The sequence below is a fragment of the Tropicimonas aquimaris genome, assembly GCF_042676185.1.
Lineage (GTDB): Bacteria > Pseudomonadota > Alphaproteobacteria > Rhodobacterales > Rhodobacteraceae > Tropicimonas > Tropicimonas aquimaris.
In genome coordinates this window covers 10,681-122,544 of record NZ_JBHTJT010000002.1, presented here as the reverse complement: position 1 = coordinate 122,544, position 111,864 = coordinate 10,681, and the positions used below count along the sequence as shown (strand labels likewise).

Sequence of the window (111,864 nt, the reverse complement as noted above, 5' to 3'; positions counted from 1 at the left end):
AACGTGCTCGGGCTGCAGATGGCCTCGATGCGCCAGATCCTCGACATCGTGAAGCGCACCTATTGCGGCACCTTCGCGCTGCAGTACATGCACATTTCCGATCCCGAGCAGGCCGCCTGGCTGAAGGAGCGGATCGAGGGCTTCGGCAAGGAGATCCAGTTCACCCGCGAGGGCCGGCGCGCGATCCTCAACAAGCTGGTCGAAGCCGAGGGCTTCGAGAAATTCCTGCATGTGAAATACATGGGCACAAAGCGCTTCGGCCTCGACGGCGGCGAGGCGCTGATCCCGGCGATGGAGCAGATCATCAAGCGCGGCGGTGCGCTCGGCGCCACCGAGGTCGTGGTCGGCATGCCCCACCGCGGCCGGCTTTCGGTTCTGGCCAACGTGCTGAGCAAGCCCTACCGCGCGATCTTCAACGAGTTCCAGGGCGGCAGCTTCAAGCCCGATGACGTGGACGGCTCGGGGGACGTGAAATACCACCTCGGCGCCTCCTCGGATCGCGAGTTCGACGGCAATATCGTGCACCTCAGCCTGACCGCGAACCCCTCGCACCTCGAGGCGGTGAACCCGGTGGTGCTCGGAAAATGCCGCGCCAAGCAGGACCAGAAACACGACCAGCAGCGGATCAGCGTGATCCCGATCCTTCTGCATGGCGACGCCGCCTTTGCCGGTCAGGGCGTCGTGGCCGAATGCTTCGGCCTCTCGGGCCTCAAGGGGCATCGCACCGGCGGAACGATCCATATCGTGGTGAACAACCAGATCGGTTTCACCACGGCGCCGCACTTCTCGCGCTCCTCGCCGTACCCGACGGATATCGCGCTGATGGTCGAGGCGCCGATCTTCCACGTCAACGGCGACGACCCGGAGGCCGTGGTGCACGCCGCCAAGGTTGCCACCGAGTTCCGGCAGAAGTTCCACAAGGACGTGGTGATCGACATCTTCTGCTACCGGCGGTTCGGGCACAACGAGGGCGACGAGCCCATGTTTACCAATCCGATCATGTACAACCGGATCAAGAAGCATAAGACCACGCTGGCGCTCTACACCGAGCGGCTGGTCAAGGACGGTCTGATCCCGGAAGGCGAGATCGAGGACATGAAGGCCGCCTTCCAGGCCCACCTGAACGACGAGTTCGAGGCCGGCAAGGAGTTCAAGCCGAACAAGGCCGACTGGCTCGACGGCCGCTGGTCGCATCTCGACCGCGAAGGCGATCAGTACCAGCGCGGCCAGACGGCGATCTCGGCCGAGACTCTGGAGGAAGTCGGCCGGTCGCTCGTGACCGGTCCCGAAGGCTTCCCGCTGCACAAGACTGTCGGGCGGCTTCTCGAAGCCAAGAAGCAGATGTTCGAGACCGGCGATGGCTTCGACTGGGCGACGGCCGAGGCGCTGGCCTTCGGCTCGCTGCTGACCGAGGGCTACCCGGTCCGCCTGGCCGGTCAGGACTCGACCCGCGGCACCTTCTCGCAGCGGCACTCGGGCTTCATCAACCAGCAGGATGAAGAGCGCTACTACCCGCTCAACCACATCCGCGAGGGGCAGGCGCAATACGAGGTCATCGACTCGATGCTCTCAGAATACGCCGTGCTCGGGTTCGAATACGGTTACTCGCTGGCCGAACCCAACGCGCTGACCCTGTGGGAGGCCCAGTTCGGCGACTTCGCCAACGGTGCGCAGATCATGTTCGACCAGTTCATCAGCTCAGGCGAGAGCAAGTGGCTCCGCATGTCCGGCCTGGTGATGCTGCTGCCGCACGGCTTCGAAGGGCAGGGCCCGGAGCACTCCTCCGCCCGTCTCGAGCGCTTCCTGCAGCTCTGCGGTCAGGACAACTGGATCGTCGCCAACTGCTCGACCCCGGCGAACTACTTCCACATCCTGCGCCGCCAGCTGCACCGCTCGTTCCGCAAGCCGCTGGTGCTGATGACGCCCAAGTCGCTGCTGCGCCACAAGCTCTGCATCAGCCGGAAGGAAGACTTCATCGAAGGGTCCTCCTTCCACCGCGTCCTGTGGGATGATGCGCAATACGGGAATTCCGAGACCAAGCTGAAGCCGGACAGCGAGATCAAGCGGGTCGTGATGTGCTCGGGCAAGGTCTACTACGACCTGCTGGAGGAGCGCGATGCGCGTGGCATCGACGACATCTACCTGCTTCGCGTCGAGCAGTTCTATCCCTTCCCGGCGATCTCGCTGGTCAAGGAACTGGAACGGTTCAAGGAGGCCGAGATGGTCTGGTGCCAGGAAGAGCCCAAGAACCAGGGTGCCTGGACCTTCATCGAGCCCAATATCGAATGGGTCCTGACCCGGATCAAGGCGCGGCACAATCGCCCGGTCTATGCCGGCCGCGCCGCCTCCGCCTCGCCGGCCACCGGCCTCGCCAGCCAGCACAAAGCACAGCAAGCCGCGCTCATCGACGAAGCGCTGACCATCGAAGGAAAGTAAGACCATGACCATTGAAGTCCGCGTGCCCACCCTGGGCGAGAGCGTCACCGAGGCCACTGTCGCCACATGGTTCAAGAAGCCCGGCGATGCCGTGGCGGTGGACGAGATGCTGTGCGAGCTTGAAACCGACAAGGTGACCGTCGAGGTGCCGGCCCCCGCAGCGGGCGTCCTTGGCGAGATCGTCGCCGCCGAGGGCGAGACCGTCGGGGTCGATGCGCTGCTGGCCACCCTGAACGAAGGCGAGGGAGCGGCCGCCGCCCCCGCCGCTGCTGCCGCGCCCGCCGCCGAAGCCCCCGCGGCCGCGCCTGCCGCCGGTGGCGCCTCGGTCGACGTGATGGTCCCGACGCTGGGCGAAAGCGTGACCGAAGCGACCGTCTCCACCTGGTTCAAGAAGGTCGGCGATGCCGTCGCGCAGGACGAGATGCTCTGCGAACTGGAGACCGACAAGGTGTCGGTCGAGGTTCCGGCGCCGGCCTCCGGTGTCCTGACCGAGATCGTCGCCGTCGAAGGCTCCACGGTCGACGCCACCGCTAAGCTTGCGGTGATCTCCGCCGGTGAGGGAGCCGCCGCAGCCGCGCCGGCACCACAAGCCGCCCCGGCCGCCGCTCCGGCGCCCGCCGCTGCCCCGGCGAAGGACGTTGCCGACGCCCCCTCCGCCCGCAAGCTGATGGCCGAGAAGGGCATCGACCCGGCCGCCGTCCAGGGGTCCGGCCGCGATGGCCGCGTGATGAAGGAAGACGTGCTCAAGGCGCTGGCCAACCCGGCCGACAAGCCCGCCGCCCCGGCCGCGCCCCGTGCGCCGGTCCCGGCCGAGGACGCCGCGCGCGAAGAGCGGATCAAGATGACCCGCCTGCGCCAGACCATCGCCCGCCGTCTCAAGGATGCCCAGAACACCGCCGCAATCCTGACCACCTACAACGAGGTGGACATGACCGAGACCATGGCGCTTCGCAGCCAGTACAAGGACGAGTTCGAGAAGCGCCACGGCGTCCGCCTCGGCTTCATGTCCTTCTTCACAAAGGCCTGCTGCGCCGCGCTGAAGGAAGTACCCGAGGTCAACGCCGAGATCGACGGCGACAGCATCGTCTACAAGAACTTCGTGCACATGGGCATCGCCGCGGGCACGCCCCAGGGCCTCGTCGTCCCAGTCATCCGCGACGCCGATCGCATGTCGTTCGCCGAGATCGAGGCCGCCATCGCCGAGAAGGGCAAGCGCGCCCGCGACGGCAAGCTCTCGATGGCCGAGATGCAGGGCGGCACCTTCACCATCTCCAACGGTGGCGTCTACGGCTCGCTGATGTCCTCGCCGATCCTCAACCCGCCGCAGTCCGGCATCCTCGGCATGCACAAGATCCAGCAGCGCCCGATGGTCATCAACGGCGAGATCGTCGCCCGCCCGATGATGTATCTGGCGCTCAGCTACGATCACCGCATCGTCGACGGCAAGGGCGCCGTGACCTTCCTGGTGAAGGTCAAGGAAGCGCTCGAGGATCCGCGTCGCCTGCTCATGGATCTGTAGGGTTCGAGCCGGGGTCGTACCGCGCGGCCCCGGCCAATATCATATGGGTCGGGCAAATGGTCGGCCGTCACTTGGTTCCGATTACCCCCGAGGTATCCCTGTCGAGACCGGTTCCAGAGAGCCCAGGGGATCGACGGATCCGGATCGGGCACTTTCAAGGATGCGAAGGGCACACGTGGTTCGAGCAATGGAGAAAACCGGATCAAAGCTCTTCTTCGATCGGCCGGTGAAGCCCGCGAACAGGTCGAAGCTGCTGGAGACGTCGTATGCGTCAATTGGTCGTCGCTTCGAGAGCCGCGCCGCACATGATCTGTTCTTTCAGTACATCTTCACGCCGAAGAGCAATGCCTGGGCCTATTCGCCTGTAGGCAAGACGGGCACCAATTCTGCCCTTGCGCTCCTGTTCGAGCTCGAATTCGGTGTGCCGCTCAAGACGACCGTCTCGAGCGAGTCCAACCTTTCGGATTCTGCGTTGCATCTGACCATGTTCGCCGGGGTGTTCCGGGAACTGCTTGCCCGGACGGATATAATCAGTCTGGCTGACTATCTGGACAATGCGATTCGTATCGCCACCGTCCGCAACCCCACGGGCCGCGCCTGGTCTTCCTTCAGGTATATCTGCAAATCGAACAAGCTCGGCAGCCCGCAATTTGTCGACGAACGCATTCGAATGACAGCGGCTACCGGGTTCGATTGGGAGGAACATCCCTTCACGCAGGAAGGCTTCGAGCGGTTCCTTGATTATGTGGAGCTTTCGGTTTCCGGTTATGCGGGCCGCCCCCCAAACGCCCACTGGCGGCCCCAATGGTGGGACATCCGTCCCGATATCTACCCGCCCAACGTAGTCGGCCGGCTCGAGGCGGCAGACAAGTTCGAGAAGGACCTCTGCGAGGCACTTGGCAAACACCCGAAGGGCACAGGTGTGCGGCTCAATGTGAACGATGAGATGGCATCGTTCCCGGAGTGGATGACGAGGAGCGAAGTCAGGTCACGCCTGATTTCGGTATACGGGAAGGACTACGAGGCATTCGGTTATGAGCCCTGATCGATCCGCTTCGTAGCGCTTTCAAACGAGACAGAATTCAGGCGAACGCACGAGCGCGGCCTCGCCAAAACAACCGAAGGAACATCACATGGCATCCTATGACGTCATCGTAATCGGCGCCGGACCCGGCGGCTATGTCTGCGCCATCCGCTGCGCCCAGCTCGGGCTCAAGACCGCCTGTGTCGAAGGCCGCGAAACTCTCGGCGGCACCTGCCTCAATGTCGGCTGCATCCCCTCCAAGGCGCTGCTGCACGCCTCGCACCTTGTCCACGAGGCGGAGCATAATTTCGACGCCATGGGCATCAAGGCCGCGGCGCCGAAGGTCGACTGGGAGAAGATGCTGTCCTTCAAGGACGACGTGATCGGTGCCAACACCAAGGGTGTCGAGTTCCTGTTCAAGAAGAACAAGATCGACTGGCTCAAGGGCTGGGGCTCGATCCCCGAGGCCGGCAAGGTGAAGGTCGGCGACGAGGTCCACGAGGCCAAGCACATCATCATCGCGTCGGGCTCCGATGCCGCGTCGATCCCGGGGGCCGAGGTGACCATCGACGAGAAGATCGTCGTGACATCGACCGGCGCGCTCGAACTGCCGAAGATCCCGAAGAAGATGGTTGTTGTCGGCGGCGGCGTGATCGGCCTCGAACTGGGCTCGGTCTACAAGCGGCTGGGCTCCGAGGTCACCGTCATCGAGTTCATGGACGGTATCACACCGGGAATGGATGCGGAGATCGCCCGCAATTTCCAGAAGATCCTTAAGAAGCAGGGGCTGGAGATCATCACCGGCGCAGCGGTTTCCAAGGTCGAGACGCTCAAGACCAAGGCCAAGGTCACCTATGCGATGCGCAAGGACGCGGCCGAGCACACGATCGACGCTGATGTTGTTCTCGTCTCCACCGGCCGCGTCCCCTACACCGAGGGGCTGGGGCTCGACGCGCTCGGCGTGAAGCTGACCAAGCGCGGCCAGATCGAGGTCGATGCGCATTACCGGACCAGCGTGCCGGGCGTCTACGCCATCGGTGACGTGATCGAAGGCCCGATGCTCGCCCACAAGGCCGAGGACGAGGGCGGCGCGGTGGCGGAGATGATCGCCGGCCAGAAGCCGCATATCGACTACAACATCATCCCCGGCGTGGTCTACACGACGCCCGAGGTCGCTTCGGTCGGCGCGACGGAAGAGCAGCTCAAGGAAGCGGGACGCGCCTACAAGGTCGGCAAGTTCAACTTCATGGGCAACGGCCGCGCCAAGGCGATGATGCAGTCCGACGGCTTCGTGAAGATCCTGGCCGACAAGGAGACCGACCGGATCCTTGGCGCCCATATCATCGGCCCCGTCGCGGGCGAGATGATCCACGAGATCTGTGTCGCAATGGAGTTCGGCGCGTCCGCAGAGGATCTCGCCCGGACCTGCCACGCCCACCCGACGACGTCGGAAGCGGTGCGCGAGGCGGCAATGGCCTGCGGCGACGGTCCGATACACGCCTGACGGGACCGGCGGGGGATAGCTCCCCCGCCCTCCATCCTCCCGCTTCTGGGGCTCAGCCCGGAACCGGGACGGCCCTCGCAAGGACTGCTGCCAGCCGTGCGGCCACGGCCGGTACTTAAGCAACGTGCGGCGCTGGCGCCGAAGACACACTTCCCGGGAAGGGGCCGAAGCAATTGGCGGCCAGCACGCATACGGCGACCGCAAATTCCATTCGTTTCATGCAGTCAGGCAATCCCGGATGATGGATCTCATGGAGCGACCCGCGACCTGTGAGGGAAGCGGGCGGTTTTCTCCATCAGGCATCCCATCCCGGAAATGTGGACTGGCTATGTGGAAGTCATGGAGCGGGCAACCCTCCGGTCCCGGCCGTCAGATGAACGGAACGAAGGGCACGCCGCATCCGGCAAGCATTGTCAGGGCGGCGAGAGCCAGCAGGCGCCGGATCATGCGGTCTTCCTTTGCACGATGACGGAGCCCACCGAGTAGCCCGCGCCAAAGGAGCATATGATGCCGAGGTCACCCTCGGCGAGATCCTCGGAATGTTGGGCGAAGGCGATGATCGAGCCTGCCGAGGAGGTGTTCGCGTAGTCCTGCAGGATGTTGGGCTGCTCGTCGGCATCCGGCGTCCGGCCTAGGACCTTCTTGCCGATAAAGTCGTTCATGGTCTTGTTGGCCTGGTGGAGCCAGAGCCGGCTGAGTTGGTCGGCCGTGACGCCTTCGGCTTCCATGTGGTCCGCGATATGGGCGCAGACCAGCGGCAGCACCTGCTTGAAGACCTTCCGGCCCTCCTGCATGAAGAGCATGTCCCGGCGGTCGTCCATATGCCCCTCGCGGGTGCGTCGCAGGAAGCCGTTGTTGTTGCGGATGTTGTTCGAAAACTCGGTGGCGCAGCGGGTCGAGCGGATCAGGAAGTGATCCCCCTTCGCGTCCTCGGCCCGTTCGACAACGGTGGCGGTGCAGACATCTCCGAAGATGAAATGGCAGTCCCGGTCGCGCCATTCGAGATGTGCCGAGCAGATCTCGGGGTTCACCACCAGCGCCTTGCGGACGGACCCCGTGCGGATCATGTCGGCCGCAGCCTGAAGGCCGAAGGTGGCGGAGGAACAGGCGACGTTCATGTCGAATCCGAAACCGCCGCAGCCCAGCAACTGCTGGATCTCGATGGCGATGGCCGGGTAGGCGCGCTCGTGGTTCGACGCGGCGCAGATCACCAGGTCGATCTCCTCGGCGGCGACACCGGCCTGGCGGAGCGCGGCGTTGCAGGCTTCCACGCCGATCTCGGCCATCAGGGAGGGTTCGTCGTCGCTCCGCGCCCGGAAGATGGGATGCATAATGTCTGGGTCGAGGGTGCCGGTCTTGTCGAGCACGAAGCGGCTCTCGATTCCGGAGGCGTGGACGATGAATTCGGAGGAGGAATGGGCCAGCGGCTCGGCCTCGCCGGCGGCGATCGCCGCGGCATTCGCCGCGTTGCTGCGATCGGCATAAGCGTTGTAGGCGGCGACGAGTTCGTCATTGGAAATGGCCTGTGACGGCGTGAAGACTCCCGCACCGGTTATCGCTGGCTGATGCATCGATGCCCCTCCTTCTGGGTGCCCGTCCTTGCACCCGGTTGCGAAGGAAGGTCAAGCAAATCCGGCGTGAACGCCGTTGCGTCGCAGCGGCATTTCCGGGCAGGCCGGCACCGGTCAGATGTCAGTGCGACAGATCCGCCGCGAGTTCGGGCTCGGTGTCTTCGGAGGCGTCGGCATCCTCCTCGTCCGGGCTGCCGGTGCCGGAGGCCTCGGCCACCCGTTCGGCCAGTGCCGCGGCCAGCGCCTCGGGCGGGATCTCCTCGCCGAGCCATTGCAGCAGTGGGCGCAGGCCCTCCGGGTCGGAATTGAAGCTGGCATGGTCGAGGAGGAAGGTCTGCTCGGGGAAGTCCTCGTGGGCGTGCCTGAAGCGCTCGATCGTGGCGTCAAGGACGTCGATCACGATGTCGCGGTCGCGGGTTTGCCACCAGGCGGAATCGGCCACTTCCTCGGGGTTCCGGGTCAGGAAGATGACGCGGGACTCCTCGAACTGGGTGAGCATGAAACGCAGGATGCCCCGGAAGGCCTGATCGGTCAGGCCGTCGGCGGTGTAGCGGATCTCCTTGAAGCCGGTAAGCCGCGTGCCCTCGGGCGGGGCGAGCACGTCGCGTGTGAAGGCCTGGGCGAGGCTGGCACCGAACCTGTGCGGCCGCATCTCGCCGGCGCCATACCATGGGTGCGATACCGGCCCGCTGGCCGCGCCGTGGCGCCGCCGGGAGCGCTGCGAAATCATGAAGGCCTCGGCGAGCGGGCGCAGCAGGCCGCCGTTCTCGCCTCTCAGACAAGCGCCCTCGATGGAGTTGAGCGCCTTCATCAGCGCGGTGGAGCCGGTCCGGCCATAGGTGATTATGAAAACGTGCTTCATCTGGCTTTGAAAACTCGGAGTCTGGTCTGGCCGGGGCAGGGGTATCATCCGACGCCGTCGTGGAAAACCGGACATCCTGTAGCCGCCGAAATGGGGCGGCTCCCGCCCGGGGCCACGGCATCGAAGATGCCCCGGTCCCGGTTGGGCGTGGCCGCGCGCTGCACGCGCGGCGGCCAGGTCGGAGAGGGGGGGGCTTCAGACGTCCTGGAGCGCGCGAACCTCGATCTCGCCTTCTTCCCGGGCCTTCATGGCCAGGGCAGCGGCATGGGCAGCGGCGAGGGTGGTAAAATAGGGGATCTTGTCCATCAGCGCGACGGTTCGCATCGAGCGGCTGTCTTCCACCGCCTGCGCGCCCTCGGTGGTGTTCATCACCAGGTTCACCTGCCCGTCCTTCATCACGTCGACGATGTTGGGGCGGCCTTCGTAGACCTTGTTGACGATCTTCGCCGGGATCTCGTGTTCCTTTAGGAACGAGGCGGTGCCCCGCGTCGCGAGGATCTCGAAGCCGAGTTCGTGGAGCGTTCGCGCGGTTTCCACCAGCTGCGGGGTCTTGTCCTCCGGCTTGATCGACAGGAAGACGCAGCCCGAAGCGGGCAGGTCCGAGCCGGCGCCGATCTGGGCCTTGAGGAAGGCGCGGTGGAAGTTCTTGTCCGAACCCATCACCTCGCCGGTGGAGCGCATCTCGGGTCCGAGCAGGGTGTCGACGCCGGGGAAGCGGGCAAAGGGCATAACCGCCTCCTTGACCGCGAAGGTGTCGATCTGCGGATCGATCAGCTCGAAGGAGTCGAGCTTCTCGCCGGCCATCAGTCGCGCGGCGATCGAGGCGATGGGCGAGCCCACGGCCTTGGCGACGAACGGCACCGTGCGCGAGGCGCGCGGGTTGACCTCGATCAGGTAGATCTCGCCGTCCTTGATCGCGAACTGCACGTTCATCAGGCCAACCACGTTGAGCGCGAGCGCGAGCGCCTCGGTCTGCTGCTTCAGCTCCGCGATGGTTTCTGCCGAAAGCGAATAGGGCGGAAGCGAGCAGGCGGAATCGCCGGAGTGGACCCCAGCTTCCTCGATGTGTTGCATGATGCCGGCCACATGCACCTGCTTGCCGTCGCAGAGCGCGTCGACGTCGATCTCGATGGCGCCGGAGAGGTAGCTGTCGAGCAGGACCGGGCTCTTGCCGGAGACCACGACGGCCTCGGAAATGTAGCGCTCGAGCTGCGCGTGATCGCGGACGATCTCCATCGCCCGGCCACCGAGCACGTAGGAGGGCCGGATCACCAGCGGGAAGCCGATCTCGCCGGCGATGCGGATCGCGGCGGCGTCGGAGGAAGCGATGCCGTTCTTCGGCTGCTTGAGCCCGAGCTTGTTCACCAGCGCCTGGAACCGCTCGCGGTCCTCGGCAAGGTCGATCGCGTCCGGCGTGGTGCCGAGAATCGGGATGCCGGCGGCTTCGAGGTCGTTGGCGAGCTTGAGCGGCGTCTGGCCGCCGAACTGCACGATCACGCCGTGCAGCGTGCCCTTTTCCTGCTCCACCCGCAGGATTTCCATGACATGCTCGAAAGTGAGCGGCTCGAAGTAGAGCCGGTCCGAGGTGTCGTAGTCGGTGGAGACGGTCTCGGGGTTGCAGTTGACCATGATGGTCTCGTAACCCGCCTCGGTCAGCGCGAAACAGGCGTGGCAGCAGCAATAGTCGAACTCGATGCCTTGGCCGATCCGGTTCGGGCCGCCGCCGAGGATGACGACCTTCTTGGCGTTGGACGGGCGCGCTTCGCACTCCGTCTCGCCCATCGCCGGGACCTCGTAGGTCGAGTACATGTAGGGCGTCTGCGCCTCGAACTCGGCGGCGCAGGTGTCGATCCGCTTGAACTGGGCCACGACGCCGAGGTTTTCGCGGGCACGGCGGACGTTGGCCTCGTCGCGGCCGGTCAGCGCCGCGAGGCGCGCGTCGGTGAAGCCCATCATCTTGAGCTCGCGAAGCCCATGTTCGTCCATCGGCAGGCCTTCCTTGCGGATGCGGGCCTCGGTGCCGATGATTTCCCGGATCCGGGCGAGGAACCACGGATCGAAGGCGGTGATCTCCTGGATCTCGTCATCCGAGAAGCCGAAGCGCATGGCATGGGCGATCACCCGCAGCCGGTCCGGCGTCTTGAGCGCGAGCGCCCGGGTCACCGCCTTGTCTATTGCCATCTGGTCGCTTTTCTCGCGGCCGACGAGGATCTGCGGCACCACCGGATCGTCGCTTTCCGCATAGACCATGTTCTCGGGCCCGGGCAGGCCCTCGATCGCGACCTCGTCGAAACCGGTCAGCCCGGTTTCCATCGAGGCCAGCGCCTTCTGCAGGGATTCGTGGATCGTCCGACCGATCGCCATCGCCTCGCCCACCGATTTCATCGCGGTGGTCAGCTCGGGCTTGGAGCCGGGGAACTTCTCGAAGGCGAAGCGCGGGATCTTTGTGACGACGTAGTCGATGGTCGGCTCGAAGCTCGCGGGCGTCACCTTGGTGATGTCGTTGTCGAGCTCGTCGAGCGTGTAGCCCACGGCGAGCTTGGCGGCGATCTTGGCAATCGGGAAGCCGGTCGCCTTGGAGGCCAGCGCCGAGGAACGGGAGACGCGCGGGTTCATCTCGATCACGACCATGCGGCCGTCCTCGGGGTTGATCGCCCATTGGACATTGGATCCGCCGGTCTCCACGCCGATCTCGCGCAGAACGGCAATCGAGCCGTTGCGCATGATCTGGTATTCCTTGTCGGTCAGCGTCAGCGCGGGAGCCACGGTGATGGAGTCGCCGGTGTGCACGCCCATCGGATCGACGTTCTCGATGGCGCAGACGATGATCGCGTTGTCCGCCTTGTCGCGGACAACCTCCATCTCGAATTCCTTCCAGCCCAGAAGGCTTTCGTCGATCAGGATCTGGCTGACGGGCGAGGCTTCAAGCCCCGAACGGCAGTAGTATTCGTAATCGTCCCGGTTATAGGCGATGCCTCCGCCGGTGCCGCCGAGGGTGAAGGCGGGGCGGATGATCGCAGGCAGGCCGACCGTTTCGATGGCTTCCATGGCCAGCGCAAGGCCGGCCTTGATGTCGTACTTGCCGTTCTCGCCCTTGGGCGAGGAGACGATTGTGGCGCGCGGGTTCTCCAGGCCGATCCGGTCCATCGCCTCACGGAAAAGCTTGCGGTCCTCGGCCATCTCGATGGCTTCGCGGTTGGCGCCGATCAGCTCGACGCCGAATTTTTCGAGCACACCCATGTCGGCCAGCGCCAGCGAGGTGTTCAGCCCGGTCTGCCCGCCCATCGTGGGCAGCAGCGCGTCGGGGCGCTCCTTCTCGATGATCTTGGCGACGATCTCGGGGGTGATCGGTTCGATGTAGGTCGCGTCGGCCATGCCGGGGTCGGTCATGATCGTTGCCGGGTTGGAGTTGACCAGGATGACCCGATAGCCTTCCTCGCGAAGCGCCTTGCACGCTTGGGCGCCGGAGTAATCGAACTCGCAGGCCTGGCCGATCACGATTGGCCCCGCGCCGATGATCATGATGGACGAGATATCGGTGCGTTTGGGCATGAGTGAGTCTCCGGGCAGCAGGGGCGGCGCAAATTGTCTGCGTTATAGACAGCGAGCGGGGGGGCGCAAGGGGCGGTATGACCGGACGTCGAGATGGCGGGGCGTGCGGGGAGTGTCGAGAGGGAAAGTGATGGCCCTCGAGGCGATCCCCCATTGCGTGGCTGCGCGCTTCGGCACAGGGTCCGCGCATGGTGAGCGGGCAATGATCGAGGAGGGATCGAGCGGCAGATCCGGCGCGGGACGGCTCCGCGCCGAATTCCTTGCCTTGTTCGTGCTGTCGCCAATCGTAATGGCGATCGTGGTCCCGCCGCAGCATATGTTCCCGGTGCTCTTCGCGATGACCGCTATCGGGCTGGTGCTGCTGCACCGCACCGCGACGTTCCGCTGGCGCGACCTGTTCGCGGGGCGCGACAGCATCGACTGGGCGTGGATCTGGCTGATTGGCCTGCTGGTCATGCTGTTCGGAACCGGGCTGCTCTGGCTGGTGCGGCCGGAGGCTCTGTTTTCGCTGGTGCGGCGGCAGCCGGAACTGATGATCATGATCCTGATGCTCTATCCGCTGCTCTCCGCGCTTCCGCAGGAGTTGCTCTTCCGGGCGCTCTACTTCCGCCGCTACCGGTCCATCCTGCCCCGGCAGCGGTGGGCGGCGCTACTGCTCAATGCAGCGATCTTCTCGCTGGCGCACCTCATGTACTGGTCCTGGGTGGTGCTCTTCATGACCTTCGTGGGCGGGCTGGCATTTGCCTGGGCCTACGAGATACGGCGGTCGTTCCCGATGGCGCTCCTGCTGCACGCCGTGGCCGGAGACGTGCTGTTCCTCGTAGGGCTCGGGGTGTTCTTCTATTCGGGCAATGTCGTCCGCCCGTTCTGAGGCGACTCCATTTCGGCCGTGCCCGGGGGGGCAGGTCGGTTCGTCGCAGGGCGGGACGATTGAACCTTCTGGGGAAATGCTTATTTCGGCGACTTGCGAGGGTATCCCATGGCACATCCGCTCAATCTGACGATCGACCTTTTCCTGAGCCGAATGGAGGCGCGGGGCGAGTTCGATGACCTGTCCGGTTCCGGCGAGCCGATCCCGGACCTAGATGGCCCCGCGCCCAGCGTGATCGACAAGCTGCTGGCCGAGTCCGACGCGAGGCCCGTTCCGGTACTGCTCAACATCGAGATCGCCGCGCTTCGGGAAAGACTGGACGGCGAGCATGATCCGGCGCTTCGCAAGGACATCATGAAGGAGCTGGCGGACAAGCAGACGCGGCTCGCCATCGAGATCGAGGCCTACAATCGATAGCCAACCGCCCCGTAGGCCTCAGCTTTCATCAAACTGAAACATAGCCGTTACCTGAGCGTCGTCGTTCGTGGCCACAGATCCCCCCGTGAAATCCAACGGGGGTTCCCTATGAACAGACTACTGACCGTCAGCTCGGTGCTGGCTCTTGTCGCCGGCTCGGCACATGCTGAGATGACCTTCAACCGCATCGCCTCCTTCGCAACGCCGCTGAACATGGCCGAGGGTGAGGACGCCGCGCGCGAGACCTCTGCCGAGATCATCGCGGCGACGCCGGATGGCATGACGCTGGTCTACACGGACAGCCCGCTTGGCGTGATCGGTCTGATCGACATCACCGATGCCGCGGCGCCGAAGCCGCTGGGCAACATCGCGCTGGACGGTGAGCCGACCTCGGTCGCGATCATCGGCGACCGTGCCTATGTCGGCGTCAACAACTCCGAGAGCTACACCGATCCCTCGGGCCACCTCGCGGTGATCGACATTGCAGGCAAGGAGATCGTCGGCACCTGCGATCTGGGCGGTCAGTCGGATTCGGTGGCCGCGGCCAAGGACGGCTCCTTTGTCGTCGTCGCCATCGAGAACGAGCGCGACGAGGAAGCCGGCGACGGCCGCGTGGGCCAGATGCCCGCGGGGTTCCTCGCGATGATCGATGCCACCGACAACACCGCGGTCTGCGACACGCTGAAGACGGTCGAGCTGACCGGCCTGGCCGAGGTCGCCCCGGAAGACCCGGAGCCGGAATTCGTCGACGTGAACGGTCTGGGCGAGACGGTGGTGACGCTGCAGGAGAACAACCACATCGCCGTGGTTGCCCGTGACGGCACGCTGCTGGCGAACTTTTCCGCTGGTGGGGTCGACCTCGAGAACATCGATGTCGACGAGGAAGGCGCGCTGACCTTCGACGGCGAGCAGATGGGCCGCCTGCGCGAACCCGATGCCGTGAAGTGGCTGGACGACGACCACTTCGTCACCGCCAATGAAGGCGACATGGACGGCGGCTCGCGTGGCTGGACGATCTTCAACAAGGACGGCTCGGTCGTCTACGAGGACGGCGCGTCGTTCGAGTATGCCGTGGCGGAGATCGGCCACTATCCCGAGGGCCGTTCGGGCAACAAGGGCGTCGAGCCCGAGTCGGTCGAGGTCGCGACCTTCGGTGGCACGCCCTACGTCTTCATCGGCGCCGAGCGTGCCTCGGTGGTCGGCGTCTACGACGCGACCGACCCGTCCGCCCCGGTGCTGAAGCAGCTGCTTCCCTCCGGCATCGGGCCCGAGGGCTACGTGGCGATCCCCGAGCGCAACCTGCTGGTCTCCGCAAACGAGACCGACCTTGGCCCGGACGGCGGCGTGCGCGCCCATGTGATGATCTTCGAGATGGCCGAGGGCGACGCCGCCTACCCGATGCTGACCTCCAGGGGCATCACCATGGAGAACGGTGCGCCGGTCGGCTGGGGCGCGATCTCGGGCATGGTCGCCGACGCCGAGGTTCCCGGAATGATCTACGCCGTGAACGACAGTTTCTACGGGATGCAGCCGACGATCTTCAAGATCGACGCGACCGACCATCCGGCGAAGATCGTGGAGGCGATCCGTGTCACCCGCGAGGGCCAGCCGGCCCAGAAGCTTGACCTTGAGGGCATCGCGCTCGACGGCGAAGGCGGCTTCTGGCTCGCCTCCGAGGGCCGCACCGACCATGTGATCCCGCATGCGCTCTACCGCGTGGACGCCGAAGGCGCGATCGAGGAAGAGATCGGCCTGCCGGCAGAGCTTCTGGCCGGCGAGACCCGTTTCGGCTTCGAGGGTGTCACCAAGATCGGCGACACGCTCTGGATGGCGGTTCAGCGTGAGTGGGGCGACGATCCGAAGGATCACGCGAAGCTTGTGGCCTACAATCTCGAGACCGGGGAATGGGGCGCCGTGCACTACCCGAAGGCCGCGCCGAACTCCGGCTGGGTCGGTCTGTCCGAGATCGTCGCCCATGGCGACTGGGTCTACGTCGTCGAGCGCGACAACCTGATCGGCGATGCGGCGGTGACCAAGAAGGTCTACCGCGTGCCGGCTGCCGAGATGGTTCCGGCTGCGCTCGAGGGCGAACTGCCGGTGGTGAGCAAGGAGGAGGTGCGCGACCTGATCCCTGACCTGCTGCAGCTCAACGGCTACGTCCAGGACAAGGTCGAGGGCCTGGCCATCGACGCGGCCGGCAAGATCTTCGTCTCGACCGACAACGACGGCATCGACGACCATTCCGGCGAAACGCTGTTTTTCTCGATCGGCATGGCCGAGTGATCCCTGCCTGACAGGTCGAAGTGCCGAGGGGGCGCCTGGGAGACCGGGCGCCCCGTTTCTTTTCTCGAGGGCGCGCGCTGACGCGCGCGCGCCTTCGGCGAGGGTATTGGGACCAAGAAGAGGGTCAGGGGTGTGAGAAGTGGAAGCGGGTCACCTGGTCGGAGGTTTCGCCCGCCTCAAGCTCAACGCTCGGGAAGCCGGGCCTGTTGGGCGCGTCGGGCCAGCCCTGTGCCTCGAGGGCGATGCCGCATCGCGGGCCGCAAGGGCGGCCGTCGAGCCCCTCTGCGCCAAGAACGGGCATGTGGCGGGCATCGTAAAGCTGGAGGCCGGGTTCCGTTGTTTCCAGCGTCATCGCGAGGCCGTCTGGCGCGGTCAGGGTTGCGGCGGGCGTGAGCGGGCGGCGAGCCTCGGCGAGGCAGAGGTTGGTGTCGAACACGTCTGCCGGCTTGAGGACGCGGAGCGCGCGGAAATCAAGGGGCGTGCCATCCACAGGTCGGATCTCGCCCGTGGGGAGGGCCGTGGCGTCGGTTGGCAGGTAGGCGCGGGCGGCGACCTGCAGTGTGTGGCCGTCGAAGGTCGGGTTGTCCGAGAGGTTCCAGTAGCTGTGGTTGCAGAGGTTCACGAGCGTTGCCGTGTCGCTCCGCGCCCGGAGCGAGAGGGTCAGCTCCGGGCCATCGCCGAGGGTGTACTCGGCCTCGAAACGCCGGTTGCCGGGCAGGCCGCCTTCGCCATCTGCGGCCGTGCAGGTGAGCAGCAGCCGGGTGTCGGTGGCAGCCGCCACCTGCCAGACTTTACCGCCGAGCCCGGTGCTGCCGCCATGCAGGTGGTTCACGCCGGCATCGTTCGCCTCGAAGTCGAGGCGGCGACCCCGGAAGAGGGTCGTGGCGCCGCCGATCCGGTTGGCGACGGGGCCGACGATGGTTCCGAAATAGCCGAAGGCGCCGGATTCGTAGCCGGCGAGGTCTTGGCTTCCGAGGGTCAGCGACCGGTCGAGCCCGGAAAGATAGAGGCTCTGGAGCGTCGCGCCATAAGTCAGCACGCTGGCCCGGATCGCTGCGTTGTGAAGGGTGATCCGCTCAACGTGGATGCCGGCCCGGGTGATACCGAAGGGCGTGCGGGTCATGGGAGCGGTGTCCAGGTGACGCCGGCCGCGGGCACAGTCACGCCATCGTGGCTCTGCGGTTCGGGCGCGTAATTGATGTAGAAGCGATGGGTGGCCGTGTCGCTGATGCGAAGGCCGTCCGGCAGGTCGGTCGTGACGATGCCGGCCTCGGCGCAGGCGTTGCGCAGGATACGAACCATCGCCTCCGGGTCCGGCCAGCCCGCGAGGTAGTGCAGCCTGCCGGAGCGGACCAGCACCGGCTGGCCGGACCTGGTGCGCTCCACGACCTCGGCCGTGCCCTCCAGCCGCTCGAGCCAGCGCCCGACGGTGCCTCCGGCTTCCAGCGGCTCTTCGGCGCCATTCGGCAGGCTCTCGGTGAGCGCGATCGTGGTATCGAACCCCGGGAGCGCGGGAGGCAGGGGCACGGGGATGGCGAAATCCGGCGTCCGGGTGCCGGTGCGCGGGCCTAGGATGGCGAGCCCGTCGTAGGTCGAAAGGGCCGCGACCAGGCGCTCGGGCAGGGTGAAGAGGCCGGGGCCGAGCACCAGCTTGTAGGCTGAGAGGTCGGCGCAGGTCAGTGGCAGGATATCGATGTTCAGCCCGAGTTTGCGGAGGCCACGATAGACCTCGGACACGAGCCGGAAATAGTCGAAATCGGCACCCTGCGGCTGCGCTTCCCAGGCCCAGGCGGAGGGATAGTCGAACAGGATCGCCACGCGTGCCTGGGTCGGCTTGATGTCCGGCATCGTGGCAAGCTCGCGGGCGACCTGCGCAGCCTCGGCAAGGCCCGGAGCGGGGGCGCTGTCGGGGAGCAGCAGGCCGGCGTGCATCTGCTCCTGCGCGAAAGGCGCTTGGCGCCAGCGGAAATAGCAGACTGCCTCGGCGCCGTGGGCGATGGCCTCCCAGGCCCATAGCCGGACCATACCCGGCAAAGGTGCGGGGTTATGCGGCGCCCAGTTTACTGGGCCCGGCTGCTGCTCCATCACCCACCAGCGACCCCGCCCGACCGCGCGGTAGAGGTCGTGGTGGAGCGCCTGCATGTCCGGATCGCCCTGCCGAAGGTAGCGCCGTTTGTGCTCGGGGCCGTCCTCGAGCCGGTCAGAGAGAAAGCCGATCGGGTAGCTGTCCCAACTGGCGATGTCGAGGTCGGCGCCGGTGTCGAAGTGGTCGAAGTCCAGCACGCGGCCCATGTAGTTGTGGATCAGCGGCGCGTCGGTCAGCGGCCGCAGCGCCTCGGCCTGGGCGCGGTTGAAGGCGACGACCTGGTCACTGGAATAGCGGCGCCAGTCCATCACGTGGGCGGGGTTGGGCTCGGTCACGGTAAGTGCCGGCGGGTCGATCTCGGAGAAGTCGGCGTATTCCATCGACCAGAACACGTTGCCCCAGGCCCGGTTCAGCGCGTCCGGCGACTGGTAGCGCTGCGCCAGCCAGTTGCGGAAGCCCGCGACGGCGGCGGCGGAATAACTCAGCGTGGTGTCGTGGCAGGCGTATTCGTTGTCGATCTGCCAGGCCTGGACATGCGGGTTGCGGCCGTAGCGTTCGCCAAGGATCCGGGCAATGCGGACGCTTGCCTCGCGGTAGCCGAGATGACTGAAGCAGTAGTGACGGCGGGAGCCGAACTTGCGCGGCCGGCCCTGGGCGTCGACAGCCAGCATGTCCGGGTGCCGCTCGATCATCCAGCGTGGCGGCGTGGCCGTCGGCGTGCCGAGCACCACCTTGAGCCCAGCGTTGCCAAGGGTCTTGATCGCTCGGTCGAGCCAATCGAAGGCGAACTTCCCGGGCTGCGGTTCCAGCCGCGACCAGGCAAATTCGCCGATCCGCACCCAGGTCAGGCCGGTCGCTGCCATCAGGGCGGCATCCTCGGCCCAGAATTCCTCGGGCCAGTGTTCGGGGTAGTAGCAGACGCCGAGTGCAGGTTTCACAGGATCACCTTGTGTTCGGGCTGACCCTTGCCGACAGCGTCGACGGCGAAGGTCATGCCGTTTTCGGGTCGCGCGACGATGGCGTTTTCAGAAAGGCCGTCGCGGGCGGAGGTCACGAAGAGGGTGCAAAGATCGTCGCCGCCAAACGCGAGACAGGTCGTCTGGCGGGCACCGAACGGGATTGTGTCGGTCAGGCGACCGGCACGATCATAGACGGCGACCCGCGCGGCGCCCCATTGCGCATTCCAGAACCTGCCTTCGGCGTCGATCACGGCGCCGTCCGGCCCCCAGTCATGCTCCCGCATGTCGATGAAGACCTCGGATTCGCCTTCCGGCCAGCCGTCGGCCTCGTTCAGCCGAAGCTTTCGGATGACGTGTTCGCGGGTGTCGCAACAGCAGGCGTACCCGCCATCGGGGTCGAAGCAGATCGCGTTGGGGATGGTGATGCCGGGCAGGATCCTGCGCAGCTCGCCGCGGAAATAACGGTAAATCGCCCCGGCGCCTTCCTCGGCGTTGAAGCCCATCGTGCCGATCCAGAAGCCGCCCCAGGGATCGGCCCGGCCATCGTTGGAGCGGGTAACGGGGTTGTCCGCTTCGAGCGGGCAGATCTCCTCCCGCGCACCGGTCTCGAGGTCGAACCGGAACAGGGCGGTCGAAGAGGCGACCAGCAGCGCCGTTTCGTCGAGCCAGCCAGCGGCCGAGACATGGTCGTCGAATTGCCAGACCCGGGTGTCGCCGTCGGCCCGGGTCAGCAGTTTGCGGTCGAGGATGTCGAACCAGAAGAGCTGGCCCCGCGTGGGATGCCAGAGTGGCCCCTCGCCAAGCCGGCAGGGGGTGGCTTCGAAGATCCGTGTCATGAGGCTGCGGCGTCGTAGGCCTGCACGATCCGGCTGGCGCGGGCGAAGATGTCCCCGGCGTCCATGCCGGGCGTGTAGAGCGCCGAGCCGATGCCGAACCCGTCGGCTCCGGCGGCCAGCCACGTCTTGAAGTTCTCCGGCCCGGCACCGCCTACGGCAAAGACTTCCGTGTTCGGTGGTAGCACGGCGCGCAGGGCCTTGAGTCCGTCCGGCCCTGCCATGTTGCCGGGGAAGAGCTTCAGCCCGTCGGCGCCTGCCTCGAGTGCGGCAAAGGCCTCGGTCGGGGTGAAGATGCCCGGCCAGGACTCCATGCCATGCGCCTTGGTGGCCCGGATCACCTCGGGCACGCAGTTTGGCGAGACCACGAGCTTGCCGCCGGCCTCGGCGACCTGCTCGACCTGCGCTACGGTGAGCACGGTGCCCGCGCCGATCAGCGCCCGGTCACCCACCGCGACGGCCATCTCGCGGATGCTCTCCAGCGGGTCGGGCGAGTTGAGCGGAACCTCGATCCTGTCGATGCCCGCGTCGAGCAGCGACAGCGCGGCGGGAGCGGCCTCGGAGGGCGAGATGCCACGCAGGATGGCGATGATGGGGCGGCTCATGTGGGTGTCTCCGTGGTGTTCGACCGGGCGACGATCAGGCCCTTCAGGACCATTGCGTCGCCATCGGCCAGCGTCGCCGTGACCCCAAGGCCGGACAGCGCCGCGCCGTAGCGTCCGGAGATCCCGGTGGCACCGACGATGGCGATATTCTGGCCCAGCCAGTAGGGGCGGGCGGCGGCGAGTTCCGCTCCGATCAGCAGGCCCGAGAGCCGCGCCCGCGCGGCGGCCGCGGGCAGGCCCTTGAGCAGCCCTTCCGCGCGCAGGCCGAAAAGGCGCGCGGCCAGCTTCTCGGGGCGCGAGACCGCGTCGTCCACGGCCTCGGCAAAGGCGTCGTCGTCCCAGTCCTCGCCGCCGACCGAATGGCGCAGCACGGTGTGGCCGGCGAGCGCGGCAAAGAGCTCGCCGGTCATGAAGGTCTGGAAGCTCACGACCTCGCCCGCGCTGACATGGACCCACTTGCTGTGGGTGCCGGGCAGGCAGATCACGCCGTCGAACTTCGGGTTGAGCGCCTGGAAGCCGGCGATCTGGGTTTCCTCGCCGCGCATCACATCGGCCGGATCGGCCTGGCTGAGCCCGCCGATGATCCGGAAGCTCAGGCGCGGGTCGCTCGTCGGGGCGGCGGTTAGATCGGGAGAGAGCGGGGTGCAAGGCACCGCTCGGTAGCCTGCCTCGGCCCAGCCCTGCCGCGCGCCGACCATGCCGCAGGCGATCGCCTCGATCCGCTTCGAGGGGCCGACATGCGGGGCGACCAGCGCCAGGAAGGTCGGCTCGAACTGCTCCGGTGCGAGGCCGCCCATGCCGGTCGGCGAGCTTTCGGCCCAGAGCACGGACCCGTCCGTGCCGATCCCCCAGGCCCGGAGCGACGAGGTGCCCCAGTCAACCGCGATCCAGTCCAGTCTGTTCATCCTGTCGTCACCACCCCACCGTCGAGCACCAGCGCCTGCGCCGTCATGGCCGCAGACGCGCTGGATGCGAGAAAAAGAACGCCCCCTACCATGTCGTCGGGCGAAAGTGTTCGCTTGAGGCACTGCCGGTCGATCTGTGCCTCCATGTTTTCCGGCGTCAACCACTTCTCGAGTTGCCGGTCGGTCACCACCATGCCCGGCATCACCGCATTGGCGCGGATGTTGTCGGGGCCGAATTCGCGCGCCAGCGTGCGCGTCAGCCCGGTGATGCCGGCATTCGCGGTGATGTAGGGGGCATAGCCACAGTCCGCCATCATGTAGCTGATCGAAGACATGTTGACGATCGACCCGCCGCCGGCGGCCTGCATCCCCGGGATCACCGCCTGAGCGGCGAAGAAGTAGGACTTGAGATTGATCGCCATCGAGGCGTCCCAGAACGCCTCGTCGATCTCCAGCGTCTCGTGCCGCTGGTCATTGGCGGCGTTGTTGATCAGCACCCGCACCGGACCATGCGCCTGCGCGGCCGCCTCGATGGCGGACTTGAGGCCGGCGGTGTCGGTTATGTCGCAGGGCAGGAACAGCGGACGGTTGCCCGTCCGGCGCTCCATCTCGTTGCAAAACGCGCTGGCGTCCGAGCGCTGCACGAAAGCCACGCGGCTGCCCTGCTGCAGGAAGCCCTCGGTCAGGTCCGCTCCGATGCCCGAGCCGCCGCCGGTGATGAACACCGAGGCTCCTGCGAGGTCGGGAAAGATCGGGTGGTCGCTCATGCGAGTCTCCTCGGCAATGCTCCATGCGCTCCATGCGTGCGCCACCGCGCGGAAAATGCAACGAGACGGACGGTCGCGCGGGGCATATCAGAGCCTTTGGCCCTCGATGACCCAGATGGTTTCGGGGAAGCTCCACGGCAGGGCCAGCCCGGCCTGCATCAGCGCGGCGCCGCTCATCTCGAGCGGCCCGGCCTTGAGCGCCGGGGTGCCGCGCGAGAGGCCGACCACGTCCGCTCGGTTCGCGAGGTCCACCCGGTAGCGGGCGGCAGGCTCGAGCCCGGTCAGTTGCAGCGGACGCGGGGCGATCTGTGCCGGGCTCGCCGCGCGGCCGGCAAAGACGACAAATCGGCTGCCGTCGCGTGCAAGCTGCTCCTCGGCGATCAGCGTGGGGTCGGCGTGATCGAGCCGCAGGATATCCGCCCCGCGCATCCAGTCGCGGTTGGCCTTCCACCAGCCGGTGACCTGCTTCAGCACGGAGGCCTCCTCGTCGGAGAGCTCTCGCGGGTCCATCTCGAAGCCCATGTGTCGCTGGGCGGCGACCCAGGCACGGCAGCGAATGTCGATGGTGCGCCCCGAGGTGTGGCAATGCCGCGGCCCGACATGCGAGCCGGTGACGGCGAGAGGCAGGAACAGCGCCGCCTCGTGCTGGATGCGCATCCGTTCCAGCGCGTCGTTGCTGTCCGACAGCCAGACCCGCTGCGCGCGCCGCATGACGCCGAAATCGATCCTCCCGCCGCCCGAGGAGCAGCTTTCGAACTCGACGTCGGGATGCGCGGCGCGCAGCCGGTCGAGCAGGGCGTAGAAACCGCGCGCCTGTGCGGCGTCGGGTGCTGGCAGGACGCGGTTGTGGTCCCATTTCACGTAGTCGATCGCGTAGCCGCCGAGCACGGCCGAGATCTTGCCGAAGAGGTGGTCGCGCACATCCTCCCGGGCCATGTCGAGCACCATCTGCTGCCGGCCGGGGATCTGCTCCGCCGGGCCGAGCCGCCAGTCGGGATGGGCGCGGAAAAGGTCGCTGTCTTCGTTGACCATCTCCGGCTCGAACCAGATCCCGAAGGTCATGCCGAGGCCGTGGATGTGATCGATCAGTGGCCCGAGACCCTCGGGGTACTTCCGCGGGTCGATGGCCCAGTCGCCCAGGGAGGACGTGTCGTCGTCGCGCAGCCCGAACCAGCCGTCGTCCAGCACGAACCGCTCGGCGCCGAGCGCGGCCGCCCTGTCGGCGATCTGCCGGAGGGTCGGGATGTCGTGGTCGAAATAGATCGCCTCCCAGCAATTGTAGTGCACCGGGCGCGGCCGCTCGGGATGCGGCCAGGTGACGAGGTGGTCGCGCAGGTGGCGTTGGAAGCTGGTGGCGCAGCCGTTGAGGCCGGTGTCCGAGAAGGTGGCGTAGAGCGTCGACGTCTCGAAACGTGTGGCGGGCGCGTGCTCGGTATGGGCGGCATGGCCGAACTGGACCTGGCGGCGCCCGTCCGGCAGCTCCTCTGCGAGCATCCTGTGCCCGCCGGACCAGCCATAATGCAGCGCATATGCCGCGCCCATGGTGTTGGTTGCGCCAACGCAGGGCAGGATCAGGCCCGGGAAATGCGCGTGGTCGGTACGCCCGGTGCGGTTGTCGCGCATCCGGATCCCCGCGTCCCAGGGTGTGCGGACGGGGCGGAACTCGCCGATCCAGCGGCCGGCGAAATCGATCATCTCGGTCGCGTTCTGCGGTGCGGGCAGCACCGGGGCGGCAAGCCAGTTCAGGCGCAGCGGCCGGTCGGCCTCGACAGCGGCGCGGGCCGCGATCATGTCGCTGTCCGCAGTGGTCTCGAAATGCGCGCTGTAACGCAGTCCGAGGGCGGAGTCTGCGTAGCTGAGCGTCAGCCGGCCCGGGGCTTCCTCCGCGGAGACTAAGCGGAACGCGGGGGCGAGCGGCGTGCCGTCGGCCTCGGCGATTTCCATTCCGGGCTGGCCGGGAAAGGTGCGCGAGGTCTCCGGGCAGATCGAGAGATCCGGGTTGCGGTCGATCATCCCGCCAGTCACGTCGAGCTCGCAGGCGGAAACGAGGACCGCGAGGTCCTCGTTCTCGGGCAGGTTTGCCCCCCAGTAGATCACTTCCGCCAGCCTGTCGGATCGGGCTCCGAGCACCAGCGTCTGGCGTGGCGTGTCGAGCCGCCAGGTTCGTGTCATTTCACGGCTCCGAGGGTCAGGCCGGCGATGAAGTGCCGCTGCATCAGGAAGAACATGGCCACCGGCGGCAGGGCGGCGATGATGGCGCCGGCCGAAACGAGCTGCCATTGCGCGATCCACTGGCCGTTGAGCGAGTAGAGACCGGCGGTGACGGGCTGGGTTTCCTTGGAAGTGGTCAGAACCGTTGCCCAGAAATAGTCGTTCCAGATGAAGGTGAAGATCAGTACCGCAAGGGCCGCGATGGCAGGCTTCATCAGCGGCAGCACGACGTACCAGAAGATCTGGAACTCGCTGACCCCCTCGACCCGCGCCGCTTCGATCAGCTCCTTCGGCAGGGCACGGATGAAGTTGCGCATGAAGAGAGTGCAGAAGCCGGTCTGGAAGGCGACGTGGAACAGCACCAAACCGGTGGTGGTGTTGTAGAGGCCGAGGTTCACGGTCATGTCACGGACCGGGACCATCAGGATCTGGAACGGCACGAAGTTGCCCGCGACGAACATGAAAAAGATCCAGATGTTGCCGCGGAACCTGTAGATGCCGAGCGCGAAGCCGGTCAGGCAGCTCAGGATCAGCGTGCCGATAACGGTGGGGATCGTCACCTTGAAGGAGTTCCAGATGTACTGGCCGATCGGCGAGTTGGTGAACACGTCGCCGTAGTTGGAGAAGGCCAGCGCGGAGGGCAGGCCGAAGTAGTTGCCGGCCGCCAGGTCGGATGCGGGCTTCACGCTGGTGATCGCCACGCCGATCAGCGGTAGCAGCCACAGGATCAGCGCCAGCGGGAGGGCGATCTTGTAGCCGACCTGGACCGCGCGAGATTGCTGTTCGATGGGACGGGGGAACATGTCAGAGCCCTTTCCGTTCGTCGTCGACCATCTTCCAGATGAAGCCGGAGATGAAGACCATCATGATGAGGAAGAGAACAACCGCGATGGCGGCGCCGTAGCCCATGCGGTAGCCGTATTCAGAGAGCGCCTGCTCGTACATGTAGAAGCTGAGCACGCGGCTGGAGCCGAACGGGCCGCCGTCGGTCATGATCGACACAAGGTCGAAGGAACGCAGCGCACCGATGACCGTCACGACCACGGCCATGAAGGTGGCCGGGCGCAGCTGCGGCAGGATCACGTACCAGAGCATCTTGAAGCCCTTGGCGGCGTCGAGACGTGCGGCCTCGATCTGCTCGGGATCCACGGCGTTCAGGCCGGTGAGGTAGAGGATCATGCAATAGGCGATCTGCGGCCAGAGACCGGCTGCGATGATGCCGTAGGTCACCAGGTCCGGGTCGGCGAGCACCGCGATGCCGGAGCCGGTCGCCCATTCGATCAGCTTGTAGAAGAGGCCGAAGTTGGGCGCATAGAACCAGGCGAAGATCAGGCCCACGACAACCTGCGAGATCACGAAGGGGAAGAAGAACAGGGATTTGTAGGCGCGGATGCCGCGGACCTTCTGGTTCAGGAAGATCGCGATTCCGAGGCCTGCCGGCACGGCGAGCATGTAGAGCACCAGCCAGATCACGTTGTTCTTGAGCGAGGTGTAGAAGGCGTCGTCGTCGAACAGTTCCTGGTAGTTCGCGAGGCCGATCCATTCCCTTTCGCCCAGTCCGTCCCAGTCGAACCCGGAGAGCCAGAAGCTCTCGAATATCGGGATGATGACGTAGACCAGGAAGAAGATGACGCCGGGGATCAGGAAGATGTAGGGCGTCAGCTTCTGTTGGTTCTCGCGCCACCAGGAGCGATGCTGCGGACGCGATTGCGTGCCTGCGTGGGTCATGCGCGCACCCCTTCGATTGTTGGATGGACCGATGGTCGACGCGTGGCCGACGGGACGCGTGTGGCCGGATCAACCGGCCACACGGGATCAGGCGCGATGCCTATTTGTAGATGCGCTGACGCGCTTTCTCCAGCCGCTCGAGGATGTTGTCGAGCTGATCCGGCTGCACCATGTACTGCTGGAAGCCTTCCATGCCCATCTTGGCCATCTCGGCCGGCGCGTCGCGGTCGAAGAACTGCGCGATGCCGCCCGGGGTGGTCGACAGAAGCTCGAAGCCGGCCTTGATGAACGGGTCGTCCTCGTTGACGGAGGCGTCCTTGTTGATCGGCAGCTGGCCCATGGCCGCGTTGATCTTGGTCTGGGCCTCGGGGCCGGCGAGATAGGCCAGGAACTTCTTGGCGTCTTCCACGTTCGAGGCGCCCGACGGGATGTGCACGGTATCGGTCGGCGCTTCTTCGGCGCGCGGCACGTCGGGGTTGATCGTCGGGAAGGGCAGGAAGCCCAGGGTCTCGTCGGTCATCCCGCCTTCCTTGAAGACGGCGACTGCGAAGTTGCCCATGACGTAGTTCGCGGCCTTGCCCTGCACGAGAAGCGCGGCGGCATCCTGCCAGTCGAGCGCGGCGTGGTTCTGGGTGATGTAGCCCGGTTCCACCAGTTTGGCCCATTCGGCGAAGGTCGCCTTCACGCGGTCGTCGGTCCATTCGACCTCGCCGTTGGCGAGCGCCATGTGGAACTCATAGCCGTTGGTCCGCATGTTCAGATAGTCGAAGATGCCGGCTCCGGGCCACAGCGCCTTGGTGCCCGTGGTCACGCAGTCGATGCCGGCTTCCTTGAAGGCGGCGCAGTTCTCGATGAACTGGTCCCAGGTCTCCGGAACCTCGACGCCGGCGGCGGCATAGGCTTCCTTGTTATAATAGATGCCCCACTGGTAGTAGGTATAGGGCACGCCCCACTGCTTGCCGTCGATGGTCATCGAGGGCAGGGCGGAGGCGAGAGACTCCTTGAGGCCGTGCTCTTCCCAGACATCCGAGACATCCATGAACTGCCCGGAATTGACGAAGGGCGCCATGCGGTTGCCGGCGTACCAGTTGGCGAGATCCGGCGCTTCCGCGGTCAGGAAGTTGCGGATCGAGGTCTTGTAGCCTTCGTGGTCGAAGTTCTGGAACTCGATCTTGATGTCCGGGTTCGCGGCTTCGAAGTCGGCGATGACTTCCTGCATGGCTGCCAGCGGCGCCGGGTCAAAGTCGCCGTAATACTTGACGGTCCGTTCCTGCGCGAAGGCAGCCGATCCCGCGATCACGGCAATCGCCGAGACCGACACGGTAAAGATGGAACGCATTTGGTTTCCTCCCGTTTGCGCTTCTCAATGTAGTTCCATTATATGAAACTGCATTTTGAATATTGAAACTCTAACCGCGAATCGCCTAGAGTTGTCAACAGTCGAACGCCTGCAGGGCCCTTGTCCGCGGCAATTCGGCAGGGAGGAAATGTCATGTCTGACGGCGGCGACGGAACGGTCGGAAAAGCCTTGAGCGTCCTCGACCTGGTCGCGGCGCAGGAGCGGCCCATCCGCTTTGCGGAGCTGCACCGGATGAGCGCCCTGCCGAAAGCCACGCTCTATCGGCTCGCTCAAACGCTGGTCAGCCAGAACATGCTTGTGCAGAATCCGGAGACGGGGGCCTATTCGCTCGGCGTGCGGTTGGTGCGTCTGGCCCATGCCGCCTGGCGACAGGCCTCGCTGGCCCCCGTTGCGCGGCCATTTCTGGACCAACTCTCCGCCGAGACCGGGCTGACGGTGTTCCTTGCCCAGATGGATTACGGCTACGTGCTCTACCTCGACCGTCGGAACGCGCGGGAGAGTGCGGCGACCTATTCCGACGCGGGCAAGGTCGGACCGGCCTATTGCACGGCACTCGGCAAGGCCATGCTGGCGCATCTGCCTGAGCACGAACTCGAAGCGGCATTGGGGCAGCAGAGTTACTACCGATTCACGCCGACAACACTCGGAAGCGCCGCAGTTCTGCGGCAGGCGCTGGAGCGGACCCGCGCCCGCGGCTACGCGCGGGAGCGAGAGGAACACGAACCGGGCGCCATTGCCGTGGCGGTGCCGGTGCGCGCTGCCGACGGGCGGGTGCTCGGGGCGGTCAGCATCAGCGGCACCACGGTTCAGACGGATATTCGGCGGCTGGAGGGCCTCGTGCCGCGGCTGCGCCAGACCGTCGATCAGGTGTCCAGGGAGGCGTCTCACTGGGAGTTCCCGGTGGAAGGCGAAACGGAACGGGAGGGCAGGGCCGTATGACCGGAGTTGTATTGAGAAACGTGATCAAGAGGTTCGGACAGGTGGAGGTGATCCACGGTGTCGACCTGGAGATCGAGGACGGCGAGTTCTGCGTGTTTGTCGGGCCGTCGGGCTGTGGCAAGTCCACCCTGCTGCGGATGGTGGCGGGGTTGGAGGAGACCACGGAAGGCTCGATCCGCATAGGCGAGCGCGACGTGACCCGGATGGACCCGTCCGAACGCGGCGTGGCGATGGTGTTCCAGACCTACGCGCTCTACCCGCACATGACGGTGGCGGAGAATATGGGCTTTGGCCTGAAGATGACGGGCCACCCGAAGGAGGTGATCGCTGAAAAGGTCGGGCATGCCGCCGATATCCTCAAGCTCGACCCCTATCTCGACCGGCGGCCGAAGGCGCTCTCCGGTGGCCAGCGGCAGCGGGTGGCGATCGGGCGGGCGATCGTTCGGGGGCCGGAGGTCTTCCTGTTCGACGAGCCGCTGTCGAACCTCGATGCAGAGCTGCGGGTGGAGATGAGGGTCGAGATCGCGCGCCTTCACAAGGAGATCGGGGCGACGATGATCTACGTCACCCACGACCAGACCGAGGCGATGACCCTGGCCAAGAAGATCGTCGTGCTGCGCGATGGCCGGATCGAGCAGGTCGGCCGGCCGATGGATCTCTATCGCGACCCGGACAACCGCTTCGTGGCCGGGTTCATCGGCTCGCCGGCGATGAACTTCCTTGATGCACAGATCTCGGGCGGAAAGGTGTCCGTGCCGGGCCTGAAGGCCGATATCGGGCTTCCGGTGAACATGCCGGAAGACGGGCGCAAGGTGAGCCTCGGGCTGCGGCCGGAGCATCTCGAGCTCGATCCCGCGGGCGAGAGCCACCATGTCGAGCTGACCGAGGCGCTCGGCGGCGTTTCCTATACCTACCTGGTCTCGCCCTCGGGTGAGCGGCTGATCGTAGAGGAACGGGGCGATTTCCGCACCGAGGCCGGGGCCCGTGTGGGCGTCCGCTTTCCGGTCGAGAAGGCCTACCTGTTCGACGACGAGACAGACCTGCGCCTGCGCTGAGACAGACGGGGTTTCGGGGCCGGGGAGCTTCCCCTCCGGACCTGATCATGCGCGCCGGATCCATTTCGGGTCCGGCGCGTTCCATTTCGGTGGGCGCGCCACCGGGGCGGGGGCCTCCCCTCGGGGATCGACGCTGCCGCGTCTCACCCCATCGGGGCCGGGCGCGCCTTCGGCGCGTGGGCAAGGCCGAATGCGGGGCTCAGGATGTGCGGATCGGAATGCGGCGGGCGCCGACGGCGTCGAGCTGCTCGTCGACGACACCGCGCTGCCGGGCCGTCAGCGGCTGGTGGCGGGGGTAGATCGGCGCGGCGCGGTCATCGAGAACCGGCGCGTCCCACCCGGCCGTGCTGGCGAAGAATTCTGCCGCGCCGGCCTCTCCGAAGACCTCGAGATAGCCCTGCACCACGACATCGATATAGCTCAGTCGCAGCGGATGGCGCACGTCCGGCGCATCGGCATGCTCGGCCGGCACCGAGTAGATCTGTGCGTCTACCCCGGTGCCACACGCCTGAACGGTTGCGGCGACCGACTGCCGCCGGTAGGCACCTTCGCGGAGATCGAGCGCGCTCCAATCGCCGTTCGGCACATCTGCCAGAAGGCCATCTATCGCGCCATCCGCCGGTATCGCCGACAGGAAAGCCCAGGGCCGCAGCACTGTGTGAACCCAGACCCGCCGCCAGCCCTCCAGCCGGGCGGGCCGGGTGCGTGGGTAGCCATGCGTTGCCCGGTTCACGAGCGATCCGTAGCCAAAGAACTGCCTGTCATCCATGCAGCTCATGTCGCCTCTCGCGCCGCTGAAGGCAAGGCTTGCCGGAGGCCATTCCATTCGCTATGCGAGTAGAAACCCCGCGTCGGGAGAATCCGGTCAATGGCCGGTGCCGAAGGAGCAACCGCCCCGGTAAACTCTCAGGCTAAAGGACCGCACGGGGACAAAAACTCTGGAGAGAGGGGCGCTTGCGCCCCCGCCGAAGGGATAACGATCTCAGGCGAAAGGACAGAGGGGGCATCGGGTGACAGGCACGGGACGTGCCGCAATCGGTGCCGGACGGTTTCCCGACGGCCGCAGACGCTAAGGAAAGGAAAGCCGGTGGCTGATCTGAAAACGACACCGCTGCATGCGCTGCACCTTGAGCTGGGGGCGCGGATGGTGCCCTTCGCCGGGTACGAGATGCCTGTGCAATATGCTCTCGGGGTAATGAAGGAGCACCTGCACACGCGCGCCGCGGCCGGGCTGTTCGACGTAAGCCACATGGGACAGGTCCTGCTCACGGGCTCGCAGGGGGCGGCGGAACTGGAAGCCCTGGTGCCGCAATCTATCCTCGGGCTGGAAGAGGGGCGGCAGCGGTATGCCTTCTTCACCGACAGCAACGGTGGCATCCTCGATGACCTCATGATTGCGAACCGCGGCGACGATATCTTCGTCGTGGTCAACGCGGCGTGCAAGGAACAGGACATCGCCCACCTTCGCTCCGGTCTGACACAGACCGAGGTAACCGAGGTGGCCGACCGGGCGCTGATCGCGCTGCAGGGGCCTGCGGCGGAGGCGGCACTGTCGCGGATCGTTCCCGTGGCCGAGATGGCCTTCATGTCTGTCGCAACCCTGCCCAGCCCATTCGGCGGATTGTGGATCTCGCGCTCGGGCTACACCGGTGAGGATGGCTTCGAGATCTCGATGCAGGAAGGGCAGGCCGAGGCCTTCGCCCGGGCGTTGCTGGAGATGGAAGAGGTGGAGCCAATCGGCCTTGGCGCGCGCGACAGCCTGCGGCTCGAGGCCGGGCTCTGCCTCTATGGCCACGACATCGACACCACGACCGACCCGGTGCAGGCCAACCTTACCTGGGCGATCCAGAAGGTGCGCCGGCCCAGCGGGGCGCGCTCCGGCGGATACCCGGGCGATGGCCTGATCGGGCGCAAGCTCTCGGCCGCCGAGGTCGATCCGGAGGACGCCCGCCGTGTCGGCCTGGTACCAGAGGGCCGTGCGCCGATGCGCGAAGATGTGCTCCTGTTCGAGGCAGAGGATGCAGCGCTTCCGGTGGGGCGCGTGACGTCCGGCGCCTTCGGCCCGACGGTAGGCCACCCGATCTCCATGGGATACGTCCCGGCGCGTCTTTCGGCCGTCGATACGCGGCTTTGGGGCGAGGTGCGCGGCAAGCGCCTGCCCGTCCGCGTTGCCAGCCTTCCTTTCCGTCCCGCAACCTACAAACGCTGAGGAGCATGCCAGCGATGAAGTACACCGAAGACCACGAATGGCTCAGCCTCGACGGCGACGTCGTCACCGTCGGGATCACCGATCACGCACAGGAACAGCTGGGCGATATCGTGTTCATCGAACTACCCGAGGTCGGCACGCAGGTGTCCAAGGGCGACGAGATCGTGGTTATCGAGTCGGTCAAGGCCGCCTCCGACATCACCGCGCCGCTCGACGGCGAGATCGTCGAGGTCAACGAGTCGATCGTTGAGAACCCCGCGTCCGTCAACGAGGACGCCGAGGGGGGGGCCTGGTTCTTCCGGGTCAAGGTCGAGGACACCGCGCAGTTCGACGAATACCTCGACGAGGACGACTACAAGGATCTCATCGGCTGACTGGGAAGGGGGCCGTGCGCCCCCGCCCTGAACCGGGCCTGTAAGGCCCGACCGACCGGGGCACGGACGGCCCCGGTTCCGCGGCGCAGCCGCCAAGTTCGCGGATGGTCCCGTCCACGGGACGCCGCATCAAACAACAAGAACGACTGACCGGGAAACCCGCCCATGCCTTTCCAGCCAACCGCCTACGACCCCTATGATTTCGCCAACCGCCGTCACATCGGCCCCTCGCCGGAGGAAATGGCCGCAATGCTGGAGGCCGTCGGAGCCGACAGCCTCGACCAACTGATCGAGCAGACCGTGCCGGCCGGCCTTCGGCAGGACAAGCCGCTGACCTGGGCGCCGCTGGCCGAAGGTGATCTGCTGGTGAAGATGCGCGCGGTCGCAGGCCGCAACAAGGTGCTGCACTCGCTGATCGGGCAGGGCTATTACGGCACGGTCACGCCGCCGGCGATTCAGCGCAACATTCTGGAGAACCCCGCCTGGTACACGGCCTACACGCCCTATCAGCCGGAGATCGCGCAGGGCCGGCTCGAGGCGCTGCTGAACTTCCAGACGATGATCTCGGACCTGACCGGCCTCGAGGTCGCCAACGCGTCCCTGCTCGACGAATCCACCGCCGCCGCCGAGGCGATGGTGATGGCGCAGCGGGTGGCGAAATCGAAGGCCACCGCCTTCTTCGTCGACGAGAACTGCCATCCCCAGACCATCGCCGTGGTCGAGACCCGCGCCCAGCCGCTCGACATCGAAGTGATCACCGGCCCGGCCGATGCGCTCGAGGCCGACAAGGTGTTCGGTGCGCTGTTCCAGTACCCCGGCACCGATGGCAAGCTGCGTGATTTCACGCCCGAGATGGAGGCGCTGCACGAGCACAAGGCCGTTGGCATCGTTGCCGCCGATCTCCTGGCGCTCCTCCTGCTGAAGGAGCCCGGCGCGATGGGGGCCGACATCGCGGTCGGCTCCGCGCAGCGCTTCGGCGTTCCCATGGGCTACGGCGGGCCGCACGCGGCCTACATGTCCTGCCGCGACGCCTTCAAGCGGTCGATGCCGGGGCGGATCGTCGGCGTCTCGGTCGATGCCCGCGGCAACAAGGCCTACCGGCTGAGCCTGCAGACCCGCGAGCAGCATATCCGCCGCGAGAAGGCGACCTCCAACGTCTGCACCGCGCAGGCGCTGCTGGCGGTCATGGCCTCGTTCTATGCCGTGTTCCACGGACCCAAGGGCCTTCGGGCCATCGCCGAGCGCGTCCATGTCATGGCCGTCCGGCTGGCCGAGGGGCTGCGGGAGGCCGGGTTCACCGTCGATCCCGAGGAGATCTTCGACACCGTCACCGTCGAGGTCGGCCCGCTTCAGGGCGCGATCCTGCGCGCCGCGGTGGCCGAGGGGATCAACCTGCGCAAGCTGGGCGACACCCGCATCGGCATCTCGGTGGACGAGACCTGCGTTCCCGGCACCATCGAGGCGGTCTGGCGCGCCTTCGGCGTCAACACGGCCTTCGGCGCGCCCGAGGGCGTGGCGCTGCCCGAGGCGCTGCTGCGCGAGAGCGAATATCTCACCCACCCGATCTTCCATCTCAACCGGGCCGAGGCAGAGATGATGCGCTACATGCGCCGGCTCGCCGACCGCGACCTGGCGCTCGACCGCGCGATGATCCCGCTCGGCTCCTGCACGATGAAGCTCAACGCGGCGGTGGAGATGATGCCGATCACCTGGCCGGAATTCGGCCAGCTTCACCCCTTTGTTCCGCTCGACCAGGCGCAGGGTTATGCCGAGATGCTGACCGACCTGTCGGCGCGGCTGTGCGAGATTACCGGCTATGACGCGATGTCGCTGCAGCCGAACTCCGGGGCTCAGGGCGAATACGCCGGCCTCATGACCATCGCTGCCTACCACCGGGCCAACGGCGAGGATCGCGACATCTGCCTGATCCCGGTCTCCGCCCACGGCACCAATCCGGCCTCCGCGACGATGGCGGGCATGAAGGTCGTGGTGGTCAAGTCGGCCGGGAACGGCGACATCGACCTGGAGGACTTCCGGGCCAAGGCCGCCGATGCCGGCGACCGCCTCGCGGCCTGCATGATCACCTATCCCTCCACCCACGGCGTGTTCGAGGACACGGTGCGCGAGGTCTGCGCGATCACCCACGAATACGGCGGGCAGGTCTACCTCGACGGCGCGAACCTCAACGCCATGGTCGGGCTGGTGAAGCCGGGCGAGATCGGCTCCGACGTGAGCCACCTCAATCTGCACAAGACCTTCTGCATCCCGCACGGCGGCGGTGGACCCGGCATGGGCCCGATCGGGGTGAAGGCGCACCTAGCGCCCTTCCTGCCCGGGCATCCGGAAACCGGCGGCAGCGAGGGGCCGGTGTCGGCCGCGCCTTACGGCTCGGCGTCGATCCTGCCAATCTCCTGGGCCTATTGCCTGCTGATGGGCGGGGCGGGTCTGACCCAGGCCACCAAGGTCGCGATCCTGAGCGCCAACTACATCGCCGCGCGCCTGTCCGGCGCCTACGAAGTGCTGTTCAAGGGCAAGCAGGGTCGCGTCGCGCACGAGTGCATCCTCGACACCCGTCCCTTCGCGGAAGCGGGCGTGAACGTGGACGACATCGCCAAGCGGCTGATGGATTCGGGGTTCCATGCGCCGACCATGTCGTGGCCGGTGGCGGGAACGCTGATGGTGGAGCCGACCGAGAGCGAGACCAAGGCGGAGCTGGACCGCTTCATCGAGGCGATGCTCTCGATCCGCGCCGAGATCGCCGAGGTCGAGGCGGGCGAGATTGCGGTGGAAGACAGCCCGCTGCGCCACGCCCCGCACACCGTCGAGGACCTCGTGGCCGAGTGGGACCGCAAGTACCCGCGCGAACGCGGCTGCTTCCCGCCGGGCTCCTTCCGGGTCGACAAGTACTGGCCCCCGGTCGGGCGGGTCGACAACGTGCACGGCGACCGGCACCTCATCTGCACCTGCCCGCCTGTCGACGCCTACGCCGAAGCGGCGGAATAGACCGGGGCGGCGGTTCGGTAAATCACCAAGGCCGGCCGGCATCCTGGATGCCGGTCGGCGCGGTCAGGCGTCCGAAAGCTCTCGCTCCGGAAACATCTGCTGCGCGATGCCGGCGAGAAGTAGGTAGAGGCTGGAGACCACGAGACCGACCTTTGCCCAGCTCTGCGGGTCGAAGGCGACCCAGGCCGCCCAGGCCGCGCAAACCGTCCAGACCAGCACCACCGGCAGCGAGATCATCCGCCAGCGGCGGGTCCGGACGGGGTGAATGAAGCGGAGGTCGACGAACATCGCTCCAGCCAGCAGCACCACCGCCGGCAGCACCACCCAGGCCGGCGGTGAGATGGCGAAGATCACGATGACCACCATGTTCCAGCAGCCCGGAAATCCGGAGAAGGACTTGTCCTCGGTCTTCATCCGGGTGTCCGCGAAATAGAGTGCGCTGGCGAAGGTGATGATCACCAGCGCCACCCAGCCCGGCCAGCCCGGCATCAGCCCGGAGGCATGCAGCGCGAAAGCCGGGATGAAGACGTAGGTGAGGTAGTCGATGATGAGGTCGAGCAGCGCGCCGTCGACCCGAGGGGCAAGGTTCAGCACGTCGTACTTGCGTGCCAGCGGGCCGTCGATGCCGTCCACGGCAAAGGCGACAACCAGCCAGAGGAACATCATCGGCCAGTCGTAGCTCACCGCCGACAGCAGGGCGAGCATCGCGAGGACGGCACCAGTCGCGGTCAGGAGGTGGACGGAATAGGCGCGGTGCTCTGGCTTCATCGGGCTCTTTCGGAATGGGCTGGGCCGTGGCTTTCCTGCACTCTAGACAATTCCCCGCAGGATGAAATGCCCCCGCGCGTCTGTCTGGTCATTCGGCCGGCTTCAGGCCCTGGGGTGGGCGCTCTGGTAGACTTCCATGAGGCGCGCGGTGTCGACGGCGGTATAGGCCTGGGTCGTGGCGAGCGAGGCGTGGCCGAGCAGCTCCTGGATCGCCCGCAGGTCGCCGCCTGCGCTCAACAGATGCGTGGCGAAGCTATGGCGCAGCGCATGGGGCGTGGCCGAGGCGGGCAGGCCGAGCTGCATCCGCGTCCGTTCCATGGCCTTGGCGATCAGTCGCGGGTTCAGCGCGCCGCCGCGTTTGCCGCGAAACAGCGGCGCGCCGGGCGCCAGCTGGATCGGGCAGAGATCGACATAGACCTGAACCGCCTCCCGTGCCGCGGGCAGAACGGGCACCATCCGCTCCTTGCCGCCCTTGCCGCGAATGCGCAGGCTGTCGCCCATCGGCAGGACATCCGCGGTCAGCCCGAGCGCTTCCGATATCCGCAGGCCGCAGCCGTAGAGCAGTGTGATGACGGCGGTGTCGCGGGCGGCGATCCAGGGCTCGTCCGACTGGAGTTCCACGGTGCTGATCACCGCCTTCGCGGCGTCCTCGCTCAGCGGGCGGGGCAGGCGGCGGCGGTACTTCGGGGCGCGCGCGGCGAGGATCGCTGTGGCGTCGAACCCGTCCCGCTCCGCCATCCAGCCGGCGAAGTTCTTGACCGCCGAGAGCGCGCGGGCCAGCGACCGGGCCGAGACGCCGCGCGCCCGCTCATGCGCCATCCAGGCCCGCATGTCGGTGACCCGAAGGCGCGCCAGCGCCGCCTCGCCAAGGCTCTCGCCCTGGTGCTCGGTCATGAAGGCAAGAAAGCCCTGAACGTCCCGCTGGTACGCCGTGAGCGTCGCGCCGGCCGCGCCGTCGATCGCCCGCAGATGCTCCAGCCAGCGCGCGAGGGCGTCGGCAAGGCCTTGGGAAATCCGGATCAGCTCAGCCAACGCCGCATCTGGCGTTCGAAGACCCCGGCGAAGAAGGCCAGCAGGTCGGTCGCCTGGTTGGGGCGGAACTGGTGCGGATCCTCGGCGCCGAGCGCCAGCATCCCGGGCTGGCGGCCCTCGCCGAAGTCGAGCAGCAGCAGCGCCTCGGAATTGATCCAGTTCGCCGCCTCGCCATAGAGCCCTTCGGATTCCGGGCGCAGCTGGCGCAGGGTCACGGGGCGCACGGGCGCGCCTTCTCGGCCATGGGTGACGTAGTCCTGGATATAGCCGGGCTTCACCACGTTCAGCACGTCGCCGAGCTTGCGGATGGCGACATCGCCCTCGGCATTGGCCGGCGATTCGAGCACCAGGCGGATGCAGTCGACCCGCAGGATCGCGGCCACGTCGCTGCCCAGGCCCTTAAGGAACCCCTCGAAGGTCACCGGGTCCAGCATGGTCAGGATCGCGCGGTGGATCTGGTTGGTGCCGGCCAGGTTGTCATAGGCGGCGGCGATGACAGACCGGTGGGTGTCCTCGAGCCGGTCCAGCCGGCTTTCGAGCCGTTCCATGGCGATGCCGCGCAGGTCGACGATGTTGGTGCCAAGGGATTTCTCGTTGGCCGCGATCAGAGCCCGCATGATGTCGCGATCGTCCAGGATCACGTCCGGCTCGGAAAGAATCTTCTCGCGCATCTCGTCCAGGTCCACCGCCACTTCGTTCATGCCTGTCCCGTTCACTTCAACTTCGCCCGGCAAATCTACACGAGCCATCAGAATTCTCCGACATCTTTCTGCACCGGTGATCCGGCGCCGGTCCAGCCTGCTGCGCCGGATATGGCGCGATCGCCTTTCGGGCGCGGCCCGATCGCCACACATCGGTGGCACGCGCGCCTGTCCCTTCGGGCCATGTCGTGGGAGGCGAGGCGGGGCGTGGATGCCCCGCTCTCAAGTGGTCGTTCGGGCAGATCCGGCGGCCGGAGCCGCCGGTGGGCGGGTGATCAGAGGATCTTCTGACCGGTCTTCGCCCAGTCCTTCATGAAGGCGTCGAGCCCCTTGTCGGTGAGCGCGTGGCCCGCCATCGCCTTGATCACGCCCGGCGGGGCCGTTGCCACGTCGGCGCCGATCAGGGCGGCCTCCTTCATGTGGTTGATCGAGCGGATCGAGGCCGCGAGGATTTCGGTCGAGAAGTCGTAGTTGTCATAGATGGCGCGGATCTCGGCGATCAGCTCCATGCCGTCGATGGCGAGATCATCCAGCCGTCCGATGAAGGGCGAGATGAAGGTCGCGCCGGCCTTGGCCGCCAGCAGCGCCTGGTTCGCCGAGAAGCAGAGCGTCACGTTGACCATCCGGCCCTCGTCGGACAGGACCTTGCAGGCCTTAAGGCCGTCCCAGGTCAGCGGCACCTTGATCGCGATGTTGTCGGCAATCTTGGCCAGCTCGCGACCCTCGGCGATCATGCCCTCTGCGTCCAGCGCCACGGTCTCGGCCGACACGGGGCCGTCGATCATGTCGCAGATCTCTTTCGTGACTTCCTTGATGTCCCGGCCGGATTTCATGATCAGCGAAGGGTTGGTGGTCACGCCATCGACCATGCCGAGATCGTTCAGTTCGGCGATGGCTTCGACTTCCGCGGTATCAACGAAGAATTTCATGCTGTGTCTCCTCTGGGGCTTCGCATGCGAGTCGCGCCCCTGTTATCCCAATCACCGGGCGCGCGGGAGTCCCGCCCTGAGGGTATCAGGCCGAGCGACCTCGCGCCAGCCGCCCTTGCCGACCCTCGATCATCTGGGCTACCCCGGTCGGGCCGCGGAACGGGCCGATCCGGTGCCCGTTCGCGCCAGATGCAGTCGGGAGCATGATGGAATGGAAGTCGAGCCCGGGTATGCGAAGGGCCAGCCGGTTGCCGTTCTGACAACCCAGCCGATCGATCGGCTTCTCGATTATGCCGCGCCGGAAGGCGGCTGCGTCACCGGCAGTTTCGTCGAGGTTCCGCTGGGCCCGCGCAAGGTGCCCGGCGTGGTCTGGGGGCCGGGGCAGGGGGGCTTCGATCCGTCCCGCCTGCGGGCCATCGACAGGGTGCTCGACGTGCCGCCGATGCGCGAAGAAATGCGCGAGTTCCTGGGTCGCGTCGCCGATTACACCCTGACCCCCATGCCCGCGATGCTGCGGCTCGCGACCCGCGCGCCTGGCCTGAGCGATCCGCCTTCGATGCGGCGGATCTACCGGCTCGGCGAGGGCCAGCCGGACCGGATGACCGATGCCCGGCGCCGGGTGCTGGAGGTGCTCGAGGAATACGGCGGGCTTGCCTTCACCATGACGGAGCTTTCCGCCCAGGCCGGCGTGACAACCAGCGTGATCAAGGGTTTGGTCAAACAGGGCGTGGTGTCCGAGCAGGATACGCCACGCGACCTGCCGTTCCCGCGTATAGATCCCGACCGGAAGGGCCTGGCGCTGAGCGAGGCGCAGTCCGAGGTTGCCGGCTCCCTGCGCGCCTCCGTTCGCACCAGGCGCTACGGCACGACGTTGCTCAAGGGCGTGACCGGCTCCGGCAAGACCGAGGTCTATCTCGAGGCCGTCGCCGAATGCCTGGCCCGGGGGCGGCAGGCGCTGGTGCTGCTGCCGGAGATCGCGCTGACCGGCGAGTTTCTCGCCCGCGTCGACGCCCGCTTCGGCGCCCGTCCCGCCGAATGGCACTCCGGCGTCACCATGACCGAGCGGCGGCGGACCTGGCGCATGATCGCCCGCGGCGGCGCGCAGCTCGTCGTCGGCGCGCGCTCCGCCCTGTTCCTGCCGTTCCAGGACCTCGGCCTGATCGTCGTCGACGAGGAACACGACACCTCCTACAAGCAGGAGGACGGCGTGCTCTACAATGCCCGCGACATGGCGGTTCTGCGGGCCTCGATCTGCTCCGCGCAGGTGGTGCTGGCCTCCGCCACCCCCTCGCTGGAAAGCTGGGCCAATGCCGAGGCCGGGAAATACGCCCGGCTGGAGCTCGGCTCCCGCTTCGGCGCGGCGGAACTGCCCGAGATGAAGGCGATCGACATGCGGCTCGACAAGCTGCCCGCCGGCCGCTGGATCTCGCCGCGCCTGGCGCAGGCCGTGGAGGCCCGGATCGCCGAGGGCGAGCAGTCGCTGCTGTTCCTCAATCGCCGCGGCTATGCCCCGGTGACGATCTGCCGGGCCTGCGGGCACCAGATCGGCTGCACGCAATGCGACGCGCGCATGGTCGAGCACCGCTTCCAGAAGCGGCTGGTCTGCCATCAGTGCGGCGAGACACGGCCGCTGCCGGAGGTCTGCCCCTCCTGCGAGGTCGAAGGGCGGCTTGCGCCTGTCGGGCCGGGGGTTGAAAGGCTCGCGGAGGAGGTGGTGAGCCTGTTCCCGGAGGCCCGGATCGCAGTGCTCTCGTCGGATCTCTTCGGGTCCGCCCGTGCATTGAAGGCCAAGATCGAGGAGATCGCCTCGGGCGCTGCCGACATCGTCATCGGCACGCAGCTCGTGGCCAAGGGCCACAACTTTCCGCTGCTCACCCTGGTCGGCGTGATCGACGCCGATCTCGGCCTGCAGGGTTCGGATCTTCGGGCTGCCGAACGCACCTTCCAGCTGGTCCGCCAGGTTGCCGGCCGCGCCGGGCGCACGGCGGACCGGCGCGGCGTGGCCATGCTGCAGACCTACCAGCCCGACCACCCGGTGATCCGCGCCATCCTCGCCGGCGACGAGGAAACCTTCTGGCGGGCCGAGTGCGAGGAACGGCGGGCGGCCGGGGTGCCGCCCTTCGGCCGCATGGCGGGGATCGTGCTGTCCTCGCCCGACGTGGCGCAGGTCTTTGATCTCGGTGGCGAGATGGCCCGCCGCGACGGCCCATTGCGCGAGATCGGGGCACAGCTCTTCGGCCCGGCCCCTGCGCCCATCGCCCGGATCCGCGGCCGCCACCGGGTTCGCCTGCTGGTCAAGGCCCGCAAGGAGGCCCCGCTGCAGGCTGCGCTCGCGCGCTGGCTGGCGCAGTTCAGGCCGCCGAACAACATGCGCATCGCGGTCGATATCGATCCGCAAAGCTTCCTCTGACCGACCCGTTCATTTCTCCTGTTTCGAAATATGCTCGGGGGGAGCCTTCCGGGCTCGCCCGGAAGGCGCGGGGGGCAGACAGCCCCCCATTCCCGACTTCCCCATTCTGCCTCAGGCCGGGACGGCCGCGCCGCCCTTCTGGTCGACCAGGTAGTCGGTTGCCACCGCGCCGACCCACATGAAGGTGAGCGCCAGCCAGGCGGTTCCGACAAAGATCGAGGTCCCGGTGACGCCCGCTCCGATGGCGCAGCCGCCGGCAAGCATCCCGCCAAACCCCATGGCCGCGGCCCCGATCATGGCGCGCTGCATATTGCCGGCGCCCTCGAACCCTTGGAACTTCACTTCCCGCGCCAGCGAGGCGGCGATGAACGCTCCCAGGAACACTCCGGGCACCAGCCCGATGTCGAATTGCAGCACGGTGTCCGGCAGCAGGAAGAACATCAGCGTGTTTGCCGAGGGGCCGGTGAAGGTGGCGCTCTCGATCTGGATCGGTTCGAAGGCCACCTGGCTCAGCCCGAAGGTCAGCACCCAGCCCACCGCCACGGCGAAGCCGACGCCGGAGGCCATGAAGAGCTTGGTGATCCCGAGCTCGTTGCGGATCGACAGGACGATCGCGAGCGCCGCGAGGACAAGCCCGAGCACGAGCCCGCCAGAGACCGGCAGGTGCAGCGCCGCCAGAAGATCGACATTGCGCCCGCCCTCGGTGATCCAGAGCGAGGAGAGTCCGTCCCGGAGTGGCGACAGCGCGCCATGCAGGGTCATCTGCGCCACGACGGCAAAGACCAGGCCGGAGACCAGCGCGCGGAGATTGCCCGTCGCCGCCAGCACAAGCAGCCGCCCCGAGCAGCCGCGCGCCAGCACCATGCCCATGCCGAACAGCAGGCCGCCGATGATCGCGCCGGACCAGGTGCCGGGCACCGCCATCATACGCGCATCCTCCGCACGCATCAGCCCCGCCATCTGCGCCGCCTGGACCCAGACCATCGCGGTCGAGAAGGTCAGAAGCCAGATCGACATCCGCGGCCCGAGCCGGCCACGGGCGAATTCCACCGTGGCCGCCCGTAGGCAGAAGTCGGAGCGTTGCGCGGCGATGCCGAAGATCATGCCTGTCACGAGACCAAAGAGCGCCGCGGTCGGCGCCTCCCCGATCCGTTCGACGATTGCCAGAAAGTCCATGTGTGTCCCCTGTGCGCGTCCTATTCAAATGTGTGCATGATACCTGCCTCAGGGGAAGCCGCTGCGCCTTGATCCAGATCAGGCGGCGGACGCTGGCGGATCTCCTTCCGGCAGAGCCGGCATCATTCCCCGGCGTGCGCCAATTGGCTGCGGAGGCATGTGCGGTTCTGCAAGGTGATTTTTCTTCCCAAGGCCGGGAGCGAGCGATAGAGGCAGAGCATGCAAACCACATCGCTCATCGAGGTGCAGAGCCTGCCGTTCTGGCGACGTCCCATGACGTTGCTCTTCGTGATGGCCGCGGCGATGCCCATCGCCTTTGCGACCTGGTCGGCGCTGCTGAACAATTTCGTCATCGAAGTCGCCAATTTCGACGGCTCCGATATCGGCTGGCTGCACACGGTGCGGGAGATCCCCGGCTTTCTCGCCATCGGGGTGATCGCGCTGATCCGGGTGATGCGCGAGCAGGTGCTCGGCCTGGTGTCGCTGCTGCTCCTCGGGGTTGCCACCGCCTTGACCGCGTGGTTTCCGACGCTGGGCGGGATCCTGACGATCACCATGCTCAGCTCGATCGGCTTCCATTACTACGAGACGGTCAACCAGTCGCTGCAGCTCCAGTGGCTCGACAAGGAGCGCGCGCCCAAGGTGCTCGGCTGGCTGATGGCCACCGGATCGGCGGCAACGCTCGTGGCCTACGGGCTGATCGTGATGACCTGGCGCGCCTTCGACCTGGACTACAACACCGTCTACATGACCGCCGGCCTGATCACGGCCACGGTGGCGCTGCTCTGCCTCGCGCTCTACCCGCAGTTCGAGTCGCCCACGCCGCAGGTGAAGAAGTTCGTCCTGCGCCGCCGCTACTGGCTGTACTATGCGCTGCAGTTCATGGCCGGGGCGCGGCGGCAGATCTTCGTCGTCTTCGCGGGGTTCATGATGGTCGAGCGCTTCGGCTTCGACGTCCACCAGGTGACCGGCCTGTTCATGATCACTCTGCTGGCCAACATGTGCCTCGCGCCGGTCTTCGGCTGGGTGGTTTCGCGGTTCGGCGAGAGGCGGGCGCTGGCGTTCGAATACACCGGGCTGGCGCTGATCTTTGCCGCTTACGGCGGCATCTACATGTTTGGCTGGGGCGTGGCGCTGGCTGCCACGCTCTACGTGCTCGACCATATCTTCTTCGGCCTCGCGCTGGCGCTGAAGACCTATTTCCAGAAGATCAGCCACCCCGCCGACATCGCTCCCACCGCCGCAGTCGCCTTCACGATCAACCATATTGCCGCGGTCTTCCTGCCGGCGGCGCTCGGCTATCTCTGGCTCAAGGCGCCCGAGGCGGTGTTCGTGCTGGCAGCGACGATGGCCTGCGTCTCGCTCGGTCTGTCGCTGCTGATCCCACGCCACCCGCGCCCGGGTAACGAGACGGTCCTGTCCCGCCTCCGGCCCGCCGCGGCCCCCGCGGAATAGGCTTCACGCTCCCGGGATGCAGGTGGACGCGGGCGTGGCACGTCCCCATATTCCGGGAAACCCGCAGAAGGAGACGCTGCATGTTCCTGTTCAAGCGCGACAAGATGGAGATGGTCCGGCCCGAGGATGCGCTTCCCGGCCGCGCCGAGCCGATCCCGACCGCCCCCACGCATTTCGTTTTCGACCGCCCGCTCACGGTGGACGTGCCCGAGGGTATGGAGGCGGCGATCTTCGGCATGGGCTGTTTCTGGGGCGCCGAGCGGCTGTTCTGGCAGACCGAAGGCGTCTGGTCGACCATGGTCGGCTATGCCGGCGGCACCACGCCCAACCCGACATATGAGGAGACCTGCACCGCCAAGACCGGCCATGCCGAGGTCGTCCGCGTGGTGTTCGACCCGAAGGTGGTGAGCTACGACAGCCTCCTGCGCCTGTTCTGGGAGAGCCACGATCCGACGCAGGGCATGCGGCAGGGCGGCGACATTGGCACCCAGTATCGCTCCACTATCTACGCGACGTCCCCCGAACAGCTGGACTGCGCGCGGGCGAGCCGGGATGCCTACCAGGGGGCGCTGTCAGCCTCCGGTCGCGGCGCCATCACCACCGAGATCGCCGAGGCACCGGTCTTCTACTTCGCCGAGGATTATCACCAACAGTATCTTGCGAAGAATCCCGGAGGGTATTGCGGAATCGGCGGCACCGGGGTCACTTGCCCCATGGGTACGGGCGTGACGTCCGGAAGCTGAAGTCACGGGGGCGGCGACGGGGCATCGCATACACATATTCGGAGCCAGCGGGTCTGGCACGTCGACGCTCGGCCGCGCGCTTGCGACGGCCCTGGCGTCGCAGCACTTCGATACCGACGATTTCTACTGGTATCCGACGGACCCGCCCTTCCGTGACAAGCGCCCGATCCCCGAACGCCGCCGGTTGATGGAGACGATCTTCCTGCCGCGGCGAGACTGGGTGCTCTCGGGGTCCATGGACAGCTGGAGCGAGGGCATCGACCATCGCTTCACGCTTGCCGTCTTTCTCGACCTCGATACAGAAAGCCGGCTCGCGCGGCTCAGCGCCCGCGAGCGGGCGCGGGTGCACACCCCGGACGAGGCGGAGGAGGTGCTGGCCTTTCTCGAATGGGCGGCTGCCTATGACGACGGGTTGCTGCCGGGCCGCAACCGGGCGCGGCACACGACGTGGGCCAGTGAACTCTCCTGCCCGGTGCTGACGCTGAACTCCACGCCGCCGGTCGAGGAACTGGTCTCCCGCATTCTGGCGTTTCTCGGCGCGGACGCCGTGCGATGCGCCGAAGCGGGCCTTGACCCGGAGCGCCGGCTGCCCTAGCCGCAGCCAATCACGGTTTTCAGGTGCGCGCCGCGCCTGACCCGCCCCCTGCACGAGGAGCCAGCCATGCCCACATTCACCGCCCTGACGACGCTGCCGGGCCGGGAGCAGGCGGAGGCTCTTGGTGAAGCGATGGAACGTCTCGATCCGGTTCCGACCGGCGTCGGCGTCTTCGAGATCGAGGACGGCTCCGGGCTTTGGGAGGTTGGTGGCTACTTCATCGAGACGCCTGACGCGGCCGGGCTCGCGCTGCTCGCGGTGGCCTTCGGTGCGCGGGATTTCGCCGTTTCCGAACTGCCGGATGTCGACTGGGTCGCCAAGGTGAAGCGCGAGCTGTCGCCAGTTCGCGCCGGCCGCTTCTTCGTCTACGGCAGCCATGATGCCGACCAGGTGCCGGAAGATGCCGCGCCGCTCCTGATCGAGGCCGCGATGGCCTTCGGAACCGGGCACCACGGTACCACGCTCGGGTGCCTGCGGGCGCTGGACCGGCTGGTGGAAGCCGGCGAAGAGCCGCTTCCGGTGGCAGACATCGGATGCGGCACGGCCGTGCTCGCCATGGCGGCCGCCCGCGTCTGGCGGGGAACCATGCTCGCCTCCGATATAGATCCCGTCGCGGTCGAGGTCGCCGAGGCCAATGCGAAGGCGAACGGCCTGTCCGACCGGCTGCGGTGCATCGAGGCCACCGGGCTCGATCATCCGGTGCTGGCCGAGGCCGCGCCTTTCGGGCTGATCTTCGCCAACATCCTCAAGGCGCCGCTGATCGCGCTCGCGCCCGGAATCGCCGGCGCGCTGCGCCCGGGCGGCTACGCGATTCTCAGTGGCCTGCTGAACGAACAGGCCGCCGAAGTGGTGGAGGCCTATGCCGCCGAGGGCATGATTGTTCACGAGGCCGAAGAAATCGGCGATTGGACCACGCTCTGTCTTCAGAAAATGGACTAACTGTCCATAATTGAGCCATATTCTGGCCCTACTCTGATCTGTGGCGGGGGCGCCAACAGAAGGATTCCGGGTTGTCATGAGCACTCCCCAGATGAAAGAGTTTTCCGGGCGCCTTCGGAGGATCGACAAGATCCACCGGCGCGGCGGCGGCTTCGAAGCCGCCGGCACTCTCGGTCAGTCACACTACACGCGCGAAAAGGAGCGCCGCGAACGCCGTACCGCCCTTCGGCCAGCCCTGATGGTGCTGGTGGTCATGGTTGTCTTCAAGGGCTTCCTGCTCGCCGCACTCGGCACCGAAACCTATGCAGCGAAGGTCGTGGCCCTGAAGGATGGCAGCATCGTCGAACAGATCGGCGGCTTCGTAATGGCCGTGGATCCGCTGAGCCGGGCGATCGCCACCTGGGTTTCGCCGCTCTTCGGCTGAGACTACGCGCTCGTCGCGCGCCATTGGCATTCTGGAGCAACACAATGGGGCCGGTCCAAACTCTGGGCCGGCCTAGGGTCGTTATTAGGTCAGGGTGAGAACGAAGCGGGCGCCGGACAGGATCCGGACGCCCCGCCAGCCAGCGGCTAGGCGCCGCGCAGATCGTCCCGGCGCGACAGCTCGAGATCGGAACGGTTCAGCCCGATATCGCTCAACTCGCGGTCCGAGAGCCGCCCAAGCCTGTGGCGTGAATCCGCATCCTCGCGCCAGGCCAGTATCTCGCCAAGCAGGATCCGGAACGCGCGGCGAAGACTGGTGTGGGCGCCGGTTCGGCTGGTTTCGTAATAGGCCATGCGCTCCTCCATAAGTGGGCTGGCAACCGAGTTGAATCCGCCACCCCATCCACGGCAGCTAGCGACTCTCGGGGACGCGCACAAATGTCCGTTTCGCGCAGCTTTCATGCGCGGATCGCATAGCTCAAAGGCGGATTCCGGCCCTTCTTTCAGATGCTTTCCCGGATCCCCCACGGGATGTCGCAAAGGGCGCATCCGCCGTCGCTCCCGTGCGGCGAAAGCCCGGGGATTGCATACCGGAGGCGGGATATTCGAACGCCGCGACCGCGATGTGTGCTGGTCGATGTTCTCTATTCGTGCTAGTCGGAAAAAAAACGTACGAGCGAACGAGGCAGAAGGGCAACAATATGCGCGTCATCGGAATCGATCCGGGGCTTCGGACGCTCGGCTGGGGTGTTATCCAGGTCGAGGGATCGCGACTCACCCACGTCGCCAACGGGCTGTGCTGCTCCGCGGGAACCGACCTGGGCGCGAGGCTGCTCTCGCTCTTCGAGCAACTGACAGAAATCATCACTCGCTTCGCCCCTTCGGCGGCCGCGGTGGAGCAGACCTTCGTCAACCGCGATGGCGCCGGCACGCTCAAGCTCGGTCAGGCCCGCGGCATCGCCATGCTGGCGCCCGCAAAGGCCGGCCTGCCGATCGGCGAATACGCCCCCAATGCGGTGAAAAAGGCGATCGTGGGCGTTGGCCATGCCGACAAGAAACAGATTGCCCACATGATGGGGGTGCATTTCCCTGGCGTGAAGCTGGCAGGGCCGGACGCGGCTGACGCGCTCGCCATCGCGGTCTGCCACGCGCACCACCTGCAATCCGCCGGGCGGCTGCAGGCCGCCATCGCGAGGGCGACATGATCGGGCGGCTGGCCGGGCGCATCGACTACCGCGGAAGCGACCATGTCCTGCTCGACGTGGGCGGGGTAGGCTACATCGTCTATGTGTCGGATCGCACTCTCATGTCGCTGCCGGCAACCGGCGAGTTCGCCGCTCTCTATACCGACCTCGTGGTGCGCGAAGACCTTCTTCAACTCTTCGGCTTCTCCAGCCTGCAGGAAAAGGAGTGGCATCGACTCCTGACCTCGGTCCAGGGGATTGGCGCCAAGGCCAGCATGGCGATCCTCGGCGCCCTCGGAGCAGACGGCACGAGCCGCGCGATCGCCCTTGGCGACTGGACGGCGATCCGGGCGGCCCCCGGTGTCGGGCCCAAGCTCGCGCAGAGGGTGGTGAACGAACTCAAGGACAAGGCCCCCGCCGTGATGGCCATGGCCGGATCTTTCTCCGAGGTCATAGAGCCCGAACCGACGGCGCCAGCACCCCGTGCGCCCGCCGCGCAGAGACCCGCGCCCGCCCTGTCGCCCGCGGCCCAGTCGGACGCCCTCTCGGCCCTGATCAATCTGGGCTACCAGCAGGGCGAGGCTGCTGGCGCAGTCGCGCAGGCGCTAGGCGAGGCCCCGGACGCCGGAGCCCCGGAGCTGATCCGCGCTAGCCTCAAACTGCTTGCTCCGAAGGGATAAGCCCATGACCGGACATTCCCTTCACCTGTTCGAAAATATCCTCGGGGGGAGCGCACCCCGGGTGCGCGGCGGGCAGACAGCCCCCGTCCGCCGACGCCATCCGTCGCTTCGCGAGGGCATCGCATGACCGATCCCGACCCGATCCTGCGCCCGGACCAGCAGCCCGGAGATGCCAGCGAAGACCGCGCCCTGCGCCCTCTGGCGCTGTCGGAGTTCATCGGTCAGGCAGAGGCCCGCGCCAACCTCTCGGTCTTCGTCGAGAGCGCCCGGCGCCGGGGCGAGGCGATGGATCACACGCTGTTCCACGGCCCCCCGGGCCTCGGCAAGACGACCCTCGCCCAGATCGTCGCCCGTGAGCTCGGGGTAAACTTCCGGATGACCTCCGGCCCGGTCCTCGCCCGGCCCGGCGATCTCGCCGCGATCCTGACCAATCTCGAGGCCCGGGACGTCCTGTTCATCGACGAGATCCACCGCCTCAACCCGGTGGTGGAGGAAGTCCTCTACCCGGCGATGGAGGATTTCGAACTCGATCTGGTGATCGGGGAGGGGCCTGCGGCGCGTACGGTGCGGATCGAGTTGCAACCCTTCACCCTGGTCGGCGCCACCACGCGCCTCGGCCTGCTGACGACGCCGCTGCGGGATCGATTCGGCATCCCGACGCGGCTGCAATTCTACACGGTGGACGAGCTGCACGAGATCGTCAGCCGAAACGCCCGGCTGCTGGACCTGCCGGCCGATCGCGACGGCACACGCGAGATCGCCGCGCGCTCCCGCGGCACGCCCCGGATCGCCGGACGCCTGCTGCGCCGGGTGCTGGATTTCGCGCTGGTCGTGGGCGACGGCCGGCTCACCCGCAGTCTGGCCGACGAGGCGCTCACCCGGCTCGGCGTCGACGGGCTCGGGCTGGATGGCGCGGATCGCCGGTATCTCTCCCTGATCGCGGAGAACTACGGTGGCGGGCCAGTGGGGGTCGAGACGCTGTCGGCCGCGCTGAGCGAGAGCCGGGACGCGCTGGAAGAGGTCATCGAGCCCTACCTGCTTCAGCAGGGTCTCATCCAGAGGACGCCGCGCGGACGTATGCTGGCTCAGAAGGCCTGGACGCACCTTGGCCTGGCCGTGCCGCAGCCGCCGGGGCAGGGGGCGCTGTTCGACTGAGAGCCTGCAACGACGCATGGAAGGGGGGCATTTTGCGCCCTGCGCCTTGCGGCGCTCCCCGTAGGCGTATTTTTGGACAGATAAAGCGGGAGGCCACCCTCCCGGTTGAAAGGAACTGATCGGGACGAGAAGGGCCGACGAATGACGCCAAAGGACATCGAGGATTTGTTTACCCGGTCGGATGGCCAATACCTCTGCGCCCGCTGGAGGCGGCCGATCGTTCCGATCGTCTTCGGCGTCGAGGATGCGACCCTTGCGGTGGTCAAGGGGGCCTGCGAGGCAGTGGTTGCGCTGGCGGGCCACAAGATGGCCGAGACGGACCCGGAAATGGGCGCTAATCTCATGGTGTTCTTCTTCCGCGACTGGGAGGAACTTCTGGAGGTGCCCGATCTGGGTGGGTTGGTGCCGGGGTTGACCGAGATGGTCGAACGGCTCGTTGCGTCGGGCGCCAACCAGTACCGGATTTACCGATTTGAGGAGAACGGAGCGATCCGGGCCTGCTTCGTCTTTCTGCGGATGAACGCGGACCTGTCCGAGGTGCCGGCGGCGGACCTCGCGCTGGCGCAGATGGTGCGCTCGATCCTGCTCTGGTCGGACCGCGCGTTCCGGGACCGCTCGCCGCTTGCCGTCACGCCGGACGGGCAGGCTGTTTTGCGGCCGGAAATTGCCGGCGTGATCCGCGCCGCCTACGATCCCCTGATGCCGGAGGTCGCCAGCGACCCGAGCCACGCGCTGCGCCTGTTCGCAAGGGGCGGACAGGCCGCCGATTGACGGCGACATTGCGCCTCCGGTCTTGCAGGCCGGACGGCATCGGCGTAGCCCCGACCCGTCAGATCCCGGAACCGTCCATGCCACATATCCATTCCCTGCGCGTCTATTACGAAGACACCGACATGGCGGGGATCGTCTACTACGCCAATTATCTCAAGTTCATCGAGCGTGGCCGGTCCGAATGGGTCCGAAATCTCGGGGTCGATCAGAACGCAATGAAGGACGAGCAGGGGATCGTCTTCGCGGTCCGGCGCGTCGAGGCGGACTATCTTGCGCCAGCACGCCTGGACGACCTTCTGGATGTCGAGACCCGCATGGCCGAGGTGAAGGGCGCAAGCTTTGTGATGGAGCAGCGGGTGCTGCGGGCGGAACAGGTTCTATTCGTCGCGCGCGTCGTGGTCGCCACGATGACCACCGACGGCCGCCCGGTGCGGATTCCGGCCGATATCAGGGCGCGGATGTAGAAGGCAGGACGCCGAGAGCAGGCCGAAGGCCTGCCACCCCCAACCACGCGCAAGCGCGCCGCGCGCCGCCGCGTGGGCGGGAGCCCCCGGTTTTCGGCCCTCTCCCATGGCGGATATCCGCGCACTGCGCCCCCCGCCGTGCCGGTTCCGTGTCGGAATGTTGTCGCCGTCACGCCTTCGTGTTGGCGTTTCCCCTGTAAACCGGGTAGATTCGCGCGCAAGAACGGCCGCCGAGAGAGCGGCAGGTAACACGAGCAGGCAGTATGGATCCCTCGACCCTTCCCCTTGCAACGGAGATGGATTTCTCCATGTGGGCGCTTTTTGCCCGCGCGACATTCACGGTCAAACTGGTGATGCTGATGCTGATCGTCGCCTCTTTCTGGGGCTGGGCGATCATCATTCAGAAGCACATCATGTATCGCATCGCGCGCCGCGAATCCGACGCTTTCGATGCGCAATTCTGGTCGGGCGAGCCGCTCGATGAACTGTTCGACGAGGTAGGCACCGACCCGACGAGCGCGTCTCAGCGGATCTTTGCTGCCGGAATGATCGAATGGCGCCGCTCGCATCGCGAGGATGGCGGCCTGATCGCCGGCGCACAGGCGCGGATCGACCGGTCGATGGACGTGGCCATCGCCAAGGAGGCGGAGGGCCTGAACCGTGGCCTCGGCTTCCTGGCAACCACCGGCTCCACGGCGCCCTTCATCGGGCTTTTCGGCACCGTCTGGGGGATCAAGCACGCCTTCGAGGAAATCGCGATCGCCCAGAACACCAACCTCGCGGTCGTCGCGCCGGGTATCTCGGAGGCGCTCGTTGCCACCGCGCTCGGCCTGCTGGCGGCGATTCCGGCGGTGATCTTCTACAACAAGCTGAGCTCCGACAGTGACCGGATCATCGGCGGCTACGAGAGCTTTGCCGACGAATTCGCCACCATCCTGTCGCGCCAGCTGGATTCCTGAACCATGGGTGCGGGGGTCATCAAATCCCAGGGCGGTGGCGGCACGCGCCGGCGTCGCAGGGCTGGGCGTCATCCGGCCGCGATGTCCGAGATCAACGTCACGCCCTTCGTGGACGTCATGCTGGTGCTGCTGATCATCTTCATGGTCGCCGCGCCGCTGCTGACGGTCGGCGTGCCGGTAGAGCTTCCCAAGACCGCGGCGCAGGCGCTGCCGCACGAGCAGGAGGAACCGCTCGTCGTCACGCTCACCGCGGAGGGTCAGCTGTCGATCATGACCACCGAGATCGCCGAGGACGAGCTGGTCTCGCGCCTGAGGGCTGTCGCGGCCGAGCGGGCCGACGACAAGGTGTTCCTGCGCGCCGACGGGGCAATCCCATATGAGCGGGTCGTCCAGGTGATGGGCGCGCTCAATGCCGGCGGCTTTTCGAATATCGGCCTGGTGACAGACACCGGCGGTCCGACCTTCGATGGCGAGGATGGCTGAGACGGCTTTCATGAATACCGGGGTTAAGATCTCGGGCGCTGCGCATGTCGGGCTGATCCTCTGGGCGGCTTTCGGCGGCCTTTTTGCGTTCGACCGGCCCGAGCCGATGGAATTCTCCGAGGTCACGCTGGTCTCCGGAGAGCAGTTCGCCGCCATGTTGGCGGCGGGAAGCGCCGCGCCGGAGGTTCCGGAGAACCTCGACGCGCCGAGCGCGCCCGAAGCGCCGAGCCCGGAAGAGGTCGCGCCCGAACCTCCCGCGGAGGATCCGGCGCCCGAGGCGGCGGAGGCCCCCGAGCCCGCCGCGACCGACGCGCCGGAACCGGCGCCGGAATTCGACGAGACCTTCGAGACTCCACAGGCCGAGGTGACGCCCGAAGCGCCGCCCGCGCCCGTATCTCCCGAAACGCCCGAAGGGGCGGCGGTGGAGCTTGCGCCGGAAGTGGCGCCAGTGCCCCGCGTCGCTCCGCGGATCGCGCCGGAAGCCGCCCCGGCGCCGGAACCTGACACCGAGGTCGCCGAGCAGGTTCAGGAGGCCGTGCGCCCCGACGAGAGCGCCGCCACCGAGATCCCGGCCGAGCCGCAGGACGCCGCCGCGCCCGAGGAGGCCGCGACGCGGATCGTGCCGGAGGCCGTGGAGGAATCCGGCGGCGCGCAGGTCGCGCTTGCGCCGTCCGGCACGCCGCGCCCGCAGAGCCGGCCGCGCCGTCCGCAGCCCGAACCCACGCCCGCAGCCCAGCCGGCGCAGCCCGAGCGTCCGGCACCGCCGAAGCCGGCGACCGAGACGCCGCCCGAGCCTCCGGCCGAGGATGCCATGGCCGATGCCATCGCCGCCGCCGTTGCGGAGGCCGCCCCTTCCGGCGGCTCCGGCGCGGGCGAGGCGGAGGCCGGCACCGGCACTGCGCCCACCGGTCCGCCACTCACCTCCGGCGAGAAGGACGCGCTGCGTATCGGCGTGCAGCAATGCTGGAACATTGGCTCCCTGAGCTCCGAGGCGCAGCGGGTCACCGTCACCGTCTTCGTCCGGATGAACGAGAACGCCACACCCGATACCGGCTCGATCCGCATGATCAGCGCCGAGGGCGGCAGTGATGCCGCGGCCGCAACCGCCTTCGAGGCCGCGCGCCGCGCGATCATCCGCTGCGGCAGCAGCGGCTATGATCTGCCGCCGGAGAAATTCGGCCAGTGGCGCGAGATCGAGATGACCTTCAACCCCGAGCAGATGAGGATACGCTGATGCCCCGGCTCGCCGTCCCAGAGACACGGCCGCGACGGCCAGGGCATCGCAGCCTTGTCGCCAAGGTCCCCGCATTCCAGCCCCGACAGAAAGGGTTCCAACCGATGTTCCTGCGCTCCATTGCCTTTGTCCTCGCCCTGCTTTCCGCAGGCGGGCTGCCCGCGACGCCGATTACGGCGCAATCGGGACCGCTGCGGATCGAGATCACCGAGGGGGTGATCGAGCCCCTGCCGTTCGCGCTCCCGGCCTTCGTGGCCGAGACGCCGGCCGCGACCCAGCTTGCTGCCGACATCTCCAACCTGATCGCCGCCGACCTCGAGGGAACCGGGCTGTTCCGCCGGATCCCGGCGGAGGCGCATATCAGCCGGGTCACCAGCTTTGACGCGCCGGTGGCCTATGCGGACTGGAAGGCGATCAACGCCCAGGCGCTGATCACCGGCGCCGTCTCGGCGGATGCCAACGGCTCGGTCAGCGTGAAGTTCCGGCTCTACGACGTCTTCTCCGGCGGCGAACTGGGCGAGGGGCTGAGGCTTGGCGGCTCTGCCACCTCCTGGCGGCGGCTGGCCCACAAGGTGGCAGACCAAGTCTATTCGCGGATCACCGGAGAGGGCGGTTATTTCGACAGCCGTGTCGTTTTCGTCTCCGAGAGCGGCCCAAAGGACAACCGCGAGAAGCGGCTGGCGGTGATGGATTACGACGGCGCCAACGTGCAATACCTGACCGACAGTTCCTCGATCGTGCTGGCGCCGCGCTTCTCGCCCACCGGGGACCGGGTGCTCTATACCTCCTATGCCACCGGCCAGCCCGAGATCTACCTGATGCAGGTCGGCGACGTGCGGCAGCAGGCGCTGAACACCGGGCAGGGGGCGATGACCTTTGCGCCGCGCTTCGGGCCCGACGGGCAGACGGTGGTCTATTCCCGCTCGGTCGGCGGCAACACCGACATCTTCGTCACCCGGATCGGTGGCCAGCCGGTGCAGCTGACCAACACGCCGGCGATCGAGACCGCGCCGAGCTTCTCACCCGACGGCAGCCAGATCGTCTTCGAAAGCGATCGTTCCGGCACCCAGCAGCTCTACATCATGTCGGCACGTGGCGGCGAGCCGCGGCGAATCTCCTTCGGGCAGGGGCGTTACGGCACGCCGGTCTGGTCCCCGCGCGGCGACCTGATCGCCTTCACCAAGCAGAACCAGGGCCGGTTCCACATCGGCGTGATGCGCACCGACGGATCGGAAGAGCGGCTGCTAACCGGCGCCTTCCTCGACGAGGGGCCGACCTGGGCGCCGAACGGGCGGGTGATCATGTTCACCCGCGAGAGCGCGGGCGCCGGCGGGCAACCCTCCCTGTGGTCGGTCGACATCTCGGGGCGCAACCTCAAGCGGGTGCCCACACCGAGCGCCGCGTCGGACCCGGCATGGTCGCCGCTGCTGCCGTGATCAGCGCCCCAGAAACGCTCCGGTCCGAAATTCGGGCCGGATTTCCACCGAAAAATGCACTTCTCGCTGCTGTGCGCTCGCAGCAAGGCGTTCCCAACCCGTTGGCAGGGTGCTAGGAGAGGTCAGAGGCAGCAGGCAGTCATGGAGAATAAGATCATGGCCCACCCCGTAATCAAGGCAGTTCTTCTCATCGGTGCGGTCGGCCTGTCCGCCTGCACCAACCCCGATCGTTTCGGTTCCGGGTCCGACAGCTACGGCGCGGGCGGCGCGGGGGCGGGGGCCGGCGTTACGCCCGGCAGCGCCTCCGATCCCTCCTCGCCGGCCTACTTCCAGGCCGCCGTCGGAGACCGGATCCTGTTCCCCGTCGACCAGTCGGGACTGACGCCCGAAGCCCGCGCCACGCTGGACGGGCAGGCCAACTGGCTGTCGACCAACACCGCCTACAACGCGACCATCGAAGGCCATGCCGATGAACAGGGCACGCGCGAGTACAACCTCGCCCTCGGCGCCCGTCGCGCCAACGCGGTGCAGGAATACCTGATGTCGCGCGGCGTCGCCGGCACCCGGCTCAAGACGGTGAGCTACGGCAAGGAGCGTCCGATCGAGATCTGCTCCGAAGAGGCCTGCTATGCCCAGAACCGCCGCGCGGTGACCGTGCTGCAGGCCGGGCTCGGAAGCTGAGGAGGCTGGCATGCGCCTGACCGTTCTGGCCGCCGTCTTCGCGGCGGCCATTCCTGTAACCGGTTTTGCTCAGGATCGTTCGCAGACCCTGGCCGATATCCGCCAGGAGCTTTCGGTGCTCTATGTTGAATTGCAGGGGCTCAAGCGTGAACTCTCCACCACCGGTCCGGTCGGCGCGCTGGCGCCGTCCACGACCGTGCTGGACCGGGTCAACGTGATCGAGAGCGAGCTGCAGCGGCTGACCGCCAAGTCCGAAGAGCTGGAATTCCGCATCGATCGGATCGTCACCGACGGCACCAACCGCATCGGCGATCTCGAGTTCCGTCTCTGCGAACTGGAAGAAGGCTGCGACATCGGTGCGCTCGGCGACACGCCAACCCTCGGCGGTGGTGCGTTGCCCGAGGCGCCAGCGACGGCGCTGCCATCCGAAAAAAACGGCGGCGCACAGCTCGCAATGGCCGAACAGGCGGAATTCGATCGAGCGAAGGCGGCGCTCGATGACCGTAGCTTTCGCAGCGCCGCAGACCTCTTTGCGGCCTTTACCGAGGCCTACCCCACCGGTCCGCTGACCGCCTCGGCGCATTTCCACCACGGGGATGCGCTGACCGAGCTGGGCGAGATCGCCCCGGCGGCGCGTGCCTATCTCAATTCTTTCTCGGCCGACCCGCAGGGGGCGCAGGCACCGCAGGCGCTTTTGCGGCTTGGCCAGAGCCTCGGGCGGCTCGGCCAGACCAACGAGGCCTGCATCACGCTGGGCGAGGTCGATACCCGTTTCCCGGGCAGCACCGAGGCGACCGAAGCCATGGCATCGCGCTCCGGGCTGGGATGCCCCTGAGCCCGGGCATCCGGTCCGCCGGCCCGTTGCACGAAATCCTATCGCTGACGGGCCGATGACCCTCTCTGAACGCTTCGCCACGCGCATGGAGGCGCTGCTGCCGACGCCAATGCCATCCTGCATCGGGGTGGCGGTGTCGGGCGGCGGCGATTCCATGGCGCTGATGCATCTTGCCGCCGACTGGGCGGGTGCCGCCGGGCTGCATGCCGAGGTGGCGAGCGTCGATCACGGCCTGCGCGCGGCCGCGGCGGAGGAGGCGGCGATGGTCGCCTCGGAGGCCCGCGGACTCGGCCTTCTGCACGAAACCCTGCGATGGCGCGGCAGCGAGGCGCAGGGCAACCTTCAGGATGCCGCGCGACGTGCCCGCTACGGATTGCTGGCCGCATGGGCGGCGCGACGCCGGCTCGACGCCGTGCTGCTGGGCCACACACGGGACGACAACGTGGAATGCCTTGTGCTGGGACTCGCCCGTGGGGCGGGGCTGGACGGGTTGTCGGGGATGCGCCCCGCGTTCCGCCGCGACGGCGCGCCCTTCCTGCGACCGCTGCTGGAGGAGAGCCGAGCGGAGCTGCGCGTTTACCTCACCGGCCGCGGGATCGACTGGGTCGAGGACCCGTCGAACGAGGACACTCGGTTCGCGCGGGTCCGGGTCCGGCAGGCGCTGGAACTGTTGCCGCCGCTTGGCGTCACGCCGGAGGCGTTGGCGCGGAGTGTCGAGAATCTCCGCAGCACTCGGGAGGGGCTCGACGCTTTGCTGCGGGCCTTCATCCGCGACCATTGCCGCATCGTCGCCGGCGACATTCTGGTCGCGCCGGACGCCTTCGCCTGCCTTGCCGACGAATTCGCCCGCCGTTTCCTGAACGCGGCTCTTCGCTGGGTGTCCGGTGCGGAATACACCCCACGCGCGGCCAAGCTTGCCAATCTCCTGTCGGACGACACCGCACTTCGCGCCGGGCTCACGCTGCACGGCTGTATCCTGCGCGCCGGCGGGCAGGGGCTCCGAATTTTTCGTGAGCCCGAAGCCGCCGCCCGTGCCACGCCTGCAGGCCCGGGGGCGCGGTGGGACGGTCGCTGGATCGTGACCGGCCCTTTCGAGCCGGGGATGGAGGTGCGCTGCCTCGGTCCCCACGGGATCCTGCAGCGCCCGGCCTGGCGCGAGGCCGGACTTCCGCGCGGCACCTGCCTTTCCGGCCCGGCTGTCTGGAGCGGCGATCGGCTCGTCGCGGCGCCGCTGATCGAGCCGGGTTGCGCCTTTGCCGCCGAGGTCGAGACGACATTCGCCGACAACCTCTGATCCGGGACCTGCAAGCGATTTCCTTTCACGTCGGTTATCGCGTTGAACCTCAGCGCCGATCCACTATCTTAGGGAGAACCCGGTTTGCACGCGCTGCAGGCCTGATTGAGGAGTCGCACCCCCGTGGGAAATGCCCGTAATATCGCCTTCTGGGTCGTTCTGTTTTTGCTGATCCTGGCGCTTTTCAACCTCTTCAGCGGTGGCCAGAGCACTATGGCGACCCGCACGTTGAGTTTTTCCGAATTCATTCAGCAGGTTGATGACGGGACCGTTTCGTCGGTCACGATCGACGGCGAACGCGTCCGGATCCGAAGCACGGACGGAAACGTCTATTCCTCGGTGATCCCCGAAGGCACGGACCTGGCCGATCGCCTGATCGGCGAGGGCGTCGAGGTGAACGTCGAGCCGCAACAGCAGAACGGTCTGCTGGCCTATATCGGCACTCTGCTGCCCTTTATCATCCTGATCGGCATCTGGATTTTCCTGATGAACCGTATGCAGGGCGGTGGCCGTGGCGGCGCGATGGGCTTCGGCAAGTCCAAGGCCAAGCTGCTGACGGAAAAGTCCGGCCGCGTGACCTTCGACGACGTCGCGGGCATCGACGAGGCCAAGGAAGAGCTCGAGGAGATCGTCGAGTTCCTGCGCAATCCGCAGAAGTTCTCGCGTCTCGGCGGCAAGATCCCGAAAGGTGCGCTGCTGGTCGGCCCTCCGGGTACCGGTAAGACCCTGCTGGCGCGTGCGATCGCCGGCGAGGCGGGCGTGCCCTTCTTCACCATTTCCGGCTCCGACTTCGTCGAGATGTTCGTGGGTGTCGGTGCCTCCCGCGTGCGCGACATGTTCGAACAGGCCAAGAAGAACGCGCCCTGCATCGTCTTCATCGACGAGATCGACGCCGTCGGTCGCTCCCGTGGCGTCGGCTATGGCGGCGGCAACGACGAGCGCGAGCAGACGCTGAACCAGCTCCTCGTGGAGATGGACGGTTTCGAGGCCAACGAGGGCATCATCATCGTCGCGGCCACCAACCGCCCCGACGTGCTCGACCCGGCGCTGCTGCGCCCCGGCCGTTTCGACCGCCAGGTGCAGGTGCCGAACCCTGACATCAAGGGCCGCGAAAAGATCCTCGGCGTTCATGCCCGCAAGGTGCCTTTGGGCCCCGACGTGGACCTTCGCATCATCGCCCGCGGCACGCCCGGCTTCTCGGGGGCTGATCTTGCCAACCTCGTGAACGAGGCGGCGCTGATGGCTGCCCGTGTCGGCCGCCGGTTCGTCACGATGGAGGATTTCGAGAACGCCAAGGACAAGGTCATGATGGGCGCGGAACGCCGCTCCATGGTCATGACCGAGGACGAGAAGAAGCTGACCGCCTATCACGAAGCCGGTCACGCAGTTGTCGGCCTCAACGTCCCGCAGCATGATCCGATCCACAAGGCGACGATCATCCCGCGTGGCCGTGCGCTCGGCCTCGTGCTGTCGCTGCCGGAGCGCGACCAGCTGTCGGTGAGCTACACCAAGTACAAGTCCAAGATCGCCATGGCGATGGGCGGGCGCGTCGCCGAAGAACTGATCTTCGGCAAGGAGAACGTGACCTCCGGTGCGGCGTCAGACATCCAGCAGGTGACCAAGATCGCCCGTGCGATGGTGACCCAGTTCGGCATGTCGGACAACCTCGGCTACATCGATTATGCCAACGAGCAACAATCGTATCTCGGCAACTACCAGGCCGCGGCCAATGCCTCGCCCGAGACGCAGGAGCGGATCGACGAGGAAGTGCGCCGGCTGGTCGACGAGGGCTACGAGCGGGCCAAGCAGATCCTGACCGAAAAGCATCAGGACCTCGAGAACCTCGCGCAGGGCCTTCTGGAATACGAGACCCTGACCGGGCCCGAGATCCAGAAGGTGATCAATGGCGAGCCGCTCAATCGCGGCGACGATGACGACAGCCACGCCGACAGCGGCAGCACGCCGTCGATCACCGCCATTCCGAAGACCAAGCCCAAGGCGCCGAAAACGGATCCCGATCCGGACCTGGAGCCCGATCCCACGGTCTGAACCGTGGACGGCAGCGCACGCCAACGAACCCAGAAGCCCCGGAGCCTCTGCGCCCGGGGTTTCTTCTTTGTGTCCCGTGCCGGTACGCATTCGCCGCTGGCGGGAGGCGAAATGTCGGAATGGTTCCTCCTTTGGTCGCGTTCCGGGGCTATCAGCGAATGGAGGAGTGGCGGTTTCCGCCGGCAGGGAGGACAACCATGAACCAGAAATCCGACATCGAGATCGCGCGCGCGGCCCGCAAGAAGCCGATTCAGGAGGTCGGCGAAAGGCTCGGCATTCCGACCGAGGCGCTGATTCCCTATGGCCACGACAAGGCCAAGGTCGGACAGGCGTTCATCCGTTCGCTTGGAGAGCGCCCCGACGGCAAGCTGATCCTCGTCACTGCCATCAACCCGACCCCGGCGGGCGAGGGCAAGACGACCACGACCGTCGGCCTGGGCGACGGGCTGAACCGGATCGGCCGCAAGGCCGCGATCTGCATCCGCGAGGCGAGCCTCGGACCGTGCTTCGGCATGAAGGGCGGCGCGGCCGGCGGCGGGCACGCGCAGGTGGTGCCGATGGAGGACATGAACCTTCATTTCACCGGCGATTTCCACGCCATCACCAGCGCCCACAACCTGCTGGCGGCGATGATCGACAATCACATCTACTGGGGCAATGCGCTGGAGATCGACGAGCGCCGGGTCACCTGGCGCCGGGTGCTCGACATGAACGACCGCGCCCTGCGGGACATCGTCACCTCGCTCGGCGGCGTCTCGAACGGCTTTCCGCGGCAGACCGGCTTCGACATCACCGTGGCCTCCGAGGTCATGGCCTGCCTCTGCCTTGCGGCCGACCTTGAGGACCTGCAGGAGAGGCTGGGCAACATCATCGTCGCCTATCGCCGCGACCGCAGCCCGATCTACTGCCGCGACCTGAAGGCCGACGGCGCCATGACCGTCCTGCTCAGGGACGCGATGCAACCCAACCTCGTGCAGACGCTGGAGAACAACCCGGCCTTCGTCCATGGCGGTCCTTTCGCCAACATCGCCCATGGCTGCAACTCCGTGATCGCCACGCGCACCGCCCTGAAACTCGCAGATTACGTCGTGACGGAGGCAGGCTTCGGGGCCGACCTCGGGGCAGAGAAATTCATGAACATCAAGTGCCGCAAGGCTGGCATTGCGCCCGCCGCCGTGGTGATCGTCGCCACGATCCGCGCGCTCAAGATGAACGGCGGCGTGGCGCGGGCCGACCTTGGGGCGGAGAACGTCGCCGCGGTGGAGGCCGGCTGCCCCAACCTCGGCCGCCACATCGCCAACGTGAAATCCTTCGGCGTGCCGGTGGTGGTCGCGATCAACCATTTCACCTCCGACACAGAGGCGGAGATCGCGGCGGTGCGTGCCTATGTGGAGGCGCAGGGCTCCGAGGCGATCCTCTGCACGCACTGGGCCGATGGCTCGGCCGGAACCGAGGCGCTGGCGACGCGGGTGGCGGAGATCGCCGATTCCGGCCGCGCGCAGTTCGCGCCGCTCTATCCCGACGAGATGCCGCTGTTCGCGAAGATCGAGACCATCGCCAAGCGGATCTACCACGCCCGCGAAGTGCTCGCCGACCAGAAGATCCGCGACCAGCTCCGCCAGTGGGAGGCGGCGGGCTACGGGCACCTGCCGATCTGCATGGCCAAGACGCAGTACAGCTTCTCCACCGACCCGACCCGGCGCGGCGCCCCCACGGGGCACGGCGTGCCGGTTCGGGAGGTGCGCCTGTCGGCCGGCGCCGGCTTCGTGGTGGTCATCTGCGGGGAAATCATGACCATGCCCGGACTGCCGCGCGTGCCGTCGGCCGAGGAGATCGGTCTGAACGCGGCCGGTGACGTCGAGGGCCTGTTCTGAGCCGACAGCTCTGTCCCGCGGAACCAGGCCCCGCTCCGGGCCTTCGCTTTTGATAGGCACGCTGGAGCGGATCGGAACGCCACGGCACCCGTGACCGGCATTCCGCGGGCGGCAGGGGCAACTCTCCGCCCGGGCGGGCTTGTGCGACGGGCCGCTTCCAGTATGTGTCCTGCGGTATGCCGTCCCGGCCATGAATGCGACGGCGAAGACAGCGTTTCGGTCGTTTGAAGGCCCGGAACGACCGGAATGATGAGCAAGACGGAGCAAGACACATGACGGCACAGATCATCGACGGCAAGGCGTTTGCCGCCAGCATACGCGAGAAGGTGGCAGGCCATGTGGCGCGCCTGAAGCAGGATCACGGGCTGACCCCGGGCCTTGCCGTCGTTCTCGTCGGGGAGGATCCGGCCAGCCAGGTCTATGTCCGCAACAAGGGCAAGCAGACCAAGGAGGCCGGGATGCTCTCGGTCGAGCACCGGCTGCCCGACACGGCTTCCGAGGCTGAGATCCTCGCCTTGGTCGAGACCCTCAACGCCGACCCGTCGATCCATGGCATTCTCGTGCAGCTGCCGCTGCCGGAGCATGTGAATGCCGAGTTGGTGATAAACGCCATCGATCCGGCGAAGGACGTGGACGGCTTTCACATCTCGAACGTCGGGCTGCTGGGAACCGGGCAGAAATCGATGGTGCCCTGCACGCCGCTCGGATGCCTGATGATGCTCCGCGCCCATCACGGCTCGCTTTCCGGCATGGACGCGGTGGTGGTCGGGCGCTCCAACATTGTCGGCAAGCCCATGGCGCAGCTGCTGCTCGGCGAGAGCTGCACCGTGACCATCGCCCACAGCCGCACGAGGAACCTGCCGGAGGTGGTGCGCCGGGCCGACATCGTCGTGGCCGCCGTGGGACGGCCGCGGATGATCCCCGGCGACTGGATCAAGCCGGGTGCCACGGTGATCGACGTTGGCATCAACCGCGTCCCGAAGGATGACGGCAAGTCGCGCCTCGTCGGGGACGTGGATTTTGACAGTGCGGTCGAGGTGGCGGGTGCGATCACCCCGGTGCCGGGCGGGGTTGGCCCGATGACCATCGCCTGCCTTCTGGCCAATACCGTCACCGCCTGCTGCCGCGCGAACGGCCTGCCCGAACCCGAGGGGCTGACCGCCTGATCGGAGCGCTCCCGCCGGTGTCGGCGCCCGTGCGGGCGCCCGAAACCGTTGGGCCGGGCGCACGCTGACGCGTGCGCCGTCAACTCAGGCCGGGATCATCGTGCCTTGCAGCAGCGCGACGGGACGGCGGGATCCCTCGTTCTCCTCGAAGACCTCGGCCGTGACGACGTGGATCCGCCGTCCGGGCTTCACCACACGCCCGATGGCCAGCAGGCGCTCTCCCCGTACTGGAGACAGAAGGTTGATCTTCATCTCGACGGTCAGCACTTCGGCCACGTCCGGCATGAGGGAGAGGGCCGCATAGCCCGCCGCCGTATCGCCAAGCGCGAAGGTCAGACCGGCGTGACCGAAGCCATGCTGCTGCCGTGCGCCAGCGAGGATGGGGGCCGCGAGTTCGACCTCGCCCGGTTCGATGCGACGCATCTCCGCCCCGAAGGTCGCCATGAGGCTTTGCGCCTCGAAGCTCCGGCGCAGTTTACTTTCGAGTGCGGGGGCCACCTCGCTCATGGCGACTTCTTCTCCATTCTTTCCGATTGATGGACTGTTCCGCGTCGGCCGTCTTCTGTCCACACATATCCCCGCCGGAGGCGCCGCGCATGCAATGCGCGGCCCGGCCCAACCGGGAGTGGCACATCTATCGATGTGACGCCTCTCGGGCGGGAGCTTCTGGGATCAGCCGACCGGTACGCAGACCTGGGTGGGGCCGGTCAGGATGGCGCGGGCGTTCGGGCCCAGCAGCGCGCGCAGTTCCGGCGCGGTGACATCGAGCCCGCCGGTGTAAGTTCCGAAGGCGGGGAGGATCAGCCTTGCACCGTCGGTCAGGAAACAGGCGCGCCGCACGCGCTTTCCCCGCGCGTCAAGCGCGGCCTTGGGGTGGTAGTGCCCCGAGATCTCGCCGGCCTCCGCCGTGGTTTCTGCGATGTGGCGGAACCGGAGCGGGCCGAGGTGCAGTTCCGGGGCGTGGCGACCGCCCAGGCCCGGCGGGCCCGGGTCGTGGTTGCCCTCAATCCAGATCCAGTCTCGGCCCGACGCAAGCCTGGTCAGCCAGAGGCGGGCGTCTTCCTCAAGGGCACCGGCCGCCGCGAGGTCGTCGAAGCTGTCGCCGAGGCAGACCACTGTCGCGGGGTCCAGCCGCGCAACCTCTGCATCCAGCCTCTGGAGCGTGTCCCGGCTGTCGTAGGGGGGCAGGAGGCCGCCGCCGCGCCGCGCCATTCGTTCCGATTTCCCCAGGTGGAGGTCGGAGACGCAGAGCAGCCGCCTTTCCGGCCACCAGAGCGCACCCGAGGAGAGCGCGCACAGGCGTGTTCCAACAAATTCGAGCGCGTGCATGTTCATGCTGTGTTCCTGCCGTGTCCGCTGCGGTTTGGCAAGAGGCGTGATGTGGTTGAGGGCGTTCGATCACCCTGGACAGGCAACGGGTGACCCAGCCGCGCCATGGGGTATTTTTGCCAAGAAGAGCGGGGCAGGGCCTGAGCGGTCAGCGATAGACCTCGTCGTCGCCGGGGAAGCTGCGGTTGCGGACCTCCTCGGCGTAGTCACGGACCGCCGTTTCGATCCGGTCGCCGAGGTCGCCATAGACCTTCACGAATTTCGGCGGCCGCGGGTTGAGGCCGAGCATGTCCTCCAGCACCAGGATCTGGCCGTCGCATCGGGCGCTGGCGCCGATCCCGATGGTGGGGATCGGGATCATGCCGGTGATCCGGGCCGCGAGCGGCTCGACCATGCCTTCGAGCACCACGGCAAAGGCGCCGGCCTCGGCCACCGCCACCGCATCGGCCTCGTGGCGCGGCCAGCTCTCGCCGTCGCGTCCTTGCGTCTTGAAGCCGCCCATCACGTTGCTCGACTGCGGGGTGAGGCCGATGTGGCCCATTACCGGGATGCCGCGCTCGGTCAGGAAGCGGATGGTCTCGGCCATGCGGGCGCCGCCCTCCAGCTTGACCGCGCCGCAGCCGGTTTCCTGCATGATCCGCGCGGCGTTGCGAAAGGCGGCCGAGGGGCTTTCCTCGTAGGAGCCGAAGGGCATGTCGACGACCACCAGGGCGCGCTGACTGCCGCGCACCACAGCGCGCCCGTGGGTGATCATCATGTCCACCGTCACGCCGAGAGTGCTGTCCATGCCGTGCATCACCATGCCGAGGCTGTCGCCGACCAGGATGAAATCGGCGTGGCGGTCGACGATTGCGGCGGTATGGGCGTGGTAAGAGGTGAGCGATACGATGGGGTCGCCGCCCTTACGGGCCATGATCTGCGGGACGCTCATGCGCCGGACGGGTTTCTGGACGCTCACGGAAAGATCTCCCTCTGGTCGATCAGCAGCACGCCGCCGAAGTCGGCGGAGAGCATCAGGGCCAGCGGTCCCGAGGGCTTTCCCGAGACGGGGCGCAGGGTGACGGCCTCGGTCACATCCACCGCGCGAAGATGCGAGCGTGGTTCGGCCTGAATCATCCCCGTGACTTCGGCCTGGATCTCCTCGACAGTCGCGCCGGCGGATGCCATCTCCTGGGCGCGGTCGAGTGCGCGGTTCAATACCAGCGCCGCAACGCGGTCCTCGGGGTCGAGTTTGACATTGCGCGACGACATCGCCAACCCGTCGGCTTCACGCACCGTGGGGCAGCCGATAACGCGCAGCGGGAAATGCAGGTCGCGGACCATCGTGCGGATGACCTGCAACTGCTGGTAATCCTTCTCGCCGAAACAGGCGAGGTCGGGCTGCACGATGTTGAAGAGCTTGGTCACCACCGTCGCCACGCCGCGAAAGTGGCCTTCGCGCACCTCGCCGTGCAGCACGTTGGCAAGGCGCATCGTCTCGACGATCGTTTCGGAGCCCTCGGGGTAGATGTCCTTGACACCCGGCAGGAAGACCGCGTCGACCCCGGCCTCCCGCAGCATCGCGAGGTCGCGTTCGGTGTCGCGGGGGTAGGTTTCCAGGTCGTGGGGGTCGCCGAACTGCGTCGGGTTTACGAAGATCGAGACAACGACCCGGTCGGCCTCCTGCGCGGCCCGGGCAACCAGCGCCATGTGGCCGGCATGCAGGAATCCCATCGTCGGCACGAAGCCGATGCTACGGCCCTGCCGTCGCAGACCGTCGAGGTGGCGGCGCAAGTCGCCGGGGTGCGAGAACGTTTCCATGATGCGGTTGGGTAGCCGAAGGCGCGGATCAAATCAAACGCGGAAAGCGGACGCGGCACCCGCTGCGCGCGGTCTGATGGAACGTCCCTGCCGGCTGGCAGGGGCTTCGGCGGGGCGAGCGGTGCACGAGGGCAGGTCGCTTTCCGCCAATCAAGGGTCGGCGGGGTATGGCGCGGGGCGGGGTGGCTGCGCTTAACTCGCCACAGCATGCTGGCAGAGGGATCGGAGCCATGAAGACTCAGGTGAAAGCGCTCGTCGTCGGTGGTGGCGCGGTCGGAACCGCCATTGCCTATCATCTCGGCAAGGCGGGCTGGGATACCATGCTGCTGGAGCGCGACGAGCTGACCTGCGGGTCGACATGGCACGCGGCGGGGCTGCTGCCGCTCTTCAACATGTCCTTCGCGACGAGCCACATCCACGATTACTCGGTGAAGTTCTACAAGACCCTTGAGGCCGAGACCGGGCTGAACCCCGGTTTCTCGGTGGTGGGCAACCTGCGGATGGCGCAGACGCAGGCCCGGATGGACGAGTACAGGCTCTATGCGACCACTGCCGAGACGGTGGGCATTCCCTACGAATGGTTGAGCCCGGCGCAGATCAGGGAGCGCTGGCCGCTGGTGCGTACCGAGGATCTGGTCGGCGCGCTGTTCCATCCCACCGATGGCTACATCAACCCCGCTGACGTGACGATGGCGATGGCCAAGGGCGCCCGGCAGCACGGGGTGGCGATCGAGCGCAAGTGGCAGGTCGACGGTTACGAATGGACCGGCTCCGAGTGGCGCGTGACCTGCACGAAGATGGCGGAGAAGGGCGGCAACCTGGTTCCGACTGAGGAGCGAGTGGTGATCACCGCCGAGCATGTCGTCACCGCCACGGGCAACCATGCGCAGCGCACGGCGCGGCTGCTGGGGATCAAGATCCCGGCGATCCCGGTGGAGCACCAGTTCATCGTCACGGAGCCCGACCCGGCGCTGGTGGAATACCGCAAGACCCATGGCGAGCACCCGGTGCTGCGGGACGCCGACGCGAAATGGTACGTGCGCGAGGAGCGGGGCGGCTGGATCCTCGGCCCTTACGAGGAGGGCGCGCCGGCGCGGTTCAGGTATGCCGTGCCGGAGAGCTTCCGTGCCGACCTGTTCCAGCTCGACCTCGAGCGGATAGAGGAAGAATACATGTCGATGATCCACCGGATTCCGACCTCGGAGACGGTGGGGCTGAAGGATGATTTCAACGGGCCGATCTGTTACACGCCGGACGGCAACCCGCTGGTGGGGCCGGCGCCGGGGCTGCGCAACATGTGGCTGGCGGAGGGCTTCTCCTTCGGGATCACGGCGGCGGGCGGCACCGGGTATTACCTCGCCCAGATGATGGTCGAGGGGGAGGCCGAGATCGACATGGCCGCGCTCGATCCCAAGCGCTACGGGCCATGGATGACGACCGAATACGCGGTGCAGAAGAACGAGGAATGCTACTCCCACGTCTTCGTCCTGCATCACCCGGACGAGGAGCGGGAGGCGGCGCGCCCCTTGCGGACCTCGCCGGCCTATGACCGCCAGAAGGCGGCAGGGGCGCAGTTCGGGCAGGTTAATGGCTGGGAGCGGCCGAACTACTACGCCCCGGACGGGTTCGACGATCACGCCGCCCGCAGTTTCCGGCGCGGTGGCTGGTGGCAATATGCCGTCGAGGAGGCGAAGGCGATCCGCGAGGGTGTGGGCCTGATCGACGCGACGGCCTTCACCAAGCATATCGTCAAGGGGCCGGGCGCGACGGCCTTCCTCGACTGGTTCACCACCAACAAGCTGCCGAAGGTGGGGCGGATCAACCTGACCTATGCGCTGACGGCGGCCGGGACGACGCGGACGGAATACACCATCGTCCGCCTTTCCGAGGACGAATATTACCTCGTCTCGGCCGGGGCCTGGTCCGCCTATGACCAGGATTTCCTGCGCAAGGCCATCGAGGACAAGGAGGCCGATTTCGGCCGGATCGAGTTGCAGGACGTCACCACCCAATGGGGTGTCTTCGCCATCGCGGGGCCGAAGTCGCGGGATGTTCTGAATGCGTTGGTGCGGGACGCGGAACCGGAGACGATTCTGTCGAACAAGCGGTTCCCCTGGCTTTCGATGCGGCAGATCGAGCTGGGCATGGTTCCGACCATGGCCGTGCGGGTGGCCTACACCGGCGAACTGGGATGGGAGCTGCACCATCCGATCGAGATGCAAAACCACCTCTGGGACCGGCTCATGGAGGCGGGCGCGCCGCACGGGCTGAAGCTGGTGGGGGCGCGGGCGCAGAACTGGCTCAGGCAGGAGAAATCCTACCGCGCCTTCGGCACCGAGCTCGGGCGGGACGCGACGCCGCTGGAGGCAGGGCTGGACCGGTTCGTGGATTTGGGAAAGGAATTCCACGGCAAGGCGAAGATGGAGGCAAAGGGCATCCGGAGTGTCTGCGTGACGGTGCTGGTCGACGGGCCGGAAGATGCCGATCCCTGGGGGCGCGAGGCGTTGTACGCAGGGGGCGAGAAGGTCGGCCGCCTGACCTCGGGCGGCTATTCCGTGGCCTTCGGCAAGTCCATTGGTATGGGCTATGTCCGGCCGGATCTTGCGGTGGAGGGGACGCGGCTCACGGTGAAGATGTTCGACCGGATGTGGGAGGCGGTGGTCGTGGAGGACAGCCCCTACGATCCCACGAACCTGACGATCCGCAAGGAAGGCTGAGCGCGCGGGCTCCCGCCCGGGGCGGCTGCATCGAAGATGCATTGCCCCGGTTGGGCCGGGCCGCGCATTTCATGCGCGGCGCCTCCGGCGGGATTATCCGATCAGGTATTCGGGGCGGGCTATGCGTCGCACCGGCCTCGGTGCCGTTTGGTCAGGCCTGCTCGGTGACGAGCTGGTCCCAGGCGGCCAGCGTTTTGGAAGCATACATCAGGGCCGGGCCGCCGCCCATCTGCACGGCGACGCCGAGGATGTCGCAGAGTTCCTCGCGGGTGCCGCCGGCCTTGGCCAGCGCCTTGACGTGAAAGCCGATGCAGGGCTCGCAGCGCAGGCCGATGGCGATGCCGAGCGCGACCAGTTCCTTGGTCTTGTGGTCGGTGGCGGTGCCGGAGGTGACGCCTTTCTCGAGGGCGCCGAAGCCCTTCATGGTTTCCGGGGCGCTCTTGTGCATCTCGCGCAGGTTGCCCTTCATGTCGTCGAGGTAGCTGTTCCAGTCCATAATCGTCGTTCCTATCCAATTCTGCCGTGGCGCGTGCCGATCACGCCCATCCGGAGGGCCCGGCGCCGGCTGCCGGGGGAGGGGGCAGGCGGCGTTGCGAGCGTTCTGGTTCCCGTCTGCGCTACGGATGCAGTATCCGCAATATGATCGTCGGTCGCAGTTGCGCCGGGATCATGCCGGGAAGCGCGCGGGCGACAGGGCTGCGCAAAGGGCGGGATCGAGTTCGGGCGGGCGCCCTGCGACGAGGTCTGCCAGCAGGCGGCTCGCGGCCGGGGCGGTCTGGAAACCGTAGCCGCCCTGGCCGGCGCACCAGAGGAAGGCAGGGTCCGAAGGGGCCGGGCCAATCACCAGCGCCCGGTCCGGGGCGAAGCTGCGCAGGCCGGCCCAGGTGGTTTCGACCCGCGTGACCGGCTCGGTGACGAATGCCTCGTAGCGCGCCAGGCCCTCGGCGATCACCATGTCGTCGGCCCAGGCATCGTGCGGGTCCATCGGGTCTTCCTCGGCCGGGGAGACCAGCCAGGCACCGGCGTCTGGCTTGGCGTACCAGCGCTCGGCGACCTCGTCGACGAAGGGCCAGCTGCGGGTGTCGAGGCCGCCCGGCGCAGGTATACGGGCCATGGAGCGGCGGTAGGGCTGGATCCCCGGGCTCGGCACGCCCGCCATCGCAGCGACCTGGTCTGCCCAGGCGCCGGCGGCGTTGACCAGTATGCGCGCCTCGATCGTCGTGGTCTCGCCGCCGGACCGGGCCTCAACGGCCCAGCCGCCGTCGAGTCGGGTGACGGCGGACACGGTGTGGCCCGTCCGGATGACGGCGCCGTTCTCGCGGGCGGTGCGGGCGAAGTGCTGGAGCAGGCGGTCGGTGTCGAGATCGAAGACCTCGCCGAGATGGGCCGCGCGGGTACAGGCGGCGGTGTCGAGGATCGGCCAGAGCGCCGCAGCCTCGCCCGGCGTGACGGGCGTGGCGCCGAACGCGGCATGGGTCCGCGCGAAGCGCTCCTCCTCGCCCGGGCCCGCCACAATCAGTAGGCCGCGGGGGCTGAGCACGCCGGTTTCGCGGTGCGTGGCCGCGCTGGCGGCGTTCAGCGCTCGAACCGGACCATTGCCGTAGGATTCAAGGAACATCGCGGCCGAGCGACCGCTGGCGTGGTAGCCAAGGGCGGGTTCGGCCTCGAGCAGGGTAACGGCGCCGAGGGTGGAAAGCGCTGCGGCTGCCGAGGTTCCGGCGATACCGCCGCCTATCACGAGGAAATCGATCATGGAGTCCTTTTGGCAGGGCGGGCCGGTCAATGGAAGCATCCTCCGCTCTGCATCGCGGCGATTGACGCTACTATCCGCTGCGACGGGATTTTGCTACATTCCCCCACGTAAAGTAATTTAAAGCATGGGAGGCCAATGTGATTATCAGGTCCATTTCAGAAGTCTTGAAGGGCAGGACTCTCGTGTCGATCGCGCCGACCGAGACGGTTCGTGTTGCCTGTGATCGGTTGAATGAAGCCAATGTCGGCGCTTTGCCGGTGCTGGACGGCGACAGGCTTGTGGGTATCATTTCGGAGCGCGACGTGATCCGCCGGGCGATCGGGCGGCGGCGGCCAACGGCGGAGACCCAGGTCGAGGAGATCATGACAAGGGAGCCCACGACCGTGGATCTCTCGGTTTCGCTGTCGGATGCGATGCGTCTCATGATCAAGGGCAAGTTCCGCCACTTGCCGGTCACTGACCAGGGACGTGTGGTCGCCATGCTTTCCATGCGGGACATTCCCACCGAGTATCGCCTGATGGTGGAACGCTACGAGGAGTACCTGACGAACGCGCCGCGCCGGGAGCCGGTTGCCGCTCAATGACGAGGCTGGGCGGTGCACTTGCCGCCCGATGCCATGCCTCAATTCCTGAGCAACTCGGATGCTGCGCGCTCGTAGACGGGCGCCAGTTCCGCATGGAGAAATCCCGACACGCAGGCGCCGCCATGGGGTGAGAGGGCGGCCACCCGTTCGGCCAGGAGCCGCCGGGCGCCCGTCAGGCCGGATGGCATCTCCGCGGCGAGCGCGGCCTTGCGGAAGAACTCGCCGGCGGTGTCGATGCCGCCCGGACGCGGGCGCCAGTGCAAGCCGCCGTCCTTCTGCATCGACGCGTCGTAGATCACCTCGTCATCCTTGATCGTCTGCACGACGACGAGCGTGTCGAGCGTCTCCGGATCGATGGCCGTGGGGTCGTCGGAGAGGATCACCAGGTCGGCCTGCTTGCCGATCTCGAGTGAGCCCTTGTTGTCGTCCTCGAAATGCTGCCAGGCGGGCCAGATCGTCATCGCCTTGAGCGCGGTCATGACGTCGACGCGGTGGTCGGGCCCGATGATGTCGCCGGTGCGCGAGCGGCGGGTGACCGTGGCGTCGAGCACGCGCATGGAATCCGGGAAGGCCACCGGCGCGTCGTGGTGGGTGGAGAACCGCATGCCGCGCGCCATCAGCCAGCCGGTGGGCGAGATGTTGTCGGCGTTGACCGGCCCCACCGTGCGCTCGCGGTGCCAGTCGCCCCAGTAGAACGTGTGCATCGGGAACAGCGAGGGGAAGATGTCGAGTCGTTTCAGTGCATCGACCTGATCCTCGCGGAGAAACTGGCCGTGGATCAGGACCGGGCGGCGGTCGGCCACACCATGCGCTGCCTCGGCGGTCTCGACGGCGGCCAGCAGCAGGTCGCTTGCGGCCTCGCCATTGGAATGGGTCAGGATCTGGATGTCGTTGGCGAAGGCCCAGTCGATGGCGTCGAAAACCTGGTCCGCGGTGGCCGCCGAATAGCCGCGGTAATCGGCGCGGAAGTTCTCCGGCGGGTTGTAGTAGGGCCGGTCGCGCCAGGCGGTGAAGCCCTGCGGCGAGCCGTCGATTGTGAGCTTTGCGCCGGCGACGCGGAAGCGGTTGGTGTAGTCGGGGGAGTGGGCCTCGGCGATGAAATCCCGGTCGACCAGCACGTCGGGGTAGGCCACAATATCGATGTCGAGCCCCTCGTGCTCGGCCACGGCCGCCATGAGCCGCGCCTGACCTGTGGTGGCGCGACCCTCCTGTGCAGTGGTGTATCCGTAGGAGGCGATGAGTTCGGTGCCGGCGCTGAACATCGCCATCGCACCTTCGGCATCAAGGTGCCGGAGCACGGCCATCATCGCCATGATATGTGGTGTTTCTTCCAGCACGCCGTTCGGGCGGGTGCCGCCGGGCTCGCGCCGGATCACGCCACCTTCGATCTCGGGACTGTTTTCGTCGAAACCGGCAAGCTCCAGCGCCTTCGAATTGGCGACGCCGATATGGCCGGACTGGTGGACGATGTAGACGGGAAACTCGGTCGAGATGGCGTCCAGCTCCTCCCGGGTCGGGTGGCGCTGCTCGGCGAGTTGGGAATCGTCGTAGCCGAAGCCGATGATCGCGTCGATTGCCTCGATGCGTTCGGCATTGGCCGCCACGTAGTCGGTCAGGATACCCTGTAGCGCGGCCACGGAATTGCCCTCGCCGTCCGGAGCGGGCAGCAGGTTGGCCGCGAGCGCCTGCAGGCCGATCATCATCACATGGCCATGCGCATCGACGAAGCCCGGCAGCAGGGCCCGGCCCTCGAGATCGCGCAGCACCGTCGCCTCGCCCTGGTGCTTCATCACCTCCGCCAGCGGGCCGACGGCAAGAATGCGCCCGTCCTTCACGGCCAGCGCCTCGGCGCGGGGGGCCGTGTCGTCCATTGTCAGGATCGGACCGCCTTCGTAGATCGTGTCGGCGACCTCCTGCGCGGCTGTCATGGCAGGGCAGGCCAGCAGCACGCAGGGCAGTGCAAGCGTCGTGAGAAAGGTCCGCATGGTGTGCTCCAGACTCGGCTACTGTAATGGCCGGGATTGGAACATGGGCTTGCTCGGCCTGTCTACCGTCTTGGCGGTGGCAAAACGCGGCAGGCTATCCCTTCAGACGATGGCCAGGTCGTCGGCCAACTCGCCGAGGTCGGTGAAGTTCTCGATGACGAGCCTGTCCTTGCCGAAGTCGAACACGACGTCGCCGTTCACCACCTCGGCGAAGCGGTTCACCACCTGCTTGCGGACGAGGTCGCCGTCCCATAGCGCGTCGTCGAGCTTGATCGTGTCGAGGTCGTCCTCGAAATCCTCGATCACATCCTCGCCGTAACGCTTCCGGAACAGGAAGACGTCGCGGCCGCTTTCGCCGCGCAGCGCATCGTCGCCCTTGCCGCCGTCGAGCGTGTCCTTGCCTTCCCAGCCGGAGAGCGTGTCGTTGCCGTCGCCGCCCTTCAGCACATCGCTGCCGGTGCCCCCGAACAGCCGGTCGTCGCCCTTTCCGCCGAGCAGCCTGTCGGACTGGTCGTTGCCATAGATCTCGTCGGCCCCGAGGCCGCCGTTCAGCACGTCCTTGCCCAGGCCGCCGTAGAGCTGGTCGCTGCCGTCCTTGCCGAAGATCCGGTCGTTGCCGTCGTAGCCCTCGATCAGGTTGCGCCCGTCATTGCCGTAGATCTTGTCGTTCAGCGCGAAGATGATCTTCTCCGCCTCCCGCGCGCTGCTGAGGAAATCCAGACGGGTGAAGACCTGGTACATGTCGGCGCCGATATCGGCGATCTTGAGCCGAAGGTTCCCGCCGACCTTGTAGGTATAGGTGTCGAGCGTGCCGAACGGGCTGCCGAAGATACCGTAGGTGAACTGCCCGAGAAACGTGGCGGTGACGTTGCCGTCCTCGAGGACGAAGCGCTTGGCTGTCTGGACCGTCGGCTCGCCGTCGGTGACCTGCAGGCGCGTCAGGGTATTCTTGCTTCCGTAGTATCTCGCAATCGCCATGATATCCCCTCCCAAGTAACTCGTGCGAAATCGGAAAATGATCTGAAGCAATGATCAACCACAGGTAGAATAGCAGAAACCGCCCGTTCTGGCGATTCCGCCCCGTCGGGCGCAACAAAAAAGGCCCGCCGGGAGCGGGCCTTTCTCGGATCGTTCTGCCGGTGGCTTACTGCGGGATCTCGCCCGTCAGGCCCTCGACGTAGAAGTTCATGCCCGCGAGCGTGCCGTCGTCGGCCACTTCGCCCTCGGCCAGCCAGGCGGAGCCGTCCTGCTTGTTCAGCGGGCCGGTGAAGGGGTGGTACTCGCCGGCGGCGATGGCGTCGCGCAGCGCCTCGGCCTCGGCCTTCACCTCGGCGGGGACGGCGTCGGTGATCTCGCCGATCTCGACCATGCCCGGGCCGATACCGTCCCAGGTGTCCATGCTCTCCCAGGTGCCGTCGATCACCGCCTGCACGCGGTCGATGTAGTACGGCGCCCAGTTGTCGATGATCGAGGAGACGCGTGGCATCGGCGCGTATTCGGCCATGTCGGAGGCCTGGCCGAAGGTGATCACGTCACCGGCTTCCTGGGCGGCGGCCTGCGGCGCGGTGGAGTCGGTGTGCTGGAGGATCACGTCGGCGCCCTGTTCGATCAGCGCCTTGGCGGCGTCGGCTTCCTTGGCCGGATCGAACCAAGTGTAGGCCCAGATCACCGAGAACTCGACGTCGGGGTTCACCTTCTTGGCGTGGAGGTAGGCGGAGTTGATGCCGCGGATGACCTCGGGGATCGGGTAGGAGCCGATGTAGCCGATCTTGTTGGTCTTGGTCATCTTGCCGGCGATGTGGCCCTGCACCGCGCGGCCTTCGTAGAAACGGGCCGAATAGGTGGAGACGTTGTCGGCGCGCTTGAAGCCGGTCGCGTGCTCGAACTTCACGTCCGGGAACTTGGCGGCGACGTTAATCGTCGGGTCCATGTAGCCGAAGGAGGTGGTGAAGATGATGTCGGCCCCGCCGAGCGCCATCTGGGTCATCGCGCGTTCGGCATCGGCGCCCTCGGGCACGCTTTCCTGGTAGACGGTCTCGACCGCATCGCCGAAGTGCTCCTCGACGGCCAGACGGCCTTCGTTGTGCTCGTAGGTCCAGCCGCCGTCACCGATCGGGCCGACGAAGATGAAGCCCACCTTCGTCTTGTCCTGGGCCACCGCGGCCCCGGCCAGGCCGAGCGTCAGCGCGGTGACGGCGAGCAATGCCTTTATGTTCATGTTCAGGATCTCCTTGTTGGTTTTCGCTTGAAAGGTGCCAGGTCCTTGCGGACCTCGCGTTCGATTTCACCGACCTCTTCCTCGACTTCCCTCTCGATGGTCTCCTTGAGGTCGGTGTTGATCAGAGCGGTGGTGATGATCGCTGTCGGCACGGCGATCACGCCAAGGCCGAGGAACAGGATCACCGTGGTAAAGAATCTCCCCTCCGGCGTGATCGGATACATGTCGCCGTAGCCGACCGTGGTGAAGCTGACAATGGCCCACCAGAGGCCCTTGGGGATCGACGAGAACACCTCCGGCTGGGCCTCGTTCTCGAAGATGAAGATGCCCACGCCTGCGATATAGAGGATGATCGCGGCGAGGAAGCTGAAGACCAGCAATTCCCCGCGGCTCTTCGCCAGGGCCTGCTCCAGCCGGATGAGCGCGCGGTTGGCGTGCAGCAGCTTGAGCAGCCGGATAAGGCGCAGCAGCCGCAGCGACCGGATGGCGGCCCATTGCTGCTGCACGATCAGCAGCGCCGGAAGGCAGGCCAGCAGGTCGATGATGCCCCAGAAGCTGAAGATGTAGCGGAACGGACGCTGGGCGCAGAGGATCCGGGCGAGGTATTCGACGACGAAGGTGGCGACCACGAAGGCTTCGAAGGCGAAGAGCGCCGTGTGTGCCCAGCCGGGCAGATCGGGGATCGTCTCCAGCGAGATCGCGAGCCCCGACAGCACGATCAGCCCCTGGTGCGCCAGCGCCACCCCCCGTCCGTGGTCGGGGTGCGTTCCGTCGAGGATCTCTATGTATTCTTCGCGGCGCATCAGCTGTTATCGGCAAGGTCACGACGAGGCGTGGAAAGACCGGCCGAGCTCTGCCGGTGCGTTGAGCGCGGCGCGGCCTCCGCGGGAGGACATCACGACCAGCACGAGGATGGTGATCAGGTAGGGCGACATGGCGAGGTATTCGACCGGGATCTTCATCCCAGCGGCCTGCAGGTTGAGTTGCAGCACTGTCAGCCCGCCGAAGAGGTAGGCGCCGATCAGCACGCGCCATGGCTTCCACGAGGCGAAGACGACGAGCGCGAGGGCGATCCAGCCGGCGCCGGCGGTCATGCCCTCGGTCCATTGCGGGACGCGCACGAGGCTCAGGTAGGCGCCTCCCAGACCGGCGCAAGCGCCGCCGAAGGCGATGGCCATGAGCCGGATCCCCACGACCTTGTAGCCGAGCGCATGGGCGGCGTCGTGGCTTTCGCCTACCGCGCGCAGGATCAGCCCGCCGCGGGTGAATTTCAGGAAGGCCCAGACCCCTGCCACGATCAGGATCGAGACATAGACCATGGCGTCGTGGCGGAACAGGATCGGGCCGAGCACAGGGATATCGGAGAGGATCGGCAGGTGGATGTCGGGCACGCTCAGCCCCTTGATGCCGACATAGCCCTGGCCCATCAGCGACGACAGCCCCAGCCCGAAGAGCGTGAGTGCGAGGCCCGTGGCGACCTGGTTGGACAGCAGGTACTGGGTCAGGAAGCCGAAGAGCAGGGACAGCAGGGCGCCGGCCGCGGCGGCGGCAATGAAGCCCATCGTCACGCTGCCGGTGTTGATCGCGATGGCGAAGCCGCTGATCGCGCCGGTGATCATCATCCCCTCGACACCGAGGTTCAGCACACCCGCGCGCTCCACCACCAGCTCGCCGATACCCGCCAGCAGGATCGGCGTCGCCGCCACCATGAGAGAGGCCAGCAGCAGCACCCAGTTGATCGAAGACAGGTCCATCAGGCCACGCCCTCCCTGGGCAGTCGGAAACGGTAGTTGGAGAGCACGTCGAGCCCCAGAAGGAAGAACAGCAGCATTCCCTGGAAGGCCTGGATCGCGGCGGCAGGGATCTGCAGCGTCGCCTGCGCCGCCTCGCCGCCGATATAGGTCAGCGCCATCAGCAGGCCGGCCAGCAGGATGCCGATCGGGTGCAGCCGGCCGAGAAAGGCCACGATGATCGCCGTGAAGCCATAGCCGGAGTTGAAATCGATCGAGATCTGGCCCGCCGGGCCCGAGACCTCGAACATGCCGGCCATGCCGGCGAGCGCGCCCGACAGGCCCATGCAGAACACGATCAGCGCCGTCGGGTTGACGCCGCCGAAACGCGCCGCGCGCGGGCTCTGCCCGGCAAGCCGGATATGAAACCCGGTCAGGTGCCGCGACAGCAGGATATAGGCGAAGATCACCGCGATCAGCGCCGCGGCGACGCCCCAGTGCATGCCGGTGCCCGGAATGATCTCGGTGTTGGCGGCGGAGGGGTATTGCTGCAGGTTGCGCGAGCCCGGGAAGCCCGAGGCCTCCGGGTTGCGCAAAGGCCCAAGCGCCATCGCCGCCAGCAACTGCTCCGCCACGTACACCAGCAGCAATGAGACAAGGATCTCGTTGGTCTGGAACCGGACCTTCAGGATCGCCGGGATCATCGCCCAGAGCAGGCCGCCAAGGGCGCCCGCGACGATCATCAGGGGAAAGATGACCCAACTCTCCGCCGGGTAGAAGGCGAGCCCCACCGCGGCGCCACAGATCGCGCCGATGATGTATTGCCCCTCGGCCCCGATGTTCCAGATGCCGGCCTTGAAGCCCATGGCGAGCCCGACCGCGATCAGGATCAGCGGCCCAGCCTTCACCAAAAGCTGGCCACGGTAGTAGAAGGCGAATTCGCCCAGCACCGGATCGTAGAAGATGGTCTTGATGGCGAGGAACGGGTTCTTGCCGAGGGCCGCGAACATCAGCCCGCCGGCGATCATTGTAAGCAGCACCGCCAGAACGGGGGTGGACCACGTCCAGAACCGGGACGGCGTGGGGCGTTTCTCCAGCCGGATCACGGGCGGCCCTCCTCGTAGCTTTCCTTGATGTGATGCGCCTCTTCGGTGTGCGCCACATCCATGTCATGCGCCCCGCCGAGCATCAGCCCGATCTGCTCCATCGTCAGCCCCTGGGTGGGCCGTGGCGCCGAGAGGTGGCCGGCGTTAAGCGCGGCAAAGCGGTCGGCGACTTCCATCAACTCGTCCAGATCCTGGCTGATGACGATCACCGCGGCGCCTGCGGCGGCCAGATCGAGCAACGCCTGTCGAATCGCCGCCGCCGCCGAGGCATCCACACCCCAGGTCGGCTGGTTGACGACCAGCACGTCCGGGCGCTGGAGGATCTCGCGTCCGATCACGAATTTCTGCAGGTTGCCGCCCGACAGCGCCCGAGCAGCCACCCCGGGTCCGGGCGTGCGCACATCGAAGTTCTGGATGATCGTCTCGGCAAAATTGCGCGACTTCCCCCAGAGCACGAAGCCGTGCCGGGTCAGGTCCTCGCGCTGCCAGCCCGAGAGCACCGCGTTCTCGGTCAGGCTCATGTCGGGCGCGGCTGCGTGCCCGAGCCGCTCCTCCGGAGCCGCCAGCATCCCCAGGTCGCGTCGCGCATTGGGGCCAAGATTGCCCACTGGCTTGCCGCGCAGCCGCACGGTTTCCTTCGGGCCTAGGGTCTCGCCCGAGAGCGCGCTCAGAAGTTCGTCCTGCCCGTTGCCGGCCACGCCGCCAATGCCCAGCACCTCGCCCGCGTGCACCTCGAAGCCGATGTTCTGCAGCCGCGTGCCGAAGGCCTCGACGTGCTGGCTGGTCAGGCCCGCCACCTGCAGCACCACCTCGCCCCGCTCGCCCGGTGCCCGGTCGGGGGTGTGCAGCGCCTCGCCAACCATCATCTCGGCCAGTTCCGCCGCAGAGCTTTCGCGGGGGGTGCAGGCCCCCACCACCTTACCACGCCGCAGGATCGTCGCACGGTCGCAGAGGGCGCGGATCTCTTCCAGCTTGTGCGAGATGTAGAGGATCGAGGTGCCCTCGGCCTTCAGCTTGTTCAGCGTTGCGAAGAGGATCTCCACCTCCTGCGGGGTCAGCACGCTGGTCGGCTCGTCCATGATCAGCAGCTTCGGATCCTGCAGCAGGCAGCGGATGATCTCCACCCGCTGGCGTTCGCCGGCCGAGAGGTCGCCCACCAGGCGGCGCGGGTCGAGCGGCAGGCCGTAGGCATGGCTCACCTCGCGGATCTCGCGCGCCAGTTCCCGCATTGGCGGCGGGGTCTCCATGCCGAGGCCGACGTTCTCGGCCACGTTCAGCGCCTCGAACAGCGAGAAATGCTGGAACACCATCGCCACCCCGGCGGTGCGCGCCGCGCTGGGCCGGGCGGGGGCATAGGGCTTTCCGAACAGCTCCATCTTGCCGCTGTCGGGCTTTACCAAGCCGTAGATCATCTTGACCAGCGTCGACTTGCCGGCGCCGTTTTCGCCCAGAAGCGCATGGATTTCCCCCGGCGCGATGTCGAAGGACACGTCGTCATTGGCGACGACGCCGGGATAGGCCTTGGTGAGCCTCTGGATTGAAAGCAGGTCGGTCACGCGGGGCGGTCCATGGCCGGGGCCGCGGCGGCGGCGGTTTTCAGTAGCATGGCGGTCACTCCTACGGCGATGGCCTGGGGGTGCTTGCCGAAGGACGGGTCGCCGATCGGGCAGGTGATGCGGGCTATCTCGGCCTCGCCATGGCCAAGGTCGCGAAGCCGGCTGCGGAAGCGGCGCCACTTGGTCGCCGAGCCGATGAGCCCCGCAGAGGCGAATCCGCGTTCCAGCACGGCGTGGCAGAGCGCCAGGTCGAGTGCGTGGGAATAGGTCAGGATCAGGTGATGCGCGTCGCGCGGCGCATGGGCCACCGCCCGCGCGGGCTCGGCGGCCACCAGCGGTGCCACGCCGTCGGGCAGGGCCGCGGGAAACCGGTCGGGATGGGTGTCGACCCAGGTCACGTGCCAGTCGGGAAGCGGCGCGACGGCCCCGGCTATGGCGCGGCCCACATGGCCCGCCCCGTGTAGCCAGAGCGCGTGCCGCGGCGCCGCGAGCGGCTCCAGCAGCCATCCGCCGCGCATGACGGCGCCGGGCGCGGCCGATCCGTTGCGAATGTCGCGCGATATCTGGCGCAGGCCGAGCGAGGGCTCGGCTGCCGCCTCGACGGCACGCGCGATCCATCCGTCCCGTGCCTGCCGCAGCAACGCGTCCAGCGCCGCCGCGTCGAACACCTCCGTCACCAGCGTCACGACGCCACCGCAGCACTGGCCGAGCGACGGACCCAGCGGATGCCGGCTGACCCCGCCGGAGCCTGTCTCCAGCGACGCACGGGCCGCTTGCGTCGCCTCGAGTTCCAGCGCCCCGCCGCCGATCGTGCCTTGCTGCCCGCTATGCCAGACCAGCATCGCCGCTCCGGCCTCGCGCGGGGCGGAGCCGCGCACCTCGGCCACCACGACGCGGGCGACGCGGCCATGACTTTCCACGGCCTGTTTCAGCGGATCGGGAGCGAAACTCACGCGCGCACCCTCTCGATGGCCGCGAGCACCCGCTCCGGCGTCGCCGGCGCGTCGAGCGCGGGATAGCCCGGCCCGCAGGCGGCCACCGCATCCGACAGCGCGAGGAAGGCCGAGATCCCGAGCATGAAGGGCGGCTCGCCCACCGCCTTGGAGCGGTAGATCGTGTCGGCCCGGTTCGGGGCGTCCCAGAGCGCGACGTTGAAAATCGCGGGCCGGTCGGAGCAGGCGGGGATCTTGTAGGTCGAGGGCGCGTGGGTCATCAGCCGGCCCTTGTCGTTCCAGACCAGTTCCTCGGTGGTCAGCCAGCCCGCCCCCTGGACGTAGCCGCCCTCGATCTGCCCGATGTCGAGCGCCGGGTTCAGCGAAGCGCCGGCATCGTGCAGGATGTCGGTGCGCAGGATGCAGTATTCGCCGGTCAGCGTATCGACGGCGACCTCGGTGATCGCCGCGCCATAGGCGAAGTAGAAGAACGGCCGCCCGGTGCCACGGATGCGGTCCCAAGAGATATCCGGCGTCTTGTAGAATCCGGTCGCGCTGAGGCTGATCCGTGCCTGGTAGGCCTCGAGTACCACGGTCTCGAACGGGATCGCCTCCGTCCCCACATGGACCGCGCCCCCCTCGAACCGAACGGTGGCCGGGTCCGCCTGGAAACGTTCGGCCACGAAACCCGCCAGGCGGTCGCGGATCGTGTCGCAGGCCGCCTGGACGGCCATCCCGTTGAGGTCGGAGCCGGAGGAGGCCGCCGTCGCCGATGTGTTGGGGACCTTGCCGGTATCGGTCGCGGTGATCTTCACATGGTCGAGGCCCACGCCGAACCGCGATGCGGCGACCTGCGCGACCTTCTGGAACAGCCCCTGGCCCATCTCGGTGCCGCCGTGGTTCAGGTGGATCGAGCCGTCGGTATAGACATGCACCAGCGCGCCGGCCTGGTTCAGATGCGTCAACGTGAAGGAGATGCCGAACTTCACCGGGTTGAAGCCGATCCCCTTCTTCACCACGGGGTTCTCCGCGTTCCAGGCCGCCACGGCCTGCCGGCGCGCCGCATACTTCGCGTCTGCCGCGAGCCGCTCAACCATCCCGCCCAGGATGAAATCGGTGACCTCCATGTGGTAGGGGGTCGTTTGCGGTACGGCTGCCTTCGCCTGTCCGGAAATATCCTCGGGGGGGCTCGCCTGCGGCGAGCGGGGGGCAGATGGCCCCCCTCCGGCCGCGCTCGACGGCGCCTCGGCATAGAAATTCGCCCGCCGCACCTCCAGCGGATCGCGCCCGACCACATGGGCCACATGGTCCATCACCCGCTCGATGCCGAGCATCCCCTGCGGCCCGCCGAAACCGCGATAGGCGGTGGCCGATTGCGTGTTGGTCCGCAGCCGGTGCGAGGTGATCCGCACGTTCTCGAGCAGGTAGGCGTTGTCGGCATGCAGCATCGCCCGGTCGGCCACCGGCAGCGAGAGGTCGAGCGACCAGCCGCAGCGGCAGAAATGCTCGAAGGCGATGCCGGCGATCCGGCCCTCCGCATCGACCCCGGCGCGATAGCTGATCCGGAAGTCGTGGCGCTTGCCGGTGATCACCATGTCGTCGTCGCGGTCGTAGCGCATCTTGCAGGGCCGGCCGGTCGCCCGCGCCGCCACCGCGCAGGCCACCGCGAGGTGGTTGCCCTGGCTTTCCTTGCCGCCAAAGCCTCCGCCCATCCGCCGCACCTCGACGCGCACGCCATGCATCGGGATCCCGAGCGCCTCGGCCACCTTGTGCTGGATCTCGGTCGGGTGTTGCGAGGAGGCGTGGATCACCATGTCCCCGCCTTCCTGCGGCAGGGCCAGCGCGGCCTGGCCTTCGAGATAGAAATGCTCCTGCCCGCCGATCTCCATCGAGCCTTCGACGACATGAGCCGCGCCGGCGATGGCGGCGTCGGGATCGCCCTTCCCATAGATCCGGGGGCCTTCCTCGAAACGCCAGTCGGCGGCCAGCGCTTCGTCGATGGTCAGGATCGGCCTGGTCTCCGAATAGCGCACCTCGCCGAGGCGCGCCGCACGGCGGGCGGCGAGGTGGCTGGTGGCCACCACGAGAAAGATCGGCTGGCCAAGGTAGAAGACCTCGCCGCTCGACAGCAGTTCCTCGTGAAAGGTCGGCGCGGGCGAGACGTCGTTCTCCGCCGGCAGGTCCTTGGCCGTCAGGACAGCGACCACGCCGGGGGCATTGCGCACCGCGTCGAGCTCCATCGACGTGATCTGCCCGGCGGCGATGGACGAGAGGCCGAAGGCGAGGTGCAGGCTGTCGCGCGGGGTCGGGATGTCGTCCACGTAGCGGGCCTGGCCGGTGACATGCAGCCGCGCGGCGTCGTGGGGCAGGGGCTTCGCGACGCTCATGGACGCAGCTCCAGAACGCTGGTGGCATGGCCCGATGTTTCGGCGAGGCAGCGGCGGAGCATGTTCTGCGCCACCGTCAGCCGGTATTCTGCGGAGGCGCGCATGTCGGAGATCGGCGTGAAATCTTGGGCAAAGGCGGGCAAGGCGGCCTCGACCGTGGCCTCGGAGAGGGGCTTGCCGTCCATCGCCGCCTCGACATGGGCGGCGCGCTTCGGGGTGGCGGCCATGCCGCCGAAGGCGACGCGCGGGCCGGCGATGACCCCGTTCTCGATCGGCAGGTTGAAGCAGCCGCAGACTGCCGAGATGTCCTGGTCAAAACGCTTGGAGAGCTTGTAGCAGCGCAGGGTATCCGGCTGGCGCGGGATGCTGATGGCCTCGACGAACTCGCCCGGGGCCCTGTCCTGTTTTCCGTAGTCGAGGAAGAACGCCTCGAGCGGGAGGCGGCGGCGGGCGTCGCCCTTGCGCAGGTGGAGACTGGCGCCGAGGGCGATCAGCGCGGGGGGCGCGTCGCCGATGGGCGAGCCATTGGCGATGTTGCCGCCCAGCGTTGCTGCATTGCGGACCTGCCGGGAGGCGAAGCGGCGGAGCAGTTCACCGAGGCTCGGGTGGAGGGGGGCCACAGCGTCGCGAAACTCTTCCATCGTGGCCATGGCGCCGATGCGGATCTCGTCCTCGCCCACGGAAATGTCCCGGAGGTCGTTGCAATGGCCGAGGAATGCGAGGGGGCCCAAGTCGCGCAGGCCCTTGGTGACCCAGAGACCGACATCGGTGGCTCCGGCCACGAGGGTGGCGTCGGGATGGGACGCGTACCAGGTGGCGAGCGCGTCGGAGGAGGTGGGCCGGGCCACCTCCGCCTCCTTGCTCGCGTCGGGGCGTTGCCCCTCCGGGGGGCTGTCTGCCCCCCGCGCGCCGTCGGCGCGCCCCCCCGAGGATACTTCGGGACAGGTGAAATCGGGGGCCTGCGCGAGCCAGTCCGGCACCGGTTCGGAGGCGGCGGCCTCGGCGGCGCGGACGATCGGGGCGTAGCCGGTGCAGCGGCAGAGATTGCCGGCCAACTGGTCGTCGTGATCCGTCTTGCCGTCGAGATGGGCCACGGCCATCGACATGACGAAGCCGGGGGTGCAGAACCCGCACTGGCTGCCGTGGTGGTCGATCATCGCCTGCTGGACCGGGTGCAGCGTGCCGTCCGGCCCGGCCAGGCCTTCGACGGTGCGCACGGATTTCCCTTCGAGCTGGGGCAGGAAAAGGATGCAGGCATTGAGCGCTCGCGCCTGGCCTGCGGGGTCGGTCACCATCACGGTGCAGGCGCCGCAATCGCCCTCGTTGCAGCCCTCCTTGGTGCCGGTCAGGCCGCGATCCTCCCGCAGCCAGTCAAGCAGGGTTCGCGTCGGTTCTGCCGTGACATGCACGGTCTTTCCGTTCAGGCGAAAGGTGGTCTGCATCCGGTCGTCCGCCGCGGTACCATTTGCCTTGACCCCGGGCGCGTCCTCGATGCGGCGTAGAAGACGCGCGGCCCTGTTGCACAGGGCAGCAAAGCCAAAACCGGCGGGCATTGCAAGCGCGTGGGCGGTGGAAATGCCTTAACGCGCCGCATCTGCCCGATTTCTGGGCGGCAGGAGAATCGAGGAGGGCGGGATGCGGGGTCTGGGCGCCGTGTCTCAGACCCAGAGCGTGTCGATCAGCCGGTAGATGCCGATGCTGAGCGCCAGCAGGCCGACGCCGATGGTGAGCGGACGGCGCGGCGCCCTGGAGGCGAGCCAGCCGCCGAACACCGCCGCGGGCACGCCGCCTGCGAGCAGGCCGAGGACCGGGATCATCAGGCCCCGCCCGGGCTGCGGCGCCCAGCTTCCCGCGAAATACCCCACCGCGAGGGTCGCGAAGACAGCGATCGAGACGAAGAGCTCGGCCACCGCGCCGCTGCCGATCGCGCGGTTTGGCGGCACGCCTGACGCGGTCAGCGCTGGGGTGACCACGGGGCCCCAGCTGCCGCCGATTCCTTCGATCAGGCCGCCGGCCGCGCCTATGACGGCGGTGTTGCGGCTGCGAAGGGTCCGCGGCGCGCGTCCGCGGATCCCGCGCAGGATGACGGTCGTGCCCATGAAGATGAGGTAGGCGGAAATCAGAAGGGTCAGCACGCCGCCCTTGAGATGCGTCAGGGTCAGGCCGCCGGCGACCCCGCCGAGGATGCCGCCGATGGCGAGTGTGCGCAGCAGCGCCGGGTCGATGTTGCGGAAGCGCCAGTGCGACAGGCCGGCGACGAAGCCGGTCGGGATCTTGGCGGCGTTGACCGTTGCGGAGACCAGCGGCGGGGCGACGCCGCTGCCGAAGAGGATGGCGGAACTGATCACGCCAAAGCCCATGCCGAGCGCGCCATCGACGAGCTGTGCGAGGAATCCGACCACTGCGAAGAAGAGAAAATCAGACACCGGCCAACCCTTTCGCGGACGATGAAATGCGACGCGCCAATGTCCGATTTGCGCGGCGATTCGCAATGGCAAATCGCGGCCTCGTAATCAACCCGTTTCATTGTCCGCGGCGCTCGCCTAGGGTCTCCGGCATGAGCAGCTCTCCCCGATTCATCCACCTCCGTCTTCACACCGAATACTCGCTCCTCGAGGGCGCGATCCGGACCAAGAAACTCCCCGGCCTGTGCCGCGACATGGGCATGCCGGCGGTCGCCGTGACCGACACCAACAACATGTTCGCGGCGCTGGAGTTTTCCGTCACCGCGAGCGGCGCCGGGATCCAGCCGATCATGGGATGCCAGGTGGACCTAGAATACGAGCCCGTGGTGCCGGGCGCGAAGCCGGTGCCGCCGGCGCCGGTGGTGCTGTTGGCGCAGGACGAGCAGGGCTATGGCAACCTGATGAAGCTCAACTCCTGTCTCTATCTGCGGGGCGACCATTCGCAGCCGCATGTGACGGAGGAGGAGCTTGCCGCCCATTCGGCGGGGGTGATCTGCCTGACCGGCGGGCCGGACGGCGCGCTGGGGCGGCTGGTGCGCGGTGGCCAGGAGCCGAAGGCGCGGGCGCTGCTGGAGCGGATGGCGCAGGCTTTCCCGGACCGGCTCTACGTGGAGTTGCAGCGCCATCCGGGCGAGGACGGGCAGCCGGAATCGGAACGAGCCACGGAGCGGTTCTTCGTGGAGTCGGCCTACGAGCTTGGCCTGCCGCTGGTGGCGACCAACGACGTCTACTTTCCCAAGTCCGAGTTCTACGAGGCCCATGATGCGCTGCTCTGCGTCGCCGAGGGCGCCTATGTGGACCAGCAGGAGCCGCGCCGCAGGCTGACGACGCAGCATTACCTGAAGACGCCGGAGGAGATGATCACGCTCTTCGCCGATCTGCCGGAGGCAATCCAGAACACGGTGGAGATCGCGAAGCGCTGTCATGTAGTGTCCGAACGGCGCAACCCGATCCTGCCGACATTCGCCGAGAACGAGGTGGAGGAGTTGCGCCGTCAGGCAAAGGAAGGGCTGGCCGACCGTCTGGCGGTGATCCCCCATGCGGCGGCGGTCGAGGAATACGAGAAGCGGCTGGAATTTGAGCTGGGCATCATCGAGTCGATGGGCTTCCCGGGCTACTTCCTGATTGTTGCCGACTTCATCAAGTGGGCCAAGAAGCATGACATTCCGGTGGGGCCGGGCCGGGGCTCGGGGGCGGGCTCGCTGGTCGCCTATGCGCTGACCATCACCAACCTTGATCCGCTCCGTTACAGCCTGCTCTTCGAACGCTTCCTGAACCCGGAACGGGTCTCTATGCCCGACTTCGACATCGACTTCTGCATGGACCGCCGCGAGGAGGTGATCCGCTACGTGCAGGACAAGTACGGCCACGACAAGGTGGGTCAAATCATCACCTTCGGAGCGCTTCTGTCGAAGGCGGCGGTGCGGGATATCGGTCGGGTGCTGCAGATGCCCTTCGGCCAGGTGGACCGGCTGTCGAAGATGATCCCGGTAGAGGGGGTGAAGCCCGTCTCGATCGAGAAGGCGCTGGCGACCGAGGAACGGCTGCGCGAGGAGGCGCGGAACGACGAACAGGTCGACCGGCTGATGACCTACGGCCAGCAGGTCGAGGGGCTGCTGCGGAACGCCTCGACCCACGCCGCGGGGGTGGTGATCGGCGACCGGCCGCTCGACGAGCTTGTGCCGCTCTACCAGGATCCGCGGTCCGACATGCCGGCGACCCAGTTCAACATGAAATGGGTCGAGCAAGCGGGGCTGGTGAAGTTCGACTTCCTCGGCCTCAAGACGCTGACGGTGATCCAGAACGCGCTTGACTTGCTCAAGCTGCGCGGTGTGGAGATCGACATCGATCACATCCCGCTCGATGACAAGAAAACCTACGAACTTTACGCCGCCGCCAAGACGGTCGCCGTGTTCCAGGTGGAAAGCTCGGGCATGATGGATGCGCTGCGGCGCATGAAACCGACCTGTATCGAGGACATCGTGGCGCTGGTTGCGCTCTACCGCCCCGGCCCGATGGAGAACATCCCGACCTACTGCGAGGTCAAGAATGGTCTGAAGCAACGGGAATCCGTTCATCCGCTGATCGACCATATCCTGGAGGAGACGCAGGGCATCATCGTCTACCAGGAGCAGGTGATGCAGATCGCCCAGGTGATGGCCGGCTACAGCCTCGGCGGCGCCGACCTGCTGCGCCGCGCCATGGGCAAGAAGATCAAGGAGGCGATGGACGCCGAACGGCCCAAGTTCGAGAAGGGCGCGGGCGAGAACGGCGTCGATAAGAAGAAGGCCAGCGAGGTCTTCGACCTTCTGGAGAAGTTCGCCAACTACGGCTTCAACAAGTCCCACGCCGCGGCCTATGCGGTGGTGAGCTACCAGACGGCCTATCTCAAGGCGAACTACCCGGTCGAGTTCATGGCCGGGATCATGAACTGCGATATCCACCTGACGGAAAAGCTCTCGGTCTATGCCGAGGAGGTCCGACGGGGGCTCGATATCGAGATCGTGCCACCCTGCATCAACCGCTCCATCGAGACCTTCTCGGTCGAGGACGGCAAGGTCATCTATGCGCTGGCAGCGCTGAAGAACGTAGGCGCCGATGCGATGCGCCTGATCGTGGAGGGGCGCGGCGAGACGCCCTTCGTCACCCTCTTCGATTTCGCGCGCCGGGTGGATCTGAAGCACGTGGGCAAGCGGGCGCTGGAGATGCTGGCGCGGGCGGGAGCCTTTGACGTGCTGGATCGCAACCGGCGGCGTGTGCTGAACTCGCTCGACGCGCTGGTCGCCTATTCGGCGGCGATCCACGAGCAGCGGAACTCCAACCAGGTGTCGCTGTTCGGCGAGGCGGGCGAGGACCTGCCGGAGCCGCGGCTCGCCAATCTCGACGATTGGCTGCCCAACGAGCGGCTGGCCGAAGAGCACGCGGCGATCGGCTTCTACCTCTCGGGCCATCCGCTCGACGATTACATGAGCATGCTGAAGCGCCGCGACGTGAAGACCTTCGCCGAGGTCCAGGAGCTGGTGAAACACGGGCCGGCGGTGGTCAAGATGGCCGGCTCCGTCTCCGGCAAGCAGGAGCGCAAGTCGGCGCGGGGCAACCGCTTCGCCTTTGTCCAGATGTCGGACCCGACGGGGCTGTTCGAGATGACGGTCTTCTCCGACACGCTGGAAAAGGCCCGCGACCACCTGGAACCGGGGCGCAACGTCGTGGTGACGGCGGAGGCGACCTTCGAGAGCGAGCAGCTCAAGCTGCTGTGCAAGGGCGCGCGACCGGTGGATGAGGAGGGCGGCCCCCGTTCAGGGGGCGGCGGCTTTCGGCTATTCGTGAACGACGGAAGCGCGCTGCCGGTGCTGCAGTCGATCCTCGTCCGCACTGCCGAGGCCGGGCCCGTCCGCATGAAGGGTCCGATTCACGTCACCCTGATCGATCCCGGCTTGCCGGGCGAGGTGGACATGGAACTGGGCACCGACCTTCCCGTCAGTCCGCAGGTGCGCGGAGCGCTAAAGGCGGTGGGCGGCGTGGTCGACGTGGAGGACCTCGACCTGCGGTGAGAAGGAAGCGCCCGATGGGCGCTGCCTTCGGCGAGGGTATTGGGACCAAGAAGAATGTGCGGTCCCGCGCCGCTCAGAGCACCTGCGCGAGATCCGCGATCAGGTCCGCGGGGTCCTCGAGCCCGACCGAGAGACGGAAGATTCCGTCGCCGGCAAAGGCGCGGTAGCTTTCGAGATGGCGGCCCTGCAGGCGGAACGAGGTTTCCATCAGCGGGTCGGTTTCCATCCAGAATATCAGGCTGCGGTGGTGACCGAGCGAGACGGCGTAGTGGATCACCTCCAGCCGGTCGATCATCTGCTGTGCCAGCGCCTGGCCCCTGGCGGCATCGCCGACCTGGAAGGAGATCATGCCGGCGGTGTTGGTCATCTGCCGTTCGGCCAAAGCGCGCTGCGGGTGCGAGGCAAGGCCGGGATGGATGACCCGGGTGACGCTGTCGCGGCTTTCGAGCCAGTTGGCCAGCTCGATCGCGCCGGCCTCGTGGGCCTTCATTCGCAGGGGCAGGGTGGCCATGCCGCGGGCGATGAGCCAGGCGTTGAAGGGCGACAGGATCCCGCCGTGGTGGATGCTGGCCTCCAGCCGCATCCGGCCGATCAGCTCGGCAGAGCCCGCGACGGCACCGCCCACCGCGTCGCCATGCCCGCCGATGTACTTGGTGATCGAGTGCATAACCAGGTCGACGCCGAGACCGGCACTGTCCTGGCCCAGCGGCGAGGCGAATGTGGCGTCGCAGGAGACCAGCGCGCCGGCGTCATGGGCGAGCCTGGTCACCGCCGCGAGGTCGGTCAGCCGGCCGATCGGGTTGACCGGGGTTTCGCAATGCACCAGCCGGGTGTTGTCGCGCAACGCGGCTGCCACGGCCTCGATGTCGGACATGTCGACGAGGCTCACCTCGATGCCCAGCCGGGGCAGGGTGTCCCGGGCGAGCTCGGCAACGCCGGCATAGGAGACGTCCGAGACGACCACGTGATCGCCGGAGGAGAGGAAGGTGAGGAAGATCGCCGAGGCCGCGGCCATGCCGGAGGCGGTGCAAAGGCAGGCGTCGGTGCCTTCCAGAGCGGCGATCTTGCGTTCCAGCATGTCGACGGTGGGATTGCCCCAGCGGGTGTAGAGGTAGCCGCTGGCGTCTTCGAGGTCATGGGCGGAGAAGCCTGCGACCTGGTCGGTCACGAAGGTAGAGGACATGTGCAGCGGCGGCGCGGAGGCACCGGTGCTCGGGTCGGGCCCTTCGCCTGCGTGGATGGCAAGGGTCATCGGTCCGCGGGTGTTCTTTCGGTCTGTCATGATATCCTGTCGGGCTATTGCGTTACGTCTCCTGCGGCCTCAGCGCGGTTTCGCGTTGCAACAGCCTTTATGGCCCCAGGTGCCTCGATGCAGCGACAGGCGCGCCGCGATGTCAACCTCCGCGGGTGCATGAATTTTCGGCGGATTCGTGCCGTCCGGGCGTCTCGGGGACTGTTGCGGTTGCGCCACGCGGAAGGTTCGGCTAGCCCGGACTCGTTTTTCACACGAGGTTTGACGATGCCCATTTCCCACGCCGCCGCGCGGGTCTGTGCCGTGCTATGTGTGACGCTGGCCGCCTTCTCCGCCTCGGCGGAGCAGCAGGGACAGCCGCGCGCTTCGACCAAGGCGCCGACGACCATCGAGCAGGGGCCGCTGGCGCAGGCCTGCGGCGTCCGCGGCAAGGCGCTCGGCAGCCCGGTCGAAAAGGGCCCGGGCAAGTGGAAGCTCTATGACACCCAGCCCGGCAGTACGGCGCCGCGCGATTTCTACCTTACCGGGTTCAGCGATGGATGCCCGCGGCGGATCACGGCAGCGGTTGCGATGTTCGGGTCGGTCGCGCTCTACGAGGCGGTGCATTACGGCCCGGTGGGATTGAAGCCGAAGGGCGATGCGACCGATGCCGCCTATGCGCAGCTGCGGGCGCGCACCTGCGGCTCATCGAAGTCCGCCTGCTCCGAGCGGGAGATACGCCGCCTGGAGCGGAGTGCCGCGTTTTTGAGCGTCTATCCGTCCAAGGGCAGCCCGTCGCGGCTGGAGCTTCTGATGACGCGGGGGCGGCTGGCGGCGGTGGCGCAGAAATAGGCCGCGCCGCTCACCCCTTTGCCGGCATCCCGAGGTCTCGGGGCGCAAGGACATAGGCCTTGCCAAAGCCGCCGTTCAGGAAGCCTCGCGAGACCTCCAATATCGCGAATCCGAAATCGCCGAAGTCGATGTAGAGCTTCGCCTTCGGGTGCTGTTCCAGCCAACGATCGCGCAACTCGGCGTGTTCGGGGGCGCCTCGCGCGACCAGTCGGGCCCGGCATTGCAGGGTCAGCCGTGGATGGGTGAGCGGATCGCCCTTGTCGCCCGGCTCGCCTATCAGCACCGAGCAGGCGGGGTTTGCCTGCAGCGCGGCGGTATGCTGGGACAGCGACGAAATCAGCGTGGCGGGCCGGCTGGAAGCATCCGTGCCGATCGCGATCCGCGTCACCATCGGGGCGCCTGTCCCCGGCTCCAGCACGCCGAGCGCCGCGTAACGCGCGCCGGTCAGCAGGTCGCGGGCCAGTGCGCGGGCTTCGTCATCGGTCGGTCGGATCGGATCGATCATTTTTTTCGATATCATGGTATCTTGCGTCTTTGCGCCGTCGAGCGCAGGGTAACGCCGGCTCGGGAGGATTCAAGGAGGAGAGCGGATAGGCGAACCGATGCCCGGCGCTTGCACGCGCCCGAAACCCGAGTGTCGGCGGAAGGGCGTTTCCATGGCGACGCGTTCTTTTCTGGCCCGGATCGTGACCTGAATCAAAGCCTCGCCAAACCGCTTCGGCTAGCCTGCAGCCACCAAGGAGAAACAGCACCATGTATGACAATGTTCTTGTCCCCGTTTCCTTCGAAGCAGACCGCAACGCGCGCGCGGCGATGGAGATCGCCCAGGCCATCCGCGCCGAGGGCGGCAAGATCACGCTGCTGCACGTGATGGAGCATCTGCCGCAATATGCGACCGAATACCTGCCGGCCGATCACCTTGAAAAGGCGCGTGCGGATATCACGAGCGGCCTGTCCGCGCTGTCGGAATCGGTGAAGAACGCCGATGTGGTCGTGGTCGAGGGGCATTCGGCCCGCACCATCCTCGACTATGCCGAGGAATCCGGTGTCGATTGTATCGTGATTGCGAGCCACCGGCCGGGGATGCAGGATTACTTCCTCGGTTCGACCGCGGCCCGCGTGGTGCGTCATGCCAAATGTGCGGTGCATGTGGTCCGCTGACATGATACACGTCTTCTTCGCCGGGTGAGTGGTGCCGGGTGTGGCATGAACCGCGGGAGAGGAATGGCGCAGTCAGAATCCGAACTTCGCGACCTGCTGGAAGCCGGTCGGACGAAGCAGGGAGAGCCGATCTCGCGGCTTGGCTATTTCTGTGCGCCATTCCGTCCGGCGGACGGGGCGTTTGCCGGCAAGGTGATCAAGCGTTACCCGTCTCATGCGACGCCTGCCGCACTCGACCGACTTGCCTGCGCGCACGACGCCTATCTTTGCCTGCTGCTCAAATGCGGGGTCGCTGTTCCCAAGACCGAATTCTACCTGATCGAGATGCACGGGCGCCGCGTTCCGGTGATCGTGCAGGAAGGGTTGCCTGACGCCAGCATGATGCGCCGCCAGATGATCGCCGGCACGCCGGAACAGGCGCTTGAGTTGATGCAGGCGGCCGGCGAACAGATCGCCGATTTCTGGGCGGCGGTCGAGGGGCGGGACGAGCGCATCGGTTTTCATCCGTCGATCCGCAACCTCGCGGTGATCGACGGGCGGGCGATCTTCTTCGACACCTTCCCGCCGCTCATCGGATATGACCGGGACGAAATGGGTGAGCTGCTGATCACCTTCTCCGGCTCGCCGCTGATGCGCACCGTTGGGCCGCTGCTGCGCAATCGGGTCACGGCGATCCAGGACGAGTGGTATTCGCCAGCCGGAACCCTGATCGGACTGGTGGGAAGTGCCTGCCGTTTGCGGCCGGTCGAGGCGCCGGATTTCCTCGATTGGGGCTGCGATTTCGCGGAGCGGCGGATGCCGCGCCATGCGACGGAGGTCCGGAAGCACCTCGCCGTGCCGCCGCGGCTTCCCGGATACTGGACCGCGACGCGCAAGCTTCTGGGTCTGAAGGGCGCGCCCAACCTGTGACCGGTGGGCGCGGTGGCCAGTTTCTCCTGTCTCGGTATTCATTGCGTGGTAGTCTCTTCCTACCGTCAGGAGAGTGAAATGCCCACGATTTCCAACGCCAACACGGTCCAGACCGTCATTACCACCTTCGAGATGACACCCGGCACCTGTCAGGACCTGCTCGACGAACTCGAGGACGCCTACGAAAACTTCATCTCGCATCAGCCCGGCTTCATCGGCGCCGGCGTGCATGTGAACGACGCCCAGACCCGGATCGCCAATTACTCGCAATGGGAACGGCGGGAGGATTTCCAGGCGATGCTGCGCAGTGACGAGATGCGAGCGCGAAGCCGCCGATTGCACGAGCTGTGCCGCAGCTTCGAGCCGGTGATGTACGACGTGGTCGCGAGCTACGGCTGAGCGATGCACGGTGACTGATGCTCATATCGTCTCCGCCCACCCGGAGCCGCAATCCTTTACCGCGGGCTGGGCTCGCGCCTCTGTCGATGCGGTCCGCGCGCTTGGAGGTGTGGCGGAGCATTCCGATCTCTACGCGCTTGGTTTCGATCCCGCGGAGCGCGGGACGCTTTATGACACGGCCGACATTGCCGAACGGCGTTTCGACCCTCTGAAGGTCCAGCAGGACGCGGCAGCCCGCGGTGCCTTGCCATCCGATCTTGTCGAGCAGGTTTCGCGGATCAAACGTGCAGATCTGTTGATCCTGCACTTCCCGATCTGGTGGTTCGGTCCTCCCGCCATCCTGAAAGGCTGGATGGATCGCGCGCTGGTGCACGGGGTCATGCATGCCGAGGATGCGCGGTTCGACCGCGGGCCCTGCCGCGGCAAGCGGGCGCTGATCTGTGTCTCGACCGGGTGCAGCGCCGTCGAATGCAGGCCTGACGGGCGCGAGGGCGACCTTCGCCTGCTTCTCTGGCCGTTGGCGCAAACGTTGCGCTATTGCGGCTTCGACGTCTACGAGCCGGTCTCGGTCCATTCCGTGCATGGCTTTCACGAGCCGCCGCAGCGGCTTGCGCTGGAGCAGCGGCTGTCGGCGACGCTCGCCGGGCAGACGGACCTACTGGCAGGGTTGGAGCAGCGCCCGCTCTGGCCCTTCAACCGTGATGCCGATTTCGATGCCGAGGGGCGGCTCCTGCCGGACGCGCCGTCCCACTCGCCCTTTGTCCGGCATGTCTGAGCGATGCTTGGCGTCCCCGGGATCGGAACGCGGTGCTGCGGCTCTTCAAAGCCGAGGAGGTTTCCATGCGTATTCTGACCTCTGGCCTGATGGCCATATTGCTCGTTGCACTGCCAAGCGCAGGCATGGCGCAAGGAGATGGGCGCGCGGATCTCTTGAACGCGGAGTGGGCGCAGGCTTCGCCAGATTGCAAGGAGGCCTGCGCGCGGCCAATTCAGTCGCTCGATGGGGTCCCTCCGACAGGGAAACAGGCCGTAGCGGGCGGGATGGGCGGCATCGACTATCTCGATGATCCGGCCATAGCGGCCGAGCGACCCGTCTCCGGGCAGGATTGCTGACGCGGCCAGGCCGCTGTGCGCAGGCTGTTTTCCGCCAGTCGCCTGAGCCGGCAGCTCTGGAGTGACCTGAATCAATGCGCCGCGGCCTAATTCGCGGGAGGATGGCCCGGGCAAGTTGCGGGAGGCGAATGATGTACCACAACATCCTCGTGCCGATTGCGTTCGACGGCGACAGCAAACCGAACGCTGCTCTGAGCGTGGCAAAGACACTGGCTGCCAAAGATGCGACCGTGACGCTGCTGCACGTGATAGAACATGTGCCGGCCTATGCGATCCACTACATTCCGGAAGACCTGATGCGCGCCACGCGCGACGGTATTCACGCCGAACTGAGTCGGCTCGGGGAAGATCTCCCCAACGGCAATGCGCTCCTGCTGGAAGGGCATGCCGGACGTAGCATTCTCGACCAGGCAAGCCGGATGAAGGCCGATTGCATCGTCATCCAGAGCCACCGTCCCGGACTACAGGATTACGTTCTGGGAAGCACTGCGGCGCATGTCGTCCGCCATGCGAATTGCGCGGTCATGGTCGTGCGCTGATCAGCCAGGTCCCCCGGGCCTGATCAGGTAATACAGGAAGGCTGGCACTTCCCTCAGGGCCGACCGCAGGCGCTTCCACCCTTGGGTTCCGGAAGGTACGGGCGTTGCGGTGCGGTAGCTGAGGCCGAACCGGTGTGCAACGAGCGCGGCACGGGGAGCATGGTAGGCGTCGGTCACGATCACGATGCGGGCGACACCTTCCTCGCGAAGGATCGGCAATGCGAAGGCGATGTTCTGGTAGGTGCTGGTCGAGGCCTCCTCGCACCGCAATGCCGGTCCGGGCACGCCTTCCGTCTCGCAGATGCGCCGGATCATCTCGGCCTCGCTGGGTGGATGATGACCGACGCCGCCACAGCCGATCACCAGATGAACATGGCCCTCCCGCCAGAGAGCCGCACCCTTGCGGGCCCTCCGGTCGAGGGTTGGGGACGGGAGTTCGCCCGGCCAGACCGCTGCGCCCAGAACCAGGGCCGCAACGCGCTCTTCGACGGTGTGGTGGGCCCTGGGCGGTTCATGCGATTGCCGGGTCATTCCGGACCTCGATGGAAAAGCTTCCCTGCGTGAAAGGAACGACAGGCTTGATGAAGTCGAACACGATGCCGCCGGCCCATTGGGCGCCTTCTGCCATCCACTCGATCTGGAGATCGTGGCTTGCGCCGGCGATATCGTAAGGTACGAGGATCCGACCGCCTCCGCCGCAAGGCAGGCCCTGACCACTGCCATACTGGCTCTGTGCCGCTTGGGGTGTCATGGGCTCGTTCCATCCGTGCTGCCTTGCGAGTTTGACCTTACCAGTCCCGGAGTTCGAAAGGGACAGCACCTTTCCAACAACCGCATCTCAGAACTCGAACCATGTGCCGATCTTCACACCCTGTGCGTCATCGTTGTGGATGCCGAGTTGCAGTGTGGATTCAATGCTGAGGCCACGGCCCAGGCGACGAACATAGGTCGGCACGGCGCGGAGGTAGGCAGGAGCGCTGTCGATCCCGCCGGTTTGCATCTGGAGGTAGACGAGATTTTTCTCGCCGGGCGTGAGGCCGAACGTGGTGTCGAGCTTCCAGTGACCCTCTTCGGCCTCCATCTGCCAACCCGCCTTGGCGTCCATATCGAGCCAGCCGTTTGCCCATCGGGTCGAAAAGCCCCGGCCCCAGGCGAACCCGGTCCGCATGATGGTGTCGTCCAGACCGCGCCAGTCCTGAACCGCCCCGAACCCGATCTCGACAGCGTAGCGATTTTGCCAGGAGAGATCGCCGAGGCTGCTTCGCAGAAACCAGATCGACGCGCCGGTGCCGTTCGCTGGGCGATTGTGGCGATCGATGCCGAAAGTCAGGCGTTCGCTCATGCCGACCTCCGCGTAGAGGGCAAGCTCGTTTTCAAGCACGATGCGGGTGCCCTCGACGATCGGTTGCGAGACCTGCGCGAGATAACCCTCCATGTCACCGAACGTCGTCCAGGATAGGGAGGCAAAGACCTGGCCCTTGCCGCGTGGCCAGGCACCGCCTGCCGTTACAGGCAGCGCCATGATCATCGCGAGAACAATCAGCGGGAGTAGGCTCAGGGAACGCATATCCTCAGCCTTCCTCAGCTTGGTTAACAAGTGCTTTAGGCGTGGAGGCTACGGACGCTTTGAGGCGAAGGGTTGCGCCCCTGCACATCCCGGAGCGCCGGATCAAGCGCGTAGGCTGTCGTTTCCGCACCTGCGCCACCTGGTGCGGCAGGGCCACTTCCGGAGAGCAGGTCTCGGACCACCACGAATGCAACAAGCGCGATGGCGGATATCCATCCGGCAAGGAGATAGCTCGTCACGATCGCAAGCCAGCCTGCGCCACCAATTCCAATGCAGACGGCCGCAATGATTCCAGCACATGATGAAAGCAGCGTGACGCCAATGATCATACCAGGTCTCCGAAGCGCGGACCGGTTGTGGGCCGGTGTTGCAACCTTTCCACGAAAAGTCTTGTCGTTCGGTTAATGGCGGTGAGGATTTTCCGGTTTTCAGCGCCGCGAGGAGGGCGCCGATCCCGGTCGATTTCTTGCCAGCGTCTTACGCTGGTTGAGGCCAACAGGAAAACGTCCGGGCCTGCTGGAGCAGAAACCGGCCAGAGTGTCATATATTCACCAGTTCACCAGCCCAGGCTCAACGTCCTGATCAGCCGGCGCAGTGGCGACATGCTTGAAGACTGTCCGAAAATCCGGGCTTCAGGCCGTGACGGGCTGGCGGTCGTCGTCGCCGGAGTCGGTCTGAGGGACAGAGGCGCGCGCCACCATAACTATCGTGAGGACGATGGATGCAACCCAGCCGGAAATGCAGAAGGCGGCTATAATCGCCAATACGCCCTGACCGGCCAGCGCAAAGACGAGAGCTGCGAAAAAGGCGATAGAGGTCGAAATCAGAAGTACTGCGATCGCCATTGCTGCGCCTCCTCAATTCCGGGCATCATTCAGCCCGTTTTCGGCACTGCGGTCTGGTCCTTGCTGGACATTCGCACTGCCGTCCGTTTGTTCATGGGGCGATGTGGCACCAAGAAATTGGCAAGAATGTGGCGTGGGTGTGGCGCTTCCCGTCGTCGCTCGATTACTGGTTGATACTTCATGCCGCAGGCTGGTTTCGGGAAATGCCCAGCCCGGGAAAACTGTCCGGGCCGGGACGTCTTGCCTTTTCAGGCGTGACGGGCAGGGCCTTGGAGGCCATCCGGTTCCCGCCCCGATGGGGCGTTTACACGATGAGGTCGTCGGCAAGGCTTCCTAGATCGGTGTCGACTACAACGAGCCGGTTGCCGTCTCCGAAGTTCAACACCGCATTGTCGCCTCTCTGCTTGCCGAACTCGTCGATTGCCTCTTCTGCCGTCATGCCGGTGACGCCCGAGACCTTCAGGACAATGCTGTCCGCATCGTCCTCGAAATCCAAGATCCTGTCGCGGCCGTCGTGGTAGACAAAGGTATCACGGCCGAAGTCGCCTCGCATGACATCGTTGCCCATGCCGCCAACAAGCCGGTCGTTGCCGGTTCCGCCACGCAGGAAGTCGTTCCCCTTGCTGCCGTGGAGCGCGTCGTCGTCTCTGCCGCCAAACAGGCGGTCGTCGCCCCGCCCGCCGCTCAGATAGTCTTCACCGTCGCGACCGGACAGGATGTCTGCCCCAGCCGAACCGGTCATCTCGTTGTTGAGGAAGTCACCGTGATATGTGTCGTCGAAACCGGTGCCGCGGTAGGGATTCTCGAACAATTCGTGTGGTGCGTCCGAGATGTCCAGTGCGGCGACGAGTGCGCCTGTAAAGTTGGGCTTGTCGTCCGGGAAGTGCAGGAAGGTCTGACCACCTGCGGTGAAGACGACCACGTTCACCGCCGCGCCGGTCGGGACGTGCAGGCCGGCAACGGTGACGCCGGGCTCGAAGGTGCCGGAGCCGACATAGGTCAGCGCGTCCCCGTTGAAGAGCGAGAGCCCGTCGTCGTCCGACGACATCGTGCCGTTGCCGTCTCTGAGGGTGCCTTGGATCTCAGAGTCCATATCACCCAGAAGAATCGTGGGATCGTCGGAAAGCAAATTCAGAGACAGCAAGGCGCCATCGTATGGGGTAACGGTAATACTTTTTGTCGGCATGATGGGTGTCCTCCAATCGCCGTAAAGGTGGTGGACCAAGCACCAAGTCTCAACTCCACCACCGGTTGAGTCGGTTCGCCCATTCATCGCAACAAGTGTGTGTGGCTTTTTTTCCGCGAACTCCGGCAAGATCATGAACTCTGACCATGCGGAAACGAACTTCCTGGTAGCGGATTCAAGATTTTCTGTTAAAAATCAAATCGTTGAGGTGTGGGCTTTCCGGCTTTCATGGCGCGGAAATGACATAAGGATTAACGGTTTTCGCTTGATTTGACCCAATTGTCTCGCGCCGGGCAATCGACGGCCCGCGGATTCAATGTCGCATCATTAACACGCCTTGATTGAGTCGCTATGGGCCTGGCCGACCGGATCCATCGCCCTCTGCAAGGTTTTGGCGGCCGTTCCTTCGCGTTCGGCCACCGCTGCGACGGCCCCGTCCCAGGCGTCGACCCACCCGAGACCCTCGGAGCGGTACTCCACAAAGGCCAAGGAGATGGCGTCGTAGCGGGCAAGTTCTTCGGGGTCGACCTGTTCGGCGAGAGTTGCGGCTGCGCATGTGTAGACCGCTTCATTGGCGCCTGTGTCCATGCACATTGCGATGTTGTTCGCCGAAGCGGGAAGCGCGGTGACGGTCAGAAGTGCGGCCAAGGTCGATCTCATTTCGATTTCCTCCTTTTTACATTGCCGCCGCGTTGCCCGGGCCGGCCCGCCGTGGACCTGCCCCTGCCGGCCACCGCCGCCTCGCCGGCCGCTTCGATGGCGGACTGGCGAGCCAGCGGGTCATCGGCGATGGCGAGGTCGATGGCTTCCAGCCGCTTGATCTCGTCGCGGAGCCGGGCCGCCTCCTCGAACTCGAGGTTCTCTGCCGCCTTGCGCATCTGATCGCGGAGCCCATCGAGATGAGCCTCGAGGTTCGCGCCGTGCATCGGCTTGTCAATGGTCGCGGTGACCCGGGCCATGTCGGCGTCGCCCTTGTAGAGCCCCTGCAGGATGTCATCGACGTTCTTGCGGATAGTCTCCGGCGTGATGCCGTGCTCCTGGTTGTAGGCGATCTGCTTGGCGCGCCGGCGTTCGGTTTCCTTCAGCGCGCGCTCCATCGAGCCGGTGATCCGGTCGGCATACATGATCACCCGGCCTTCGGCGTTGCGGGCGGCGCGGCCGATGGTCTGGATCAGCGAGGTCTCGGAGCGCAGGAAGCCTTCCTTGTCCGCGTCGAGGATCGCCACCAGCCCGCATTCGGGGATGTCGAGGCCTTCGCGCAGCAGGTTGATGCCCACGAGTACGTCGAAAGCGCCGAGGCGCAGGTCGCGCAGAATTTCGATCCGTTCGATGGTGTCGATGTCGGAGTGCATATAGCGGACCTTGATGCCCTGCTCGTGCAGGTACTCGGTCAGATCCTCCGCCATGCGCTTGGTCAACGTGGTGACGAGGGTGCGGAAGCCATTGGCGGTGACCTTCCGGATCTCATCCAGCAGGTCGTCCACCTGCATCTCGACCGGTCGGATCTCCACCTCCGGGTCGAGCAGCCCGGTCGGGCGGATCACCTGTTCGGTAAAGACACCGCCGGTCTGCTCCAGCTCCCACGCCGCCGGCGTGGCGGAAACGAAGACCGACTGCGGTCGCATCGCGTCCCATTCCTCGAACTTGAGCGGGCGGTTGTCCATGCACGAAGGCAGACGGAAGCCGTGCTCGGCCAAGGTGAACTTGCGCCGGTAGTCGCCGCGGTACATGCCGCCGATCTGCGGCACGGAGACGTGGCTCTCGTCGGCGAAGACGATGGCGTGATCGGGGATGAATTCGAACAAGGTGGGGGGCGGCTCGCCCGGCGCGCGCCCCGTCAGGTACCGCGAGTAGTTCTCGATGCCGTTGCAGACGCCGGTGGCCTCCAGCATCTCGAGGTCGAAGTTCGTACGCTGTTCCAGCCGCTGCGCCTCCAGCAGCTTGCCCTCGTCGACCAGTTGGGAGAGGCGCAGCTTCAGCTCCTTCTTGATGCCCTCGATCGCCTGTTTCATCGTCGGCTTGGGCGTCACGTAGTGCGAGTTGGCGTAGATCCGGATCCGTTCGAACGTGTCCGTCTTCTCGCCGGTCAGCGGATCGAACTCGGTCAGACTCTCCAGTTCCTCGCCAAAGAACGACGCGCGCCAGGCGCGGTCTTCGAGGTGCGCTGGCCAGATTTCGAGCACGTCGCCGCGGACCCGGAACGAGCCGCGCTGGAACGCATGGTCGTTGCGGCGATACTGCTGGGCCACGAGATCAGCGATCACCTTGCGCTGGTCGTATTCCTTGCCGGCGTGCAGATCCTGCGTCATCGCCCCGTAGGTCTCGACCGAGCCGATGCCGTAGATGCAGGAGACCGAGGCGACGATGATCACGTCGTCGCGCTCCAGAAGCGCCCGTGTCGCGGAGTGGCGCATCCGGTCGATCTGCTCGTTGATCTGGCTTTCCTTCTCGATATAGGTGTCCGAGCGCGGCACGTAAGCTTCGGGCTGGTAGTAGTCGTAATAGCTGACGAAATACTCGACCGAGTTCTCCGGGAAGAAGTGCTTGAACTCGCCGTAGAGCTGGGCTGCCAGTGTCTTGTTGGGGGCAAGGATGATCGCCGGTCGCTGCGTTTCCTCGATCACCTTCGCCATGGTGAAGGTCTTGCCAGTGCCGGTGGCGCCGAGCAGCACCTGGTCGCGCTCGCCGTCGCGCAGGCCATGCGATAGCTCGACAATCGCCGTCGGCTGGTCGCCGGCGGGTTCGAAGTCCGCATGCATGATAAAGCGCTTTCCGCCCTCGAGTTTCTCCCGGATGCGGACGTTGGGCGCCGGGCTGTTCAGCACGGGCGCGGTCTTGTCGGAATGGGCATAGGGCATGGGCGACTCGTCTGGCTGCGGCACGGTCTGCTTTTGTTCTTTTCGGACGGACGGCAGGAAAGTGCAAATTCTTTCCCGGTGCCTGATGCGGCCACGGAGCCTTTCCGCGATCACGAAGTCGCCAGTTCCGTTTTTTGGGGAGGTGTGGCGGCAAAAGGAGAGACAACCCGGGACCAATCCGTTTCCCACGAGACTTGGCCGTCGTTTTCGGAGCCAATCGCGGCTTTGGTGCAAGCTTGAGCGCTATAAGGTGTGTTTTTTGACTTAAGTCGGAAGCAATCTGCCTGAAATGGCATTTATTGTTGCCGATTCGGAAAAAGTTTCGCACCATCCTCCTACGCAGCAGACAGGTTGCCGGCCTCCACTGCGACCCACCCCCAAACCCCGCACGCCGTTGCTGGCCGGCAGCCGCTGCCCTCGGCGGCGTCGATTGGACCCTTGCAGCCCCGATGTGCTTGGCGGTAAATCTCCTTGAGGCCAAGGAGACTTGAGGCCAAGGAGGACGATCCATGCGCGCGAGAATCTACCAACCGGCAAAGAACGCCATGCAATCCGGCACCGGCAAGACCAAGATATGGCTGCTGGAAATCGTCCCTGCCGATGGAGCCGAGATCGATCCGCTGATGGGATGGCCCGGCGGCACCGATGTGAGCAGCCAGGTCCGCCTGCGGTTCGACACCAAGGAAGCCGCCTTGGATTATGCCCGCGAGAAGGGCCTCGATTTCACGCTGGTCGAGCCCAAGAAACGCAAGCCGGTGATCCGTCCGAATGGCTATGGCGAGAATTTCGCCACCAACCGGCGTGGCGCCTGGACGCACTGAAAGACGGCGGGGCCCGTCAGACCGCTGCGCTCTGCGCGGTGAGGTTCGACAGGATCAACTCGATCATCCGTTCGATCTGAGGCCGCGGCACCCCGGAGATGCGCTGCTCCAGCCCGAGCGACACGATCCCGTGGACCGAAGAGAAGAGAGCGCGGGTCATGAGCGCGATATCCGTCGCCGAAAGGTCGGGGAAGATTTCCCGGAGCGGGCCGCCGATCACCGCGAACAGGTCTTCGAGCGCCGCGAGATACCACGCCGGGACGGCATCGAGTTCCGTCACCCGCAGGTCGAACAGGCAGCGCCATAGGTGCTCATTCTCGGACGCGAAACGCAAATAGGCGATCGACATCACAACCAGCCGCTCCTGCGGGCTGGCTCCTGGCACGTCCGCCAGATCCGCCTCGATCGCTGCGCCTAGCCGCCGGAAAGTGCGCCCGTTCACGGCCATGGTCAGCTCGTTCAGGTCGCTGAAGACGTTGTAGATCGCCCCGACCGAACAGCCCGCCTCCGTCGCAAGTCTTCGAGCCTTGAGCGCGCCCAGCCCGGCTTCGGAGATCTGCCGCTCGGCGATATCGACCAGGCAGGTACGAAGGGCGTCGCGTCGGGCATCGGTCTTTGCGCTCATGGAATCCTCGTGAACTTCGTTCAATGCTACGCCAAAGCTGCGAAAAGGGAAACACCCGCCGCAGAGGCTTGAAATCGTCCGCGCCGCTGCGCAAAAGGGGCGAAGCGGTCCCATAGCTCAACTGGATAGAGCAGCTGACTTCTAATCAGCAGGTTCGGGGTTCGAGTCCTCGTGGGATCGCCACTCTTGCTCGATTGCCATTTTGCACCTTTCTTTTCATAGGCTTGTTGCTGCGTGTCCCATTTTTGGGTTGTGTGTCCCAAATCACGAATCCCCTATCAGCAGGCGGATCATTCGTTTGCGGTCGGCATCGCGGGTGTAGCGCTCGACTTCGGAAAGGGTCATGTGCCCGGCCATCGCCGCGATCTGATGCGTGGTTTTTGCCTGCTCGGCCCAATAGACGCAGAACGCCTTGCGCAGCCCGTGCAGCCGGAAGGAAACGCCGGCCGCGGTTGTTGCTTCGGCAAAGAAATTGCCAAGCCCGGCGGGGGCAAATGGCCTGCCGAATGATGTGAGCAACAACGCGGGGGCAATGTCCGGTGTTCTGGCGATCACCGACCGTAACTCTGATGTGAGCGGAACGTAGGCCGTCTTGCCGGTCTTTTGCCGGGTGTAGGTAAGTAGGCCGTCGTCGAGGTTCGCGCGGCTCAGTTGTGCCAGATCCACGCGGGAGGCGCCGGTATAGAGCGCGAGGTCGAATACCAATCGCTGCGTCGTGCCAATCGGCCAGCGCTCTTGGAAGCGTGCAATGTCGTCGGGGTCGGCCGTCGGGAAGCCCTGGGACTCGGGACGCTCAATTTCCAGACCACGGGTCGGGTCGGAAGGAATGAAACGCAACTTGTGGGCATGTTGGAAAACGGGTCGCAGCGCTTTCAGTTCGTTCACCGCAGCCCACCCACCCTTCGAATAGAGCGCTGCTTCCAGGTCTTCGCGGGTGATGCTGTTCAACGGCCGGGCGCCCTGGACGGCGACGTATCGGCGGAGGATAGCCTCTTTGTTTTTCCGGGTGGACGGGGCTAGACCATCCCACCGGGGGGACGACTTGAAGAGGTCCACGGCCCAAGCGAAGGTGCCGGCTTTTGGCGAGTCCGTGCCCGGCGGGCGATGTTGCCAGCGGGCGTGTTCGGCGCAGTAGGCGGCAAACACCTGCGGGTCAGTCGGGTGCAGGCCATGCACACCGAGCGCGATCTCCTTGCCGCCGCGGCGGTAGGTGTGAAACCAGCGTCCGCGGCGCAATTTTGATCTGAGGAAAGGCGGTTTCTTCATGAGGCTCCATCGGAAAAGGGTTTGCCCCGCCAAACGTTATGGGCGGGGGGCTTTCCGTCAGGATACTCAAACACGATGCCATCCGGCCCTACGCTCTTGACGCGAACGCCGGGGTGCAGCCCGGCCACCGTCTTGTGCGCCTCTTCGATTTGGTGCCGAGTGGGCATCTGAGGGGCAGGGGATCGCGACATGTCTTAGCTGTCGCGCCCGGCGAAGGCCTCGATGGCAAGGCAGAAGTTTTCGACGACCCGGTTGCTCGATGCCGACCACTCGGCGCGGATGGCGTCACCCACTTCCGACCGGACGAAACGTGACTGCGCCGCCAGCGCTTCCAGGCTCGATGCGACCGTGCTGCAAACCGCCCGCTCGGCGTCGTGGCACGCCCACCAAAGCGAGCCGTCGTCGTCGTCGTCGGACGCCTCGGAAGCGGCCTTGTGGGCTTCCCATTCGGCCACAAGGCCAGGAAGCGGATCTACGCGGGCACTCATTGGCTGGCCTCCATGCGGGTCAACTCGCGCTCGGTGCGTTCCATGCGCTCACGAACGGCGCGGACTATCTCGGAATTCTGGCTGGCGTTGTTCCTCTGCGCCTGGTGCGCGATCCAATCCTTCAATTCGGGTGGCAGGCGAAGCTGCAGCGGTCTGCGGGTCATGCGACTCTCCAGTGGCTATGTGCCACTAATGGCGTAATGCCAGTATTGCGTCAAGCGTGGAATGTGGCTTATTGCCAGCATGAGCGAAAACACGCCACAGACCCAAGATAAGTTCATCGTCCGCCTGCCGGACGGCATGCGCGACCACATCAAGGCGAAGGCCGCGAAGAACAACCGCAGCATGAATGCCGAGATCGTTCACGCACTGGAGGAGCATCTGCGCCCGCGGTTCATCATCGATATGGGCGACCCGAACGATTACACGCCGGCCGACGCGCGGGCGGAATTGGTGGACGAGGGGCCACCGCCTCCGCCCGTCGTGTTCAGCCCCGAAATGAAGCGGGCGCTGCAATCCATCGTCGGGCAGGTGCAAGCAGACTTGGAAAGGCGCATCAATGATTTTCTCTGGATGAACGAAGCGATATCCGAACGGGAAGAATTGGAGGCCGACTTTGGCCCACCGAAGAGCCTCGACAAAAATGATTGACGACGCACCCAACCCTACGCGCCCCTAAGAGCCGTTTCTGTGGGCATCCCAGCCTTCGACTAGGGCAACAAGGTGCCAAAAACGCGAGATGGCCTCTAGAACGGCCTTGTAGCGGGGCGGGCGGCAAAGCGGAGTGGCAAGGCGCGACGCCGCGCAGGAGCGGGGCCGGCGGCGGAGTTACCCCCTCCGCCATGGGGCGTTATTTCGTTGACCCGGCGCGGCAGCACGTCCCGGTTGAGCGCCCCCGGGCGCATCTGAAGCCATGCCGGGTTCAGCCGTAACATAAGAAAATGCCAGACCTGCTGCCACTCAAACAGCAGGCTGGGCTTAGTTTCGAAAATTGGCTCTTCAATATTCGAAAAACACTAGTGCTCGAAACGGTGTGGTCAAATCCCTCTCCCCACGGCCCCGGCAGAGCGCTACAGGGAATGCCCGCATTATGCCGCTTCGCAGCCTCCATAAAGCCGATAGCCATCCTCATCAGCCTTTCCCTAAACGCCGTCGATGGCGATACCGTCAAATGCGACGGCGTTAGCCTGCTCCCGATGGGCAATCCTCGACGCCGCGCCAGACGCCGCCCGTATTGAAGTCGAAGTGGTCGGCATTGCCGCTGGCCTTCTGCTCTTCCCGGCGAGGCAGCAGGTCCAGGATCCACTGCGACGCCTCGGCCACCTCGAGCATTCCCGGCGGGTTTCTTCGACCGGTAGGGCCTGCTGGCGCCTGCCTTCACTCTCGGAGGAGCAATTACCATCCAGCCATGTGCGCGGATATCCACTCCCGGTGCCACTTGGCCCTGGCAGGTCTTCGGGTCGAAGTCTTCAGGGTATCTGAAGCAGACGTGCCAGGGCCCGCTCGGGCTTTGTGCCTCGATTGTGTCCGGCCAGTCCTCGTGCTGCTGCCTCTGCTCCGCCAACCAGGTCACGCCATCGACGTCGCCTTTGGCGTCGCAGTCGATAACGAATATGCGCTTTCCTGCGTGGCGATGCCGAGGTTCGCGTCGGGGTACTTGGCAAACAGCGCCATCGCCTATTTGGGGTCGTTGGTGCATCCCCACCGCCGGCCGTCGTTGTTGGCCGCGGACTCGAAGGATTGCTTCTTGCCTGCCGGAGCCGGAAAGACGTGCCAGCCGCGCTTGGCATAGTCCACCGCAGCCCGACCGATATCGGAGAGAACGGCTTCGTGGATCATGCCGCCAGCCCTCGCTTGTAGGACGTGCTGGCATGCGTCCTGCGGGCAATCGACCTTGCCCAGAGGCGCCGGTTCGGGTTAAAAGAATGTGGAAGTTGAGTGGAGCCTGACCAGGGTTCGGCCCCGGCTGCAGTTAGTGCTGCGCCGGGGTTTTCGTTGTTCGACACACACGATTGTTGACAAATTCGCTTCCTTTGCAGAAGATTTCTACAACTGTTGCGTTTTTGGAAACCACTTACGGCCCCCCAGGCCCCGGTTGCGGTTGCCGCCGCACCGGGGTCATTTCTTCGAATTGTCGCCGACTGTTCACATTTCTGACTCAGACCGAGTATAGCGTCGGCATTGTTCGTTCGCTGCCAAAGAATAGTATCATCGTAAGCGCCGGGTGCAGTGTCCTTTGCCCCGGCGCTTTTTTGTTCAGCAACGTGCTAAAGGTCGGGGTGGTCCGCTGATTGCGCTAACCAGACTTCCATGCGACCAACGCGCTTCGCATCCGCAGCATCTTCCCGAACCGAAAGCTGCCATTCATAGTCGGCGCGACGATTGCCAATAATGAGCCTGTTGCCAACGGTCGGTGAATTCATGCGAACGCCAGCTCACTCCACGTTCAGACGTATGACACTGGGCGGTTTCTGGCCGGAGGGTTCCACAACAAAGAGGTCGTTATAGTCGGACTTGGCTATGTGGAATAACATGGGGTGTCCCAGACGCTGGACGATTTGCGGAACCGTTGATGAGTGACCGACAATCAGCACTCTATCGTCCGAGAATTCAGTCTTCAGTAGTCGCAGCAGTTTTTCGTGGTCGGACCTTGGAACCTCTATTGTAGGCAGTTTCAGCACGCTCGCGATCAGCGCACCGGTCTCCCGAGTTCGCATCATCTCACTCGTTACGATGACGTCTAGGTTGGCATCGGAAAGCACCTCTGCCCAACCTACTGCGCGCTCGCGCCCTGCATCCACCAGGCCCGCGTCAGAGGAACTCCAGTCGCGCTCAGCATGTCGAATGAGAAAAATGACCTCCTGTGCATGAACTTGACCTATCACTGAAGAAATCGTCACGAGCATCGCAAGTAGCGCCGGCAAGCACTTCATGATCGCCTCCCATGCAGAAAAGTAGCATTTCGATAGACTAACCGGCGAAACCCTTTGGCGCGTTGACGCAACTCAAATCGCATTGGTCAAACTTTGGGTTCAAAACGCCCCTCACGGCGCCGCGACGCGCAGACAGGTGAAAGGTGCCCGAGGCAACCCCAAACGAATGCTACCCGATGACCTTCATCGTTGAAACGAACGCAGGTCAATGATGAGGTTAGCCTTCCGGGAGGCGGAGATCCGAGCAGTTTCATCGGACCTGCGGCTCTCGCGGGCCGACATCGACGCAGAGCCGTCACTTGGGTGACGGTTCAGCTACCTGCGCATTCCTGTCATTCCCCGAGTATGGCGATTCGCATTTGCAGAATGGTGTTAGACCGACCTGAACGGCAGTTAACCGACAATCGTGAGGTACACTGTGATTGGCGATAACGTGTCCTTGCTGGCAAATGCACGACGTCAAATATGGTCGGCAACGCGCGCTTCCCTACCTATCGGTCGCGCAACCGCCGCCGCAAATCCCGGCCGATACTTGGGAGCCACCCCGACGTACCGAAGGAGTGGCAACCCGACGAAATCATCGCCTCCGACGCCTCAGTTCAGCTTTTGCCGTACCGGAGTGATCTTCCCGATCGGCGCTCCGGCGAGCGCGCCGTGTTCGCGCAGCGTTTCAGGGCTATCGGCCCTGTAGACGCAGTAGGTGCCTTCGCCAGTAAGATAGGAATGGTCCCACTCGATGGTGTCGCCGAGCTTGGCGATTGCGGCGTTCGACCCCTTGGAGATCTTCTGTTTCTTTTCCAGTCCGAAGAACCCGACGCCCGGAATTGGGCGTTCGATTACGTACACTTGGTGCCCATCGCGGAGTTGAGCGCCAGCAGGCTGGCCGCCGCCAACCGTTGGTGAATTGATGAAGAGGACCTCAGTGATCTTTTCCGGTGTGGCGGACGCCGCCCGCATCAGATCGCGCACGGCGTCTTCGTTCTCCACGCTGACGACCACGTAACTGTCGGCGCCGGCCGAAAGGGTTTCGTCAACACTCCACCCGTGTTGCTGCATGACTGAGTGCGTTGGTGCTTCGAACGGAGCGTCCAGTTCGACAACATACTGGCCGGCCATTGCTGTGGCAGGGGCAAGAAATGCGCTGAAAAGGCCGCTGCGGATCAAGGAAAGTTGGAACATGGGAGCCTCCCGTTAAAGATTAGAGCGTTTCGACGTCCGTGGCTATGACGTCGGAAACCGCTTAAACTGGTGACGGAAAACGCGCTGAAAAGTCCTGAATGAAGCCCGAAATCGACCCGAAATCCAAGATCCTGCTGATCGGCCAGTGTCAGTACGACATTGCGTCAGGTTCTTTGACCGACGCCAACGGAACCCCGATACGTTTGCGGCGGCAGTCCTCCGACGTCCTGGCGGTTCTGGCCGCGAACAATGGAAAGGTGGTGTCACGGGACGATCTCATCACGAAGGTCTGGAAAGGGGTCGCAATCACGGACGATTCCCTGATCCAATGCATCGCGGACATCCGCCGGGTACTCGGTAAACAAGCGGTCGAAACATATCCCAAGGTTGGCTACCGGCTGACAGCGGCGCGAATGCCGCAGGCTGGATCACCGGCAAAACGAGCCATGCGGGTTGTGGCGCTCACAGTGATAGTGGCGGTTTCGGCCGGGGCGGCGGTCTGGCAGTTTTGGAGCCCGCGCGAAACCCTCGACGCCGGAGACGTGATCGTTCCACCCAGGATCGTTCCCGAAAAAACCCTCGCCGTGCTTCCATTCGTCAATCTCGGCGGCGGAGCGGAGTTGCAGTATTTCGGCGACGGTCTGAGCGAGGATTTGACCACCGATCTCTCCAAGGTCACGGATCTGACGGTTATCGCCTACGCCTCAAGCGGAGACTTTGTCGACGCCGAAGCAGGTTTCAGCGAGATCGCCACCGATCTCGGTGTGCGCTACCTGGTGCGGGGAACCGTACGCCACTCGGGTGAGCGGGTTCGCATTAACGTATCTCTGATCGATCCGTACGAGGGCACCAATGTCTGGGCCGAGCGTTTTGACCGGGTTCGGCAAGACCCATTTGACGTACAGGAAGACGTCACGCGCGCGATCGTGGAGGCGCTGTCTTTGACACTTCAGTCGGAGGATGCGCCCTCCCGTGTCGCGCCCGATGCCTATTTCATGTTGTTACGCGGCCTCGAGCCACTGCGCGAAAATTCAGCCGCCGGCAATCGCCTGGCAATCGAGTATTTCCATCGCGCCTTGGAACTCGATCCGAACTATGCACGCGCCCATGCATACATCGCGGTCGCCCACGGGCGGGATTCCATGTTCAACTATTCGGGTGACCCGGAGCGTAGCTCTGTTCGCAAGGGCCTCGAGGCAGCGGTCACGGCAATCCAACTTCATCCCGATTTGCCCAATGCCTATTTCGCTCTTGGGATCCTGAATCTGGCCATCGGTGAACATGACAAGGCGCTCGCCGCTGCGCGCCACTCGATCCGGCTGAACCGAAACTTCGCGGATGGCTACGCGATACTGGCCGAAGCAGGGGTATATGGTGGGAATCTAAGTGAGGCACTTGAAGCGATTCAGCACGCCAAGCGCCTTCATCCGCATCACCCGGCGAGCTACCACTGGATCGAGGGGCATATTCATTTCCAGCTAGGGGACTACGAGGCGGCGCAACTGCTATTGGCACAAACCGTGGAACAGACCCCCGGCTTTTTGCCCGCCTTGGTAACTCTGGCCGCGGTCTACGCCGAATTAGATGACAAGGATCGAGGCAAGGCCGCACTTGCGGCTGCCAGCGTCCTGAAGCCTGGCTTTACGATTGACAGTTTCCTGGCCTCGACGCCCTACGCGTCGGAGAAGCGCCGGTCCAAGCTGGCCGACGCCCTTGGGACTTTGGGAGCCGAGTGAGGTTCCTGTACCCGGCCGCCTTTTTCAGACCATTACAGCTACAGCGGCCAAAGTCCGGTCTCCGCCCTTCCTTACGAATGCTGCGCGCGCATCGGTCGAGATTTCGCGCTTGCGGCTAAGGTCCGGCAAGTCGGCAAAGCTGCCGGGTTGGCCACGGCGAGCGCCCACGCTGACGTGTTGGTCGTCTGACTGCGCGGTGCTGCCGTTCACTCGGGGCCGAAGTTTTGTAAGCGCAGCATGTCGACGAAGCACGTGCGTGAGCCACAATATAATCTGGTGACCGCCATCAACTCAGCGGCGGGGCATTCTTGCAACAGCCGTTCGCATAAGTTCGTCCGCAGGCAAGTGACTCTCTAATGTAGCCCGGCAACAACCCGCGAGAAGCCCCGCCCGGAGATCACTCCAAGCGGGAAATTCTACGATTTGATCAACGCTGCAATTCGACCTGCTCGGTTCGACGCTGACGTCCCGGAGCGCTCTATGCCGAGAAATCGAAGCTTCCCAACTCAGCGAACAAGCCAGCATACCCATCGACGTAGATACGGATCAGGTCGATTTCAGCGATTGTCACACCGATCGTGTCAAGTTGTGCCGTGGTCTGTCCGTCGTACTCTGCCAATATCTCGGCTTCCAGAGCAGATGCCGTAGCAAGATCAACAACATGGAAGTTGGCCGTGTCGAACCCTTGGCTCGTATCATAAGCCATTTCGTCGATTTCAAGGCCATCGTCGGTGATCAAGCGTAGCCTGAGATGCTCGTCTCCGACGATGACGTCAATCGATGCATCTCCTCCATCGCTGGACTGGCTCCATATGAAGGCGTCATCTCCGGCCCCGCCGACCATGATGTCCTCGCCGGCGCCATCGAAACTAAGCGCATCATCACCATCCTGTCCGAAGAAGGTGTCATCACCGGTGCCGGCAGACAGCCTGTCGTTGCCAACTCCCCCGCGCCCCAGATCGTTCCCGCCGTTGCCATGAACTACGTCCGAACCCGCGCCACCGTAGACGATATCGTCGCCGTCATTGCCGTTGATGATGTCGTTGCCTTCATCGCCGTAGAGGTGATCGTTCCCGTCTTGGCCGTTGACGAGATCGTCACCATCTCCTGCGCGGACTTCGTCGTCACCTTGTTTCGCGAGCACGTTGTCATTGCCTGCGCCGGACTGGATCAGGTCGTCTCCTTTTCCGCCCTTGAGTTTGTTGTCTCGATCATCACCGGAAACTCTACTATCCCATGGATCTTCGGCGGAAAACACTGCGAAGCCTCCCCCTGGGTTAGAGCCACCAATCCAGGTGGTTGCAACAAGGTCGGTCAAACCGTCTCCATTGACGTCGTCAATTGCCAAACCATTGAGGTTGGAAACCGGAACGCCCACGTCGAGGTAGCTGCGTGTCCACACACCCTCGCCATCTGATAGGTATATGAAAGCGCCGTCCACCCGGTCGGTCGTCCAAGACGACCCGATAAGGATATCATCGAGGCCGTCATCATTGATATCGCCCATGATCGGCCCGACGAGAGTAGCGTTTAT

102 protein-coding genes, 1 tRNA gene, 1 pseudogene and 2 riboswitches (2 of these 106 cut by a window edge) are annotated in these 111,864 nt (G+C 66.0%); of the genes and pseudogenes, 47 read left to right on the top strand and 57 right to left on the bottom strand.

Features of this window, described 5'->3' with window-relative positions:
* From ACFQ2S_RS00575 to lpdA, 4 genes are all read left to right on the top strand, one after another.
* Window positions 1–2,436, top strand: partial view of a 2-oxoglutarate dehydrogenase E1 component gene (locus tag ACFQ2S_RS00575; RefSeq protein WP_386071847.1) — the 3' portion only. Its footprint begins 516 nt before the window's first position; only the last 2,436 of its 2,952 coding nucleotides appear in the window; the start codon falls outside the window, past its left edge; the stop codon is at window positions 2,434–2,436.
* A gap of 4 nt (window positions 2,437–2,440) precedes the next feature.
* Window positions 2,441–3,955, top strand: a complete 1,515-nt coding sequence (gene odhB, locus ACFQ2S_RS00570) for a 2-oxoglutarate dehydrogenase complex dihydrolipoyllysine-residue succinyltransferase (protein ID WP_386071845.1) — start codon at window positions 2,441–2,443, stop codon at window positions 3,953–3,955.
* Window positions 3,956–4,142: 187 nt separating this feature from the next.
* Window positions 4,143–5,000 carry a sulfotransferase family 2 domain-containing protein gene (locus tag ACFQ2S_RS00565; protein WP_386071843.1) on the top strand — a complete coding sequence of 286 codons (858 nt, stop codon included), beginning with the start codon at window positions 4,143–4,145 and terminating at the stop codon, window positions 4,998–5,000.
* 88 nt (window positions 5,001–5,088) lie between these two features.
* Window positions 5,089–6,483 (top strand): dihydrolipoyl dehydrogenase, encoded by a 1,395-nt coding sequence (gene lpdA / locus ACFQ2S_RS00560; protein WP_386071842.1) that lies wholly within the window; start codon window positions 5,089–5,091, stop codon window positions 6,481–6,483.
* Window positions 6,484–6,926: 443 nt separating this feature from the next.
* Here lpdA and ACFQ2S_RS00555 read toward each other — a convergent pair whose 3' ends face one another.
* From ACFQ2S_RS00555 to carB, 3 genes are all read right to left on the bottom strand, one after another.
* Window positions 6,927–8,054, bottom strand: coding sequence for a beta-ketoacyl-ACP synthase III (locus ACFQ2S_RS00555; protein ID WP_386071840.1), 1,128 nt, complete (start codon window positions 8,052–8,054; stop codon window positions 6,927–6,929).
* 121 nt (window positions 8,055–8,175) lie between these two features.
* Entirely contained in the window at window positions 8,176–8,916 is a 741-nt protein-coding gene (locus ACFQ2S_RS00550; protein WP_386071839.1) for a hypothetical protein, read from the bottom strand.
* A gap of 195 nt (window positions 8,917–9,111) precedes the next feature.
* Window positions 9,112–12,468: a carbamoyl-phosphate synthase large subunit gene (gene carB, locus ACFQ2S_RS00545; RefSeq protein ID WP_386071837.1), complete on the bottom strand. Its 3,357-nt coding sequence runs from the start codon at window positions 12,466–12,468 to the stop codon at window positions 9,112–9,114.
* Window positions 12,469–12,598: 130 nt separating this feature from the next.
* Here carB and ACFQ2S_RS00540 point away from each other — a divergent pair, with 130 nt between their 5' ends.
* From ACFQ2S_RS00540 to ACFQ2S_RS00530, 3 genes are all read left to right on the top strand, one after another.
* Entirely contained in the window at window positions 12,599–13,339 is a 741-nt protein-coding gene (locus ACFQ2S_RS00540) for a CPBP family intramembrane glutamic endopeptidase (protein WP_386071836.1), read from the top strand.
* A 108-nt stretch (window positions 13,340–13,447) separates the two neighbouring features.
* Complete coding sequence (locus tag ACFQ2S_RS00535) at window positions 13,448–13,756, top strand: hypothetical protein (RefSeq protein ID WP_386071835.1); 309 nt, start codon at window positions 13,448–13,450, stop codon at window positions 13,754–13,756.
* Window positions 13,757–13,864: 108 nt separating this feature from the next.
* On the top strand, window positions 13,865–16,039 hold the full coding sequence (locus tag ACFQ2S_RS00530; RefSeq protein WP_386071833.1) for an esterase-like activity of phytase family protein: 2,175 nt from the start codon (window positions 13,865–13,867) through the stop codon (window positions 16,037–16,039).
* A 124-nt stretch (window positions 16,040–16,163) separates the two neighbouring features.
* On the opposite strand, the gene ACFQ2S_RS00525 is transcribed toward ACFQ2S_RS00530, so the two are convergent.
* The 10 genes from ACFQ2S_RS00525 to ACFQ2S_RS00480 all read right to left on the bottom strand — a co-directional run bounded on the left by ACFQ2S_RS00525 (window position 16,164) and on the right by ACFQ2S_RS00480 (window position 27,472).
* Window positions 16,164–17,162, bottom strand: coding sequence for an aldose epimerase family protein (locus ACFQ2S_RS00525; protein ID WP_386071832.1), 999 nt, complete (start codon window positions 17,160–17,162; stop codon window positions 16,164–16,166).
* Complete coding sequence (locus ACFQ2S_RS00520) at window positions 17,159–19,063, bottom strand: beta-galactosidase (RefSeq protein WP_386071830.1); 1,905 nt, start codon at window positions 19,061–19,063, stop codon at window positions 17,159–17,161. The genes ACFQ2S_RS00525 and ACFQ2S_RS00520 overlap by 4 nt, the downstream gene beginning before the upstream one ends.
* Window positions 19,060–19,920, bottom strand: coding sequence for an SMP-30/gluconolactonase/LRE family protein (locus ACFQ2S_RS00515; protein WP_386071828.1), 861 nt, complete (start codon window positions 19,918–19,920; stop codon window positions 19,060–19,062). The genes ACFQ2S_RS00520 and ACFQ2S_RS00515 overlap by 4 nt, the downstream gene beginning before the upstream one ends.
* Complete coding sequence (locus ACFQ2S_RS00510) at window positions 19,917–20,522, bottom strand: 2-dehydro-3-deoxy-6-phosphogalactonate aldolase (RefSeq protein WP_386071826.1); 606 nt, start codon at window positions 20,520–20,522, stop codon at window positions 19,917–19,919. The genes ACFQ2S_RS00515 and ACFQ2S_RS00510 overlap by 4 nt, the downstream gene beginning before the upstream one ends.
* Window positions 20,519–21,427: a 2-dehydro-3-deoxygalactonokinase gene (locus tag ACFQ2S_RS00505; protein WP_386071825.1), complete on the bottom strand. Its 909-nt coding sequence runs from the start codon at window positions 21,425–21,427 to the stop codon at window positions 20,519–20,521. Before ACFQ2S_RS00505 ends, ACFQ2S_RS00510 begins: the two co-directional genes overlap by 4 nt.
* On the bottom strand, window positions 21,424–22,194 hold the full coding sequence (locus ACFQ2S_RS00500) for an SDR family NAD(P)-dependent oxidoreductase (RefSeq protein WP_386071823.1): 771 nt from the start codon (window positions 22,192–22,194) through the stop codon (window positions 21,424–21,426). Before ACFQ2S_RS00500 ends, ACFQ2S_RS00505 begins: the two co-directional genes overlap by 4 nt.
* Window positions 22,195–22,281: 87 nt before the next feature.
* Window positions 22,282–24,366, bottom strand: a complete 2,085-nt coding sequence (locus ACFQ2S_RS00495) for an alpha-galactosidase (RefSeq protein ID WP_386071822.1) — start codon at window positions 24,364–24,366, stop codon at window positions 22,282–22,284.
* Window positions 24,363–25,208, bottom strand: a complete 846-nt coding sequence (locus tag ACFQ2S_RS00490; RefSeq protein WP_386071820.1) for a carbohydrate ABC transporter permease — start codon at window positions 25,206–25,208, stop codon at window positions 24,363–24,365. The genes ACFQ2S_RS00495 and ACFQ2S_RS00490 overlap by 4 nt, the downstream gene beginning before the upstream one ends.
* 1 nt (window position 25,209) lies before the next feature.
* Window positions 25,210–26,133 carry a carbohydrate ABC transporter permease gene (locus tag ACFQ2S_RS00485; protein WP_386071819.1) on the bottom strand — a complete coding sequence of 308 codons (924 nt, stop codon included), beginning with the start codon at window positions 26,131–26,133 and terminating at the stop codon, window positions 25,210–25,212.
* A 100-nt stretch (window positions 26,134–26,233) separates the two neighbouring features.
* A complete protein-coding gene (locus ACFQ2S_RS00480; RefSeq protein ID WP_386071818.1) occupies window positions 26,234–27,472 on the bottom strand; it encodes an ABC transporter substrate-binding protein in 1,239 nt (412 codons plus the stop codon).
* A 153-nt stretch (window positions 27,473–27,625) separates the two neighbouring features.
* Between ACFQ2S_RS00480 and ACFQ2S_RS00475 the strand changes: the two genes are divergently transcribed.
* Both ACFQ2S_RS00475 and ACFQ2S_RS00470 read left to right on the top strand, forming a co-directional pair.
* Window positions 27,626–28,432, top strand: coding sequence for an IclR family transcriptional regulator (locus ACFQ2S_RS00475; RefSeq protein WP_386071817.1), 807 nt, complete (start codon window positions 27,626–27,628; stop codon window positions 28,430–28,432).
* Window positions 28,429–29,487 carry an ABC transporter ATP-binding protein gene (locus ACFQ2S_RS00470; RefSeq protein WP_386071816.1) on the top strand — a complete coding sequence of 353 codons (1,059 nt, stop codon included), beginning with the start codon at window positions 28,429–28,431 and terminating at the stop codon, window positions 29,485–29,487. The genes ACFQ2S_RS00475 and ACFQ2S_RS00470 overlap by 4 nt, the downstream gene beginning before the upstream one ends.
* Window positions 29,488–29,686: 199 nt before the next feature.
* Here the strand turns inward: ACFQ2S_RS00470 and ACFQ2S_RS00465 are convergent, their stop codons facing one another.
* Complete coding sequence (locus ACFQ2S_RS00465) at window positions 29,687–30,265, bottom strand: gamma-glutamylcyclotransferase family protein (RefSeq protein WP_386071815.1); 579 nt, start codon at window positions 30,263–30,265, stop codon at window positions 29,687–29,689.
* Between the two features lie 63 nt (window positions 30,266–30,328).
* Window positions 30,329–30,419, top strand: a riboswitch (glycine riboswitch).
* Window positions 30,420–30,495, top strand: a riboswitch (glycine riboswitch).
* Between the two features lie 79 nt (window positions 30,496–30,574).
* Here ACFQ2S_RS00465 and gcvT point away from each other — a divergent pair.
* The 3 genes from gcvT (at window position 30,575) to gcvP (ending at window position 35,073) form a co-directional block, all read left to right on the top strand.
* A complete protein-coding gene (gcvT, locus tag ACFQ2S_RS00460; protein WP_386071813.1) occupies window positions 30,575–31,696 on the top strand; it encodes a glycine cleavage system aminomethyltransferase GcvT in 1,122 nt (373 codons plus the stop codon).
* Between the two features lie 14 nt (window positions 31,697–31,710).
* A complete protein-coding gene (gene gcvH / locus ACFQ2S_RS00455) occupies window positions 31,711–32,070 on the top strand; it encodes a glycine cleavage system protein GcvH (RefSeq protein ID WP_386071812.1) in 360 nt (119 codons plus the stop codon).
* A 165-nt stretch (window positions 32,071–32,235) separates the two neighbouring features.
* Window positions 32,236–35,073, top strand: a complete 2,838-nt coding sequence (gcvP, locus tag ACFQ2S_RS00450) for an aminomethyl-transferring glycine dehydrogenase (protein ID WP_386071809.1) — start codon at window positions 32,236–32,238, stop codon at window positions 35,071–35,073.
* Window positions 35,074–35,136: 63 nt separating this feature from the next.
* On the opposite strand, the gene ACFQ2S_RS00445 is transcribed toward gcvP, so the two are convergent.
* The 4 genes from ACFQ2S_RS00445 to fsa all read right to left on the bottom strand — a co-directional run bounded on the left by ACFQ2S_RS00445 (window position 35,137) and on the right by fsa (window position 38,503).
* Window positions 35,137–35,841, bottom strand: coding sequence for a CDP-alcohol phosphatidyltransferase family protein (locus ACFQ2S_RS00445; protein WP_386071808.1), 705 nt, complete (start codon window positions 35,839–35,841; stop codon window positions 35,137–35,139).
* Between the two features lie 102 nt (window positions 35,842–35,943).
* Complete coding sequence (locus tag ACFQ2S_RS00440; RefSeq protein ID WP_386071806.1) at window positions 35,944–36,873, bottom strand: tyrosine recombinase XerC; 930 nt, start codon at window positions 36,871–36,873, stop codon at window positions 35,944–35,946.
* Window positions 36,861–37,574 (bottom strand): DUF484 family protein, encoded by a 714-nt coding sequence (locus ACFQ2S_RS00435; RefSeq protein WP_089235280.1) that lies wholly within the window; start codon window positions 37,572–37,574, stop codon window positions 36,861–36,863. The genes ACFQ2S_RS00440 and ACFQ2S_RS00435 overlap by 13 nt, the downstream gene beginning before the upstream one ends.
* 275 nt (window positions 37,575–37,849) lie before the next feature.
* Window positions 37,850–38,503, bottom strand: coding sequence for a fructose-6-phosphate aldolase (fsa, locus tag ACFQ2S_RS00430; protein ID WP_089235199.1), 654 nt, complete (start codon window positions 38,501–38,503; stop codon window positions 37,850–37,852).
* A 211-nt stretch (window positions 38,504–38,714) separates the two neighbouring features.
* On the opposite strand from fsa, the gene ACFQ2S_RS00425 reads away from it, so the two are divergent.
* A complete protein-coding gene (locus ACFQ2S_RS00425) occupies window positions 38,715–40,913 on the top strand; it encodes a primosomal protein N' (protein ID WP_386071804.1) in 2,199 nt (732 codons plus the stop codon).
* A gap of 111 nt (window positions 40,914–41,024) precedes the next feature.
* Here the strand turns inward: ACFQ2S_RS00425 and ACFQ2S_RS00420 are convergent, their stop codons facing one another.
* Window positions 41,025–42,089, bottom strand: a complete 1,065-nt coding sequence (locus ACFQ2S_RS00420; protein WP_386071802.1) for a YeeE/YedE family protein — start codon at window positions 42,087–42,089, stop codon at window positions 41,025–41,027.
* Window positions 42,090–42,308: 219 nt separating this feature from the next.
* On the opposite strand from ACFQ2S_RS00420, the gene ACFQ2S_RS00415 reads away from it, so the two are divergent.
* From ACFQ2S_RS00415 to ACFQ2S_RS00395, 5 genes are all read left to right on the top strand, one after another.
* Window positions 42,309–43,544: an MFS transporter gene (locus tag ACFQ2S_RS00415; RefSeq protein ID WP_386071800.1), complete on the top strand. Its 1,236-nt coding sequence runs from the start codon at window positions 42,309–42,311 to the stop codon at window positions 43,542–43,544.
* 80 nt (window positions 43,545–43,624) lie between these two features.
* Window positions 43,625–44,287: a peptide-methionine (S)-S-oxide reductase MsrA gene (msrA, locus tag ACFQ2S_RS00410; protein ID WP_386071798.1), complete on the top strand. Its 663-nt coding sequence runs from the start codon at window positions 43,625–43,627 to the stop codon at window positions 44,285–44,287.
* 187 nt (window positions 44,288–44,474) lie between these two features.
* Window positions 44,475–44,882, top strand: a complete 408-nt coding sequence (locus tag ACFQ2S_RS00405) for a hypothetical protein (RefSeq protein ID WP_386071796.1) — start codon at window positions 44,475–44,477, stop codon at window positions 44,880–44,882.
* A 66-nt stretch (window positions 44,883–44,948) separates the two neighbouring features.
* The gene (locus ACFQ2S_RS00400; protein WP_386071794.1) at window positions 44,949–45,821 is read left to right on the top strand and encodes a 50S ribosomal protein L11 methyltransferase; all 873 of its coding nucleotides are present in this window, start codon (window positions 44,949–44,951) and stop codon (window positions 45,819–45,821) included.
* A gap of 91 nt (window positions 45,822–45,912) precedes the next feature.
* Complete coding sequence (locus ACFQ2S_RS00395; RefSeq protein ID WP_386071793.1) at window positions 45,913–46,245, top strand: hypothetical protein; 333 nt, start codon at window positions 45,913–45,915, stop codon at window positions 46,243–46,245.
* 146 nt (window positions 46,246–46,391) lie between these two features.
* Here ACFQ2S_RS00395 and ACFQ2S_RS00390 read toward each other — a convergent pair whose 3' ends face one another.
* Window positions 46,392–46,598: a DUF1127 domain-containing protein gene (locus ACFQ2S_RS00390; protein ID WP_386071791.1), complete on the bottom strand. Its 207-nt coding sequence runs from the start codon at window positions 46,596–46,598 to the stop codon at window positions 46,392–46,394.
* Between the two features lie 347 nt (window positions 46,599–46,945).
* On the opposite strand from ACFQ2S_RS00390, the gene ruvC reads away from it, so the two are divergent.
* From ruvC to folD, 15 genes are all read left to right on the top strand, one after another.
* Window positions 46,946–47,449, top strand: a complete 504-nt coding sequence (ruvC, locus tag ACFQ2S_RS00385) for a crossover junction endodeoxyribonuclease RuvC (protein WP_386071789.1) — start codon at window positions 46,946–46,948, stop codon at window positions 47,447–47,449.
* Entirely contained in the window at window positions 47,446–48,108 is a 663-nt protein-coding gene (ruvA, locus tag ACFQ2S_RS00380) for a Holliday junction branch migration protein RuvA (RefSeq protein ID WP_386071788.1), read from the top strand. The genes ruvC and ruvA overlap by 4 nt, the downstream gene beginning before the upstream one ends.
* Window positions 48,109–48,231: 123 nt before the next feature.
* Complete coding sequence (ruvB, locus tag ACFQ2S_RS00375) at window positions 48,232–49,263, top strand: Holliday junction branch migration DNA helicase RuvB (RefSeq protein ID WP_386071787.1); 1,032 nt, start codon at window positions 48,232–48,234, stop codon at window positions 49,261–49,263.
* 141 nt (window positions 49,264–49,404) lie between these two features.
* Entirely contained in the window at window positions 49,405–50,034 is a 630-nt protein-coding gene (locus tag ACFQ2S_RS00370; protein ID WP_386071786.1) for a hypothetical protein, read from the top strand.
* A gap of 77 nt (window positions 50,035–50,111) precedes the next feature.
* Window positions 50,112–50,498 carry a tol-pal system-associated acyl-CoA thioesterase gene (gene ybgC, locus ACFQ2S_RS00365; RefSeq protein ID WP_386071784.1) on the top strand — a complete coding sequence of 129 codons (387 nt, stop codon included), beginning with the start codon at window positions 50,112–50,114 and terminating at the stop codon, window positions 50,496–50,498.
* A 263-nt stretch (window positions 50,499–50,761) separates the two neighbouring features.
* Window positions 50,762–51,457: a protein TolQ gene (tolQ, locus tag ACFQ2S_RS00360; protein ID WP_386071782.1), complete on the top strand. Its 696-nt coding sequence runs from the start codon at window positions 50,762–50,764 to the stop codon at window positions 51,455–51,457.
* 3 nt (window positions 51,458–51,460) lie between these two features.
* Window positions 51,461–51,940, top strand: a complete 480-nt coding sequence (gene tolR / locus ACFQ2S_RS00355) for a protein TolR (protein WP_089235184.1) — start codon at window positions 51,461–51,463, stop codon at window positions 51,938–51,940.
* Window positions 51,933–53,174: an energy transducer TonB gene (locus ACFQ2S_RS00350; protein ID WP_386071780.1), complete on the top strand. Its 1,242-nt coding sequence runs from the start codon at window positions 51,933–51,935 to the stop codon at window positions 53,172–53,174. The genes tolR and ACFQ2S_RS00350 overlap by 8 nt, the downstream gene beginning before the upstream one ends.
* Before the next feature lie 104 nt (window positions 53,175–53,278).
* A complete protein-coding gene (gene tolB, locus ACFQ2S_RS00345; RefSeq protein ID WP_386071778.1) occupies window positions 53,279–54,610 on the top strand; it encodes a Tol-Pal system beta propeller repeat protein TolB in 1,332 nt (443 codons plus the stop codon).
* 156 nt (window positions 54,611–54,766) lie between these two features.
* Complete coding sequence (gene pal / locus ACFQ2S_RS00340) at window positions 54,767–55,291, top strand: peptidoglycan-associated lipoprotein Pal (protein ID WP_386071776.1); 525 nt, start codon at window positions 54,767–54,769, stop codon at window positions 55,289–55,291.
* Window positions 55,292–55,301: 10 nt separating this feature from the next.
* Window positions 55,302–56,126, top strand: coding sequence for a tol-pal system protein YbgF (gene ybgF, locus ACFQ2S_RS00335; RefSeq protein ID WP_386071774.1), 825 nt, complete (start codon window positions 55,302–55,304; stop codon window positions 56,124–56,126).
* A gap of 55 nt (window positions 56,127–56,181) precedes the next feature.
* Entirely contained in the window at window positions 56,182–57,420 is a 1,239-nt protein-coding gene (gene tilS / locus ACFQ2S_RS00330; RefSeq protein WP_386071773.1) for a tRNA lysidine(34) synthetase TilS, read from the top strand.
* A 123-nt stretch (window positions 57,421–57,543) separates the two neighbouring features.
* Complete coding sequence (gene ftsH / locus ACFQ2S_RS00325) at window positions 57,544–59,469, top strand: ATP-dependent zinc metalloprotease FtsH (RefSeq protein WP_386071772.1); 1,926 nt, start codon at window positions 57,544–57,546, stop codon at window positions 59,467–59,469.
* A gap of 197 nt (window positions 59,470–59,666) precedes the next feature.
* Entirely contained in the window at window positions 59,667–61,343 is a 1,677-nt protein-coding gene (locus ACFQ2S_RS00320; RefSeq protein ID WP_386071770.1) for a formate--tetrahydrofolate ligase, read from the top strand.
* Window positions 61,344–61,615: 272 nt separating this feature from the next.
* Window positions 61,616–62,509: a bifunctional methylenetetrahydrofolate dehydrogenase/methenyltetrahydrofolate cyclohydrolase FolD gene (folD, locus tag ACFQ2S_RS00315; protein ID WP_386071768.1), complete on the top strand. Its 894-nt coding sequence runs from the start codon at window positions 61,616–61,618 to the stop codon at window positions 62,507–62,509.
* Window positions 62,510–62,593: 84 nt separating this feature from the next.
* Here the strand turns inward: folD and ACFQ2S_RS00310 are convergent, their stop codons facing one another.
* From ACFQ2S_RS00310 to panC, 4 genes are all read right to left on the bottom strand, one after another.
* Window positions 62,594–63,007: a PaaI family thioesterase gene (locus tag ACFQ2S_RS00310; protein WP_386071981.1), complete on the bottom strand. Its 414-nt coding sequence runs from the start codon at window positions 63,005–63,007 to the stop codon at window positions 62,594–62,596.
* Window positions 63,008–63,181: 174 nt separating this feature from the next.
* Window positions 63,182–63,838, bottom strand: a complete 657-nt coding sequence (pdeM, locus tag ACFQ2S_RS00305) for a ligase-associated DNA damage response endonuclease PdeM (protein ID WP_386071979.1) — start codon at window positions 63,836–63,838, stop codon at window positions 63,182–63,184.
* 148 nt (window positions 63,839–63,986) lie between these two features.
* Entirely contained in the window at window positions 63,987–64,796 is an 810-nt protein-coding gene (panB, locus tag ACFQ2S_RS00300) for a 3-methyl-2-oxobutanoate hydroxymethyltransferase (RefSeq protein ID WP_386071766.1), read from the bottom strand.
* Window positions 64,793–65,638 (bottom strand): pantoate--beta-alanine ligase, encoded by an 846-nt coding sequence (panC, locus tag ACFQ2S_RS00295; RefSeq protein ID WP_386071764.1) that lies wholly within the window; start codon window positions 65,636–65,638, stop codon window positions 64,793–64,795. Before panC ends, panB begins: the two co-directional genes overlap by 4 nt.
* Before the next feature lie 230 nt (window positions 65,639–65,868).
* On the opposite strand from panC, the gene ACFQ2S_RS00290 reads away from it, so the two are divergent.
* The gene (locus ACFQ2S_RS00290) at window positions 65,869–68,355 is read left to right on the top strand and encodes a GcvT family protein (RefSeq protein ID WP_386071762.1); all 2,487 of its coding nucleotides are present in this window, start codon (window positions 65,869–65,871) and stop codon (window positions 68,353–68,355) included.
* A 151-nt stretch (window positions 68,356–68,506) separates the two neighbouring features.
* Here ACFQ2S_RS00290 and ACFQ2S_RS00285 read toward each other — a convergent pair whose 3' ends face one another.
* Entirely contained in the window at window positions 68,507–68,851 is a 345-nt protein-coding gene (locus tag ACFQ2S_RS00285; RefSeq protein ID WP_089235171.1) for a carboxymuconolactone decarboxylase family protein, read from the bottom strand.
* A 171-nt stretch (window positions 68,852–69,022) separates the two neighbouring features.
* Window positions 69,023–70,108, bottom strand: coding sequence for an NAD(P)/FAD-dependent oxidoreductase (locus ACFQ2S_RS00280; RefSeq protein ID WP_386071760.1), 1,086 nt, complete (start codon window positions 70,106–70,108; stop codon window positions 69,023–69,025).
* Between the two features lie 182 nt (window positions 70,109–70,290).
* Here ACFQ2S_RS00280 and ACFQ2S_RS00275 point away from each other — a divergent pair, with 182 nt between their 5' ends.
* Entirely contained in the window at window positions 70,291–70,692 is a 402-nt protein-coding gene (locus ACFQ2S_RS00275; protein WP_386071758.1) for a CBS domain-containing protein, read from the top strand.
* Window positions 70,693–70,730: 38 nt separating this feature from the next.
* Here the strand turns inward: ACFQ2S_RS00275 and ACFQ2S_RS00270 are convergent, their stop codons facing one another.
* The 11 genes from ACFQ2S_RS00270 to ACFQ2S_RS00220 form a co-directional block, all read right to left on the bottom strand.
* A complete protein-coding gene (locus ACFQ2S_RS00270) occupies window positions 70,731–72,677 on the bottom strand; it encodes an amidohydrolase (protein WP_386071756.1) in 1,947 nt (648 codons plus the stop codon).
* A 102-nt stretch (window positions 72,678–72,779) separates the two neighbouring features.
* Complete coding sequence (locus ACFQ2S_RS00265) at window positions 72,780–73,655, bottom strand: calcium-binding protein (protein WP_386071754.1); 876 nt, start codon at window positions 73,653–73,655, stop codon at window positions 72,780–72,782.
* Window positions 73,656–73,821: 166 nt separating this feature from the next.
* Window positions 73,822–74,895: a BMP family ABC transporter substrate-binding protein gene (locus ACFQ2S_RS00260; RefSeq protein WP_386071752.1), complete on the bottom strand. Its 1,074-nt coding sequence runs from the start codon at window positions 74,893–74,895 to the stop codon at window positions 73,822–73,824.
* 2 nt (window positions 74,896–74,897) lie between these two features.
* Window positions 74,898–75,698, bottom strand: coding sequence for an ion transporter (locus ACFQ2S_RS00255; RefSeq protein WP_386071750.1), 801 nt, complete (start codon window positions 75,696–75,698; stop codon window positions 74,898–74,900).
* An 18-nt stretch (window positions 75,699–75,716) separates the two neighbouring features.
* Window positions 75,717–76,649: an ABC transporter permease gene (locus ACFQ2S_RS00250; RefSeq protein ID WP_386071748.1), complete on the bottom strand. Its 933-nt coding sequence runs from the start codon at window positions 76,647–76,649 to the stop codon at window positions 75,717–75,719.
* Complete coding sequence (locus ACFQ2S_RS00245; RefSeq protein WP_386071746.1) at window positions 76,649–77,731, bottom strand: ABC transporter permease; 1,083 nt, start codon at window positions 77,729–77,731, stop codon at window positions 76,649–76,651. Before ACFQ2S_RS00245 ends, ACFQ2S_RS00250 begins: the two co-directional genes overlap by 1 nt.
* Window positions 77,728–79,287 (bottom strand): ABC transporter ATP-binding protein, encoded by a 1,560-nt coding sequence (locus tag ACFQ2S_RS00240; RefSeq protein WP_386071744.1) that lies wholly within the window; start codon window positions 79,285–79,287, stop codon window positions 77,728–77,730. Before ACFQ2S_RS00240 ends, ACFQ2S_RS00245 begins: the two co-directional genes overlap by 4 nt.
* Window positions 79,284–80,240, bottom strand: a complete 957-nt coding sequence (gene xdhC / locus ACFQ2S_RS00235; protein ID WP_386071742.1) for a xanthine dehydrogenase accessory protein XdhC — start codon at window positions 80,238–80,240, stop codon at window positions 79,284–79,286. Before xdhC ends, ACFQ2S_RS00240 begins: the two co-directional genes overlap by 4 nt.
* Complete coding sequence (gene xdhB, locus ACFQ2S_RS00230) at window positions 80,237–82,606, bottom strand: xanthine dehydrogenase molybdopterin binding subunit (RefSeq protein WP_386071740.1); 2,370 nt, start codon at window positions 82,604–82,606, stop codon at window positions 80,237–80,239. Before xdhB ends, xdhC begins: the two co-directional genes overlap by 4 nt.
* A complete protein-coding gene (gene xdhA / locus ACFQ2S_RS00225) occupies window positions 82,603–84,048 on the bottom strand; it encodes a xanthine dehydrogenase small subunit (protein ID WP_386071738.1) in 1,446 nt (481 codons plus the stop codon). Before xdhA ends, xdhB begins: the two co-directional genes overlap by 4 nt.
* 216 nt (window positions 84,049–84,264) lie before the next feature.
* Entirely contained in the window at window positions 84,265–85,032 is a 768-nt protein-coding gene (locus tag ACFQ2S_RS00220; protein WP_386071736.1) for a sulfite exporter TauE/SafE family protein, read from the bottom strand.
* A 131-nt stretch (window positions 85,033–85,163) separates the two neighbouring features.
* On the opposite strand from ACFQ2S_RS00220, the gene dnaE reads away from it, so the two are divergent.
* Window positions 85,164–88,622 (top strand): DNA polymerase III subunit alpha, encoded by a 3,459-nt coding sequence (gene dnaE / locus ACFQ2S_RS00215; protein ID WP_386071734.1) that lies wholly within the window; start codon window positions 85,164–85,166, stop codon window positions 88,620–88,622.
* Window positions 88,623–88,695: 73 nt separating this feature from the next.
* Here the strand turns inward: dnaE and ACFQ2S_RS00210 are convergent, their stop codons facing one another.
* Window positions 88,696–89,904, bottom strand: coding sequence for a trans-sulfuration enzyme family protein (locus ACFQ2S_RS00210; RefSeq protein ID WP_386071732.1), 1,209 nt, complete (start codon window positions 89,902–89,904; stop codon window positions 88,696–88,698).
* A 237-nt stretch (window positions 89,905–90,141) separates the two neighbouring features.
* On the opposite strand from ACFQ2S_RS00210, the gene ACFQ2S_RS00205 reads away from it, so the two are divergent.
* Window positions 90,142–90,705, top strand: a complete 564-nt coding sequence (locus tag ACFQ2S_RS00205; RefSeq protein WP_386071731.1) for a hypothetical protein — start codon at window positions 90,142–90,144, stop codon at window positions 90,703–90,705.
* Window positions 90,706–90,715: 10 nt separating this feature from the next.
* Here the strand turns inward: ACFQ2S_RS00205 and ACFQ2S_RS00200 are convergent, their stop codons facing one another.
* The gene (locus tag ACFQ2S_RS00200) at window positions 90,716–91,225 is read right to left on the bottom strand and encodes a HugZ family pyridoxamine 5'-phosphate oxidase (RefSeq protein ID WP_386071729.1); all 510 of its coding nucleotides are present in this window, start codon (window positions 91,223–91,225) and stop codon (window positions 90,716–90,718) included.
* A gap of 233 nt (window positions 91,226–91,458) precedes the next feature.
* Between ACFQ2S_RS00200 and ACFQ2S_RS00195 the strand changes: the two genes are divergently transcribed.
* From ACFQ2S_RS00195 to ACFQ2S_RS00170, 6 genes are all read left to right on the top strand, one after another.
* Window positions 91,459–91,866, top strand: coding sequence for a universal stress protein (locus ACFQ2S_RS00195; RefSeq protein WP_386071727.1), 408 nt, complete (start codon window positions 91,459–91,461; stop codon window positions 91,864–91,866).
* A gap of 63 nt (window positions 91,867–91,929) precedes the next feature.
* Window positions 91,930–92,775 carry a DUF6206 family protein gene (locus ACFQ2S_RS00190; RefSeq protein WP_386071725.1) on the top strand — a complete coding sequence of 282 codons (846 nt, stop codon included), beginning with the start codon at window positions 91,930–91,932 and terminating at the stop codon, window positions 92,773–92,775.
* Window positions 92,776–92,853: 78 nt separating this feature from the next.
* On the top strand, window positions 92,854–93,174 hold the full coding sequence (locus ACFQ2S_RS00185; protein WP_386071723.1) for an antibiotic biosynthesis monooxygenase family protein: 321 nt from the start codon (window positions 92,854–92,856) through the stop codon (window positions 93,172–93,174).
* A gap of 10 nt (window positions 93,175–93,184) precedes the next feature.
* Window positions 93,185–93,949 carry an NAD(P)H-dependent oxidoreductase gene (locus tag ACFQ2S_RS00180; RefSeq protein ID WP_386071721.1) on the top strand — a complete coding sequence of 255 codons (765 nt, stop codon included), beginning with the start codon at window positions 93,185–93,187 and terminating at the stop codon, window positions 93,947–93,949.
* Between the two features lie 65 nt (window positions 93,950–94,014).
* Window positions 94,015–94,287: a hypothetical protein gene (locus ACFQ2S_RS00175; RefSeq protein ID WP_386071719.1), complete on the top strand. Its 273-nt coding sequence runs from the start codon at window positions 94,015–94,017 to the stop codon at window positions 94,285–94,287.
* A 131-nt stretch (window positions 94,288–94,418) separates the two neighbouring features.
* The gene (locus ACFQ2S_RS00170) at window positions 94,419–94,826 is read left to right on the top strand and encodes a universal stress protein (RefSeq protein WP_386071717.1); all 408 of its coding nucleotides are present in this window, start codon (window positions 94,419–94,421) and stop codon (window positions 94,824–94,826) included.
* Here ACFQ2S_RS00170 and ACFQ2S_RS00165 read toward each other — a convergent pair whose 3' ends face one another.
* The 8 genes from ACFQ2S_RS00165 to uvrB all read right to left on the bottom strand — a co-directional run bounded on the left by ACFQ2S_RS00165 (window position 94,827) and on the right by uvrB (window position 101,282).
* On the bottom strand, window positions 94,827–95,357 hold the full coding sequence (locus ACFQ2S_RS00165; protein ID WP_386071715.1) for a YdcF family protein: 531 nt from the start codon (window positions 95,355–95,357) through the stop codon (window positions 94,827–94,829).
* The gene (locus ACFQ2S_RS00160; RefSeq protein ID WP_386071713.1) at window positions 95,338–95,577 is read right to left on the bottom strand and encodes a hypothetical protein; all 240 of its coding nucleotides are present in this window, start codon (window positions 95,575–95,577) and stop codon (window positions 95,338–95,340) included. The genes ACFQ2S_RS00165 and ACFQ2S_RS00160 overlap by 20 nt, the downstream gene beginning before the upstream one ends.
* Window positions 95,578–95,664: 87 nt before the next feature.
* Window positions 95,665–96,393: a hypothetical protein gene (locus ACFQ2S_RS00155; protein WP_386071712.1), complete on the bottom strand. Its 729-nt coding sequence runs from the start codon at window positions 96,391–96,393 to the stop codon at window positions 95,665–95,667.
* A 35-nt stretch (window positions 96,394–96,428) separates the two neighbouring features.
* Window positions 96,429–96,722, bottom strand: coding sequence for a hypothetical protein (locus tag ACFQ2S_RS00150; RefSeq protein WP_386071710.1), 294 nt, complete (start codon window positions 96,720–96,722; stop codon window positions 96,429–96,431).
* Window positions 96,723–97,025: 303 nt separating this feature from the next.
* On the bottom strand, window positions 97,026–97,238 hold the full coding sequence (locus ACFQ2S_RS00145) for a hypothetical protein (protein ID WP_386071708.1): 213 nt from the start codon (window positions 97,236–97,238) through the stop codon (window positions 97,026–97,028).
* 304 nt (window positions 97,239–97,542) lie between these two features.
* Window positions 97,543–98,424 carry a calcium-binding protein gene (locus tag ACFQ2S_RS00140; RefSeq protein WP_386071707.1) on the bottom strand — a complete coding sequence of 294 codons (882 nt, stop codon included), beginning with the start codon at window positions 98,422–98,424 and terminating at the stop codon, window positions 97,543–97,545.
* Between the two features lie 327 nt (window positions 98,425–98,751).
* A complete protein-coding gene (locus tag ACFQ2S_RS00135) occupies window positions 98,752–99,084 on the bottom strand; it encodes a hypothetical protein (RefSeq protein WP_386071705.1) in 333 nt (110 codons plus the stop codon).
* Window positions 99,081–101,282: an excinuclease ABC subunit UvrB gene (gene uvrB, locus ACFQ2S_RS00130; RefSeq protein ID WP_386071704.1), complete on the bottom strand. Its 2,202-nt coding sequence runs from the start codon at window positions 101,280–101,282 to the stop codon at window positions 99,081–99,083. Before uvrB ends, ACFQ2S_RS00135 begins: the two co-directional genes overlap by 4 nt.
* A gap of 509 nt (window positions 101,283–101,791) precedes the next feature.
* Here uvrB and ACFQ2S_RS00125 point away from each other — a divergent pair.
* A complete protein-coding gene (locus ACFQ2S_RS00125) occupies window positions 101,792–102,103 on the top strand; it encodes an ETC complex I subunit (RefSeq protein WP_386071702.1) in 312 nt (103 codons plus the stop codon).
* A 16-nt stretch (window positions 102,104–102,119) separates the two neighbouring features.
* Here the strand turns inward: ACFQ2S_RS00125 and ACFQ2S_RS00120 are convergent, their stop codons facing one another.
* Complete coding sequence (locus tag ACFQ2S_RS00120) at window positions 102,120–102,728, bottom strand: TetR/AcrR family transcriptional regulator (protein WP_386071701.1); 609 nt, start codon at window positions 102,726–102,728, stop codon at window positions 102,120–102,122.
* A 106-nt stretch (window positions 102,729–102,834) separates the two neighbouring features.
* Between ACFQ2S_RS00120 and ACFQ2S_RS00115 the strand changes: the two genes are divergently transcribed.
* Window positions 102,835–102,911, top strand: a tRNA-Arg gene (locus tag ACFQ2S_RS00115).
* An 81-nt stretch (window positions 102,912–102,992) separates the two neighbouring features.
* Here the strand turns inward: ACFQ2S_RS00115 and ACFQ2S_RS00110 are convergent.
* The 3 genes from ACFQ2S_RS00110 to ACFQ2S_RS00100 all read right to left on the bottom strand — a co-directional run bounded on the left by ACFQ2S_RS00110 (window position 102,993) and on the right by ACFQ2S_RS00100 (window position 104,646).
* A complete protein-coding gene (locus ACFQ2S_RS00110) occupies window positions 102,993–103,994 on the bottom strand; it encodes a tyrosine-type recombinase/integrase (protein ID WP_386071700.1) in 1,002 nt (333 codons plus the stop codon).
* A 194-nt stretch (window positions 103,995–104,188) separates the two neighbouring features.
* A complete protein-coding gene (locus ACFQ2S_RS00105) occupies window positions 104,189–104,482 on the bottom strand; it encodes a hypothetical protein (protein WP_386071698.1) in 294 nt (97 codons plus the stop codon).
* Window positions 104,479–104,646 carry an Arc family DNA-binding protein gene (locus ACFQ2S_RS00100; RefSeq protein WP_386071696.1) on the bottom strand — a complete coding sequence of 56 codons (168 nt, stop codon included), beginning with the start codon at window positions 104,644–104,646 and terminating at the stop codon, window positions 104,479–104,481. Before ACFQ2S_RS00100 ends, ACFQ2S_RS00105 begins: the two co-directional genes overlap by 4 nt.
* A gap of 61 nt (window positions 104,647–104,707) precedes the next feature.
* Between ACFQ2S_RS00100 and ACFQ2S_RS00095 the strand changes: the two genes are divergently transcribed.
* Window positions 104,708–105,133, top strand: a complete 426-nt coding sequence (locus tag ACFQ2S_RS00095; protein WP_386071695.1) for an Arc family DNA-binding protein — start codon at window positions 104,708–104,710, stop codon at window positions 105,131–105,133.
* 531 nt (window positions 105,134–105,664) lie between these two features.
* Here ACFQ2S_RS00095 and ACFQ2S_RS00090 read toward each other — a convergent pair.
* From ACFQ2S_RS00090 to ACFQ2S_RS00070, 5 genes and pseudogenes are all read right to left on the bottom strand, one after another.
* On the bottom strand, window positions 105,665–105,814 hold the full coding sequence (locus ACFQ2S_RS00090) for a hypothetical protein (RefSeq protein ID WP_386071984.1): 150 nt from the start codon (window positions 105,812–105,814) through the stop codon (window positions 105,665–105,667).
* 25 nt (window positions 105,815–105,839) lie between these two features.
* Window positions 105,840–106,181 (bottom strand): annotated as a pseudogene (locus ACFQ2S_RS00085) (bifunctional DNA primase/polymerase); the annotation flags it as partial.
* Window positions 106,160–106,321: a hypothetical protein gene (locus tag ACFQ2S_RS00080; RefSeq protein ID WP_386071693.1), complete on the bottom strand. Its 162-nt coding sequence runs from the start codon at window positions 106,319–106,321 to the stop codon at window positions 106,160–106,162. The pseudogene ACFQ2S_RS00085 and the gene ACFQ2S_RS00080, both read right to left, overlap by 22 nt.
* Before the next feature lie 596 nt (window positions 106,322–106,917).
* Window positions 106,918–107,415, bottom strand: a complete 498-nt coding sequence (locus ACFQ2S_RS00075; protein ID WP_386071692.1) for a SixA phosphatase family protein — start codon at window positions 107,413–107,415, stop codon at window positions 106,918–106,920.
* A gap of 594 nt (window positions 107,416–108,009) precedes the next feature.
* A complete protein-coding gene (locus ACFQ2S_RS00070) occupies window positions 108,010–108,594 on the bottom strand; it encodes a nickel-binding protein (protein WP_386071690.1) in 585 nt (194 codons plus the stop codon).
* A 98-nt stretch (window positions 108,595–108,692) separates the two neighbouring features.
* Here ACFQ2S_RS00070 and ACFQ2S_RS00065 point away from each other — a divergent pair, with 98 nt between their 5' ends.
* Window positions 108,693–110,330 (top strand): winged helix-turn-helix domain-containing tetratricopeptide repeat protein, encoded by a 1,638-nt coding sequence (locus ACFQ2S_RS00065; RefSeq protein WP_386071689.1) that lies wholly within the window; start codon window positions 108,693–108,695, stop codon window positions 110,328–110,330.
* Window positions 110,331–110,808: 478 nt separating this feature from the next.
* Here ACFQ2S_RS00065 and ACFQ2S_RS00060 read toward each other — a convergent pair whose 3' ends face one another.
* Window positions 110,809–111,864 carry the 3' portion of an FG-GAP-like repeat-containing protein gene (locus tag ACFQ2S_RS00060; RefSeq protein ID WP_386071688.1) on the bottom strand. 699 nt of this gene lie beyond the right edge of the window, so only the last 1,056 of its 1,755 coding nucleotides appear in the window; the start codon falls outside the window, past its right edge; it ends in the stop codon at window positions 110,809–110,811.

Bases quoted from the DNA above. Each gene is read 5' to 3' on its own strand.
- tolR (WP_089235184.1), top strand. From the start codon at position 51,461: ATGGGTGCGGGGGTCATCAAATCCCAGGGCGGTGGCGGCACGCGCCGG.
- ACFQ2S_RS00125 (WP_386071702.1), top strand. From the start codon at position 101,792: ATGCGCGCGAGAATCTACCAACCGGCAAAGAACGCCATGCAATCCGGC.
- ACFQ2S_RS00080 (WP_386071693.1), bottom strand. From the start codon at position 106,321: ATGATCCACGAAGCCGTTCTCTCCGATATCGGTCGGGCTGCGGTGGAC.
- ACFQ2S_RS00505 (WP_386071825.1), bottom strand. From the start codon at position 21,427: ATGAACAGACTGGACTGGATCGCGGTTGACTGGGGCACCTCGTCGCTC.
- ybgF (WP_386071774.1), top strand. From the start codon at position 55,302: ATGCGCCTGACCGTTCTGGCCGCCGTCTTCGCGGCGGCCATTCCTGTA.
- ACFQ2S_RS00415 (WP_386071800.1), top strand. From the start codon at position 42,309: ATGCAAACCACATCGCTCATCGAGGTGCAGAGCCTGCCGTTCTGGCGA.
- ACFQ2S_RS00140 (WP_386071707.1), bottom strand. From the start codon at position 98,424: ATGCCGACAAAAAGTATTACCGTTACCCCATACGATGGCGCCTTGCTG.
- tolB (WP_386071778.1), top strand. From the start codon at position 53,279: ATGTTCCTGCGCTCCATTGCCTTTGTCCTCGCCCTGCTTTCCGCAGGC.
- ACFQ2S_RS00270 (WP_386071756.1), bottom strand. From the start codon at position 72,677: ATGCGGACCTTTCTCACGACGCTTGCACTGCCCTGCGTGCTGCTGGCC.
- tilS (WP_386071773.1), top strand. From the start codon at position 56,182: ATGACCCTCTCTGAACGCTTCGCCACGCGCATGGAGGCGCTGCTGCCG.
- ACFQ2S_RS00445 (WP_386071808.1), bottom strand. From the start codon at position 35,841: ATGAAGCCAGAGCACCGCGCCTATTCCGTCCACCTCCTGACCGCGACT.
- ACFQ2S_RS00100 (WP_386071696.1), bottom strand. From the start codon at position 104,646: ATGACCCGCAGACCGCTGCAGCTTCGCCTGCCACCCGAATTGAAGGAT.
- ACFQ2S_RS00555 (WP_386071840.1), bottom strand. From the start codon at position 8,054: ATGCATCAGCCAGCGATAACCGGTGCGGGAGTCTTCACGCCGTCACAG.
- ACFQ2S_RS00465 (WP_386071815.1), bottom strand. From the start codon at position 30,265: ATGAGCTGCATGGATGACAGGCAGTTCTTTGGCTACGGATCGCTCGTG.
- fsa (WP_089235199.1), bottom strand. From the start codon at position 38,503: ATGAAATTCTTCGTTGATACCGCGGAAGTCGAAGCCATCGCCGAACTG.
- ruvC (WP_386071789.1), top strand. From the start codon at position 46,946: ATGCGCGTCATCGGAATCGATCCGGGGCTTCGGACGCTCGGCTGGGGT.
- ACFQ2S_RS00210 (WP_386071732.1), bottom strand. From the start codon at position 89,904: ATGACAGACCGAAAGAACACCCGCGGACCGATGACCCTTGCCATCCAC.
- ACFQ2S_RS00550 (WP_386071839.1), bottom strand. From the start codon at position 8,916: ATGAAGCACGTTTTCATAATCACCTATGGCCGGACCGGCTCCACCGCG.
- ACFQ2S_RS00515 (WP_386071828.1), bottom strand. From the start codon at position 19,920: ATGACACGGATCTTCGAAGCCACCCCCTGCCGGCTTGGCGAGGGGCCA.
- ruvA (WP_386071788.1), top strand. From the start codon at position 47,446: ATGATCGGGCGGCTGGCCGGGCGCATCGACTACCGCGGAAGCGACCAT.
- ACFQ2S_RS00170 (WP_386071717.1), top strand. From the start codon at position 94,419: ATGTACCACAACATCCTCGTGCCGATTGCGTTCGACGGCGACAGCAAA.
- ACFQ2S_RS00390 (WP_386071791.1), bottom strand. From the start codon at position 46,598: ATGGCCTATTACGAAACCAGCCGAACCGGCGCCCACACCAGTCTTCGC.
- ACFQ2S_RS00400 (WP_386071794.1), top strand. From the start codon at position 44,949: ATGCCCACATTCACCGCCCTGACGACGCTGCCGGGCCGGGAGCAGGCG.
- ACFQ2S_RS00260 (WP_386071752.1), bottom strand. From the start codon at position 74,895: ATGAACATAAAGGCATTGCTCGCCGTCACCGCGCTGACGCTCGGCCTG.
- uvrB (WP_386071704.1), bottom strand. From the start codon at position 101,282: ATGCCCTATGCCCATTCCGACAAGACCGCGCCCGTGCTGAACAGCCCG.
- ACFQ2S_RS00480 (WP_386071818.1), bottom strand. From the start codon at position 27,472: ATGCGTTCCATCTTTACCGTGTCGGTCTCGGCGATTGCCGTGATCGCG.
- ACFQ2S_RS00095 (WP_386071695.1), top strand. From the start codon at position 104,708: ATGTGGCTTATTGCCAGCATGAGCGAAAACACGCCACAGACCCAAGAT.
- ACFQ2S_RS00075 (WP_386071692.1), bottom strand. From the start codon at position 107,415: ATGAAGTGCTTGCCGGCGCTACTTGCGATGCTCGTGACGATTTCTTCA.
- ACFQ2S_RS00190 (WP_386071725.1), top strand. From the start codon at position 91,930: ATGGCGCAGTCAGAATCCGAACTTCGCGACCTGCTGGAAGCCGGTCGG.
- ACFQ2S_RS00065 (WP_386071689.1), top strand. From the start codon at position 108,693: ATGAAGCCCGAAATCGACCCGAAATCCAAGATCCTGCTGATCGGCCAG.
- ACFQ2S_RS00120 (WP_386071701.1), bottom strand. From the start codon at position 102,728: ATGAGCGCAAAGACCGATGCCCGACGCGACGCCCTTCGTACCTGCCTG.
- pdeM (WP_386071979.1), bottom strand. From the start codon at position 63,838: ATGCACGCGCTCGAATTTGTTGGAACACGCCTGTGCGCGCTCTCCTCG.
- dnaE (WP_386071734.1), top strand. From the start codon at position 85,164: ATGAGCAGCTCTCCCCGATTCATCCACCTCCGTCTTCACACCGAATAC.
- gcvH (WP_386071812.1), top strand. From the start codon at position 31,711: ATGAAGTACACCGAAGACCACGAATGGCTCAGCCTCGACGGCGACGTC.
- ACFQ2S_RS00525 (WP_386071832.1), bottom strand. From the start codon at position 17,162: ATGACCCGCACGCCCTTCGGTATCACCCGGGCCGGCATCCACGTTGAG.
- ACFQ2S_RS00475 (WP_386071817.1), top strand. From the start codon at position 27,626: ATGTCTGACGGCGGCGACGGAACGGTCGGAAAAGCCTTGAGCGTCCTC.
- ACFQ2S_RS00395 (WP_386071793.1), top strand. From the start codon at position 45,913: ATGAAAGAGTTTTCCGGGCGCCTTCGGAGGATCGACAAGATCCACCGG.
- ACFQ2S_RS00160 (WP_386071713.1), bottom strand. From the start codon at position 95,577: ATGACACCCCAAGCGGCACAGAGCCAGTATGGCAGTGGTCAGGGCCTG.
- ACFQ2S_RS00535 (WP_386071835.1), top strand. From the start codon at position 13,448: ATGGCACATCCGCTCAATCTGACGATCGACCTTTTCCTGAGCCGAATG.
- ACFQ2S_RS00420 (WP_386071802.1), bottom strand. From the start codon at position 42,089: ATGGACTTTCTGGCAATCGTCGAACGGATCGGGGAGGCGCCGACCGCG.
- ACFQ2S_RS00090 (WP_386071984.1), bottom strand. From the start codon at position 105,814: ATGCTCGAGGTGGCCGAGGCGTCGCAGTGGATCCTGGACCTGCTGCCT.
- ACFQ2S_RS00255 (WP_386071750.1), bottom strand. From the start codon at position 75,698: ATGCGCCGCGAAGAATACATAGAGATCCTCGACGGAACGCACCCCGAC.
- ACFQ2S_RS00425 (WP_386071804.1), top strand. From the start codon at position 38,715: ATGGAAGTCGAGCCCGGGTATGCGAAGGGCCAGCCGGTTGCCGTTCTG.
- ybgC (WP_386071784.1), top strand. From the start codon at position 50,112: ATGCCACATATCCATTCCCTGCGCGTCTATTACGAAGACACCGACATG.
- ACFQ2S_RS00280 (WP_386071760.1), bottom strand. From the start codon at position 70,108: ATGATCGATTTCCTCGTGATAGGCGGCGGTATCGCCGGAACCTCGGCA.
- panC (WP_386071764.1), bottom strand. From the start codon at position 65,638: ATGGAAACGTTCTCGCACCCCGGCGACTTGCGCCGCCACCTCGACGGT.
- ACFQ2S_RS00150 (WP_386071710.1), bottom strand. From the start codon at position 96,722: ATGATCATTGGCGTCACGCTGCTTTCATCATGTGCTGGAATCATTGCG.
- ACFQ2S_RS00185 (WP_386071723.1), top strand. From the start codon at position 92,854: ATGCCCACGATTTCCAACGCCAACACGGTCCAGACCGTCATTACCACC.
- gcvP (WP_386071809.1), top strand. From the start codon at position 32,236: ATGCCTTTCCAGCCAACCGCCTACGACCCCTATGATTTCGCCAACCGC.
- ACFQ2S_RS00205 (WP_386071731.1), top strand. From the start codon at position 90,142: ATGCCCATTTCCCACGCCGCCGCGCGGGTCTGTGCCGTGCTATGTGTG.
- ACFQ2S_RS00290 (WP_386071762.1), top strand. From the start codon at position 65,869: ATGAAGACTCAGGTGAAAGCGCTCGTCGTCGGTGGTGGCGCGGTCGGA.
- ACFQ2S_RS00435 (WP_089235280.1), bottom strand. From the start codon at position 37,574: ATGAACGAAGTGGCGGTGGACCTGGACGAGATGCGCGAGAAGATTCTT.
- xdhA (WP_386071738.1), bottom strand. From the start codon at position 84,048: ATGCAGACCACCTTTCGCCTGAACGGAAAGACCGTGCATGTCACGGCA.
- pal (WP_386071776.1), top strand. From the start codon at position 54,767: ATGGCCCACCCCGTAATCAAGGCAGTTCTTCTCATCGGTGCGGTCGGC.
- odhB (WP_386071845.1), top strand. From the start codon at position 2,441: ATGACCATTGAAGTCCGCGTGCCCACCCTGGGCGAGAGCGTCACCGAG.
- ACFQ2S_RS00470 (WP_386071816.1), top strand. From the start codon at position 28,429: ATGACCGGAGTTGTATTGAGAAACGTGATCAAGAGGTTCGGACAGGTG.
- ACFQ2S_RS00285 (WP_089235171.1), bottom strand. From the start codon at position 68,851: ATGGACTGGAACAGCTACCTCGACGACATGAAGGGCAACCTGCGCGAG.
- ACFQ2S_RS00195 (WP_386071727.1), top strand. From the start codon at position 91,459: ATGTATGACAATGTTCTTGTCCCCGTTTCCTTCGAAGCAGACCGCAAC.
- ACFQ2S_RS00105 (WP_386071698.1), bottom strand. From the start codon at position 104,482: ATGAGTGCCCGCGTAGATCCGCTTCCTGGCCTTGTGGCCGAATGGGAA.
- ACFQ2S_RS00500 (WP_386071823.1), bottom strand. From the start codon at position 22,194: ATGAGCGACCACCCGATCTTTCCCGACCTCGCAGGAGCCTCGGTGTTC.
- ACFQ2S_RS00405 (WP_386071796.1), top strand. From the start codon at position 44,475: ATGGAGACGATCTTCCTGCCGCGGCGAGACTGGGTGCTCTCGGGGTCC.
- ruvB (WP_386071787.1), top strand. From the start codon at position 48,232: ATGACCGATCCCGACCCGATCCTGCGCCCGGACCAGCAGCCCGGAGAT.
- ACFQ2S_RS00350 (WP_386071780.1), top strand. From the start codon at position 51,933: ATGGCTGAGACGGCTTTCATGAATACCGGGGTTAAGATCTCGGGCGCT.
- ACFQ2S_RS00155 (WP_386071712.1), bottom strand. From the start codon at position 96,393: ATGCGTTCCCTGAGCCTACTCCCGCTGATTGTTCTCGCGATGATCATG.
- ACFQ2S_RS00530 (WP_386071833.1), top strand. From the start codon at position 13,865: ATGAACAGACTACTGACCGTCAGCTCGGTGCTGGCTCTTGTCGCCGGC.
- ACFQ2S_RS00265 (WP_386071754.1), bottom strand. From the start codon at position 73,655: ATGGCGATTGCGAGATACTACGGAAGCAAGAATACCCTGACGCGCCTG.
- ACFQ2S_RS00565 (WP_386071843.1), top strand. From the start codon at position 4,143: ATGGAGAAAACCGGATCAAAGCTCTTCTTCGATCGGCCGGTGAAGCCC.
- ACFQ2S_RS00370 (WP_386071786.1), top strand. From the start codon at position 49,405: ATGACGCCAAAGGACATCGAGGATTTGTTTACCCGGTCGGATGGCCAA.
- ACFQ2S_RS00145 (WP_386071708.1), bottom strand. From the start codon at position 97,238: ATGGCGATCGCAGTACTTCTGATTTCGACCTCTATCGCCTTTTTCGCA.
- ACFQ2S_RS00110 (WP_386071700.1), bottom strand. From the start codon at position 103,994: ATGAAGAAACCGCCTTTCCTCAGATCAAAATTGCGCCGCGGACGCTGG.
- xdhB (WP_386071740.1), bottom strand. From the start codon at position 82,606: ATGAGCGTCGCGAAGCCCCTGCCCCACGACGCCGCGCGGCTGCATGTC.
- tolQ (WP_386071782.1), top strand. From the start codon at position 50,762: ATGGATCCCTCGACCCTTCCCCTTGCAACGGAGATGGATTTCTCCATG.
- ACFQ2S_RS00510 (WP_386071826.1), bottom strand. From the start codon at position 20,522: ATGAGCCGCCCCATCATCGCCATCCTGCGTGGCATCTCGCCCTCCGAG.
- folD (WP_386071768.1), top strand. From the start codon at position 61,616: ATGACGGCACAGATCATCGACGGCAAGGCGTTTGCCGCCAGCATACGC.
- ACFQ2S_RS00485 (WP_386071819.1), bottom strand. From the start codon at position 26,133: ATGACCCACGCAGGCACGCAATCGCGTCCGCAGCATCGCTCCTGGTGG.
- ACFQ2S_RS00540 (WP_386071836.1), top strand. From the start codon at position 12,599: ATGGCCCTCGAGGCGATCCCCCATTGCGTGGCTGCGCGCTTCGGCACA.
- ACFQ2S_RS00165 (WP_386071715.1), bottom strand. From the start codon at position 95,357: ATGACCCGGCAATCGCATGAACCGCCCAGGGCCCACCACACCGTCGAA.
- ACFQ2S_RS00490 (WP_386071820.1), bottom strand. From the start codon at position 25,208: ATGTTCCCCCGTCCCATCGAACAGCAATCTCGCGCGGTCCAGGTCGGC.
- lpdA (WP_386071842.1), top strand. From the start codon at position 5,089: ATGGCATCCTATGACGTCATCGTAATCGGCGCCGGACCCGGCGGCTAT.
- msrA (WP_386071798.1), top strand. From the start codon at position 43,625: ATGTTCCTGTTCAAGCGCGACAAGATGGAGATGGTCCGGCCCGAGGAT.
- ACFQ2S_RS00320 (WP_386071770.1), top strand. From the start codon at position 59,667: ATGAACCAGAAATCCGACATCGAGATCGCGCGCGCGGCCCGCAAGAAG.
- ACFQ2S_RS00250 (WP_386071748.1), bottom strand. From the start codon at position 76,649: ATGGACCTGTCTTCGATCAACTGGGTGCTGCTGCTGGCCTCTCTCATG.
- ACFQ2S_RS00175 (WP_386071719.1), top strand. From the start codon at position 94,015: ATGCGTATTCTGACCTCTGGCCTGATGGCCATATTGCTCGTTGCACTG.
- carB (WP_386071837.1), bottom strand. From the start codon at position 12,468: ATGCCCAAACGCACCGATATCTCGTCCATCATGATCATCGGCGCGGGG.
- ACFQ2S_RS00070 (WP_386071690.1), bottom strand. From the start codon at position 108,594: ATGTTCCAACTTTCCTTGATCCGCAGCGGCCTTTTCAGCGCATTTCTT.
- ACFQ2S_RS00135 (WP_386071705.1), bottom strand. From the start codon at position 99,084: ATGAGATCGACCTTGGCCGCACTTCTGACCGTCACCGCGCTTCCCGCT.
- ACFQ2S_RS00495 (WP_386071822.1), bottom strand. From the start codon at position 24,366: ATGACACGAACCTGGCGGCTCGACACGCCACGCCAGACGCTGGTGCTC.
- ACFQ2S_RS00200 (WP_386071729.1), bottom strand. From the start codon at position 91,225: ATGATATCGAAAAAAATGATCGATCCGATCCGACCGACCGATGACGAA.